Origin of the sequence: Psychrobacter sp. UBA2769, from assembly GCF_002352555.1 — a bacterium.
GTDB classification, from domain to species: Bacteria; Pseudomonadota; Gammaproteobacteria; order Pseudomonadales; family Moraxellaceae; genus Psychrobacter; species Psychrobacter maritimus.
On record NZ_DEIR01000021.1, the window covers coordinates 1 to 98,003 of the forward strand.

The following is a 98,003-nucleotide window of genomic DNA, read 5'->3' on the forward strand; positions in this document are numbered from 1 at the left end:
TGGCTTATCCCGAACTGGGGTTATAATAGTTAGCAGTAATTTTAGTATTAAAAAAGACGCCTGTTTATGGGCGTCTTTTTTATTTGTCTATCCTTATCACTATGTTCATGCCTACCGCCATCATTAAGACCAAGCGAGCCAGCTCTTTAATAAATTACTCAGCGCTTTATCTTCATAGGTCGCCACCTGACAGTAATCAACTCCGGCCGCTTTTAAGCCATGCTCAAAGCTGTCTAAATGTCGTGCACGCTGCTGTGGATACCAAAATACCAATAAAGCCCGATAGTCGGTCTCAGAGGCGCGAATACGCTTGGCCACTAATTCCGCTTTGCTTGCTAATACGTCTTCCGCAAACATCACCATATCGACTTTTCTATGCTGCATCTCATCGATAACGAGCTGTTCATGTTGATAGCAGATGACATGCGCGCCCAAACGCTGCAATTCATCCGCTAAAGCGCCACTATCTTGATAGTAGTAATAGACGATAACTAGCCCCGTCAGCAGATACTGCTGGCGCGATTGGCGTTGAGTGGACAGCGGAATAGTAACAATAAACTCAGTCCCTACGCCAAGCGTACTATCAACATCAATGCTAGCCCCCATTAACTGCGCCATTTGCTTAACGACAGGCAAACCAATACCCGTGCCTTCGTACTGGCGAGTTTGTGATGAATCTACTTGAAAAAATGGATTAAAGATATCGTCTATAAAACTGCTATCAATACCGATACCCGTATCTTTTATCCGAATCTGCCAGCGATTGCTATGATCGAAATGGGTCAATTGCGAAGTAAGGCTCACCTGCCCGACTGGGGTAAACTTAATCGCATTGCTCAGCATTATCGATAATATTTGCTGAATTTTTTCGGCATCACCTTCAAGGCTATAATCAATATGATGGATATGGCTAACCAGTGCCAAACCTTTTTGACTGGCAATAGGCTCAAATTCTGCCAACAGGTCAGCAATTAATTGTAGTGGATTAAACTCAATTTTTTTTAGGCTAACCTGCCCTTTTTGAATCTGGTTAAGCTGAATGATTTGATTCAAAGCTAAAACTAATTTATCACTACCATTGCGAACAATATCGATCGCATCTTTTTGTTCATCATTAAGGTGTTCATCATCTAGCAGTTGTAGGCCGCCAACGATAGCATTAAGTGAGGTTTTTAACTCATGGGTAATCATGCTTTGAAAGTTATGCAGCTGCACATCGAGCGATACATCTTTTTGATGCAATTGCTGCTCGAAAACCGCGAGCGCTTCATAATCTTGTTTCGATTGTTGCAGGCGATTGAATAAAGTCGTAAACGCATGCTTAATTTGCACCAACTCTTGAAACTTAAAGCGTTGCGGAATCACTGGTAATTGCTCAAGCTCAGGGTTTTTAATAACAATGTCACAGACTTCATTCAGCGTCGCAATATCTCTGGAAGGCCAATTCAATTTGCGCAAAATAAACAACGCCCAAATAATCGCTAATACTGTCGTCATCACCCATAACCATAGATTGCGTTGCAGCCAGTTTGCACGCAGCGCCGTCACATCCAAGGTAATATTGATATAGCCTACCAAAGTATCATCCGTACTTAACTCACTTGGCGGGGTTTCTTGAAGCGTAACATCTGGCAGAGCGCTAGCTGTCTGCTGCTCAGTGTTGGTGTTAAATTTGGCATTATCACTAGCCATAGATAGCGTGCTACTACCATCAGTATAATATCCAATGACTAGATAATTAAAACTAACAGTATTAGCAAAGAGCGCATTCATCCAATCATCTCTAGATAAATTTCTATCGACAATAGGCTGCGAGGTTGAATAAAACAAAATACTTTCAATATTCTGCTCATTTTCTAACAAAAATCGTACTTGCTCAGCGACTACTTCGTCGCCATCTACGCTCGCCGCACTAATGGTTAGCAAGTTCGCCAATTGCTGGGTATGCTGACGCACTTCTTTATAATGTTGCACCAAACCATAAACAAAAGACAATAGAAAACCTGCCAATACAGCCAAAATCATGGTCTGCATGATAGATTGCCAAATAAGCATGGGAAGGGTTTTTGTTGGGCGGTTGTTCATATCACTCAACTGAGTTAAGACAACATGTGATTATAGTATAAGCATATTATAGGGGTAATAAGCGCAATGCGACATTTTAATGTAACTTAAGAATGTCTTAAATTAAAAAATGCCATGACAACTGGTATAGTCATCATGGCAATTCATACTACAGAAAAGCCAAGGATAAAAAAACAGTAAAGATAAAATAAAACGGTCTTTATTTGCTAAAAAATATAAAGACAATCTTATCTCGCTAAATTAACGTTTTTTATCTTTGTTAGTGAATCTCGGCTTATCTTTGGTAGTAAATTTCTGCGCACGATTGCGCTCACGTTGGCGTAGCTGCTGCGCTTTTGCTTTGGTTGGCGTGTCGCTTTTATTGGCGTATGGATTATCATTTTGTTTAAAGATAACATTTAGCGGCGTACCCTCAAGCTTAAATACTTGACGGAATTGATTTTCAAGATAGCGCTGATAGCTCTTCGGTAGCGAAGAGGTTTGGTTACCATGAATAACAATCACTGGTGGGTTATGACCACCAATATGCGCAAAACGCAGCTTGATACGGCGGCCAGCAACCGTTGGTGGCGGGTTGGCAGCAACGGCATCTTGTAAAATCTGCGTCAAACGGTTGGTTGATACCTCAAACATCGACGACTGATAAGCACGCAAGATAGAAGGATATAAGTTACCCACGCCTGTACCGTGCAATGCTGATATTTGATGGATTTTTACGTAAGAGATAAAGTTGAAACGGCGATCCATCTCAATCTTAATATAGTTCTTTTGATCTGCAGTGAGACCATCCCATTTATTGATGGCGACTACCAAGGCACGACCCGCATCAAGCGCATAACCAATCATATGCAAATCTTGGTCGACGATACCTTCTTGGGCATCAATCACAATAACCGTGACGTTAGAATCGTCAATTGCTTGCAAGGTTTTAATGACTGAGAATTTCTCTACCTTTTCATCGATTCTGCCACGGCGACGGACACCGGCGGTATCAATCAATACGTAGTCTTTACCCTCGCGCGTATAAGGAATATAAATACTGTCACGCGTGGTACCCGGCATATCAAATACCACCACACGGTCTTCACCCAATAGGCGGTTAACCAGCGTTGATTTACCAACGTTTGGACGACCAATAATAGCCAGCTTTAAGCCTTTTGGCTCGACAACGTTTTCTTGCGTTGGCATATCAGCAGTCAGAACTTCTAGCAAGTTACCAACACCGCGCCCATGACTGGCTGCCATCGGATACGGCTCGCCCAATCCTAAGGCATAAAACTCTGCAGGCGCGGCATCGTGCGCGCCATCAACTTTATTGGCTACAACATAAACAGGTTTACCAAGGGTATGCAAAAACTTGCCAATCTCAGCATCGGCACCAATCATACCGGCACGGGCGTCGACCACAAAAACGATAATATCAGCTTCATGAATGGCAGTATGCGACTGCTCCGACATATAATCATCAATGTTACCGCTACCATCATCCGCTTCACCAATACCACCGGTGTCTACAACGATGAAAGATTTGTCTTCATAGGTTGCATCACCGTATTGACGATCACGAGTCAGCCCTGACAAATCAGCAACCAATGCCTGCCGACTTTTAGTGAACTGGTTAAATAAGGTTGATTTACCGACGTTTGGACGACCAATTAAGGCGACCACAGGCTTGATACTCATGGGTTACTCTCAGTGAAGGGCACAATGGCGGACAGCACGCTTACTCTTATCATAAAAATAAATAGCTGCACTTGACCGCGAATTTAAATAAATTATAAAAATAAAACGATAAAATTAGATAACAACGAATATAGTCAATTGGAAATAATATCAATATATGAATAGCCACGTGCTACAGATATAAATTCTAAAATGAATCGACTATATAGATAGCGCTATTATATATGAATAACGCAGCAATAACGCCTAATACATAGCGGTCGCATAGAGTACGCGAAAGCGACCGCTTAAACAAGCAATTTATACAAGGCACGAAACGCTGACTAAGCAGCGTTTTGTATTGATATAACTAGTACTCATGTCACTATAAGCAGGCTTATTTAATCAGTACAATCAAATAAGCAATGAGTTATAAAAATCTAGCGCGCCAACTGCCAGATAGCAACTTGCCCTGAGGTGCTTTGGGTCAGTAAGCGGCTACCTTGTACTTGTAGGCTACTTAATGCGCCTTTAGTCTGTACACGGCTAACGATTTTGCCGCTAGCAGGGTCAAATAAATGTACTACACCATCAAAATCACCGACAGCAATATAATTGCCAATCATTACAGGGTTGGTTAAATGACGATAAGCCAACTCTTCGCTTTCCCACAAAACTTCACCATTGCTGCGATTATAAGCAACTACTTTGCCGTCTAAGCTGGTTGCAATGACTTGCTGATTGTTCACCGCCAGTGATTTTAAGCTCGCAAGCTCATTGACAAAAAGCACTTGACGAGAAGCTAAGTCGATACCTAGCAACTGACCACTATAGCTGATGGCAAACAATTGGTTCTTATCGACGATAGGCATGCCATCGACATCGCTCATACGCTCAACTTCACTACTACCCGCACCGACACCAACGCGGCGTGACCACTGCGGTAGGCCATTATCGATAGTGACGGCATGCAAGCGACCATCAGCCGTAGCCAATAGTGCGGTTTTCGCATCTAGCAATGTTGGCGCTGCACTACCGCGTACGCTGATAGCTGGTACTTGGGTGGCAAACTGCCAAACCGACTGACCGTTCTGTAACGATAACCCATGTAAGAAACCATCGTTCGCCGATAAAACCACGCGGTTATTGCTGATTAAAGCAGGCGTTAGTACCGAACCGCTAAGCTGGGTCTGCCAACGCTTAGCACCAGTGGCACTATCAAACGCCATCACCAAGCCGCCACGGGTACTGATAATAGCGGTTTGGCTCAAGGCATCTAAGGCAACGCCGCCGGTAATTTGATCACCAACATTAACTGACCATAGGCGTTGACCGGCATTATCAAAGCCTATTAAATCACCACCGCGTGAGGCAGTAACGATTTGCGAATTGGCATAGCCCACTTGCAGGTCAAGCGGATCTTTACTACTGGCTTTTTTGCTACCAACATCGGTACTAAAAACCGGCTGCAATACACTAATTGGCTGCGCAATTTGCACCAATTTGACGGGGTCATTGACGACTGGTTTGATACCTCGATTACACCCAACGACTGCAGTTGCCATCACTGCGATTACGGCGACATGCATGGCCGTCGTTTTGATGGTCTTAGCGTTTATAGTTCTGTTTGAGCGAATAGCTTGAGTCATTATAGGGTCTCACTAGCAATAAATTAATCATTAATAAATTAGCTATCAGCAAGTAAACGGTGAGCAATAATAACCAGTACATAAATAAGCACTCATTATTAATACTACCCTCCTGACTTACTGCGCTACTTAGTTTTTAAAACAGTTTTTTAAAACGGTTTGTAGAACGATTTGAGGTATTACAATTTTTATTAAAATACTTATTAAAGCGTTAGCGCTCATATCTAGCACCAGCGATTATTATTGAAAATCTTTTTACTATCTATTTTCAACCTCTACTATTCAGCAGTTTCTACCGTATTTTCATCTTCAACCACTGATGGCTGTTGTGCAGGTGCTGCAGCTACCGCAGGTTCTTGGATAAGACTGGCTGGCGCCGCAATAGGTTCAGGTACGATACCCAAACTTTCCATCTTTAATGCCAATACTGCACGTGTTTCTTGACGGTTACGTAACAATTCCCAAGCATTATTGTAAGACTTAACCGCTGAGTCTTTATTATCTTGTGCCAGATAAATATCACCCAATAGCTCTTGCTGACTCGCTTCAAACGAGCTTGGCATATCATTATTGGCTTCAGCCAAGGCGTCGTCGGCATCACCAGCCGCTAGTAACGTCTTCGCATAGCGCAGACGGGTAATCGCTTCTAGGCCTGCATCGCCCAAATCGATTGCTAGTGCCTTTTTAAAGGTCTCACCAGCACCTTTAAAGTCATCGTTATCCACTTGTTGACGGGCTTTAATCATCAGCGCTTGCCATGCATAGACAGAGTTACCATGAGTGCTCACTAAAGCATCAATATCTTTGTCTAACTGTTTACGGCTCTCCGCCAGTGACGCTTGCGCCTCTGCTTCTAAATCTGGATTTTGCGACGCTAGGCTGACTTCCTCATTTAAACGCTGAATATCAGCATAATGGTCGGCTGCAACCGTATCGACACGCGCATGGTTATTTTGCCAATACGTCCAGCCGAAATAGGCGGCCAACGCCAATAAAATCGCGGTGACAATATAGCTGCCATACTGCTTTAACGCTTGCATTGAATTGTCTGTATTTGGCGAATTGGGTGTCAGAGCCATATATTTTTACCTGATAAAAGTGTTATTAAATGCGAATGCTAAAGCCACCATCGATTACTGGCGAACCAAGTTTTCTTTTACTAACGATCAAAGTTTTCTTTAGTCGATAGCCAATCTGTCGCAACCGTTTGTTGCTCACCCGTCTGCATATCTTTAATACTAATGGTATTATCATCGAGCTCTTGCTGGGCGATAATCACCGTCAATGCAGCGCCCGACTTATCCGCTTTTTTCATTTGTGCTTTTAAGCTGGTTGCGCTCGCCATTTTTACCCGTAGGTCAGGACGGCTGTAGCGCAGCTCTTGCGCATAGCCAATACCCGCACTATAAACTTCTGGATGAGCAACCACAAAAACGTCACAAGCTGGCAGCTCTGCAATCGGCGCCACGGCCTCGATAAGCAACAATAAACGCTCAAGCCCCATTGCAAAACCAACGGCTGGCTCAGACTTCACTGGTTTATTATGCCCTTTGTCATCAGGGCTACCGATAGATTTTAATTGCCCAATCAAACCATCATAACGACCGCCCGCACAAACGGTCGCTTGGCTACCAAGCTTATCAGTTACCCATTCAAAAACGGTTTTATTATAGTAATCAAGACCGCGTACTAAGTGCGGGTTAATAACGAACTCAATACCAAGTGCGGTTAAATACGCTTGCACCTGCTCAAAATGCGCCTTGCTCTCGGCACCCAAAAACTCAGCAAGCTTTGGTGCATCTACCAATAACGCTTGGGTACTCGCCTCTTTACTGTCTAAAATACGCAGCGGATTGGTCGTTAAACGGCGTTTGCTGTCCTCGTCTAGCTGCTCTTGCTTATCAGTCAGATAAGCAACCAGTGCTTCGCGATAAGCATGGCGCTCATCAAGCTCACCCAAACTATTAAGCTCTAAGCGCATCTCGTCTTTTAGACCCAATTCCTGCCACATCAGATGCGTCATAGCAATCAGCTCGGCATCAGCATCCGGTAGCGCACTACCAAAGCTTTCGACACCCAATTGATGAAACTGACGGTAGCGACCTTTTTGCGGACGCTCATAGCGAAACATCGGACCGATATACCAAAGTTTCGGCGTATCACCGCGCAATAAATTGTGCTCAATCACTGCACGTACTGCCCCTGCCGTACCTTCTGGACGTAAGGCCAATGGCGTTGGCGGCTCAGATTTATCGGTAAAGCTATACATCTCTTTTTCGACGATATCGGTTGCGCCGCCGATAGCACGGGCAAACAAGTCAGTTTGCTCAACGATAGGCAGACGAATATGCTCATAACCGTATCTGCCCAGCACATCAGCCAATATCGACTCTAAGTGCAGCCATTTTGCAGACTGTTCAGGCAAAATATCATTAAACCCTTTGATAGCTTTAATCATGGTACGGTCGCATCCTTAAATTTTTTAACAAAGTACTCTATTACTAATTATTTTTGTCGTGACGCTTACACATTAAGCTTTTAATAGCTCAGCGTCTTACGCTTACTTTATTACTTTACACGAATGATTTCATTCTCACGTTTTTTCGCCAAATCCTCGGCATGCGCACGTACCATGCCTTCGATCTCATCGACCAAATTATTGGTATCAATCAAATGGCTTTTTTCGCCCATACGGTAGACCAGTGATTTTGGTGCCGCGCCGACAATACCAATGTCCGCTTCTTTCGCTTCACCCGGACCGTTTACTTTACAGCCAATCACTGACAAATTCATCGGTTCACGGATATCTTCTAAACGTGATTCTAACGCCGTCATCACTCTAATGACATCAAACTCTTGGCGCGAGCAGCTTGGGCAAGCGATAAAGTTAACGCCATTTGAGCGAATATTTAGCGATTTTAAAATATCAAAGCCGATTTTAATCTCTTCTTCCGGCTCTGCGGCTAAGGAGATACGAATGGTATCACCGATGCCATCTAATAATAGCCCGCCTAAGGCAATCGCAGATTTAACCGCGCCTGTACGATAAACACCGGCTTCGGTGACGCCTAAATGTAGTGGATTATCAATCTGAGCCGAAATAAGACGATAAGCATCTAATGTCAAAAACACATTGCTGGCTTTAACCGACACTTTATATTGATCAAAGTTCAAGCGCTCTAATATATCGATGTGGCGCATGGCTGATTCGAGCATCGCCGCGCCGGTTGGCTCAGTATATTTACGCTGAATGTCTTTTTCCAATGAGCCGGCATTAACACCAATACGAATAGGAATATTATAATGCTTGGCACAAGCAACCACTTCACGTACTTTGGCGTCGCTACCGATATTACCCGGGTTAATACGCAGGCAGTCGGCACCAGCTTCAGCAACGGCCAAGGCAATTTTATGGTCAAAATGCACATCAGCTATCAAGGGTACGCTGACACGCTTACGAATTTCCGCAAAGGCTTTTACCGTATCCATCGTCGGCGTCGATACGCGCATCAAATCCGCCCCTGCTTCAACGCAGCGCTCGATTTGGGCAACGGTCGCTGCCACATCACAAGTATCGGTATTGGTCATACTTTGCACGCTAATCGGTGCATCACCACCAATCGCGACATCACCGACATATATTTTTTTAGTAAGACGACGGTTAATAGGCGCTGACGTTGACATAGACAAACCCTTTCATTGGAACAAATTGGAACGAAAAAAAACTGGAAACAAACATCGCTTTTATAACGCTAATAACTTTTTAACGCCAATAGCTTTCTTGAGACTAACAACTATTTAATATTAACAATAACTTAATATTAACAATATCGGTTTTAGAAATAGCAATCACTGGAAAAATTAGCGCTCACTTTAAAACCAGTTATTTAATAAACTGACCAACTAATAAACCAATTACTTAAAAACTAAGGCGCGAGCTCAAAACTGGCTTGCGTACCTGTAGCATAACTGTCTAGGGCTACCGCTTCTTGATTAAGCATCAAACTGACATTTTTAACATTATCAATCTGTACATTAAAGGGCGGCATACCAGATAATTGATAATTACCAGCAGTCTGCGAGCCAGCTATCAAGCTATTACCGGTAGCGTCAGTGATAGTGACGACAGCGGCATCTGTCAGCTTAACATCCAGCGTAGCTGGTGCCATACTTGCATCGCCGCCCAAGTTAAGTGCTGAACCAGAAGCACCAACGCCATTAGCATCGGTATCAATCGCCGCACCTTGCGCTTGTTCTAGCGCTGAGATGTCTTCACTGCTGGTTACTGGCTGCTGATTATTGTCTTTACTGGCATTACTGACCATACGAAATAGGAAAATCGCTAAGATAATGACGCCAATGACCGCGATGATTAGTAATGGATTAAAACGGATACGGTTATGAGTATCACGCTGCAGGGTACCCATCGGGCGTAATGGCGACTCAATATTGTTGGTTGAGCGCGACTTTAGCTCAGTTGGGTAAGCAGCATCGAAGCTATTGGCTATTTTTACTGGATCTAAACCCAAAAACTTTGCGTAGTTAATCGCAAAACCACGCGCAAACGCCGCCTGCGGTAAATCCGCAAAATTTTCATTTTCTAAGGCTTGCAAATGTCGTTTTAAAATAAATAACTCGGCGGCCGCGTCCTCCAAGCTCACTTGCTTAGTTTTGCGGGCTTGCTGCAACATGGCACCAAATGATCCCTGAGCGTTAGATTGAGTGTTTGATGATGGGGTGGTCATTTCCATGGTGCCTCTGGATTGTTAAGCCAAGTCTTAAGTTGTTTTGCTTCATCGCTTAGTGGATAAGCGGATAAAAGCTGCTGTGCCAATTGCTGGCGGGTTGCTATGTTATTTTGTGCTGCTGCAAGTTTGATACCTTGCAATAGCAAGCGCGGGCTAATACCCTGCCCTTGTACCAGCATCAAAGTTTCGTCATAAAGCCTTTGTGCTTGCTGCACACGCTGCTGCTCGAGTAATAAATCGACCAATTCAATGTGTGCAATCACACTATTGCGGTTGCCATCTAGGGCACGCAAGAACGCTTTGGCAGCGGCTGGATGATCATTCAGCTGAAGGTAAGTGCGTCCTAAGTTTTCTAACGCCCCAATACGACCTTCGTAACCAAGTGCTGCCCCTGCAATTTCAAACTGCGCCGCCGCCTCTTTATAGCGCTTCATCTGCGACAGATAAACGCCATAATTGTTGTGGGCTTGATCAAAATCTTTATCAAGCGTAATGGCTTTTTTAAAGTATTGATCGGCTTTTTCAAGATTAAGGCGACTGCCCTCTTGCTGCAACAAAACGCCCATCATATCATAGGCTGGCGCATAACGGCTATCGGCAGCAAAGGCTTTTTCAAGTTGACGCTGAGCGGTATCAAGCTCATTTTTGCGGATATATTGTGCCGCAAGTGAGGTGCGAACGCGAGCAATTTCTTGCTGATCCAAATTACGATTGTCACTCGGCCGCGTCGAGGTTTGATAAGGCGTACCACCGGTTAAATCCGTGGTCGTTGTACTCTGGCAACCGCTAAGTAGCAAGGCACTTAAAGCGCTGGCTAACAAAATAACGTTTGCGCCGCGCTTTTTGGCAATACGAACAACATTGACACTCAATTGCTGCGCCGTCTGAGAAATAAATGTTTGATATTTGAACTGACAAGGATTTTTAAAAGTCATCATAGCCGCCATCATAAAGCTGAGGTTCAATGCGTTCGATCTTCGAGGCATCAGTTTATTGACATACTCCCACCACTTTCGCTAAGCTCAAGCGGGGGATTCTAGAAGCAAACGCTCTTAGGCGACTTTCTCACGAATGTCACAAGTTTTCTGTTTCATCGGGCGACCTTTACTGCGTCCTCCCTCCACAGACAACACGGCATGTCCTGCCGCAAGAATATTTTTAGCTGCATTCACATCAGCATTTGCTTTATGCCCGCATTTGACGCACTCAAATTTAGCCTGAGTTTGTCTATTCTCTTTGGTAATATGCTGACATTGGGAGCAGGTCTGACTGGTGTATTGTGGGTTTATTTTGACAAGTAGCCCACCGCGCCAGTGCTGCTTGTACTCAAGCATATCAACCATCATGCCCCAGCCTTGATCTAAGATCGACTTATTCAATCCTGACTTGGCTTTAACGTTACGCCCTCTGTTTTCTAGTGTACCGCTTGCAGATTTCGACATATTGGCTACTTTTAAGTCCTCACAAGCAATCATGGCGTGGTTTTTGCTGATTGTGGTGGTGATTTTATGCAAGTAGTCATGGCGAATATTGGCGATGTGATGGTGTAATTTTTGAATCTTACGGTTCTGCTTTTTCCAGTTTTGACTGAATAAGACTTTTCTACTTAATTGACGCTGTAATGCGGCCAGTTTAATTTGATTGGCTTTAAAGCTGTTTTTGGATTGGATGTGCTGACCTTCTGAGGTAGTAATCAGTTTAGTGATGCCCAAATCAATCCCTATGGCGCTTGTAGAGGGGTGAATTGGGTTTTGATCCAGTTCTCGCTCCGTACCAAAAGACACGTACCAGTGACCTGATTTCTTGCTGATGGTGATGTTTTTAATGGTGCCGATGATGTCTTGCGATTTTCTAAACTTCACAAAGCCAATGCCGCTAGGTAGTTTGATGCGGTTGCCTTCAATACGGCAATACTTATCAAACTGAACAAGCCTAATTGAGTCGCAGCCATCAGATTTACGTTTAAATCTTGGCATCAGTTGTCGTAGTTGAATCTCTGTGCCATCGCTTAGCTTAAAGAACTTGGGTTTTCGGAGCTTCTTTTTATTTTCTTTGAGCCTAGCATGAACTTTAGGGTCGAAAAATCGTGACCAAGCAGAGGCGAGATCACGTACTTTTTGTTGTAAAGATACGGCGTTGGCATGGATTCTTAAGAAAGAAAAATCAGAATTGTTCTTTAAATCCATGATTTTATTAACCAAATTGGTGGCATTAATAAATTCATTTTTGGCAAACATCTCAAATGAGATCGCTAGCATTTGATTCCAAACAAAGCGTGCAGAGCCGACAAGATTATTTAGAATAATCTCCTGCTCTGCGTTAGGCTCAAGCCTAAATTTGTACGCTTTGTTGATTTTCATGGAATACTCTTTACAAAAAAACGAATATTATAATGCTTAACACTGTACCTATACATCGTTGATTTTAGTGTAATTTTAATGGTTGATCTATGTAAAGTTCCTAAGAACTATGCGAAACCTCATCCACACTCGTACGAGTGGAGGCGTCTTTATCGTTCAGATATGCTGATAGTAACACGACAATACAATAAATTGTTGCTTAATGGAGTCTGAGTGAAAGAGGCTAAAAAAACTCATTGCAGTACAGCTATTTTTTCTCCAGTAAATCGATTATATCTAAATTAAACAAGATAGCTACCACAATCATTTTTAATATTCTTTCAACTATTATTTTCCCGATCTTTAATACTTTGCTGCCAAGCGGCTGAGCGGCGCGTTCTGTCAGCGACTTGTCCAACCAATTGACCACAAGCGGCATCAATATCATCACCGCGCGTTTGGCGAATGGTGCAAACAAAACCCGCTTGGCTTAAGATATCACTAAAGGCATGGATACGATTATTGCTTGATTTGTCATACGGCGCATGTGGGAACGGATTAAACGGAATCAGGTTGATCTTACTTGGTAAACCTTCTAATAACGCCACTAGTTGATGGGCATGCTCATTACGATCATTGACGCCATCAAGCATGACATATTCAATTGTCACATGCTTTTTATGACGCGGATTGACATCATAAACGTAGTTTTTTGCGGCGGCAATCAGCTCTTCTAGCGGATACTTTTTATTAATAGGCACCAGCTCATTACGCAGCTCATCATTTGGCGCGTGTAAGGAGATCGCCAAGGCTACATCGATATCTTGCGCCAATTGGTACATTTTTGGTACGACGCCCGACGTTGATAAGGTGACGCGGCGCTTTGATAGCCCATAAGCATGGTCGCTCAGCATCAACTCCATCGAACCAACCACGGGTTTATAATTTAATAACGGCTCACCCATTCCCATCATAACGACGTTGGTGACGTTATTTTCCCATAAACTATGGTCAACGTTTTCTAAACTGTCATTGTCATCGGTCATATAAGAGGCATTTGCCACCCATAATTGTCCGATGATTTCAGCGGCGCTTAAATCACGCTCAAAACCCTGCTTACCAGTACTACAAAAGCTGCAATCTAATGCACAGCCCACTTGCGACGATATACATAGAGTTTTACGACCGTTTAATTTACTGTCATCAGCTGGAATCAATACTGTCTCAACCAATGAGCCACCCGTCACTTCAAAAACCCATTTACGCGTACCATCATCACTATATTGACGATGAATTACTTTTGGCGGAACAACACAGGCATTGGCTGACAATTTATCACGCAATGATTTGCTCAAATTGGTCATTTGCTCAAAGTCGGTTACACCCTGCTGATAAATCCATTTAATGACTTGCGTCGAGCGGAACGGCTTTTCGCCGAGGCTCTTAAAATAATCCGCCAGTTGCGCTTGGGTCATGCCCAATAGATTGGTTTTTGCCTGCGCCTCATCAACGAGCTTAATGCTATTCGCAGGCTTTGTTGGGATATGTTGGATGGGTGTTTGAGAAGTCGACATAATAGGGAACCTTTTTGCAGCCATTGCGATAAGCGCTGCAATTATTGAGATGGGCGTTGCCAGTCATACATTATGTATATACGTTATGTATGAGTGCAGGAGCAATCCATTATGAGCGCATTTTTTATCGAGGCATTGGTAAATACTTAAAAAGCATAAAAACCTGATGAAAACATGCTGATAAGGGATTGATAATGCTCAGTAAAACTAATAATGAGGCAAGTGACTAGAAATTTCAATGAGTCATTTTAATGATTCATAATAAAATACCGGAATATTATAATAGCTAAAACGGCTTATACCCTAAGATATAAGCCGTCTCGCCACACTAATTATTAATAACCAACATCATAAGCTGATATCAATAATTGTTGCTATTAACGCGTACGTGCACAAACTTCATCTTCATTGAAGAAGTAGCTGATTTCACGAGCTGCTGATTCAGCTGAATCTGAACCATGAACGGCATTTTCATCGATGCTGCTAGCGAAGTCAGCACGGATAGTGCCTTCAGCGGCGTCTTTTGGGTTAGTAGCGCCCATGATATCACGATGCTTAGCGATAGCGTTTTCGCCTTCTAATACTGATACCAATACTGGACCTGAAGTCATAAATGAAACTAGGTCATTGTAAAATGGACGTTCAGCGTGCTCAGCGTAGAAACCACCTGCTTTTTTATCATCAAGTTGCATCATTTTAGCGGCAACAATTTTTAGACCTGATTTTTCAAAACGGTCGTAGATAGCGCCGATGTTATTGCCAGCAACTGCGTCAGGTTTGATGATAGATAAAGTACGTTCGTTAGCCATGAAAAGCTCCTAATGGATGAGGGGGTTAAAAAATTGAACTAAAATAAGAAATGAAATAGCAAAGGGGTTATTTTATTTCTAACCACTAATTTTATCTCTGACCGCTATGTTGACTTAGGCTGACCAAGATGACTCATGCTTTACCAATACGAAAACATAAAATCAAGTAGTATGAGCGCCAACATAGGATTGCTGCCTATTATAATGATTGAGGCTATAAATGATAGGGTTAATTTAGGAAAGTCGCTTGTATAGAGCCAAAAACTGCTACTTATTTATCTATCATTACTCGTTCATTATTATAATAAAAAACCCCAATGCTCAGCATTAGGGTTTTATGAATTACTTATAACATAAGGTTATCACTGACTAAGCATCATACGGATCACGAAGTACAATCGTCTCTTCACGGTCAGGACCAGTTGAGATGATATCAACAGGGCAACCAATCAATTCTTCGATACGTTTGATATATATTTTGGCGTTTTCTGGTAGGTCGTCATAGTTGGTAATACCAACGGTTGACTCGCTCCAACCTTGTAGGGTTTCGTACTTAGGCGTTACTGACTCATAGAATTCAGCATCATGCGCGCCAGCACATTCAGTTTCAGGTAGGTTATAACCGACACCGATTAGCAATTCTTCTAGACCGTCTAATACGTCAAGCTTGGTCAAGCAGATACCTGACATAGAGTTAAGTACCACAGCACGGCGTAATGATTCGGCATCGAACCAACCACAGCGACGCGCGCGACCAGTCGTTGCACCAAACTCATGACCGACTTTGGCTAAATGCGCGCCAACATCATCAAACAATTCAGTTGGGAACGGACCGCTACCAACACGCGTGGTATACGCTTTAGTGATACCCAATACATAGTCTAAATACAATGGACCGATACCCGTACCAGTAGATACACCGCCCGCGGTTACGCTAGAGCTGGTGACAAACGGATAAGTACCATGGTCGATATCAAGCAACGTACCTTGCGCACCTTCAAACATCAGGTTCTTGCCAGCAAGACGTAATTGATTTAGGTCTTCGGTTACATCGGTAACCATACCTTTGATTTCTTCTTTCCACTCTTGGCAAAGCTTAAACGTCTCATCAAAATCAATGGCGTCAACTTTATAATACTGAGTCAGTTGGAAGTTATGATATTCGATTAAGTTACGTAGTTTTTCTTCTAAGTCATCACGGAACAAGTCAGCAAGCTTAATCGCACGGCGCGCAACTTTATCTTCATAAGCTGGTCCAATACCGCGACCTGTCGTACCGATTTTGCCAGTGCCACGTTTTGCTTCACGTGCTTGGTCAAGCGCTACGTGATAAGGCATGATCAATGGGCAGTTTGGTGAAATACGTAGGCGCTCACGTACTGGCACGTTGTTGTCTTCTAGCTCTTTCATCTCTTTTAATAATGCGTCCGGTGCTAACACCACACCATTACCGATGAAGCAAGTCACGCCTTCACGTAAGATACCTGATGGAATTAGATGTAAAACGGTGGTTTTACCATCAACGACTAGGGTGTGACCAGCGTTATGTCCGCCTTGAAAGCGTGCAACTGCTGCGGCTTTTTCGGTCAGTAAATCAACGATTTTACCTTTACCTTCATCGCCCCATTGGCTACCCAAAACTACGACATTCTTACCCATGATTAATCCTTACCTTGATGTATTGAGGTGTGTGCAATAACGGTTTAAAACTGAAATTATGCTAAAAAATATAATTAAAAGTCATTCTTTAGCGATTTAATAACCCAGTCATTTAATGATATTTCTTTAAATAGATTTTAGATTCAAGATATAGCTTTTAAAATTAAATAGCGTTTAAATTTAGATAGCTTCTAACTGCCACTGATTACTCGCAAAGTTTAAACGATGCGTCATAGCCGCTGGACGGTCATCGCACGTTAATGGCATAGTGACGCGGTAACCTTGCTGACGTAAGCTTGTGACCTGCTGCAATAATATTTGCATTTGTGCTTTATCAGCATTAGCCTGCTTTAATGCCTCATAATCAACCAATACAATAATCGGTGATTCAAGCTGCGTATGCGCCAGCAAACGGCTAACATCCATACTAAAGCCTGTCGCTTCACGTGACCGCTTAGCACTTAATTGCCCCACGCTCTGCATACCATCAAAGCGCCCGCCACGTACTAGCGGCTGAGTTTCGCTATTGATATAGCCGTTAAAGATAATACCGGTATGATAATGATAGCCCGACAGTTCGGTCACATCGATACTTACTGGCGTCTGCCATTGCATCTCTAAGTGTGCTTTTAGACGTTGTAGCTCATCGACAGCCGTCACAATGTGTGTATCTTGTTTGGCAGTATCTGACAGTGTGTCTAATAACTTTGCCATATCATGGCCAAAGCGGGCCAATGCGTAAAAATCATCACCCATTGTCAGTAACTGACAAACACGTTTTAGCTCTGGTAAATTTTTATTGGCATAAAGATGCATCAATTGCTCGGTGTCATTATCAGACAACTCAGCCAGTGCCGCTAAACGCTTGAATATCGCCACATGACCCAAGTCAATATGTAGGGCGGCGCTCATATCCAAGCTATTGACCATACTAAACAGCACATCTATCAGCTCAATATCGGCTGCAAGTTCGCCGCAACCAAATATCTCCGCACCCAACTGTAGCGGTGTCCGCGAGCCAAACAATCCTGAAGGCAAGGTATGAATGACATCGCCGGCGTAGCAATAACGCGCAATACCATTACCGCCGTGATGGGCATCAATACGCAAAATCTGCGGGGTAATATCAGCGCGCACGCCCATCAAACGACCGGTCAGCTGATCGATAATCTTAAAGGTTTGGCGCTTTAAATCTTCTGAGGCTTCACTTAATAAAGATTCAGTAAACTCAATCATCGGCGGATTGACCAACTGATAGCCATGACTAATAAGCTGCTGGATCAATTGATGTCTCAGTACTTCTTGCTTATGGGCATCTTCAAACAACACATCGACGACCCCATCAGGCAGCAGCCAGCTGTTATTGGCAACATCGCTGGCAAAGTTGCTTAGATATGGCAAGCCATTAGCGGTAGCACGATTATCAGCAGGCTGAGTCGCCGCTGGTTTTGTCGTATTTGACTGGGCAGGTTTTGCAGAATCAGAACTGGCAGACACAATGAATCCTTGTTTGGCGTATCGCTTACCAAAAACGCGGTACTGATGCGGTACTAAAAGGTTGTATTTACAATTGCAGGGATGTAAGGCGTTTTGTATTTTTGACGCGCAACATCACTGACCCAATTATCTATAAGCAAACTAGGTGACCGCAAAAGGGTGAGTAATAAGTATAAGTTAGGATGATAAGACGAGTATCTTTATGCGCTAAAATTTATGCGATAGAAAACTATGATAAATAATCAAGGCACTTTATGCTTTAGTTTAGCATAGCAGCCAAGCTTCGCCTAGTGACAATTAACCCCAATTACCATCTAATTCATGGTCAAAAGGTTTATAGCCTTCCTTATTAATAAGGTATGCATTCAGAACGAATAAATGAAAATAAAAAGTAATACCTATCATCGATAAGAGTAACACAGAGTTATTTATGCTAACTATCTTCCATGATTTTTACTTATTTTCTAGAACCCCGTTTCTTAACATCACTGCTTATTAGTATTACTGTTTCTGTCAGCCTGAAGCGTTTGCAGTCTGTTGCTTGCATAACGCCTTATCGGTAGACTCATGTTACACTAACACATATTTTATCTCGGAAAGCCTTATGTCAACTGATTACCACCCAAATCCTGCCATTAATCAAACCAACGTCCTCGGCACTGCCCTTGCCAGCTGTTGTTTTGACCCGCTTACTGGCTATTATCGCAATGGCTTTTGTCATACTGGCAACCACGATGTTGGTCAGCATACCGTGTGCGCTAAGATGACCAGCGAATTTTTAAACTTTTCTGCCAGTCGTGGCAATGACTTGATTACGCCGCTGCCTGAATATGGTTTTGCCGGTCTACAGCCTGGTGATTACTGGTGTATTTGTGCGCTACGCTGGGTTGAAGCCTTAGATTTCGATATTGCCCCGCAAATAAAGCTTGAAGCCTGTCACGAAAGCTTATTAAGTCTGGTGGATATCGAGACGCTAAAACGCTTTGCATTGTAGTTTGCAGAGAAGCAGTGTGCATAAAAAAATTCATTTTAGTCGCATGTCATAATCTATTTTAATTAATATTTATTTTATTTGATATTAACCACAGACTAAAGGAGAAGGTATGAAACAAGATGATGACCTGATTGTCAAACCGACAACTCGTATCACACCTGACTCTAATGTCAGCCTTATCGACCCTAACATGGGCGATGAGCGCTCTTATTTAGACAATTATGATAGCTATGACAGCTATATTTATGGCGATGCGGACGCGACGGTCGAGGATACGATTGAGACGATGACCGTCTATGACCCCGACTCTGAACGCTATGAAGATATCGATTTATCCAGCGATGACGAAGTGGTCAATTGCTATGCTTATTCGCGTAAAACGGGCGAAAAAGTGAATAAAGTGGCACTGAATGATGTCAGTCGCGCTTTAAGCAATAGTGGTCAGTTTATCTGGCTTGGTCTTTATGACCCAAGTTTAGAGACCATGGTCAAAGTCAGAGATGCTTTTGAATTACATGAGCTGGCGATTGAAGATGCCTTTGCCGAACATCAGCGCGCCAAGGTTGAGAACTACGAAAATGACATGATATTTGTGGTGCTACGTACCGCCAAGCTCGAAGACAATATCATTCGCTATGGCACTACCGCGATATTTATGGGCAAAAACTACCTGATTACCATTCGCAATGGTCCATCTAACTCTTATATGCCCGTACGCGAGCATTGTCATCGTCGCCCAGAAAAGCTACGCATGGGACCTATCTTTGTCCTGCATGCCATTCTCGATTTTATCGTCGATAACTATATGCCGATTACCGATCGTTTGGGCAGTTATCTACGCGAGCAAGAACGTAACATTTTTACTTATGAGTTTAATAAAGAAACGCTTAGAAATTTATATGAATTAAAATCCCAGCTGGTACATATGCGTGCGGTGATTTTACCGGTGCAAGACATCTGTAGTTTCTTTATCAATCACGATAAAAGCGACTTAATCTCCCCGTTTTCTCACGCTGCTAAACCCTACTTCCGAGATGTGAATGACCATTTGCTACATTCTTTGGATGCCATTAACGGCTTAAATGAGATGCTCAGCGTGGTCATGAATACCTATCTTGCTATGGTCAATATGGGACAGAATGAGGTAGTACGTAAGCTTGCCGCTTGGGCTGGTATTTTAGCGGTACCAACGGCGATTGCTGGTATCTATGGAATGAACTTTGATTTTATGCCAGAGCTACATTGGCAGTACTCTTATCTGGTTATCATGGCAGTTATTATCTCGTTATGTAGCTTTTTATACTTTAACTTTAAAAGGTTGGGTTGGTTATAAGTCAGATCATGTCTTCATTTAAAACAGGAAAAGGGCTGCCATTGGCAACCCTTTTTATTAGCAGCTATTAATTATCAAAAATTCATCAATAACAATTAATCACTTTGTCAAAAATATTTATCGAAAGACCTTATTTACGATAATGGGTGCTATCGACGCTCGGTAGATGATGCTCGGTACTGGTCACTTGATGATCATCCAAATAATCTTCTGGTCGCCCAAACATCTTCGCCGTCCACGTTAATATCACAATTGACGCACTGAGCACCATGATGGCAAAGGAAATCGTTGCCAATAACCATAAATGAAAATTATCTGATACCGCTTGTACATCGACCACCAAATGTCGTGACAAAGCTGTAATCGCGATAAATATCAAAAACTGCACGGGCAAACGATGGGTTTTAAAGTAAATCCCAATCATCGCCAGTAGTTCAAGATAAATAAATAGCAGTAAAATATCTTTTAAATCTGCTGAGCCTTTTTGAAAAATAACAAAGAACTCTTTACCCGCTGTCCAAACCACCACCACACTAATCAAAAATAAAATAATATAGTGGCAAATATCGACAAACTCACGGCCGATATGTTGCATGCGCTCATGTATCCCCATATTTGGCTTTGATACATGAGCGGTATTGGTTTGTTGGGCTTGATGGACTTTACTATTTTTCTGTTCCGATTGCTGTTCTGGTTCTTGCTCTGACAGCGGCTTCATTAGCTAACTGCACTGTTGTCTAAACCAGCAGATTTTTCGGCCGCATCAACGGTTTGGCGAATAAGCGTATTAATCGTCATAGGGCCAACGCCACCTGGAACTGGTGTATAAGCACTAGCGATATTTTCTACGCCATTTAGTTCGATATCACCAACGCCGCCATTATCAGTCGGATGGAAACCTGCATCGATGACTACCGCGCCGGTTTTAATCCAATCGGCTTTGATCAGCTCTGGTACACCTACTGCCCCAACCACGATATCAGCACGCTTAATATGCGACTCTAAATCTTGCGTTCTTGAATGGCAAATCGTTACCGTACAGTTGGCATTTAATAGCATCATTGCCATTGGTTTACCTAAAATGGCACTGCGGCCTACGACCACGGCCTCTTTACCTGACAGCTCAATATTATGATGCTCTAGTAAATGCATGATACCTTGCGGGGTGCATGAGCCATAAGCGGACTGCTGCATCGCCATACGACCAAAGCCAAGACAGGTCACACCATCGACGTCTTTTGCCAAGTCAATCTGCTCAAAGCAAGCACGTTCATCGATATGAGCCGGTACTGGATGCTGCAGTAAAATACCATGAACGTCTGGATTGCTATTAAGCTCGTCTATTTTTGCCATCAGCTCTGCAGTCGTTGTCGCACTTGGCATTTCAACGCGAATAGAATCCATACCGACACGCTTACAAGCATTGCCCTTCATACGCACATAAGTCGCAGACGCAGGATCGTCACCGACCAATATCGTCGCTAGGCTTGGGGTACGTCCTGTCTTAGCTTTAATAGCGTCTACACGCGTACTCAGTTGCTGTTCTATTTGTTTAGCAAGTGCTTTACCGTCCAAAACGGTAGCAGATCCTTGGGCAGTTGACGTAATAGACGCAATTGACATAGTAACTCCAATAGAGGGTGCGATAAAAAAAGTAAAGACAGCGCCTGCAGTATCTTTGCATGCCTGTCTTATGCTCGGTCAATTCTTTTTGACCGTTAATTGAGACTGATATTGTACCTGTCTGGGCTAAAAAATCCTAGCATCCTATTCAAAGGTAATAATTAAAAATTAATAACATGGCCATAAAAAAGTCGAGCTATTAAATCCTAATAGACCGACTTTAGGTATTCAATAACTTTTATAAACTGACTAAGCAACCACCGCTTCTATAAGCGGTAGGTAATTTATATAACTGAATACTCTTCTAATAAAGCATCGTACTGATACATCTTACTTTTTAATACCAAACTAAATATCGATATCACGCTCTGAAAAATGCCTATTAAGACGTCGATACCTTAGCAGGCTTCTTCTAACATTAGCGTTTATAACTTTATACCTTCGTTGCTTATTACCAGTAAATCGACTCATTGTAGCTTCTCCCTCTGCACAAATACCTTGCTTTTTAATAACCAGCCCCACTGTTTTGAATAATATTTGAATATCTAACCACATCGATTGATTATTAACGTACCAAATATCAAGCTCAAAGCGTTTTTCCCAACTGATGTTATTACGACCATTGATTTGAGCATAACCAGTGATTCCTGGTTTCACTAAGTGCCTCTTAAACTGCTCTTCACTATATAATGGTAAATACTCTATAAGCTGAGGACGCGGGCCTACTATACTCATCTCACCTTTGAGCACATTCCATAGTTGGGGTAATTCATCGAAGCTACTCGCTCGAAGTTGCTTACCAAAATCTGTAAGACGATACTCATCCGGCAAGAGATTGCCTTCTGAATCTTTATCATCGCTCATTGTCCGAAATTTAATAATCTCAAATGTTTTACCATCAAGGCCAGACCGAGCTTGACGAAATAATACAGGTGCTCCAAAATTCTTCCTAACTTTGTATGCCACCAATATAAAAATAGGCAACATTAAGATTAAGGCCATTAGAGCAATACTCACGTCGAATACTCTCTTAAGCATTTTAAACCTCCTATGTAGAGCAGTTCACGATATACCCAAACCCATAATGCTTTTCTTATATATAGTAAATATTAAATATATAAATCCTTACAAACGAATATATAAGGTAAAGTAACTTCCAAGATAAAAATAATTAGACTATGTATTTCCTAAAACGATGACTAAGAGATATATTTCGATATAAAAATCTAACCTAAACCCATCTCCACTATCATATGAGCGTTTACCTTTTTAACGTCATACTTATCGACCGCAATACCTCTAGAGGCCGACCCCATTTGCTCATAAAGATTGGGATGCTCTATAAACTGACGCATGGCATCTATTAACTCATCAATGGCTTGGACGGGAACTAAATAACCATTTATACCATTGGTCACCGGCTCCCTACACCCTGGAGCATCCGTCGTAATAATAGCTCGTCCCATTGACATAGCCTCTAACACAGAGCGTGATGTGCCCTCGCGATAAGACGGCAATACATAGACTGAGCTGGCCGCTATGGCAGGTCGAACGTCTCTAAGCTGACCCCAATAGATGATGTCGCCATCTGCTATCCATTGATCTAACTGTGCTTGCTCAATGGCTGCTGGGTTTTCATCTATCGAGCCTACTAGATGAAATTCAGCATCAGAATATTCTCTCTTTATCTGTTTAGATGCTTCAACATATTCCACTATTCCTTTATCTTTGAGCAGTCTAGCAATTAACAAAAAGGATGGCTTGACGCCCCCTGACTCATTCCTAGGTAATGGAGATACATTGAAATCATTTAAATCCACCCCTGAGCCGTTCACCACTACTGTGGGAATGATTGGTTGAACTATATTTAGTTTTCTTAATAAATTTAAGTCATCGTTATTTTGAAAAAACACCTTAGAAGACTTTGCTAATGCTTGTTGGTAAAGCGCATGTACAAATTTTTGAAAAATGCTACGTTTGTTGGTCTCTTCTACTTGCTGAAAGGTATAACCTAATCCTGATATCAACACAAAACGATAGGGTACTTTGGCCAACCATGCTGCTAATGTTCCATACACCACAGGCTTTACAGTGTAAGAGAGTACATATTCTGGTTTGATTTTATTTAATATCTGATAACTATGAAAAAAGGTCTTTATATCTTTAACTGGGTTAGTTCCAGTTCTTTGCATAGCAATCTGATGAACATGATATCCACGACCTATAAGCTCATTATGGTCTGCAGCATATTTCTCTAAATCAGGAGAAACGACATGTATCTCATATCCTAATTGAGCAATGCACTCCAAAAGCTTGCCTCTAAAATTCAATACATGAGGCAAATAGTTAGAAAATATTAGAAACCTTTTTCTCTTAGGCATAATTTCTCAGCTTAATTATTTAAATCGTATAAAGAGAATAGCCATGAATAGCATTATTAATACTGCAAACTAAAATTCGACTCAAAGTATATTTATATATTCACATATATAAATATACTATAGGTAGTTTTTATACTAATTACAATAGAAAGACATAAATAATTTATATTTATACCTTTGAGAGAGGTGGTTAAGAATTTTTACTGATTGATTTTAGGAAGTGGGTTCTTATTTGGAAGTTCTTTATTAGGAAGTTTCTCATTGGGAAATAACGTGCGAATTTCGCAGTCAGCACATACGAACAGTACATATATCATAACGAATGGATATCTATAACGAACAGCTGTCCCATAGTTGAATACAACTAAGCCATATACAGACATGGATAAAGCTATAAATAACAACCAAAAAGCGAGCTTATCAGGACTTTTCATCCAAGCTTTACGTGTTATCAGAAACAAAATAGCAAGTATAAATAAATTTTCAAATGACTGAATTAAAGGTAAAACGCCGCTCGCTTCCCATATAAATGGTTTAGACAAAAAGTAAATACCCGACGTCAAACCTTCAACGACAAACTCGCCTACTCCAGAAATAAGCATGATTTCTTCAGCTTTACCTCCATCTTCTACAAACATAGCCGCCCTAAAATGATTAATTTGAGGGATCGCTATCGGAGCAGAAAGAAGCAATCCAGCTAGGCTTATCAGGCTAATTGTCACGGCTTTTGCTAACCCCATACCCTTTTTGGCCACATTAAAAATAAAATACATTAGAACAATAGGACCTAAAATAAAAAAGTTCTGGAATTTAATTAGGTATAAAGGAATAATAAATAAAATACTTTTAAGTATCTTAGACTCACGGGCATAGACAACAGTTAACACCATAAAAAATAGAATGAGAGTTTCTCGCAAGCTTAGCGCTGTGTATAGAGCCATGCTGGGAAACAACAGATAAAACCATATTGATACTTTTGTAAAAATATTTTTGACATACAAAACGAAGAATAAAACGATATAGAGAAAAGTATTATAAAATCCTAAACTAATAGGAGAGACTGGGGCTGGAAATGGTAACAGTGCAAGCATAGCACTGGCTTGAAAGACATTATCACCACCTGTAAATGCTTCAATCAAACCCAGTTCTCCAGATCTTATCGCATTCACGCCCTCCCAGTATCTAAACTGGTCTGGCATATAAGACGTACTGAACAAAAAATCATTTAAGAAAAATGGAATTAGACAATGCAACCCCAATACTATTTGATAATTAGATGGAACTCTGAACTTGTATCCGACAGTAACAATTAGCAACAGACATATCAGCAGACTAGGTAACTCAAAAAGTCTGATACCTAAAAATCCATACGTATAAATCCAACTTAGGTCTGACATTAGTTTGTCTCTATATTTTTAATAAAAGATTAAAATTACATGTCTGTTTCGGCTACTATCGAGGGACTGTTGTGATTAGCATATTGGGGCATTATTCTAATTTAACCTACTGGCTTGGTAGGACTACGTTTTAAAAGGTGTCTTGCTGATTGTAGTCTAATAATTGTATATATTCAAAAAAATAAATATAATCATAATTTTGCTGCTCATATAAATCATTCCATATAAATCACTGGGTCTCAAGCCAAGCTTGGAACATTAATATATTCCAGAGTTGATCTTGATGATTATATTTACCACTCAGGTGTTCTGTCCACATCATACGTATGGGTGCGGGATAGAAATAACCTTGCTGCAGTAATAGCTTTTCATCTAATAATGCTTCAGCCCAATCCCGTAATGAGCCTCGTAACCAATCGTGTAAAGGTAGGCTAAACCCCATTTTAGGTCGTTCAATCAATTGGCGAGGGACATGACGAAATAGTACCTGCTTCAGCAACCACTTACCTTCCCCATGACGTATTTTGTACTCTAATGGCATTTTCCAGGCTAATTCAACAATACGATGATCGAGCATCGGCACTCGCGTCTCTAAGCTATTAGCCATAGCAGCGCGATCAACCTTTACCAAAATATCATCAGTCATATAAGTCTGTGCGTCCATAGCCATCATCGCATGTTGAAAGCTATCTGTCTGCGGCCAACAATTTATGTCACTTATCAACGTACTAGGTTCTTTTGCACCTATGACTAACGTCTCAGGCTGCTGCCAATGACTGGTCAATGACTGGTAAAAATCCTGTTCACTATCAATATTTAGCACACCTGCTAGCTTGTGAGCCTTATCACCAGGGGCACTCAACCGTAATTTTTTAGGGAGAATAGGATTAAGCGTTGTGAACATAGCATCCCAGCTCTTGGGTGCGAAAGCAGTCAGTGTCGTCGACGCCAATCTTCTTATCGGTCTAGGCAGTTTACGATTTTTATTCCAAACTTGCTGAGCCATGAGGTAGCGATTGTAGCCTCCAAATAGCTCATCACCCCCGTCACCACTTAAGGCGACCGTCACATGCTCACTTGCTAACTGACTGACTAAAAAGGTCGGGATTTGTGAGCTATCTGAAAATGGCTCACAGTATATAGATGATAACTTCGGTATCACTGATAAAGCATCTTTAGGGGTTATATAAAGCTCAGTATGTTCGGTACCAATGTGCTTAGCCACAGCTTTTGCATGTGTTGCTTCGTTATATGCCTCATCCTCAAAACCAATAGTAAACGTCTTAATTGGCCGCTCGCTTTGCGCCTGCATTAGTGCAACTACTGTACTGCTATCTATACCACCGCTTAAAAAAGCACCAAGTGGAACGTCTGATTGCATTTGACTGCCAATACTCTCTACAAGTGCTGATTCTAAAATATCAACTGCTTGCTCTGGACTGCCCGTAAAAGGGTTTTTTAGCCCTGATTCAACTACCGTATTAAAACGCCAGTAGGCCTTGGGTACCGCTATTTTAGCTGTTTCCAATTCTGCTAAAGGTAATTGTAACCAATAACCAGGTCGCAACTTTTTAATGCCTTGATAAATACTATAAGGAGCAGGGATGCAGTTGTGACGCAACAGTAAAGTGATTGCATCACGATCAATGTCTGCTTTAAATGTCGGGTGCGCTTTCAAAGCTTTTAATTCAGAACTAAAGAACAAACTATCGCCCTGCCAACCCCAATATAAAGGTTTTTCACCCATCCTATCCTTAGCTAGAGTCAGGAGTTTTGTTTGCTTATCCCATAGAGCAATGGCAAACATACCTACCATAGCTTGTAGTGTTTTCTCTATACCCCAAGCTACGAAACAAGCGAGCATAGTCTCGGTATCTGAATGACCTCTCCATTCGAGTAAGAAGCCTTCTTGATTAAGCTGTTGACGTAGTTGCAGATGGTTATATATCTCACCATTAAATACAACCACATATCGTCCACACACAGAATGCATCGGCTGTGCGCCTGCAGGCGACAGCTCTAGAATGGCTAAACGCCGATGACCAAGCGCTAAGCCAATAGTTTCATCCAACCAACTATCGCCAGCATCCGGACCTCTATGATAAAGAGCATCATTCATCTTTAGTATTGCAGTAGTAGCAGAGTAACTACTAGTATGTACATTAAAAAAACCATTCAAACCACACATAATTAAAATGCACCTTTCTTTACGATGGAGTTGAATATACGTGCTAAAACAGGGGCCTGAACTTGTAGTGAATAAATACTATCAATAGCAGCTCTACCAGAAACACCAAATGTCTCACACCGAATAGAAGAGCGTAATAATTTATCTAAACATATGTACCATTGTTCATTATTTTCAGCTAGGTAGCCACTTTTACTGTTATTTACTATACTAGGATTTACGCCTACAGGACTAGCAACGACAGGTATGCCACAAGCCATATACTGAATAAGCTTATAACCACATTTCCCTTTTTCCCAAGGTCCATCAACTAAGGGCATAATACCTATATCCATTTTTCTAATAAAACTGGCTTCAGTTAACTCATCCCATGGAACAACATCCACTTTCATCCCTGGAAGTTTATCAACAATACCTTTAGTAGCTCCCACTAAAAGTAAACGAGTATGATATTTCCTGCTAATCATAGTCAATGATTCTTTGATATCAAGAATGTATTTTTCAGTAGACGGAGACCCTATCCAACCAATTACCTTTTCATTAACTTCTTCATTCGCCTCTACTTTGTATCGAGATCCGTCTACTACTGTGGGAACCCATTCTATATATTTAGCACCAGAATTTTTTGCATATTCAATTAGATACGCGTTTCCAACAACTACACAGCTAGATTTCTGCATAACAGTGTCAATCTTTTTTGATAAGAACATACGTATAAATGGGTTGCTTGAGAGATTATATCGATGAAAAACTGCATCATCATAATCGACTATATAATCTTTCTTTAAAAAAGATAGGAACCGTTCAGCAGATGCTGGTAAATAAGGAAATATTTCATATTCAATCCAAATTAGATCATAGCGGTATGCTGTTATCAATGTTATCAAACGTTTCAAATAATACTTAGTAATTGCTGCTTTAGAACGACTTCCATTGTTGTAAAGATTTTTAAGATAGGCTTCATCGAATAAACTTTGTACAGTAAACTCAAAACCACTTTCCTTAAGCAAAGGTAGAAACTGTAGTGTTCTTAAGCGAGAGCTTGCACCAATGCGTGGATATTTTGTCAATAGCAATACCTTCATTTATACAACCTCATTCGCGAGTATGATAGAAAACAAGAATTTTGCTTAAGTCTTTACTTTCATTAAATTAACTCTCTATATATTTTACGATATTTCTCAGCCCCTTTATCAGCAGAGAAATACTCTTCGGCAGCATCCCTACAGCGCCTACTCAGGTCTTTATCTTGATAAAGGGTATCCAATTTTTCTAATGTTTCATTAATAGATTCCTGACTACCATCCTCTATGACTATGCCTACTTGATACTTTTCGATAAGGCTAGCCATATCGCCAACACCTCGATTGCCAATAACGGGAATACCACAAGCCAAAAATTCTCCCATCCGAGTCGGGGCCGATCCTAACTTACTTATACCTGCAGTAAAATACAGTAGTCCTGCTTTCATATCAGCAATAGTTTTTGCAATATCACTGGGGCTTGAATTCATAATCTCTAATTTAGAATGCTCTATCCCATACTTTTTAGCCATTTCACGTAGCGACTGCTCTGAGTCACGTGTAACAATCTTGAAAGTCGCATTTTTATTTTTTTGCAACTGAGACTTTAATGATAAAAACAACCAATCTAGGTGATACCAGCCACTGATTACTGTACCCATGGTACCAAGTTTTTTATCCTCAATTTCTGTGCTGTTCAAATTAAAGTTCTCTAAATCAACACAAGTGGTAATGACAGAAAATTTCTGGCTATTTAACTGCGGCTGTTGGGCTTGTAAATACTCAACCGCCGCTTCGGTAAGGCTAACTATATGAGCGGCATCCTTGAGTAGCCTAGCCTCCAGCCAAGCCAAGACTCGATGAACAACGCCATGTCGAACTAGCCTACCCGCATCAATCATCTCCTCTGGCCATAAAGCACGCATATCGAAAATAAAAGGTACTTTAGTTTGCTTGCCTACAAGCCACGCTGCTATCGCAGGTATATAACTACGACAATGTACATGTTGCGCCCTACCAGAATGTGAAAGTACCCAAGTGTGATAAAGTAACGATGATAGATCCCATAGCGTGGCTATTAATCGAGGCTTATGATGGTAGGATTTAGGATGCCAGTCAATGCCATAGCGTTCACACTCTTCTTTTAAAGCCTTCACATCATCCGTCTTAGATAAATCCACAACCTTCTCAAAACTTACAATAGTAAATTGGTATTCATCAGACAGACGCGACAGATAAGCCAGTATTTGAGAACGACCTAGAGGTTCTAATAATCCAGTATAAGATAGATATAGTACTTTTTTTCTATTCATTCTTTTTTAGTCTCTCAGGATATATTATATTTAAATTGGTTTATGATTTTTTATACCGAAAAATCAGTTGCTCAACTCTCATGTCAGATTTACAATCTGTAGATACTATTGACAATTCACATTGCTTGACTCTAATAATTACATTACCAAAGCCCTCATAATCAGAGGATAAAACAAAAAATTTAATTTATTATAATATTTTCTGACTCACTATCTTTTACTTAAATATCGATCGAATTATAAGTAACATCAAACTCAACACTAGAAAGTCCTGAAAGCTACCTAATCTTAACTTCAATTTAATTCATGCTGTTATCAATGCTAGATAATGCTTGTTTGTAAAAGTCTATTGAGTAAGGCATGTTTTATTCAGTTAATGGCTTTGGTCTATATATTGTATCTATTTTATAGGAATTAAACTATAGAGACGAAGCATTATGGTTTTTGGCTAGAGTTCTTTAAAGAATGCCATGCATGATTTAAAGAACTCTTAATTAGCAGACGTACTTATCCAAAACCTTCAAATAAATTTTTCCACTTAGGCATTATCTTTTCAAGCTGATACCTATTGGCTCTCTCTTTACTTTTTAGGCTAATTTTTTTTCGTTGCTCACCATCTCTCATTAATTCAGTCAATGATAAAGCGAGGTTGTTAACATCGTTTTTAGGAACTAAAATAGAACCTGAGTCTTTCAGAATTTCTGATGGACCAGTATCACAGTCAAAGCTAACAATAGGAAGACCAAAAGCCAATGCTTCAATTAAAACAACCCCAAAACCCTCAAAACGAGAACTCAAACAAAATATCTCAGCCTGCTGATAATACTTACTCACATTATTAGTAGCGCCAACCAATTTAACACTATCAGTTAAGTAGTTTTTTTCGATAAACTCAGTTAGTGTGTCCCTATCCTCACCCTCACCAACTATTTTTAATGTCCAATCAGGCATGATTTTATTTACCTGAACCCAAGCCTCAAGCAACATATCAAATCCCTTTTGAGGTGTTAGACGACCAACAGCTAATACAATTTTTGTATCTTCTTTTTTAATGTATTCTTGAACAGAAAACGGGCAAGGATTGTCTATCGACGTTATTTGCGATTGATGAATAGTACTTTTTAACCAGTTATCTTTATCTCTTTCAGTCAAAGTAACGACTGCATCACAATATTGTGCAGCCCGCCTCCTAAGTTTGGATCTCTTTTTTCCTTGATTAACATTAAAATTGAAATGCTCCCAACATATATGCTTAACGGGTAAGCCCAAAACTGCAGGTAAAGTAAATTCGACACAGCCTATATCTACTGCTATTACTACATTAGTTCGTTCATTTCTTAAAACTTTTCTTAGCTTATAAATTATTTTAGGCTTGTCACTTAATTTATTTCTTATTCTAAAAATAGTGTTATAAAAGTTTTTTATATCATAAGCACTAACAGGCTGACGACCTAGATTAGAGCCCGAGAAATCTATTAGTGGGATTATTTTGATATCTTTATTTATAGGAAAGAAAGGTTTATCACATGGTCCAATGCTGGCTAATACTATTTCATAGCCCGTTTCAGATAGACTGTTAGCAACCATAGAACATACTCGCTCAGTTCCAGCGCCATTGTTAAGACCACCAATAACTAATAAAATTTTCACAAGACCTCTTTACATATAGTTGACTCGTTTTTAAGAAAGTAAAGCGCTGCTGCCATTAGCTAACAAAACCCTTCTACCAAATGACTTATATTTCACCTCATTCATACTACTTACATCGAATGTAAATCTATTAAAAATGCCACTAGTAGCATCACTATACTTATTACCTACCAATAAAACATTTTGAAAACCGTAGTGTTTAGCAAGAATTATCTGCTCAGCCAAAGCACTGCCATTTGGAAAACAATAAATATTACAATCAAAAAGTAGGTTTTCTAAAAAATAATTCTTACATTTTTTTAAGTCGGTTAAAAAATACTCTTCACTCTGATTTTCCATTGATAAATGCTCAAAGGAGTGCGCACCAATTTCATGTATCGAAGATAATTGCATGACATCTTTTTTAGTCATTACTGAAGCACAAAGAAACTCTGGATATTTTAATAGAAATTCTAATAATTTAGCTCTACAAGATATAAATTCAATTTCAGGAAGATACTTAATAAGAAAAGATGCTTTTGCACCTAATTTATATCGGTCAATAGTAGTAGTATCTATTTCTAAAGGTATTTTTTTTAGAAGTTCAATAGGCGCCTTTCCAATAAAGTCCTGTAGCAGAACATTTACAGGGGGTAAACCTGTTTCTATACAGTAAGGAATTATATTTTGATTTACTCTAACATTATGTTTTTCTAATATAGGCACTGCGTAATCTATAAAATCCTTATAACCATCGTCAAACGATAGTATTAATTTAGGCTTCTTTGCTTTTATTTTTTCAAAATCACTAAATAAACAAATATGGAATTCTTTCTTTAGATAAATAATTATTTTATCAAAAAATGATGGGCATATCGCTTTATAAGCACTACCCGTATCAGGTGACACTCTATGCAAGTTAAGAACTGTTACTATGTTATTTCTAACCAACATTTTTTTTCTAGATTCCAATCTAGTCTGTTTTGCCAATATAGAAAACACAATCTTTTTGAATAATTCATTTCTCATCAACCCATCACCTTTTATTATTTATAAAGAAATCTATGATTATTGTATATAGCTTTAAAAATGGTTCTTAAAAAAATAGATTGAGGTCATCTAATAATTATATAAAAAAAATATCCATATCGATATCTTAACAACTATTAGTTAACACGAAATCTATCTATTGCATTTATTAGAATTTATGTTTTCTGAAAACCACATTTGAAACATTAATAAGACCCAAATCTTATTATCATCATTTTTTTCTGCATAAAACAACTCTAACAACCTTGATACATAGTCATAATTAAAAACGTTATACTCGTTGATCAACTCTTCACTTAAGTATTGATCTAAAAGATATTTAAGATCCTGACGGAGCCAAGAATTTATTGGTATACCAAAACCTTGTTTTTCTCTAATAAATAGACATTCTGGCATATATCGTGCTAAAACCTCTTTTAGTATCTTTTTATTCTTCTTGTGCAAAATGGGTATGCTAGCAGCGAACTCGATTATTTTATGATCAAGAAAAGGCTCTCGGCCCTCCAAAGAGGTACTCATTGTTGACCTATCTACCTTAACCATTAAATCATCGGGTAGATAACCTTTAAAATCTAAAATCATCATTTTTTCTAAGTTCGATGTGACAGCAGCAGTCTCTTCAGAAAAATAATACTCTTCTTTTATTAATCTTTTAATCTCATCTTTTGTGAAAATAGAATTTGAAACCTTGAAGCTATTAACTATATCTTCGTGATCTAGCATATTTTTAAGCTTGATAATTTTTCTATATAATTTTTCATTGGCTCTATTCAGCATAAATATAGGAATAGGAATTAAGTTTAAAAGTTTGTTTGTCATTTTTTTGAATGGAATTTTAGATAAAGTCCGAAATCTTTCTTCCATAAGCGCATAGCTTGTATATCCGCAGAACAACTCATCACCGCCATCACCAGACAGCACTACAGATACTTTTTGCTTTGCAAGCTCAGATACTAAGGTAGTGGGTATAGCCGAGCTGTCTGCAAACGGCTCATCAAATATACTTGGCAATTTTTTTATAATAGCTAAGGCATCTTCTTTTTTACAAATAAGTTCGGTATGATTCGTACCTAAATATTCTGCAATATCTTTAGCATAGTTAGATTCATCGAAGCTTTTATCTTCAAACCCAATAGTAAAAGTATTTATAGGTATCTTGCTATCTTTTTGAACAATAGCTGCTACTAAAGAGCTGTCTATTCCACCACTAAGAAAAACACCTACCGGAACATCTGCTATCATTCGTAAGTTAAAGGCCTCTTTTACAATAGATTCTAGCTCATCTACAACATTATCTGTCGCAACCTGATTCTCATAAAAATCATTAATATTCCAGTAGCACTTTTTTATCAGACTTTTTGATTCAATATCGTATTTCAAATAATGTCCAGGAAGAAGCTTTTGAGTATTTTTAAGTATGGTTTTTGGAGCGTGAATATAACCAAACTGAAGATAAGAAGATACAGCTTCTAAATCTATATCTTTATTGAAATCAGGATAATTCATAAGAGGTTTTAATTCACTTGAAAACATAAATGCATTATCTGTTAAAGAATAATATAAAGGTTTTACACCTACACGGTCGCGGAAAATTATAATCTCTTGTTGTTCAGAGTTGTAAATTGCAAATGCAAACATACCTCTAAACTTATCAACGCAATGTATTCCCCATAAATGATAGGATTTTAAAATCACTTCTGTGTCAGTGTTGGAGTCGAATGAGTAACCATTTAGTATTAGTTCCTGTCGTATCTCCTTGAAATTGTAAACCTCTCCGTTATATACAAGAGCCAGGTGTTCGTAGAACATAGGCTGATGGCCATTAGAACTGATGTCTATTATTGAAAGCCTTCTGTGACCTAGAAATATAGAACACGAATCTAAAGAAAAAACCTCTAAACCCTCATCATCTGGGCCACGGTGTTTCAAGCTATTTAACATCTCCCTAAATAAGCTCGTATTTATACTCTTTTTATAGTCAACAACTCCTAATAATCCACACATTATTTAAAAGCCTCGATATATTGTTTCGCAATTTTATCCACTGAAAAATCAGCCGCACGACTCTTTAAAATATTTTTATCATGTTTACCATTAATAGATTTACACATAGCTTTAGCTAAAGCGCTAACATCACCAACTGGCACTAATATTCCATATTTTCCATTTTCGAGAATCTCTTTTGGTCCTGACTTACAGTCGGTAGAAACAACTGGGGTACCAACACTCATTGCTTCAATCAATACGTTACCAAAGCCTTCGCAGTTAGATGAAAGAACTAATAAGTCAGAGGCGGCCAACCATGCAGAAGGTTTTCTACTAAAGCCTGCAAAGTTAACTCGTTCAGCTATCTCTAACTTTACGGCTAAAGCTTTTAATTCAGTTAATAAATCGCCCTTTCCTAGTATAGTTAGATAAGCATCTTCTTTTGTAAGAAGAAGGGAAAATGCTTCTAGCAGCGATGGGTAATCTTTTTCCTTTTTCAAAGCACCAACAGCGATTATTTTTTTACCACTATGACTTTTCCAATTCCTATAGCCTTCCTCTTCTGTACAAAGATCTGTATTAATTTCTACAGGATTAGATATAACGGTAATACTTTTGCGTTTTAGCCCACCTAGGCCACACAAATCGTCAGCGACACCATCAGATACTGCAACTATCGCATTAGCAAAAGGATAGACTAAGCTTAAACTATATTTAAAAAACCTGCGCATTGATCTTTTTTGCATCAAAGGAGCTTGAGAAAAGGTTGTATGATCTGAGACTACAACCGAGCCAGATAGTTTCGCCGATTTAAATGCGACAACTGCTAATAATGTCAAAGGCCACATGGATGCTAATACCACATCCGGCTTTTCACTTTTAAAATATTTTAATAAAGGCTTAAACACATAACGTATGCGATCTGCTTTTAAGTCTACGATTCGAATTTGGCTGTTTAGCTCTGATAAGAATTCTCCCTGAGCTTTACTCAAGACCATATCAACTTTAAAACCTTGTTTAATAAACTCGTTAGCTAGTAAAAGGGCTACCTTTTCTGCACCGCCACACCGAAGGTCTGGTAAAAAAAACGCAATTTTTTTCATTATTATCTAGCCTCTTTTAAGCAGATTCTTTCTAAAATTCTTGTTACGTATTTTTCTTCATACTCATGGAAATACTTTCTATAACTCGTATAATTTCACATATTGAAACAGCCTATAAAAAACCCCCTATTTAATACCATTAATCAAAATTCAGAAAGCAAGTCAATAAACCTAATATGCTTATTACTTTTTAAGGAATAAGAGACTGTTGTGTCAATATGGTATACTGTTAATTCGTTATTATTAGCGCTTTGTATATACTTTAGTACTGCTTCTGCAGGGCTATGTAATTTAACTGCTTTCGAATGTTCTAACCAATGCTCTTCACGCGGATGCATTATATACAACCCTACATCCTCAATGATTTTCATTATATTTTCTTTAAGCTTTACTTGCTGTTTAATACTAAAATCCTGAAAGGCGGTTCCTAATAAAATAGTATCAGTATTTGTCGCCAAATTTTCTAAGTCTCTACTGTCTAAAAGCTCACTCCAATCCCAATCAAGATTGACTACTCTATTTTTTTCTACAATGTTTTCTAAATCAGGGAAAACGGTATAATGACGCTTGGTTCTATCTCTTAGATATTTAGCTCCTCCATTAGGGAAAACCATTTTAGAAATAAATCCTTTAATTCCTTTTCTAGCGAGAGCTGTCTCATCAAAATACTTTGAAGACTTAATTACATTATATGAGCCATCATCGAATGTATTAACCTCTAAACTAGGAAAAAATCTATTTGAAAGCGCGAAAGGATAGCTATCAACTACCGCTAAAAATACTTTACCTTTAGTTATAAATGCCATTAACTGTGCTAAAGCAAACTTTGTAAAGTTGACCGAAATTTTACTACTGCAAAATACATTTATAGTAAAAAAGGCATTCTTCCTGATTCTTTTATAAGTAGTATAATATTCAGAGTCATCTTCATACTTATTATCAAGATAACAAAATACTAAGATATATTTACTTATATTCTCTACATTTATTATTTTTTCAACAATTAAAGACTGTAGTCTCGTTCTTACGATAAACACATCCATCTTATACACTCCAACACATTCAATCGTTCGACCGTCTTAAATATAAATACCGTATTGCAATCTATTAAAATATTAGTTATTAGTTACTTTTCCAAGGCCATGAAAATTATTTAAAATTAAAGAAAATATGAATACATATGCTCATAAGCTATATAAAGAAACACTCATTATTTTTATGGTCTTCAAAAAACCCTTCTACATTATCGCCAGTAATAGCCGTGTTGGCATTAACGTTTCGCATTACCTTTTTACCTATAATGTTAGCTAGATACTTTGGCGCCAATCCAAATCCAGGACGCACACTGCGTACAGAATCTTCAGTGATGGTATCGCCTTCTGCCATATCTTTTACAAAATACAATGAGCGCCGAAACTTAGTGTTGGTTTTTTCGCTGGCTTTTCGGCTGTAATCTACCTGCCCTAGCGCCTGCCAAGCTGTTTTGGTATCACGGCATAAGGCGGCCAAATCTGCAGGCTCTAATGAAAAACTGTCATCTGGTCCACCACCATTACGATCAAGGGTGAAGTGCTTCTCGATGATAGAGGCTCCAAGGGCGACACTTGTGATTGCTGTGGTATTATCAAGAGTGTGATCAGATAAGCCTGTGACCAAACCAAACCGCTCTATCATATCTACAATAGTACGCAGGTTATAATCTGCAGCTGGCGCAGGATAACCACTGACACAGTGCAAAATAGCAAGCTCATTACAACCGCCTACACGTGCAGCATCTATCGCTTCTTCTATCTCCTCAGCACTGGCCATACCTGTAGATATAATCATCGGCTTGCCAGTGCTAGCAACGTATTCAATCAATGCTAAGTCAACTGCTTCAAAAGAAGCTATTTTGTATGCAGGTGCTCCTAGATCCTCGAGTAGATCTACAGCGGTGCTGTCAAAAGGGGAGCTAAATATAGTAATACCTAGTTGACGAGCATAATCGAACAGTGGCTTATGCCAGTCCCAAGGGGTATGAGCCCACTCGTACAAATCATATAAAGTACGTCCAGCCCATAAACCCTCTGAAATTTGAAAATCCGGCAAGTCTGACTTTAAAGTAATCGTATCAGGCCTGTACGTTTGCATTTTAATGGCGTCAGCACCGGCGCGTTTGGCCTCTTCTATAATACGCAGAGCCACATCAAGTTGACCATTATGGTTTGCCGACATCTCAGCAATGATATAAGGAGCTTGATTACGACCTATGATGCGACCATCAATATGAATATTATTTGTCATCTACCTTCTCCAAAATAATCTTATATCTCTCTCCATACATCTCTATATGCGCAGGAAATCGATCAGGATCACAGACTCGAATTTTATCAAACTGACTCTCAATACTTTTAGAGGGATCAATTGCACTATCATCTGGTGTCCGCCTTGGATAATACGTCGGTTTTATATTTGGATCTTGTGGCTTAGGTGAGACACTCTTAAAGTTACTAACCGCAAAATCTATCAACTCAATCTCTTTTTCAAATAACTGAGCATTAATTTCATTCCATAGGGCATGTTTGGGCACTTGAAAATTTAATTGTTTCCATATTCTTCCGCTATCTAACTCATCATTAGCTTCTAGCAGTGTCAGAGTTATCTCCTCTTTACCTTCTATAATGCTCCATATATGTGGGCTCCAGCCCCTACCTTTAGGTAAGTCACTGGCATGCAGTACCAAGCAGCTAATATAAGCCTTGCGCTCTTGGCTACTTATAATCTCTGTACAGGAAATGAGAAATAATATGTCACCTCCAGACAGATCCTTTTTCTGACGTACTAGCTCTATCTCATGTTTGCTATTGTTCTTTTTTATCCATGCATATAGATAGTCGTTGACAGGGTGTCTAGGATTACTACATAAGAAGCTGATTTTCATAGCATTTCCTTTAGAGCTATCGGAGTAAAACTTTAGATAGCCGTGTTACTCCTAGCCCATCAGTAACCGCACTAGCTACCCTACTCATTGCTCTCATTTTAGGTACGATTGAAGCGATACATTGTCCAAGTGCTAATGGCTCAGCTTCCAGCTTATTTATATTAAAGGTCAGTGCGGCTCCTACATCTTCTAATACGTTAGCAATATCCCGTTGGTTATCTGCCAAAACCAACATAATAGTTGGCAGTCCCAAGCAGCATCTCTCCCATGAGGTTGACCCTGCAGCGCCGATAGCCAAATCACTATTGGCCATGAGCTCAGCCATATTATCTACCCCTGCCTTTACTACCGTACGCCACGACATTATTGCGGCTTGTTGTTTTACTGCTTCAATCCATGGTGATGTCGAACCCATAACGATGTTCATTGAACAGTGATCAGGTAAAGATTTCGTTTGCAGTCCTTTCAGGATTTTGGTTGTAATATTATCCTTATCAACCCCACCTAAATTAATCAAAATACTTGCCAATTTATTATGCTGACGCCGCTCTAAGCTATAGCTTCGCCATTCTGCAAATTCAGGTCTGAGTAATGCATAGTTAGATCCACAGAGTAATTCACAATCTTCATTAACATAGGCGGCATAGTCTTGCGGATCACGCCCAAAGTTTTGGTCAAGTAAGACGTCGCAATCATGCTTTCGATCTGCCAAATCATCGATAACCATTAGCTTTTTGCAATAAGGCTTCAGTCTTTTTTCCCAACTCTCATCTAGTGCATAGTGATCAACAATCAACCAATCAGGTTGTATCGCCTTTACTATCGAGATACTTAACTCCGCATCTCTGTGTTGTGTACTAGCCAGCCAATCAGCGTGAGCAAGTGTAGCCTTACTTTCTGACTCAATAACTAAGCCATGCTCTAAAGGAAGCGTATACACTTGATAACCACGCTGCCGTAAAACCTCGATTAAATTCCCATCATGCTGACGGCATATAAAAAAACTCTCAGCTCCTTGCCTAGATAGCTCATCAGCTAAAGTCAAGCAGCGCATGACGTGACCAGATCCTATCTGAATAGAAGCATCACAACGAAAGACAATCTTGTACTCTTTTGCTTTCATGGCGAGTAATCACTGACTAGTAATAATGCATTTGCAATCTTTAAATCCTCATAGCTGTCTATATCCATGGCGCTTTTTAATGATATAGGCTCAAATGTGTGATCTGGTGAGTAGAACGTTTTATGGGTTACCAGTGCTTTCACTGTAGATATCCAAATAGCACCCGTTGGACAATAGAGCTTGGGTAAATCTTGAGAACGTTGAGTCAGAGTGTCAGAAAAAATCTGCTTGGGTCTGCCTACCTCATCAATAGTCGCCGCCCACCACGGATTCATCCACCCATATTCAAAACAACTGATCTGAGCGGTACGCTGCTCCGTTTCAAATACCGACACCAATGTTTTTATGTCTTCACTGGTACGCAATGGACAGTTAGCCATCAACTGAACCACCACGTTGTACTCTTCTTGCCAATAGTCCATAGCCTGTTGCAAAGCACATATGGTTGCTGCGCTTGCTGTGGAATAATCATCAGCGCAATCAGTACGTAGAAAAGGTACTTCCGCACCAAATTGTTTCGATATTTCTGCCATCTCTGGATCGTCGGTAGACACCAAGATTCGATCAAACAATTTAGATTCTTCCGCCGCTTTAATCGTCCATGCAATCATCGGCAGACCATTAAAATCGGTTATGTTTTTTTTCGGGATTCGCTTCGAACCGCCGCGAGCAGGAATAATGGCAATTCTACGCTTTACCATAATGTCCACCCGCCATCAGCCTGAATGGTTTGACCATTGATTGCTTTACAGTTTTCTGAAACTAAAAAATCTAGAGGCCCTATGAGATCTGACTCGGATAGCATACGACCACTTGGCGTAAGCTTTGCATATCTGGCTTCAAAGCTATCATCGACGCGACCGCTGACACCGCCATAGGCAATACAATTAACCCTTATATCGAAATCAGAAAAACGTACAGCCAATTCCTTTGTTAGATGTATCAATGCTGCTTTGGCAACACTGTATTGAATCGGCGACTGTTTTGGATAATCCTCATATAAAGCAGGGTTGGCAGCGACGACACCGTACTGAGAGCCTATATTAGTGATTGTCCTTAGCTCGTTTGGCTGAGTATTGAACAGCCCCATTGATAGCTCATAAGGCACGATGACGTCCATCAAATACTCTGCTAAAAAATCTTCACGGCTTGTCTGACCTAATGAGTCTGTCTGCAAAAAATCCAAACTACGCGCATTGTTTACCAAGTGATTAATGGTATAGCCAGAACCTTGAATGCGGTTAATGATGTCCTGTACTGCTTGCGGCTTAGTAAAATCAACTATTAGTGGCATCAAACAACAGTCGCCAACTATCTCTTTTATTAAACTATCGGCATTATCTTGAGAGGTCGTCGTAAATAACACCTGCCAGCCCTTAGTTGCAAAGTGCTTGACAAATTGCCTGCCGAATTTACCTGTACCACCAGTAATCAAGATTGTCTCTATCATTGGCAACCTCTTTCAAGCAACTGAACGACCCTTGTATTAAACGCTTTGTCTGACATTACCTTTTTTTCTTGTATGCCGAATATAAAAGCTTGCAAAGCAGTTTTAAAAGCTGAGAACGAATCTGTAAATGTAAAGTCCATCCAACTATCCGTACCAAATACTCTAATCGAGATTGGAGACTGTCCATTACCAAGCGCAAAAAAATTGGTCTGTATACCACTTTCCCAGCGAACCATTAGGCTACCCGAGCCATCACTGCTATCAGAAGCAGGAGCAGTCATTTCGACTATCTCGTCACCCTCAGAGAGCATGTTTAGCACAGGCTCAATAATATGAACGGCATATTTAGACCATGATTTAGGGGTAAACGCGGTGATCTGTTTAATGCTGCCCATTTTTTGCTTATCTACTTCACTCAATGTCAATTGCTTGCTATACCTGAGCGCTGAACAGGTAAAAATCTGACCTGAATATTGTTCTAATGCATATAACCTATCTAAATCATTAATGGATAGTGCAATGGGTTTGTCTATATAAATAGGGATGCCTTGACGTAAGAATGGTTCGGCATACTGCAAATGATGATAGGCATCATCACGCGCCAACAGAACGGCATCTACTTGCCCAATCATATCTGTATAACAAGTCACAACGTGCTCGATTTTTGCAGCTTTGGCAATGTGCCGAGAAAGTGCGATATCTTGCGTCCAAATAGCAGTAACTCTTGCCTCTTTGATTTGACTCGCAGGCCATTGTTGCTGCTCTAAATAACGTGGTATGACAGGATAGCCACATTTTTTCATTTCCACCGAATCATAACCATTAAAGATGGCGCTCCAAGAATAAGGATGCCCATTACCTTCAGATGAGCCGACGACTCCCAATTTTAATGTCATCGCTGCCACCTCGACGGATTAAGTAAACCTTCATCTGTAGATTGTAAGAAGTCAGGAATGTCAGTGATGGGAGTATCAATTGCAGCAATTATTTGTTTCAGCTGCCAAATATCATCTACTCCGACTATAATTTTATCGATCTCACTATGTTGGTTAAGATAGCTTAAGCAGGCCTGCAAAGGAGAGAGGCTTTGTTGATTTAACCACTGATGGTACTGTTTAATTAATGGTGCCCATGGCGCAAAATATACTGGAATCTTTTCACTTGGCATCAATAAAAGACCTTGCAAAAATGCTGATCTAATATGGATAGTTACACCTTTTTTCTTCAAATGTTTAAGCATCCCTGTATGCTGCATGCGCCGATCAAATATATTCATAGGTGCTTGAATAACATCAAAATCAAACCTCTTAATAAGCTCGGATAATTCATCAGGACCATAAACAGAAACGCCAATCTGGTCCACCATGCCCTGCTCTTTGAGTTTTAATATCGACTTATATATTTTCTCTCCGTTTGTCCCTAGCAACTGGGCTGGTCTATGTAATAACAAGTCGTTCAATTTGTCCGTTTTTAAACGCTTTAATGAAGACATTGTTTGTTCTAACACCCACTCTTCTACGTTTAGACAATTGGATGGCACTGCCGGTAACTTACTTACTATCTCAAACTTTGCAAGGTTATACAAACCTAAGACTTGTTCACTGTCACCATAAGCAATGGCGGTATCGAGCATCGTTATGTTAAATGCGCTGGCTACTTTAAGTAACTCCTCAACCATGTCACGTGGTACTTTGTTTGCAGCATTAGCTAGACCATATTTCAGTCCGAATTGCGCCGTTCCTAGCGCAAGCTTGTGACTGTGCGCTAGGATATTCATGATTCTTTACTCAATATGGTTTTCAGCGTCGAGCATACAGTGTCCTGTTGCCCTTCAGTCATCGCTGAAAACAGGGGGATACTGATTGCTTCTTTATAATACTTTTCCGCTTCAGGGAATTGACCAGACGCAAACCCCATCTTTTTATAATAGGGCTGCATATGTACAGGGATATAATGCAGATTAGCTTGAATTCCTGCCGCGCGCAGCGCGTTAAATACATCAAGATGGGTGATGTTAATTTGTTCTAATTGCAGACGAATGACGTATAAATGCCTAGCTGAATAACTGTCGGGGTGTTGCCACGGTAAGGTAATTGGTAGATCATGAAGTAGATTGTCATAGCGAGACGCTAGCTCGTGACGCTTGATAACAAACGTTTCTAACCGTTGCATTTGTGATAGCCCAAGAGCGGCTTGCAACTCTGTCATTCGATAATTATAGCCAAGTTCAATCTGCTGATAATACCAAGGGCCATCCATATCTTGCGTCATCAACTTTTCATCACGGGTAATACCATGACTACGCAGTAGCAATATTTTTTCTGCTAGATCTGCCCTATTGGTCACGGCAGCGCCACCTTCAGCACTGGTGACTATCTTGACCGGATGAAAACTAAATATAGTGATATCGCTATAGCGGCTATTACCGATGGCTGCATCTTGATATTTACCGCCAATCGCATGTGAGGCATCTTCAATGATGCTAAAACCGTATTTTTTAGCCAACTTATGGATCGCTTGCATATCACATGATTGACCACTGAAATGCACAGGAATCACTATTTTGGGTAGCTTTCCTACCTTTTGCGCTGCAATAAGCTTTTTCTCTAATTGTTTCGCGCAAAGATTATGAGTGCGAGGATCAATATCAACAAAATCAACTTTGGCACCGCAATACAGAGCACAATTTGCTGAGGCGACAAAAGTATTTGGTGTTGTCCAAAGCCAATCGTCATTACCTAACCCTAAAGCCAAACAAGCGATATGTAATGCCGATGTCGCACTATTAACAGCAATAGCATACTTGGCATCACACGCATCTATAATGGCCTGTTCAAATGCAGGGACTTGAGGGCCCTGAGTCAAAAAATCTGATTTAAGGACCTCAACAACCGCATTAATATCTTGCTGATCGATGTCTTGGCGAGCATAGGGAATCATTTATATACTCCCTATTTTTTCGCAGTTTATCTCTAGCCAATCTTGTAGATCGTCGTCAGACATCCACTCTGAATTGCTGTCACTGGCATACACGAAACCTTGAGGTACTTTTTTGCCATCTTTGATTCGTTTTGGACATGCTGCCCAGTTATGTATCAGCGGTAAAATTTTGAAATGCTCAGGATACTCATAGGTATAGGAAGCGTCTTCGCTACTGATCATTTGTTCATGCAGTTTCTCACCGGGACGAATGCCTATAATCTCTTGCTTGGCTTCTGGTGCAACTACTCGAGCTAAATCTACCATCTTCATGGAAGGTATTTTTTTCACGTAAATCTCGCCACCAATCATATCTTCGAATGCATGCCAAACTAACTTAACGCCATCTTCTAATGAAATCATAAAGCGGGTCATACGGTCATCTGTAATCGGTAGCACACCTTTATCTTTAATAGACATGAAAAAAGGAATCACTGACCCACGCGAACCCATGACATTACCATAACGTACCACTGAAAACTTAGTGCCATGCTCTCCAGAATAAGCGTTACCCGCTACGAACAATTTATCGGATGCAAGTTTAGTAGCACCATAAAGATTGATCGGGCTACTGGCTTTATCAGTAGATAGCGCAACCACACCTTTAACCCCTTTATCAATACAGGCATCAATTAAGTTCATTGCACCATTGATATTGGTTTTTACACATTCAAAGGGATTGTATTCAGCGGTAGGCACAATTTTGGTAGCGGCAGCATGGACAACATAATCAACGCCGTCTAATGCACGATATAAGCGCTCTTTATCACGGACATTGCCGATGAAGAAGCGCACTCTATCATCACCGACGAATTTTTTCGCCATATCCCACTGCTTCATCTCATCACGTGAAAAGATGATAATTTTTTTAGGGTTATATTTCTCTAAGGTCATTGGCAAGAAGGTATTGCCAAATGAACCTGTACCGCCGGTGATTAGAATAGTGCTATTAGTCAACATGTAAAATCCCTCTACCAGTTGCAAGACTACCAAATATTATTCTATTATTTATTCTGTAATAAACTTAACAAAACTATAACACACATCAATATGCAAAATAAAGCATATATATATTTATTAATATCAATATTTAAATATATAACCAGTAAAAATAGATTAAACCTAATATAAATGACAAAAATTAATCATCAAAAAAAAGAGCTCTGGCCTAAACATATGATTATTCATACATTTAAACCAAAGCTCTTTATTGATTAGAAGAAATTACAGTTACCTACAGTCAAAACAATTTAAAAAACAATTTAAAAAATATAGGTCACAGTGTGCGATGTGGAAAAGTAAGCAGATTAGTCATTAATATAAAAGTTAAACTAGCAATTTTGAATATTCATAACTATCGTTATGATCTGATACCAAGTTAACACTTATCAATAAATCCTCCGCTTTCAGCTTATTTATAGTATCTTGCAACGCCCATAATGGGGCGTTTATTTTTTCTGCTATTTCTAGATTTGTGCTTACTCCATCACAGTAAGCCAGAAAATCCATCATATTTTTGACAACTAAGCTACTGTCTTTGGTACCGATTGTGGGATGTAAACCTCTCTTGCCAAGTTGTGGTTCGCATAAAAAGTTTGTTGCAAGTACTTCATTAGCTTCAAGACATTCAATCGATTTTTTTAGCACTTCATAACTACCAAGCAGCCCAGTAGCAGTGACCAGCTCCAAGTCATCTAAAGAGGTGTGATACTCTGGATAGCATCCATACTTTGTCCTCATAATTGAACATACAGGCAGATCTATACCCTTGCTACAGTACTGTCTTTCATCACTTCCTCTGTCTAAGAAAGAGTAACTGACAAACTCTGGATGTGTATGGGTTAAAACATGTTTTGCCACTTGGTCTGCTAACGTGTCACCGGTTTTGGAAGGCAAATATGAGTAAGCCCTATCATCGCCTACACAGGTAATATTAAAGCCAGCAATAATGTTTTGTTTCATCGCTTCATGATGATAACTGAGATAGGTTATTGAGCCAATAGTTTCAGGGATGATAATAATACGATAAGTATATTTTCTAAATGGCAAGCTTAAAAGCCACTTTGCCAAAAATACCGTTACCACTGGTCCTGATAGCTCATTGTTTGCCATTGAGGGATGACACAAATAAGTTGATAAAAAGACCTCCTCTTCTGTTTCCCCTGGAATGATCAACTCACCATAGGTTAAGCTTCCTTCCCGTAAATCACTGTCTATATATACTTTATAAGTACCTGGTTTAAGCGTGTCCCTCTCTTGTTGAGTGATACAAAAACCCCATCTTTCTTGATAGTATGAGGTTATATAAGGTATTGCATTCGGTTGCTCTGGTAATGAATACAGGTGCTCCTGCAATTCTTCAAGCGATACCTCTTGATCTATAGGTATAGAGTAGCCAACCACATGAAGGTTAGAAACTTGAAAATTACATATCTTTTTGCCATCAGGAGTAATGATATAGGCGTCTCTAATACTCCACTCTTTTGGGACTTCCCAATCAAAGCATTTGGTACCAGTTGCAACCTCAAACACATTCAAATCACTCAATTGCATATCATTTTTTAGTATCTTTAAGGATTCTCGAAAGCCTGCACCAGTTATGCTACGACATATTGGAAAAAGCTTTTCACAAAGCTTGTGCATTGTTATACCAATATCTTCCATTACTTCGTTCTCCTTTAGGCTAAACGAGAATCTCCCTTACTTTATCTAAGCTTGTAACCGCTTGGGTGAAGTACTGGAGCTTCAACTCATAAAAACTCACTTACTATGATTATGCTGTGCCGTAGTTTTTTTGTAAATGAATGCATCCTATATTACGAATATATATCTTGTGATATAGTTAAACCTTTATAAAAGTAGTGCAGTAGTTTTAAAATAAGCGGAAAGTAAAAAGATTATAACTTATTCAGCAGACTTTCGTGCTCAAGTGATTAAAAGCTTTCTGAATAAGTCATGTATTCTTCTGCTATTTCCATTTTTTTAAAATGATTGTATCTTATTTACAAAGAACTGACTATACTAATTTTATTGTAGAATGACCATAGCAAATGTAAGGCAAGACGAATATTTCTATTTATTAGGCGGTTTTTATTAGAAAAATATGAGGTGCTTAAGAAATAGAACTAAAAGAATTAGCACAGGTTATGTTAAGCGCGCTTGTACAGTAAGTTAATTTAATATTTCAAACCATAGGACTTTTATTACTTCTTCAGAATATAATTTTGAAGAAGTAATAGCATTCTTGCTCATATTATTATAGAAATCATTTTTTTCTAACAAAAAACTTAACTTTTCAATGAAAGTTTTTATATCGTTTTCCTTAACTAAAAAACCATTATACCCATCTTTAATAATAGATCTTGGCCCGACCCTTACATCATAAGCAACGATGGGTATACCTTGCGATATAGATTCTAGAAGTACCATTGGAAAGGCTTCCTGTAAGGAGGTCATAACATATATTTTAGATTTACGTATTTCTTTAACCGTCTCATCATTAGAAAGAAATCCTGTAAAAATTATAGAATCACTAATATTTAAAGATTTTGCTAGTTGTATCAGGTTTTCTTTTTCTTCTCCATCTCCCACTATTTTAAGTATGTAATTTTTATTATTAGCTAAAAACTCCTCCCATATAAGTAACAATCTATCGAACCCTTTTTCTACTGACAATCTTCCTACAGATATAATCTGCCTCTTCCTTTTAATATCTTTTTTATCTTTTTTATCTTTTTTATCTTTTATAAAATTAGGCACAGTTAAGCATTTTGTTTTTTTATTTAATTTATTTAATTCAGGCTCTACTTCGTTTTTCAATTCTTCCGTAAGTAATAATAAATAATCTATATTATTATATCTATACTTTATATCCTTCAAATACCCTTTATACTGACTATAATCACAATGTAACTGCGCAATGAGCTTATTGCTACCGTTTGAATATTTATTAATCAACTTAGTATGTTCGTTCCTAGTAGAAATAATAATACTTTTTTCAATATTATTAATGGACTCTGCAACTACTTTGTTATGCAAATAATATTGAGAAAACCTAACGAAAGAATCATTTATAACTCTTATAAATTTAAGTTCTTTTAAATTTTTTTTTAAAGAAGTGGTTTTTTTGGGTAGTTTATAGGTTAAGTACGTAATTTTCACTTTATCATTCAAGTGATAAACAGGCTCTCCATCATAATAAGTACATAATATTTCTACATCATAATTCATTTCAATAAACAAATTAGATAAATTACAAACCATTCTCTCTATTCCACCATGCTTTAAGTAATGGGTAGTTATATATATTTTTTTCATATAACTTCTCCTTAATTTTTTCTAGGTTTGGCTATATTCAAAATTAAGTACATATCAGAGCTCCCGTCAGTAATGCTAAGCGTATTTAGCCATTTCTTTGAACTTGACATTGCGTACCACAAGTTCCTGATAGGTCCCATAATCAATTATTTTGCCGTGTTCCATAAAGTAGATAAGATCACACTTCTCTACTGTCTTTAGTCGATGTGCAATCATAATAATGGTTTTTTTACCACTGAACTCATGGATGGCATCCATGACTATCTTTTCAGTAATACCATCTAATGCACTGGTCGCTTCATCGAATACTAATACTTCGGCTTGGTGATAGAGCGCACGCGCAATGCCAATACGTTGCCGCTGACCACCTGAGAGCTGTACGCCGCGCTCACCTACTCTGGTATTGACACCGTCTGGTAGTTGCTCAACCAATTCTGTCAGATTGGCTAACTTTAACGCTTTATTAACTTTTTTTAGGCTGATGTCTTTTGCCGGAATACCAAAGGCAATATTTTCAGCAATGCTTCCTTCACTCAGAAAAATACTTTGTGGTACAAATCCCAATAGATCTTGCCATGCTCGTTTATTATCTGCAGTGATACAGACATCATCGACATATATACCGCCCTGTTGCGGGGTCAGCAAACCAAGCAATAAATCTATCAAAGTTGATTTGCCAGAGCCTGATGAACCAACCAGACCAATCACACTATTGACAGGGATACTCATATTGACGCCGTCCACAGCAGGTCTCTCTTTACCAGGATAGGTAAACTCTATATTGCTAAGCTTAATACTTCTTTTCAAATCAATTGGTGTGGATACGACGGTATCACTGCTAGTTTTTTGACTATCAAATGATCTTTCTAAATCATTTTTGACTGCTTCAAACGCAGCAGTATTACCTTTAATCTGAGATAGACTAGAATATATTTGTTGTAGAGCTGGCAACAACTTAAATGCCGCTAGAGAATAAACAGCTAAGATTGGTAAGACTTCCCCTAAATTACCAGAATGTACCTTAATCAGTACCAATACCAATGAAATCATCGCACCAAAGGCTATAAGCTCTATAAAGTATCGTGGTACTTGGCTAATAGCTATATTGGTTCCTTGAGCACGAGCGAAGACGTTACCACTATCATGAAACCGAGTGATAAAATCATGGCTACGGTTTAGCAGTAAGACGTCTTTAATACCGCCAAACCCTTCGTTCATGAGTCTAAAACGTTGGGTCGAAACTTCAGACAGCTGTTGACCGTTACTTTCTAATTTTTGTCGCACCAATCTATATAGTACGAAGTATGCTAACGAAAATATGAATAGTCCCAGTATCGCGATCACTGGATCATAAATCACGATACTGATAGATATAAATAGTGCTAAGACTAGCTTTGAATTCATTTGCATTAACGGTTGTATGATGTCATTACTGATGCGTGCCGCTTCTGTAGATACCTGCTTAGTCAGCTGTGCACTACTACCGCTGGCATGAAACTGCCAGCTTTGCTGCATATAGTAGCTATAGAGACGATCCGCAATCTCAGTACCGATACGCGCGCCAAAAATTGATAATCTCCAAGTTGTAAACATAGAAATGACAGTAGAAAATGCCAACATGACTAGAACGATCACACCACTATAGAATAAAAAGTCCATAGGATTATTCAGACCAGACATCTTATATAACTGCGCAAAAATGCCATTAGTCTCTAGTATACTAATATCACCAACTAAAGCCATAAAAGGGGCTATAGAAGCAATCCCTAATAGCTCTGTAAACGCCATAATAACAACCAGCACTTGCAATAGATAAAACTGTTTTAACTGTTTATCGGTCAGCAGAACAAAGAGCTGTTTGATTACTTTCAACATAACTTATTCAACTATATTAAGTTCAATATAAAAAGATACAGCGGGACTGGGATCAATTTTTTGCAGCCTCTGTCAGCTTAGGCACAGCACGCCAGAAATGTTTATATTAGTCCTGCATCACAACGTAACGTCTCTATTTTATTTAGTATCAACCATGCAAGCTATTTTGTAAAAAAGTAACATACCAAGGCATCGCTTTTTTTATGCCTTGAACAACATCAAACTGCGGATCATAACCCAATGCACTTTGGATCTTACTAATATCAGCCTGGCTGTGGCGCACATCGCCTTCTCTAAAGTCACGATAAATAGGCGCTTCGCTATAATCTATGCCATTAATGCTTAAGTTATCTTTTAGTGCTGTAAATAAAGTGTTGAGCGTGGTACGACCACCGACAGCGACATTATAGACTTGGTTTTTGGCATCATCCTCGGCAGTTGCTGCCAAGATATTGGCCTGTACCGCGTTTTCAATAAAATTAAAATCTCGGCTGGTGTCACCATCGCCATTGATATAAACATCATCGCCTTGGATCATGGCTGCGGTCCATTTAGGTATCACCGCCGCATAAGCACCGTCCGGGGTCTGGCGCTTACCAAAGATATTAAAGTAACGCAGGCCAATAGTATGAAAGCCATAAGTACGAGCAAAAACTTCGGCATATAGCTCATTGACGTACTTGGTCACAGCATAAGGTGATAAAGGCTTACCGATAGCATCTTCAACCTTTGGTAATGCAGGATGATCACCATAAGTCGAGCTACTAGCGGCATAGGTAAAGCTTGCCACCTTCGCATCGCGAGCGGCGACCAGCATGTTTAAAAAACCTGAGATGTTGGTTTCGTTAGTATTAATAGGATCTGCGATAGAGCGTGGTACTGAACCTAATCCCGCTTGATGGAGAATATAATCAACATCTGCGCAAGCGCTTTGGCAGTCTGCTAAATCGCGTATATTACCTTCCATGAAGTTGAAACGTTGCCATTGCTCAGCAGTTACCACCGATTGAACTTCATCTAAATTGTGTTGAAATCCCGTGGCAAAATTATCTAAACCCACGACTTTTTGATTCAGTAATAACAGATTCTCAAGTAGATTCGAACCTATAAATCCTGCAACCCCTGTGATGAGCCAAGCCTTTGGTTTATTAACTAATGCTTCTGTAACTTGTTGATAAGCGGTTACTTTCATAGTAAATGTCTCCCAAATTACTTTGATTGCTCTAGATATTTAAAGACGTATGTCAGTATCTTCTTTAGTAAACAAATACTTTAGATCATAGAGAACATGATTGTCTTTACCTAGCGCTCTTATTTTCTCTATGCCCATCTTGATAAATTGCTCATGAGCGACCGCTAAAATAATACCGTCATATTGATTTGATACAGGTTGAGAGATAGGAGTAATACTGTATTCCCGATTAGCTTCGTTAGCATTTATCCAAGGGTCATGAACGTCAATCTCGACGTTGTACTTTTGTAGCTCATGTATAATATCGATCACTTTAGTATTGCGCACATCTGGGCAGTTTTCTTTAAAACTGAGTCCTAAAACCAAGACTTTAGCACCTTCAATTTGTATGCGCTTTTTGATCATGGTTTTGACCAACTGTGTGACAACATACTCACCCATACTGTCATTCAAACGCCGACCTGCCAATATAATCTCAGGATTATGGCCGATAGCTTGCGCCTTATGAGTCAGATAATAAGGATCAACACCAATACAGTGACCACCGACAAGTCCGGGACGAAACGGTAAAAAGTTCCATTTGGTTCCCGCTGCCTTCAGCACCGCTTCAGTATCTATTCCCATTTTATTAAAGATTACCGCTAGCTCATTGATCAAGGCAATATTGACATCTCTTTGGGTATTCTCGATGACCTTGGCTGCTTCTGCGACCCTAATACTGGGCGCTTTATGCGTACCCGCGGTAATGATTAAGTTATAAACTTCATCAATAAAATCAGCAACTTCAGGTGTCGATCCAGCCGTTACTTTTAAAATATTAGTTACGCGGTGCTCTTTGTCACCCGGATTGATACGCTCAGGACTATAGCCTGCATAAAAGCCTTGGTTAAGGATTAACCCAGATACTTCTTCTAGTACTGGCACACAAACCTCTTCGGTCGCGCCAGGATAGACTGTAGACTCATAGACCACAATGTCATCTTTCTTTAGTAATGAACCTATTGCCTTTGAGGCCGTGATTAGTGGCGTCAAGTCAGGTTGCTTTGAGCTATCTATAGGTGTCGGTACGGTTACAATAAAGAAATTACAGTCTTTGAGCGTTTGGATATCTGAGCTATAGCGTAAATGTATCGCTACAGCTAGCTCTTCATCACTAACCTCCAAGGTATGGTCTGTACCTGCCATCAGCGCAGCAATGCGGCTAGCATTAATGTCAAAACCTACCACTGAATGCTGCTTGCCGAACTCAACTGCTAGAGGAAGTCCGACATACCCCAAACCAATCACTGCTATTTTTAGCTTATTTATATTTATCATAGAGTTCTACCACCTGACCGTTTTTGAAGAACCTGATGAACCAGCTTGATTGAAAATGTAACAGTAGCAACACCATATTAGCGACTGTCGGCATAGGCATAGCGATGATTATAGCTATATTTGCTCATAATACCTTGCCTTACATCGTTGAGAATGATGCCATCTACTTGGATATCAGATTCATGCATCTGCTTAACGGCATAGATTAACTGTTTTTCCATTGAATCATCGTATCTGGTTACCATGAGTACTTTGTCTGCATACTGAGCTAACACCATTGCATCTGAAGCGGCCAATAATGGTGGTGAGTCGATGATAATATAGTCGTACTGAGACTTTAATTCTGTTAACAAAGCATCAAACTTTTCGCTGATTAGTAGCGATTCAGGATCACTTGGATGCTTTCCACGTGGCATAAAGTCAATATGCTCTATACCACTAGGATGAATAAAGTTCTCTATACTAGAATCAGAAACGTCATTAACTATTTGAGCATCGGCGCTCTTGCTAAGTTGATTAAGTTGCAAACTGCTATCGTCTAGCAACAGATAATCTGCCAAGCCATCATATTGACTCATACCAAAAACCTTGTGCAGCTCACCCATACGCATATCGGCATCTATGATCAAAACTTTTTTGTTCAGCTGAGCAAAGACTTCTGCTAAGTTAGCAGAGATAAACGACTTGCCAACGTCCGGGCTTTCCCCAGTTAACAAAAGTACTTTTGCCTTTTGGCTATCTGAAATCACCGTTGGCATACTCAATATAAGTCTGGTTCGAAGGCTTTTGATCGCCTCATAACTCAAGCTACTATTATCAACATGGGCCAGCATACGAGGGGCTGCTTTTTTGTTAGTACTTAATCGTGATAATACCGCAGAGCGTGGAATTGTGGCGATGACTTGCAATCCTGTTTTAGACTCTATACGTTCAGGGTCTTTAACGACATTTCTAAGCATCTGCATAATGAATACTAATAAAGCACCTAGCAGAGCACCTGCTAGAGTGGCTAACGTCATTATTAATTGTTTCTTAGGGGTGATGACTCTATTGGTATTGATAGGCAAGTCAATGATACGGGCGGCGCTGACCTCACCTGCTTTGACAATTTTTAGCTGCTCGTAGTTTTTAAGGATCGTGAGATAAATCTCTCTATCGATGTTTACATCCTCAGAGAGTGTCAAAAACTCTCTCTGTACTTCTGGTAGCGCACTAATGGTATCGTCGATTTGCTGCTTTCTAGCATTCAATACGCTAAGTTGTTCATTTATCTGAATGACCAGAGGATGATCATTGGTATAGTAAGTTGTTAGATCTGCTCTTTTTAGCTTAAGCTCACTAATTTGTGTATCAAGTCCAGCATTTTCACTGAGCAATATTGACGCTTCTTGTGCTACATCAATGGTGCCAGAATTCTCACGAAATTTATTAAATATCGCTTCTGATTCTTTGAGTTTTTGTTTTAAGGCCGGAATTTGTTTTTTCATAAACTCAATAGTCTTGATAGTTTGTTCCGAGCTACGTGCTTGGTTCTGTGCACTATAAGACAGTACAATATGTTCTAATATCAGGCTGACTTGCTTTTGATTTAGACCTGACAAAGACAGTTCGATAATACCGGTCTTAGTGCCTTCTTCCACTACTGATAAGGCACTATTGATAGAGTCTGTGGTGATTTGCAGTGATTGCTTGGTAATGTCGATAGGATGTTTACCAGTAGGTAGCTCATTGACCATAATTTCAATGAGGCCGCTCTTACCTGTGAAACGATGGGCTTTGTTCAACTGTCCCTTAAATTGCTCACTGCCACTACTCAAAACAAATCCTGTGTTAGTTTTTAATAAAGTAAAGGGGTTATCTAAATAGTCTTCTGACACATTAAACTGACTCACTTGTACTCGACCATCACTTGTCTCGAGTATCACGCCATCAGCAGTATTCATTTGCACGTTCGTTTGGTTGTTTTTTATTCTATCTATCTTACTAACTGCCGGATCATTCAACCTAATACTCAAATGAAGCAAATCCACCACTGGCTCTAAGACCATGCGCGATCTTATTAGCTTAATCTGCGCTTGCATTGAACTATCATCAGGTGGCAATAGCTCAGCTATATTCGACCCTAGACCTGATAAGTTTTGGGAAGTTTCATCAATTTGAATCAATGCATCTGATTCAAAGGTAGGATTTTCGTAGCGAACATATAACACCCCTATTATTAAACCCAAAATTGCAAACAGAGCAATGATTTTCCAGCCGCGTAGTAATACTAAGAGCAGACCCAGTAGATCATTATCTTTGTCCGTATTGTGTCTAGATAAATCTTTTGAATGGTTATCCATAACATTGTTATCCATAACTATGTCTTCATCAATTAGTGTTAGTCAGTCAGCTTATTTTTTTAGTCCATTATTCAATGCTGGTGATGATATTATCAAACGCCATAACTGTTATCGCTTAAAAGTCTGAGATTGACCTGATTGCAGAAGTTGATGGTAAAAGAGCACTGATCACACGGTTCCAACGAGTTAGGCCCGTAGGATCCACGTAAAGAATGTCATTGGCTTGCATCTCAAAGCGATTTGCCAATGCTAAGCCGGTAATAGTCTGCATATCGGCATAATAGATATTGGTATAGTTATACTTTAAGTTATCACGGACAATATATACTTTGGCAGCATTGGCTGTACTCGCATTTAAGCCACTTGATTCACCCAGTACGTGCGCTAAGCTAAGCCCCTGCTCAGGGATAGCGACTGGTTCGATACGACCAAACTCTCCTAGGACATAGACCTTATTACGGCTTTGACTATTGACATGAATGGAATCGCCATCTTGTACATAAATTTGGTTGGCAGATAGCCCCATTTGCCTTAATGACTGCAACCCTAAGTTATAATTTTTACCTCGGCGATTTAATACAATATTATTTGAATCGCCTGTCGTAGTAGTACCGCCTGCCATGGACAAAGCGCCATATAAGGTGACCGGTGCATCAGTAATAGGAAATTCGCCAGACTTAGTAACTTCTCCGTCGATAAAGAATTTGCTACCAAGATAGTTGATGACTCTGACTTGCGGGTCTGAGTATTTGAGATAGCGTTGCAACCTACCTTGTAATACTGCAGTGAACTGCGGCACACTCATGCCACTCGCCTTCAGGCGGCCTATCAATGGAAACTGAATAAAGCCTTGCTGATCGACAGTAATACTTGATGTTGATGCACTGATATTTGGATAGTCAGTGAGCACGATACTCATTACGTCTCCAGCTTCAATACGATAACCTATTGGTCTTGAAGCTTTGACCAAGTTATATAGCTCATTGTCGAGAACTGGGACTTGCTTAGCGGGTAAGGTTGTTACGTCTAATGGTTGAACATTGAAGGTAATGCCATTTTCTGCGACAAAGGCACCACTGGGCGGTAAGTTGCCCGCTTGTAGTCCAGAATTAATACTGCTACAACCAGATGTGACAGTGAAGAGCACTAAGCACGCTATCGTCGATAATTGAGATGAATATCCGCCCATAGTAAATTCCTTGTAAACTGTGGCTATCAGTAACAGCTATTAGCGATACCGTAATTTTCATAATGTAGGGCTATGACAAACTGATTAAATAACTACATTACAAACAAAAAACGTCTTAGTGATAATACGAGTCATAACCTAGTGAACATTTATCAAAAAATTAACGATTATAAATTTACTTAATCGAATTTAAATATTCACGTACACTTATATATTTATATACTATCCAACAACATTTAGCAACAAAACTTATTTATTACTTACATTGGCTAAGAGGGTTATATAAAAAATAGCGTAGAGCCATTATCTGATAGTAGTTATACGATCAGCTATTAGATAAATAGCTGATCGTTAGATAGCGCGTTATATAGAACTGGCGTAGTGGTTAGCTTTGTGGCGGTGTTAGAGCTGATGAAAGGGCAATTGGTAGGATTGGTTAGCGGCGATACTCAATCATTTTTCTAGACAATATAGTCAGTGAAAAGTAATATCGATACATCACGCGCTGCTGATATCAATTTTTCTTGCTTGCTGTGCCTGCGCAGACAGAGGCTACAAAAAATTGATATCAGCAATACCGTAGCGTTTTTAGGGTATTTTGACTATATGTTCTTATCCTCCGGAAAATTTCTTTTGAATGATAAAAATAAGATAGATTTTTGACAAAAAAATAGGAGTGGTTACATCAGTAACGACTCCTATTTAAATACATTCAACTTGAACTTAATAAGTCTGTAGCTCAATACCTACACCTACGCCGACATCAGTCGACTGGATGTCTGAATCTACTGCCCAAATTCGGCTGGAGATAAGTGCTTTGGGGTTGTATTGATGCTCCCAAGCCACATCAATACCAGTTAACTTATCAGTCGTTGGGAATGCTTGATTAATGGCTTCATCGGCTTGATTCACCTTAGCATGCTGTAATTTTGCGTTAATAAAATTACGGTTATCGAGCCATAAACGACCACCAAGTGCGATACTCTCCGCATCACCGCCTAGCGCATAACCTAATGGGAAGCCTTGCTGATAATAGCCATCTTTATAAGTACCATGATCATAAGAAACCCCTCTAACTTCACCGCTAGTACGGGTATCTGTATACTCAGCATAAAGCTGATAAGGTTTGCCGTAAGCAGCAGACGCATAATCAACACCGGCTAAATACATGTTTTTCGCTGGCAAGCCGCCTGCTTCATCTTCACCGATATATTGAGCATAAACGCCAGCAGGCACATTCACCAATGGCGCTAAATTTAAACGCGCATCAAAACCACCCAACTGATTGGCAGGATCCCCTCTTTCGTTACCACCATTATCTTTGGTTCCTAAAAGAGCGTCAGTAAAGGAGCCAAAACTCTGTGGACGACCTTCACCGCCCCACATAAAGGTACGTGAAGCACCGACTTCTAACCATTCCCATGGGCTAGCCGTCAGCCTTGCACCAAACAGCTTAGCATCAGGAATCGCCTCATAATCCTCAAACTGACCAGCAAATAGCTGATACTGCCAAGGTCCGACCCACGATAAATATGGGGATGTCGGCGCAGTTTGTTGATCACGCTGCATGGTAAAACCTGCGACCGGCAAGCTTGCATCGCCTCGAATAAGGCTACCATCATGCCCAGGTCCCCACCACGTTGGAATTTTACCCGCTATCAACCACTGATTAGCAGCAGTACCAGCAAGGTACGAGCCCTCAAAGCTAACGTCTGAACTGTCATCGATAAGTTTGTCATTTTTTAAATTGGCTTGTAAATTAAATTCCCACTCCGCTTCGCTAAGCGACACGCCAACGCTTGCTTGTTGACCCGCCAGCTTATCATCAGCAAATTTTTGTGGTAGCTGATCTCTATCGGTTTGTATATGCAGTGCGGCCGACCCTTTTACCACTGAGTCGCGGTTTTGATTCAATCGTGTTTGTACCGACTGCAGGATCTGCTGCTGCGCTGGCGTCTGGGCATTAGCCGTATTTAAAGCACGTTTAATCTCATTAGCAGTCAGCGGCCAAGTACTGGTGCTAATCTGCGCGACCCCTTGAGTATTCAGCCAGTCAAGATCTGCCTTGAGCTTTAGATCGTTCATATACAGGTTTTGTGCAGATGCCAACATCGACACTGATGATAAGACACCAAAACTCAATAAAATGCTTAGCTTCTTGTACATGATCAAATACTCTACGGTTATAAAGCGTTTATTATAAATGCCAATGGTTTATAAATACTATGGGTCAAACATCAATTTGCATTAACGTAACTAAATTTTACTTAATTCAATAACTGACATCTTATTGGTTATGTATGTTAACAAACACACTATCAATTGCTTGTACTGTTTGCTTAATTTCGTCTTCCGTCAACGTTGGATGCACCAAAAACATCAAGCTGGTTTCGCCGAGCTGCTTAGCGACTGGCAGTCTACTTTCAGGACGTAAACCTGTATTATCAAACGCTTTTTCCAGATAAACTTCCGAAGCGGATCCTGAAAAACAAGGAACCCCTAATTCATTAATCTCTTGAATAATACGATCTCGCGACCACTCTCCAGGTAGGTTATCTGACTGCACATAGACGTAGAGCTTATAATAGGCATGGGTCGAATCTGCAAACTGCGCTGATTCTTCTAACCTAGGTACAGAAAGATAGCCTTTTGCTTCCCATTTAGCACAGGTATCTAAAATAGCTTGAGCATTAGCCGTACGTTTGTCTGTCCAATCAGGCATTCTCGTTAATTGAATACGACCAAGCACTGCTTGCATTTCAGTCATGCGCCAATTGGTACCAAAACTTTCGTGTAACCAGCGATAGCCTGGTGGATGCTCGGTCTCATAGACGGCTGCATAGCTTTTACCATGGTCTTTATAAGCCCACATTTTGCGCCATAATTGCTCGTCATTGGTGGTGATCATACCGCCCTCACCGCCTGTGGTCATCACTTTATCTTGGCAAAAGCTCCACGCACCGATATGCCCAATACTACCAACGCTACGACCTTTATAGCGCGCACCATGTGCCTGAGCGCAATCCTCAATTACGTATAGATTATGCTTATCTGCCAACGCCATGATACCATCCATATCACAAGGCCACCCTGCCAAATGCACGCAGACGATAGCTTTGGTCTTAGCCGTCAATACCGCCGCGATCGACTCAGGCGTGATATTACCGGTTGCCTCATCGACATCAGCAAAAACAGGGGTTGCTCCAGCATTAACCACTGATGAGATACTCGCAATAAAGGTACGCGGCGTGACGATTACTTCATCGCCTGCGCCGATATCTAACGCTTGTAAGGCAACGTCTAATGCTAAAGTACCATTACCCATTGCAATGGCATATCTGCTATCAGCCCATTTAGCAAACTCAGTCTCAAACTGACGACACTCTTGCCCTGTCCAGTAATTTACCTTGTTGGATAATAATACTTGACTGACAGCATCAGCCTCTTCTTGAGTAAAGCTTGGCCAAGGTGAAAATGGGGTGTTTAACATGGTTGCCTCGATGGTGCTTATTTATAATTGACGATTAATCACTGACGATTAATCACTTATAACGCAATATTTGATTCTGATTTTTTATTTATACTCTTTATTTATTGAGGGGTCTTGCCGGATTACCAATCACGACTGCGCCAGCTGGGACGTCTTTGGTAACAACCGCTCCCATTCCTACAATGGCACCTTTACCAATAATTAATGGCTTATCAGGTGTGCCTTGTTTGATGACTGCCCCTGTGCCGATATAAGCATGGTTATGGATATGAATATTGCCATTGCAACTGACACGTGGGGCAAAGGTGACATAGTCGCCAATCACGCAATCATGTTCGACATAGCTATATAGATTGGCATGGAAGCATTTACCGATAGTCACATTCGCAGCGATAGTGACAAATGGACTGATCGCAGCACCGGCAGCTATACTGACTGCATCCATAATTAAGGTGGTCGTTCCTTTTACTGTCCACAACGAGATACCATCTTGAACCAATTTATCTGCAATTTTTTGACGAATGCTGCTATTAGCAATGGCAATCAGGACAAATTTATCATCACTTTTTATACTCTTAAATTTTGCATAATTCATCGCTGTATAGCCGTTAACATTAGCATCTTCATCTAATGCATCGTCAATAAATACGATTTGGCTATTTTCTTGAGCATCTAATCTTTGTAATTGATCAACGGCTACCGGCATTAAGCTACGACCACAGCCGGAAGCACCATAGACGGCAAATACTTTACTCATAGCTACTTTCTAAAGCTGGCTGGTCTTGAGAACCAGTAAACTTACTCATCGTCGCTTCGCCGTCGGCGTTAATACCATCTTTGATAACTACTTTTTTTACTGTCTTAAGTAGTATCTTGATATCTAACCATAATGATTGGTTATCTACATACCAAGTATCAAGCTCAAACTTCTTATCCCAACCGATGGCATTACGACCATTCACTTGCGCATAACCCGTAATACCAGGGCGAACATTATGGCGACACGCTTGTTCTTTACTATATAGCGGTAGGTATTCCATTAATAACGGGCGTGGTCCGACTAAACTCATATCGCCTTTGACGACATTCCACAGCTCAGGCAGCTCATCCAAACTACTATTACGTAGTGCTTTACCAAAATCAGTCAAGCGCTCACTATCGGGCAAAGCATTGCCAGCACTATCTATGCCATCTTTCATCGTGCGAAACTTAATCATCTCAAACGGCTTACCGTCTAGACCCGGACGTGTTTGACGAAATAGCACTGGCGAGCCTAAGTTCTTTTTGACTTTGTAAGCAGTGATGGCGTACACCGGAGATAAAGCGACTAAAGCGGTGGTCGCAGCAGTGATATCGAAAAGGCGTTTGATCATTTTTAATGCAGTCCTATTTTTGTTTTATAACACTTAATCTAATTACGATTAAATATTATTCTCCTTGCATAATGATACTTTTTAAAGAGTCAGCATGATATCGAGGAGTCAGCTCTTTAAGCAGCTCATTAGTAATATTAAGTTCAGATGATGAGTTTTTTTCGAGTTTATGAAACAAATCAACTAAAGACTCAATATTCGGTTCAGCGATATAACCAAGATTATTTGTTAATACCCATTCAGCAACACTAGTATTTTTTCCACAAACAGCTATCACCTGACAACCTGAGAATATATATGACGAAGATTTACTTGGAAAAGCATACTTTGTGACTTCATCCTCAATAGGCATCAGGCCAAAACTGTATTGATGCAATAAATTAGAAGCCTCATGAGCAGGCAGTACGCCTAGATAACTTACATTTTGATACTGAGCCGCTAACTCTTGAATAGCATCGCTGTAAACACCGCCGCCAGCGAATACGAAAGGTAGTTTACCCCCCTCTTGAATATAACGTTTAATAGATCCAAGCAATAAGGGTATACGTTGTAATCTACCTGCATTGCCACAGTAGACAAATCCATTTATACGTTCAAGATTGGTGTTATGTGCTTGATTCGAATCTTGCACTGCAGGGTTAGATAGCAACTTAATATTTAACTGTTTACCTGTTCTTTTAGTAATATAGGACTGCATCTGTTCAGTTAAAGTAATAATAGTAGACGCTTTGATGATTGTTTTAGTATCAATACGCTCTAGCAATCGAGTGAAAAAATTGTTTTTACCCGTAACAATAGACGTTATTTCAGGATGAATATCTTGTAAGTGATATACATACTTCTTATCAAATAGCTGACAGTACCATCGTACGGCTAAAGGAGTAAATACCGGAGGATTTGTAGCCACATAGACTTTATCAGGTCGAGAATAAACCAAACTTGTAAAAGTAAAACCTGTGAACAGTAGCAATTCAGATATTCTTAATACCATAGGGCTAGAGGAATCCGTTAAAGCAGGTAAAGTCAAAAACTTCACATCTTGACCACGTCCAGCGTTCTTTAGCTTTTTAGTAAACCCTTTATTAACTTGAGTCATCACAACAGGCTTAGCGTCTTTACTAAGTGATTCCGCTAACAACAACAGAGCTTCGCCAATAGCAGGATTCTCTGGCCAAAAGCTTCTACTAATAATGGCTATCTTTTCATTCTTGGCACTCATTAGTACTTCTTCCAAACTATACGATTAACATAATCAGTATAACTTAAGATAATTCTAACCACTTTCTCACTGACATTGGGCATACTATAATCATCTACCAAGCGTAATGAACGCTCCTCACCCCGTGCCTGCGACTCTAAAATATCTAGACCCTGTAAAATGCGTTTAGCAGTCAACCCTACCATCATTACTGCTGCTTCTTCCATGCCTTCAGGACGTTCATGAGCTTGTCTTAAATTAAGAGCGGGAAAGTTTAAAATAGAAGACTCTTCGTTAATCGTACCGCTGTCTGACAATGCCGCTTTAGCAGATAGCTGCAATTTATTATAATCACTAAATCCAAGTGGCTTTAATAACTGCACAAGTGGATGAAACTTGATATCCAATTCTTCAATACGGTTACGAGTACGGGGATGCGTGGAAACAATGACTGGAAACTGATATTTCTCTGCCACCGCATTGAGCATATCAACCAAATCTAAAAAATTCTGATCAGAATTGATATTTTCCTCGCGATGGGCACTGACGATAAAATATTGCTGCTCTTTAAGCCCTAAGGTTTCTAAAATATCAGACGCTTTAACTTTAGCTTTATAGTGGTTTAACACCTCAAACATGGGGCTACCCGTTTTAATGACCAGATCAGCAGGTAAACCTTCGGCAAGCAAATAGTCACGCGCAATAGTACTATAGGTTAAATTAATATCTGCAGTATGATCTACAATACGGCGGTTAATCTCCTCTGGTACACGCATGTCAAAACAGCGGTTGCCCGCTTCCATATGGAAAGTAGGAATTTTACGGCGTTTAGCAGGAATGACTGCCATACAGCTATTGGTATCGCCGAGCACCAGTAAAGCTTCCGGCTGTACTTCCTCTAAAACTTTATCGACGCCTATAATGACGTTACCGATAGTTTCAGCACCCGTTGCCCCTGCCGCATTTAAAAAGTGATCAGGCTTACGAATCCCTAAATCAGTAAAAAATATCTCATTGAGTTCATAGTCATAGTTTTGACCCGTATGGACAATTATGTGATCAAAATATTTATCACATGCTTGCATGACTCGAGACAGTCTAATAATCTCCGGACGTGTCCCTACGACAGTCATTAGCTTTAACTTATTCATAATACAACTCTTATTCTGTTATTGGCATGGCATAAGTATCAGGTTTTTCACGGTCAAAAATCTCGTTTGCCCACAGCATAACGATCATTTCATCCTCACCTATATTAGTAATATCGTGAGTCCAACCCGGTACAGTCTCGACAATTCTTGCTTCATCACCGTTCGTTTCTAATTCATAGTATTCGCCAGTAATGATATGCTTAAATTTAAATAACGCATTACCTTTAATGACTAAAAACTTTTCAGTCTTACTATGATGATAATGTCCACCACGAGTTATGCCTGGATGCGCAGTGAAATAGGAGAACTGACCCGCATCCGGTGTTTTAAGCATCTCTACAAAGACACCGCGTTCATCACCATGCTTCACTACCGTATAGTCAAACTGATTAGGCTGTAAGAAACTTAAATAAGTAGAATATAGAGCACGGGTTAAACCAGTACCTACTGGCAGCGTTATCAAGGTGTCACGCGAATGCTTAAACTCTCGTAGAGTGTCCGCTAAACCCCCAACGGTAATCTGATATTCTGGCTCAATGACAAAGTATTGCTCTGGTGAATAATGACCTTCAATCATCTGCCAAAATATCTCTACAACATCGTCTATATAAACTAGGCGAATAACCGCATCAGGATTATTAATCTGAATGGGTAAATCGTTAGCAATATTATGGCAAAAGGTCGCCACTGCCGAATTATAGTTAGGGCGTGACCATTTACCAAATACATTAGCCAAACGACAAATATAGACGGGATTACCTTGATTCTTATTTAAATCAATTAATACCTGCTCTCCGCCGAGTTTACTTTGACCATAGGCATTGTCTTGCTCTGCTTGAATAGATGAAGATAAAATAATTGGAGTCTTTTTATTATACTCTATTAGCAAATCAGCAATTTTTTGCGTTAAGGTAATATTGCCTTCTATAAACTCTTGTTCATTTAATGGACGATTAACGCCCGCTAAATGTATGATCCAGTCTGCTTTGATAACCGCATCTTTTAAATCATCTTCACTAGAGTTACGGTTAAGACACAAGATATTAATATCGTTTTGTTCGGATAAAAACTGAATAATATTTTTAGCAATAAAACCATTAGAGCCTGTCACTAAAATATTCACGATTACGCCTCCGGATCAACATGTCTGCCTTCAGTTAAAGCACGGACAAATTCAAGCTTGAGGAGCAGCTGCTTCATACCTTCCACATCTAAGCGCTCTGTATTATGGGAGTTGTAATCCTCAATCTCGGTGATATGCAGATCACCTTCTTCGACATATTTGCCATAGTTAAGGTCACGCTGGTCTGCTGGTACTCGGTAATAATATCCCTGATCGATAGCCACTGCCATTTCTTCGCGGCTTAAGAGGGCTTCATAAGCTTTTTCACCATGACGTGTACCCATAATGACAATAGGATGCTCGTCAAGATTCATCAGCTCTTTTAAAGCTTTGGCGAGCACTTCTATAGTGGCAGCAGGTGCTTTTTGAACGAAAATATCGCCATTCTCACCGTGTTCAAAAGCATACAATACCAAGTCTACCGCATCCTCTAACGTCATCATAAAACGCGTCATATTAGGATCAGTAATAGTCAAAGGTTTACCTTTCAAAATCTGCTCGACAAATAGCGGAATCACTGAACCACGAGAAGCCATGACATTACCATAGCGTGTACCACAAATCACCGTATCTAAACCTTCTAAATTACGCGATTTGGCAACCATTACCTTTTCCATCATGGCTTTGGAAATACCCATCGCATTGATAGGATAAACGGCTTTATCCGTACTTAAACAAACCACACGTTTTACTTTATTTTGAATAGCCGCTTCTAAGACGTTTTCTGTACCTAATACATTGGTCTTAACTGCTTGCATTGGATGAAACTCACACGAAGGCACTTGCTTAAGAGCAGCTGCATGGTAAATATAATCCACACCACGGGTCGCACTAAGTAAGCTGTAATAATCTCTCACATCGCCAATGTAAAACTTGAGCTTAGAATTGGCGTAGGCGATACGCATGTCTTCTTGCTTTTTTTCATCACGACTAAAGATACGAATCTCAGCGATATCGGTATCCAAAAAGCGTTTTAATACGGCGTTACCGAATGAGCCTGTACCGCCGGTGATTAAAAGTGTTTTGTCTTTAAACATTTAAATACCTTTTTATTAACTTATTTATTAGCTGCATATTCAAACATAGCAATATTAGCTTCAATCGCATCTCTTTGAGAAAATTTATTTCTTGCCCATTTAAGTACGTTTTTTCGCATTTCATAATGATCATCGTTGCTCATCAATGCCAGCTTATTAATAGCATTACTAAATGTACTTGGATTGTCTAATGACAAATCCCAACCAAGACCTTGTTCAGACAGATTACGCCAAGGAGTAGCATCAGAAATTAACAGTGGTAAGCCTGCGCACAATGCTTCTGCAATAACATGACCATAATTCTCTCCTTTTGTAGGCATAAAGAAGAAATCATATGATGATAATGTCGGAACTACCTGTTCAGGCGTTAACTCGCCTTTATACTGTACATCAATATGTGAAGGTAAATCAGCTATAATACTTTGACAATGCCGCCAATAACTCTGGTCTTCAATTGGCCCATATATATCATAAACCAAAGGTTTTTGAACGCTTTTAAGTATTTCTAGAGCAAAACCTAAGTTCTTCATAGGGGAAATACGAGAGATAAAAACAGCTTTGATTATTTGTTCTCGTATAGCAATATTTTTAGCAAACTCCTGAGCGCTAATATCTTCTGCTATAACAATATCCATATCAGACCCTAAAACTCTTTTGATATCTTCAGCTTCATAGATACTTGAAGCCTGATATATAGTTCCACGATGTAAATTCAAAAGCTTATATAATTTTATAAAAGTATTTTTTTTTCTTGATTTTAAACTCAATGCACCTTCTGAAAACTCACCCCTAGGACCAACGATAACTTTTTGACGTAGAGTTTTTGCTATTATTAACGGTAATACTGAAAATGTAGGCGAAAAAAAGCTATTTAAGTATATTAGATCATAATTCTTCTCGAACAATATTTTAGTAACTTGCTTATAACCTATACTGCCTGACTGTACATAAAACACTTCTGCGTTGCCAACTTTATTCCAAACATTATGGTCTATCGAATTGTAAGGTAAAGTGTCACCAAGGTCTCGATTACTGGTAATTAACTTGTAAGATACAAAGCTTCCAGTTTGGTCGAATAAATTTTTGATGGTCTTTATAGGACCGCCACCTTTATATCCAGGAAGATAGTGTCCCGTAAAAGTTAAAATATTCAAAAGACCTTTTACTCCTTTAATAATTTTATTACTAATAAAATTAGATCATTAAACTCAACCTATAGTATTTTTACTATACTGCTTCAAGCGGTCCTTTAAAATTGGCTGATGGTTCGTTATTAATTAGCGACAAGGACAACTGAACAAATCTTTCTGCTGCTATAGCAGGAGTCCAGTTTTCTCTTATAATTAATCTTGATTTTACACTAAAGTCGTTTATTAACTTTTTATTATTAACCAACTGGCTCAAACAGTCATATAAAGAATCTTCTGATCCAGACTTGAATAACAGTCCATTTACACCATGTTCAATTAGTGAAGCGCCAGCCCCTGTCTTATCTGAAGCAATCACTGCACATCCAGCAGACATCGCCTCATTTACTACTGCACCCCATCCTTCATACGCACTACTTGGCAACACGTATATGTCATATTGTGCCATAAGGAAAGGCACTTCATCTGAAGGTATAAATTCTTTAAATTCATAAAAAGAGGCACCTAATAACTTTTTTGCAAGCTTCTCTAAATATTCTCGTTCAGAGCCATTACCAACTAATGTAAGTTCAAATTTTTTACCCTCATTCTTTATTTTTGCTAAAGCTTTAATAAGTAAGTCAACACGCTTACATTTAATCATACGCCCAACCCATAGAATACGAGTGACATCAGAACCTCTGCTCTCACTCATACTAGGTATTATTATAGGAAACGCTGTAAAGTACCCCCATGCCCATACACGTGAGGGCATAGATGTCATTAAAGCCATGTCTCTTGCAGCAAATGGACCAATGGGTAAATAATGAAAATACTTACTTTTACTTAACTGCTTAAACTCTAGAAACATTTTTAAATATAATGGATGAAACAACCTAAACATACCTACTGGTGGCTTCCACCATCGTTCAGACATATAAAAACATATTTTATTATCATCAACACGTTCTTGCATTTTACTAATTAGCCTTTCGCCACATATAACCACATCAGCTTCATGCCAAAACTTATCAAATCTTATGTGACTTTCTATTGAGTCATTGGGGTGAATAATCCATTCTTCATTATAATCTTTTTTCCAGCCATTATTTAGTCTTTCAGAATCTGGTCTTCCTAATGCAGCAAATAGAAAGTTCTCCTCGCCGACTAGTGACACCAATTCTTTAGAGAAAGGCAATTGATGATGGCTCACGATATTATTCACTTGCAGTATCTTCATATAATTCCTTAGTTCTCAAACAATGATTTTTTATGTATCGCTCGAAGATTAAGTAAATATGACTCTAAAAGCCAGAACTTCTATAGTCAGTTCAAAATAAAAGCGAGACATTATAGCTGTGTGCGACTGGTATAAATTTTCCTTGCTTGCTGTTATCACAGAGGCTACGAAAAATTCATCCCAGTAGCACTGTATCGATTTTAAAGTAATTCTACTATATTAGTATTTATTGCATAACGATAATAGTTCTTGCTAATAAGTTAATAAACTTAAATCTAACATACTATTATATAAAACAATGATTAAGTTCAATTTCAATGGATTGATAACTTATCTATAATTCCAAAAATTGAAAGCTGCTGATTCCCAGTTATTAGAGGGGAATCCCTTGATAAACTGAATTATAATATTCATATCAAGCTGATAGAAATTGCCGAAAACTCCAGTAGTGAATAAATATAAAAAAATAGAACAGTAACTTAATATATACCCTATAGTTATAGTTTTAACGCCTTTAGGCAATTTATAAATACCATTGGCAAGAGCGATACACACGAACGGTAAAAAGTAAATCCTAACTCTTTGAGAAATGAGAGGAATACTTATTGTTAGGATTTCAATAAGCAGCATTAATAGTGTTGCACGATACACCCAATCATCTACTTTCGAGTGAATAATTTTAATCTTAAATTGAAAATATAATGCTAAAGCGAAAATACTAATACGCACTAAAGAAGAATATAGGTTAGCCACTTTTGAATCTTCAGCGTACATTTGTAACTTACTAATAGCTAGGTAATTAAATGAGCTAAACACTCCTGATGTCAAAAACCCTATGAATAAAGAGCCAATGGCTAAGCTTCCCAATACTAGTATTAGAGTAAACTTTTTTGTACTACGCTTAAAAAAATTTAATTTACCTAATAGTAGTACTAAGCTTGAAATATGAAAGCCACTAGCAATTACAATAGAAAATATACTAGGATATCTCTTGATTATCAGAAAGCTTGATAACAAAACTATTGAAGCTAAAACTTGTCTTAATACATCATTGATATAGGGATATGTCAATGCAAAAAATATAGTTACTGCAAGTAAAGGAAGTTTCGTATATCTTTTAAATATTACCAATAATAGAAGAGTATTAATAGATTTAATGGCAATTGCAAAAAACCAAAAATTCATGCCCAAGGAAGCAGAAAAGACTGATAATGCACTATACAAAGCCTCAAAACTTTCAAAATTATTATGGTAATAATTTTCTTGATAAGCAACCCAGTCGACTCCTACTTTATAACCTAATCCTAAAGTAAAAAGCACTAACACAGAAGCTATAAACCATAAAAAACTCTTAATATTATTGCTTAAGTTGGTTGATTCTAACAACGAAAACAAAACTAATATGAGGAATATTACAAAGATACCATTCATTGAGCTTACCAGTTAGAGAATTTTGTGATTAATCTTGTCAACTAAGGTTGATCCATCAACACTTCTTACTTTTCTAACAAAGAGCTTCTCAGACTGTTTGAGTTCATCCCAATCATTAATCGTAAACCACTTAGTTAAAGAGTTATCGATGAGATGAAGATTCGCTAAATAGTCTAATCCAAAATATTTAAAATCTTGTAGCCCCGTGCATTGAGAGACCAATTGGGAATTGCCCAAAATAGTATGGATGTAATGCTCATCTGCCGCGTAGGTATATCTGAACATATTTTGAAACCATCGGTTATTTTCATGGAAGTCTACTGCATATCTAGCACATGGCGCATTTAATGCAGTCCAATTACTACCTCCGTAGGCTATTATATTATCTTTCCAAGTATTTGGAATATGTGCATGGAAACTAACTCTTCTTATAATACGGTGTAAATTGTGAATAATTTTATTTCTAATAGGGAAGGGATTATCCATTAAGAATTTATATTGTATTTGACGATAAAGCAGACGGTGATCTGTCATTTTAACGTACTTAATAAAGCTCTTATCTTTATTGTTTACAAAAAAGCTATCTATATAGTCGATAGATTTGATAGGGTAGCAACTACCTGATAAAAAGATATAGTGAGAAAATTCGTCTTTGTGCTCAACCGCTAGTTTTAGCAATTCCATCATTACTGTAACCATAGAGAATCCAGCCCAAGAAACTTTAATTCTCGGTGTAAGGAAATGTACATTTCCTTTCCTGGATAAGTTTAAAAAGCTCGTGTCATCTACAAACCCATCAATATGAATAAATATTTCACAGTTATTCCCCAAAGCAGTTATAAGCTTTGATAGATGTTCTTTGTCATTGTGAGCCATAATACAGTATGCAACTTTGTTCATAGAAATTTCCTATATATACTTATCCGCACTTTTTAATACATTTGTGATTATTTGAATATTTTATTAATGTAATTAAACTTAACGCAGCAGCCAGTTAAAATAGTAAAAGTTATAACCTCACTGAAAGCAAGTCCATAGGCTGCTCCTACGGCACCGAGAGATTTAATCAAAATAGGAGTATAAATAATATGTAATATAGAAACAGCTATAGGGACTAAATAATACAGCTTTGTGTGTCCCATAGGAACGAGTATATAATTACATAGAATAACTGAAATTACTGAGAAAAACATAGCTATAGATAAAGGAATCCTGAGAGGTACAGCATCTAGATAAGCATCACCAAGCAAAACATTAATAATTGTTATATTAAAGAATATGTATAGAAAGGTAATTATTAATAGTAAGAAAGTCTGCGATAAAATTATTGCTTTCAATAGTGAAAAAGCTTTTGTCTCGTCTGTAACTAATAAGGCGTTCACTCTAGGAAAAATAGCGCCACCTGCAACTATAAATAATCCAGCTAGGGCTCCAGTAAATTTATTAGCAGCACTATAGATACCCATTTCATGTTCTGAAGATAAGAAGCCTAGCAGTAAAGGAGTGCTAATAGTATAGACACTAATAGCAAGACTCCCAATGAAATAAGAAGTAGAGTCTGATATCTCCCTAAACGTATTTTTGAATAGCCTAAAGTCTGGCTTTCCAATACTTTTATGTTTTATTATACTTATCCATGATAATAAGGCAGCAACTAATAAAGTACAAGACTGTATGAGAGCAGCTATAACAATATCTCCTTCATCTTTTACTAAATAAAAGGTAGAAGGCAGTATACTTAGCTTGGCTATCACTTGAGAGATTAGTATTACTTTGATATTCTCGATACCCTGAAAGTACCAAAGTGGAAATATAGCGGTTGCGACTAACTGTGGCGTAAATGCTAATAGTATATATAGAACATTATTAAGCTTAGAATTAAATATTGCTAGGCCTAGCATAAGCATTATACTGAAACTTAAAAGCATGAGCTTAGCGAATATAATATTCCAAAATACTTGATCAATACTTAATCCTTGCTTCTTTAAAATAGAGATCTTTTTAGTTCCACTAAGTGTGAAACCAAAGTCTATTACTATGCAGAAATAAAGGATTATAGAGTTAGCAAAAGATAATGAACCATAGTTTTCGGTTCCTAATACTCTTGCTAAATAAGGAAAAATAATTAAAGGTATTAGGTAGTTTAAACCCTGTACGAATATTAAGTAAATTATATTTGTTCTTAACAAGGACATATAATCCCTAACTCTCATAATTGATTTTAAAAAGGCATTTTTATAAAAATAATTTATATATATATAGCTAAAGTTCATCAATGATATACAAGATATTATTTATTAAACCTTATTTAAAAATCTTTACGTTTGTTGCTCTATATTATCTTTATAGCCATCTACAAACTGCTTAAATTGCTGCTTCAGCCAAATGACATCGAATTGTTTTTGTTTTTCGTTCAATTCAAACAATACCGATTCTAGCTCATCTAATGGAAAGCTATGCTCTATTGCTTGCATGATAAGAGAATGATCAGTTGGTTCAACATTATCTTCACCGATGATGAGCTCTTCATAAAGCTTTTCTCCATCTCTAAGTCCCGTAAAGATGACTTCGATATCACCTTCAGGATGCGCGGCATCTTTAATATCAAAACCACTTAAATGAATCATTCGGTGGGCCAAGTCAACGATCTTGACCGGCTCTCCCATATCAAGCACAAACACCTCACCACCTGATGCCATTGCACCTGCTTGGATGACTAAGTTTGCCGCTTCTGGAATCGTCATAAAATAACGAGTCACATCAGGATGGGTTACCGTAATCGGCTTACCTTGCTCGATCTGCTTGGTAAATAACGGCACAACAGAGCCTGACGAGCCTAGGACATTACCAAAACGCACCATACTGATACAGGTCTGGCTATCTGTCTGGCTGAGCGCTTGACAAACCAATTCTGCCAAGCGCTTAGAAGCGCCCATCACATTGGTCGGTCTTACTGCTTTATCGGTCGATATTAAAACAAAAGTCTCGACATTTGCTGCAATCGCCGCCCGCGCACAGTGATAAGTACCTTTGGTATTATTAATGACGCCTTCAAAGGGATTGTGCTCAACCATAGGTACATGTTTATAGGCAGCAGCATGATAAACCGTCTGTATATTATAGAGATTCAGTATTCTAAGCAGGTTCGATTCATTGGTGACGTTACCGATGACCGCAATAATTTCAATATTTTTATAGGCAGGCGTATTGGCTTGCTTGATGGTCAGCTCTTGATGGATACTATAAAGCGCAAACTCGGACAGCTCATAAAGTACGAGACATTTGGGCTGGTTCTTGATTACTTGACGGCACAATTCACTACCGATAGAGCCACCAGCACCAGTGACCAACACGCACTTACCCTTGATATTCATTTGCAGCAATTTAGCGTCAGGTTCAACAGTCTGTCTGTCTAACACATCCAATATGTCTACTTTGCGCATGCTACTGACGGTCACTTTTTCGTCAGCGATTTCCTCTAAACTTGGCAATTCTTTTATTTTTATGGCAATACCTGAGAGTCTATCTATAATCTGGCGTTTTTGCGCGCGGCTGATAGAAGGAATAGCCAAAAATATCTGTGCAATGTCTAGCTCCTCTACTAAGCTTACTAACTCATCAGCAGTATAAATCTTTTTGCCGAGTAAATAAGCACCCGTAAGCTGTGGATCATCATCAACGTAAGCCACAACATTATATTTATGCGAGTTTCTTAAACCTTCTAATAAATCCCGACCTGCTTCTCCCGCACCATAAATAACAATATTATCATAATCGTTTTCATCCCTAATACGGCGCTGGTTTTTACCTTGTAATCGCGTTAGAAGCTCACGGATGGTTAGCCTACTATTCCATAACCAAATAAAGAATAGAAACAAATATAGAATGGGTACGGCACGTGGCACATTAGGAAGGAGTTTAAAATAAAGAATGGTCTGGGCAATGATGATAAGTACAAAGAATAGCTGTAATACGCTACCCATCATCGCATCAAAAAAACCTCTAGCTACGCCATTGTAAAACCCAATAGCGTATAAGCATAAGACTGGAACCAATGCGCTCAGACTTAATACTAATAAGCTGACATGATGGTCTATATATCCATATCTTGCTGCAATGGCGAAGAATAAACAAACGGCTGACATGATAAAGTCAGCCAACATTAAAATACTACGCTTAATGCTTCTAGGTAGGCTAAGTAAAAACTTAGTGCTACGCTCAGCAAGACCAGTAGATATCATAGAGTTAACATTATGTGATTTGGATGAGGCTGATGGATCTATTGACATGACAAACAACTGTTTTATTCAAGCATTAATATTTAAAAAATTCTATATCTATCCGCTAACGATTAGTTATTATTGCCGTAAGCATAACTATAATGATAGCTATACTTACTTAGTAATCCCTGTTGTACATCGTTTAAGATAATACCGTCTACTTTGATATTGGCTTTATTCATCTGATTAACCGCATAAACCACTTGCCCTTCTATAGACTTATCATAGCGAGCCACCATTAACACTTTATCTGCATACTGGGATAAAATCATAGCATCAGAAGCAGCCAGTACAGGTGGCGAATCAATGACAATATAATCATAATGCAAATTCAGTTCTTTGATTAAATGATCGAAACTGCCATTAGCTAATAATGATGCCGGATTACGTGGGTGCTGACCGCGTGGCATAAAATCGATATTATCTATACCAGTCGGATGAATAAAGCTTGCCAAATAACCCTCTTGATTAGCAACAATTTTTGATACCTGAGCGTTATCTTTTGATAAATGAGTCGTATCTTGTGATAGATAATCTGCCAAACCATTATCTTGACTCATACTAAACATCTTATGCAGCTCACCCAAGCGCATATCAGCATCCATAATCAGGACTTTTTTATCTAACTGAGCAAATACCTCAGTTAGATTAGAAGAGATAAATGATTTACCAACACCAGGGCTTTCACCAGTAATTAGTATCACTTTCGCTCTTTGCCCCGCTCGACCTTGGGCTGGCATGCCAAACATTAGATTTGTTCTTAAGCTCTTAATGGCCTCATAGCTCAAACTATTATTATCTACGTAAGCCAGTAGTCTGTTAGGCGCTTTCTTATTACTCTTACGTAATCTTGTTAATAGTGGAGAGCGTGGAACCGTCGCTACCACAGGCACACCTGTCTTAGCCTCTAAACGCTCAGGGTCTTTTACCACATTTCTAAGCATGTTTTTAAGCAGTACAAGCATAGTTCCAAGCATCGACCCCAATAAAACTGCCAAAACAATAATCAAAAGCTTTTTGGGAGCAATGGCTTTATAGGTGCTGATTGGTAAGTCAACAATTCGGGCAAAACCTAACTGACCTGCTTTAGCGATCTGTAGTTGCTGATAGTTTTTGAGTAGAGTTAAGTAAATCTCTCTATTAATTTCAGTATCTTGTGATAACTTAAGAAACTCTCGTTGTAGTTCAGGTAAACCTGCAATAGTATTATCAATAGTCTGCTTTCTATCTCTCAAAACTTTTAATTGTTCATCGATTTGAATAACTAAAGGATGCTCTTCGGTATAATAAGTCGTTAAATCAGCCTTTTTAAGTTTCAACTCATTCAGCTGTACATCAATATTAGAATTTTCAGTGAGAAGTAGCTCAGCCTCTTTTGCAACATCAATTGTGCCATATTTTTTACGAAACTCATTAAACACTCCTTCGGCATCCTCAAGTTTTTTCTTAAGAATAGGAATCTGTGTTTCCATAAACTTGATTGTTTTGGTCGTCTCCTCAGAGCCACGAGATTGGTTCTGACCTATGTATGATAGGATAATATCCTTAAGTATCATACTCGTTTGCTGCTGATTGGCACCAGTCATCGAAAGCTCGATAATACCCGTTTGCTTACCTTTTTCAACAACTGACAAGGATGTGTTAAGGGCATCCGTAGTCGACTGCAATGACTGCTTAGTGATACGGATAGCATGACCATCAGCTGGTAAGTCATTGACTGTAATATGAATCTGACCATCTACGCCGCTAAATTTCTGCGGCTGATTAAGCTGCCCTTTAAAGTCGTCAAAACCGTTAGTTAAGACGAAACCATTACCTTCTCGGCTTAAAGTAAAAGGTTGGTTTAGATAAGCTTGTGAGACATTAAACTCACTGATCTGCACTTGGCCTTCTGCTGTTTTTAGAGAAACACCCTCAGGTGCATTTATTTGTGTATGAGTACGATCGTTGATTACTTTATCAATAGCACTAACTTCAAGATCAGCAAGCTGGATGCGTAAATGTAGTTGGTTGACTACTGGCTCCAAAATCATTCTTGAGCGAATCAGCTCAGCCTCAGTCTGTGCCTTACTAGCTTCAGAGCCCAATAGATCAGAAATATTCTCACCCAATGCAGGCAGGCCTGATGACTTTTCATCAATTTGGATCAGAGCATCGGAACGATAGGTAGGATTTACGTACCTGCTATATAAGACCCCTATTATCAAGCCCAATACTGCAAAAAGAACAATAGTCTTCCAGCCGCGCAAGATAGAAAACAGCAGCGCCATAAGATCAATTTCGTCATTATCTTCTTTAGAGGCAGAGTTTGATAAATTTTTTGAATCTGTATTCATAACGGTATGTTCATCACTTAAGGTTAGTCGTTTAATAATATCTAGTTAACTAATTTTGTCTGCCCACTGCTCGAGGCTATCAACAATATCTTGATATGCCGTTTTAAAAGCACTCATTTCATGCTTATAAGGGTCGGCAATGTCTTTACTCATCCAATGACCTAACTTAAAGGTTTTGCCGCGACAAAATGGCCAGCGTTCTTCAATCCATTTCGTTTGACCATCTGACATGGTAAAAATAATGTCAGCCTTTTTTGCCAAATTTTCGTCAAGCTGTTTCGCGACATGCTTAGTGATATCAAGCTGCTGCGCTGTCATGATCTCTAATGCAGCAGGATCTGCAGGGTGACCGACTAAAGCGCCAACACCTGCAGAGTCAATATTCTTATGTGGATAACGTTGTTTCAGTAATGCCTCTGCCATCGGGCTACGACAAATATTACCAACACATACGACTAAAATATTATCAAACGCCATAACTGTTATCACCTATTATCTATAAGCCTGAAAGAATACTAACTGCTGAAGTCGATGGTAGTATGGCACTGATAACACGATTCCAACGCGTCAAGCCAGTGGGGTCAACGTAGACAATATCATTCGCATGCATCTCAAACCGATTAGCAAGCGCGAAACTGGTAATCGTCTGCATATCAACGTAGTAGATATCCGTAGTTCTAGTATTTAGATTGTCACGTACCACATATATTTTGGCTGCATTGGCCGTATTAGAATCAAGACCTTTAGACTCACCTAAAACCTGAGCCAAACTAATACCTTGCTCTAAAATAGGCACAGGTTCTACTTGTCCAAACTCTCCTAGGACATATACCTTATTACGGTCTTGGCTGTTCACATGAATAGAATCACCATCTTGCAGATAGATTTGATTGGCTGATGTCCCTAGCTGACGCAACGATTGTAACCCTATATTGTAGCTTACCCCTTTGCGGTTAAACACAATATTATTCGAGTCGCCAGTAGATGTTGCGCCGCCGGCCATAGAGATCGCACTATACAACGAGACTGGTGCATCAGCAATCGCAAATTCGCCCGGCTGCTTCACGGCCCCATCAATGAAAAATTTATTGCCACGGTAGTTAACAATTTTAACCTGTGGGTCTGAATACTTAAGATAGCGTTGAAGCTGTTTTTGTAAATTGGCGGTAAATTGCGGCACACTCATGCCACTAGCCTTAATACGTCCAACCAATGGGAACTGAACAAAACCTTGTTGATCAACAGGATAACCTGCTGCATAAGGATTAGTAACGTCGCCAGCTGGAAGTGGTGTAATATTAGGATAACCCGTAAGTACAATACTAAGAATATCGCCTTCAGAGATACGATAATCCGCTCGACCAGAATTTCTTATTAACTGGGTCAAATCTCTATTTGGGATAACGACCTTTTTCGGTGGCAGCGTCGCTAGGTTCAATGGTTGAATATTAAAATGCAAACCATTTTCAGCGATAAATGTCCCGCTTGGTGGCAGCTCACCTGCTTGAAGTCCTGCGTTGATGCTAGAGCAGCCTGAAACCAGGCTAATCATGAGTAGACACGCTACACTTAATAACTTTGATGAATTGAAAAACATAGAAAAACCTTTATAAATCATAGGTATAAGTAGCGTCCACTGATAAACCAATTAAGACAACTATACTAAAGGGCTATATTAGCTACAAAAAAACAAAGCCATAATAACATAGGTGGTTAAATATTGAATAATAATGGGCTGTTTTTGGCAAAAATTACGTAAGAGTAACAATTAATTTATACTTGCTTTCGTCAAATACAGAAACCTTGTTTAAACCCATAACTATCTAATAAAACATAACTTATTGCCAATAACGATAGCCTTAAAAAATTTCTCTTAAACAAAGCTTTGATAAATAGCGTATAATAGTCAGTCCGAATTTACACATTGAGAAATGTGAACCCACCGATTCAAGGAAATCGTTATGAAAGATGAAAAACTCCAAAAGGCCCTCGCCCGTATGGGACTTGGCTCACGTCGTCAGATGGAAGAAGTGATCAAGGCAGGTCGCGTGACCGTTAATAATGGTCCTGCGACTATCGGCGACCGTGTCGAACAAGGCGATGAGATTCGTGTTGATGGTCGTCAAATCAAGTACACTGCCGAAAATGAAAAGCGTCGTCGTGTTTTAGCGTATTACAAGCCTGAAGGCGAAGTGTGTTCTGCCAATGATCCAGAAGGCCGTCCAACAGTCTTTGAGCGGTTGCCAAAGTTGACTCATGACCGCTGGGTAATGGTTGGTCGCTTGGATATTAACTCTACTGGTCTGCTATTATTTACCAATGATGGCGAAATGGCGCATCGCTTAATGCATCCGTCTAGCGAAGTGACACGTGAATATGCCGTGCGTGTGCTTGGTGAAGTGACACCAGATATCGCTCGTACGTTAACGTCTGGCGTCATGTTAGAAGATGGTATGGCACAGTTTGAAGATATTAAAGAAGGCGGCGGTGAAGGCGTCAATAAGTGGTATCACGTCAAGCTAAAAGAAGGTCGTAACCGCGAAGTACGTCGTTTATTTGAGTCGCAAGGTCTTAAAGTTAGCCGTCTGCTGCGTACACGTTATGGTACGATTATCTTACCAAAAGAGCTACGTACCGGTCGTTTCTTAGAGCTTGATAAAAAAGACATCAATACCTTGACGGATTTAGTGAGCTTACGCCCCCGTCACGGTACAGGTCTGCATGGTGCAGCTAAAGAAAAGCAAGAACGTATTAAAAACAAGCCGCTTAAAGCACGTCGTACGGACACTCGTAGCGATAGCCGTCCTAGCAGCGCAAAACCTAAGAGCAGTGCTAGTCCTGCCAGTCGCGGCACCCGTAATACCCGTGACCGTAACAACAAGCGTTAATCGGATTAATTTAACCTTACTTTGAATCTTTTATAAATTTGAAGTAGTTAATAAAAAAAGCGGTCAATGATTCATTCATTGACCGCTTTTTTATGCGTTTTCTTAATAACGTTACTACCCCAAAGCTTAGCTATCATGACTATTAATATAGTTCTTCATGACTCGTAATTTCTGCAACTGCTGCGTATCCATTTGTTCTAACAGTTTATCTAAACGTTGTTCTATATTATTTAAGACTTGTTGCAATAACTCACTGGCTTCAGCTTTTTTTTGCTGATTCATCTCATTATTACTTCTATTTATATTTACTAGCTGATAATGACTGGCCAGCATTTCAGGCAAACGAGTATGCAACATTTTATTTAACACAAACTGCTGTTCTGTGACCGCAGGCGTTTTATTCTGAGCTTGTCGTGTTTTTTGATAAGATTGATAGCTGCCGACCTTTTCATCGATACGTTGTAGTTGACGTAGTTGCTTATCTGGCAATACCTTTAAGTGCTTTTTATTTAAAGTTAGCTGCTGCCAATTTACCGCAGATAGTGCCAATGGCGTATTATTATCTTGATACGTAAGCACACCTGGGGTAATGCCGACCATTTTATGCAATGCGTGCCAGCCCTTTCTACCTAGATAAATGGTAGTGACTGTCGTCACAATGCCAACGCCGATTAAAACACTCATATACGCCTAACCTTTATTTAGCTCATACGATTGGGTAATTACAGTTTAATATTTTTAGCATTCGTATTCGCGCTTTTGCCACTTGCATCAGTTGGAATTTCAAGCGCTTCGATTTCTCTATTACTATGATTAATAATGGTACTATCGGCATTATTATTAAGTCCCTGAATATCCGCATTAACGGTAGGATTGTTAAAACGTTTTTGCAAATATCGATTGGTTGCAAGTAACTTTTGCCCATCTTGATGATAGGAAGCATTCAATAAGTCATCAAACTGAGTATTAATCGTGCTTAACACATCTAACAATGCTTCTTTACCAGTGACATTGGAGTGCTTAATTTTAGTGCTATCAGCAAGCGCGCCGTCCCCCACATCTAAGTCATGTAAGCGGCGATAATCAGCCACCGCTAGTGGCACATGCCTATCCATTAGATTTTGAATCATGACATAGGTTTCGTTGACGGTATCTTTATCATCAATTTTGCCATCATTATTGGTATCACCATAAATGACACGCAGCTTCTCACCTTTTTCATTGATTTGATCAAGCGCTGTTTTGACCTCAGCAGGCAAGCTTTTTTCAGGAATATAACCCAATTGCGGCATCGCTTTGTACTCAAGCATTTTGGGCGCAGTGACTTTTTTAATACCACGATATCCTAGGTACAACCCAGCTGCTGGTAGCACTCCATATAGAATAAACATGACAAACATCGCAGTCAATTGGGTCATTAAGTTGTCCTTATTGCTTAGCAAAATTGTTATGGCACTTTTCTTATTATTCTTAATAAACTTATTATTTTGAATAAAAATCGATAGCTATCATTAAACAAAAAAATAAGGCTCTATTAAAGCCCTATATTGTTATACATTGAATCGATTGTGTCTAATCATGCTGATTTATATTACTTTCATAACGCCAATTCAAAGTCCATGAGTAAAAGCCCATAATTAAAAAGCAAGCAACCACTAGCTTTGGGTTCGGCTTTTAACATAACGGTGCGTTGAGGCCAGTTTATTCATCACCGTTTGGTGGAGCTCATCTAGTAATTCATCAAGCTCATAGTCAATCTCTAAAAACAAATCGGTCAACATATCGCCTGCGGTCATTTTACCTTGCACCATATTATTTTTGGTACGATGCGGACTAAAGCGTTGCAGCTGTTCATAGTGATGTAGCGCCTCAGGGATACTCTCAGACACCAGCTTGTCGATAACAAACTGGCGCTCATTATGTTGTTGCTGTTGCTCAGCATTGAGCTCGCTACTCCACTCACGGTAGCGCTTTAACTTACCATTAATCCTATCTAGTATCGCAACGGCCTCAATAGGCATAGCATTTAGGGTGGCCTCATCGACCACATCAACAAGCTCAGTCATAATCGGACAGCGTCCATGTTTGAGATACCATAACGTATCAGGGTCAAAAGGAGGGCGATTGGTCGGGCGCATCTGAGCACGATTGGCTAAATAGCGATCGGTCAATGGCGTTGCCGAGCGGATATCATTTACTTGTGCTAACGCAGCGCAAATACGATCCGCACGCTCAGGCGGCGTAAGCGTAAAACGTTGGCTGCTCGCTTGAGTCTGCTCATTATCGGCTGCTTTATCATTAGACGTACTATCACCACTACTTGCCATTTTCTGAGCATTTTTAGCCGCGAGTGTTGGCAGGTCTTGAGCTTGCCCAAATGACTGTAGCATTCTTGCCAAACTTACGACCATAACTGACTCTGCTCCTCTTCCAGTGCATTCATATTTTGCTCGTACTGCGTTTATTCATATTGCATCGATTTATTCAATAGCGTATCTTAACAGCTTTTTACGGCGCTGCCAGTAAGCAAAATGTCAATATTCTCACATCGCAATCTCTCAAATCATGTGAAAGACAAAACTCTAAAAACACCAAATCTTAAAAAATTATAAGCGCACTATTATGAATGCTCCCGATTATATTTCTGGCTTCTTACTTGGGCTATCGCTCATCATTGCCATCGGCTCACAAAATGCCTTTGTCCTCAAACAAGGACTGAAACGCGAACATATCTTTTTCGTCTGCTTATTTTGCGCGGTCAGTGATGCGCTGCTAATCTCTGCTGGTGTTGGCGGCTTTGGCGCAGTAACGGCTCGCTACCCGCAAGCCGTCAACATTGCCAAAATTGCTGGCGTCATATTTTTGCTGGCTTATGGCATCCAAAGCTTGTATGCGAGTGTGCGCTTATCACACGCGCTTACCATCGACGGTCAAGTTATCACCAGTTTAAAAAAAGCGCTGTTATTATGCTTTGGCTTTACTTGGCTTAATCCGCACGTCTATCTAGATACATTGGTGCTCGTCGGCATGGTTTCAACAGGGGCAACTAGCAAAGTCGTATTTGCCGCTGGTGCGGTCAGTGCCTCTTTCTTTTTCTTCTTTGCACTTGGTTATGGTGCACGATTACTTAGACCGCTATTTGCCAAACCAAAAGCCTGGAATATACTCGATGCTTTAGTCGGTTTTCTGATGCTGTATTTGGCTTGGCATCTATATCAAAGTTAATGAAGCGTAATAAATAAACGCAGCTTATAAAACAAAAAAACCAAACACATTACATGTTTGGTTTTTTATTTTGAAACTAATGACTTCTTATTAGGACGCTTTTTTGCGCTTTTTAGGCTTAACAAAGGTTAAGTTTAAAAAATGCTCTAGCGAATCATCAAGAATATCTAACCATGGCTCTGGTAGCTCAGGAGATAGCGTTCCAGTTAAAGTAGAACGATAGGCCTTTTCTCTAAAGGTCATGATATTCTCAGCTTTATCTTTTTGCCATTCCTTTAAAATCTCGCCCTGCTCTTCTACCGCAAACTCTGGATAATCGGTGCCATTGGTCAAGTCACGGATATAAGCAGCCTGAAAATCAATGGAATCACTGACCGTCACGCACTTAGCATAAGTCGCCAACCACTTTTGCTCATCTGCTTCACGAGTCGCCAAATCAGGCAAGTCGATATCGCCCAGCATCACATCACGTGCGTACCACGCTTGCGCATCAAACATATTAAAGGTGAAGTACTGATCTTGCATACCTAAATAAATCAGCTTTGGGTTCGGCTGCCAAAAAATACCTTTATATAAGTTGGCTGGGTATAAGCAGTTGTGCGTCTGCAAACGCAGCTCATCTGGCATGAATGGAAAATGGAACAAGTAACCCGTACACATAATGATAGCGTCAAAGCTTTGGCTCGTACCATCAGCAAAATGTGCCACATCATCTTCAAAATGTGTCACTAATGGCACTTCTTTAATACCATCAGGCCAGTCGTAACCTAGCGCTTGTGTGCGATAGCTAATCGTGACTGATTTGGTGCCATACTTGTAGCACTGCGTGCCAATGTCTTCGGCAGAATAGCTGCTACCGATAAGTAAGATATCTTCGTCTTTAAACTCTAATGCGTCACGGAAATCATGAGCGTGTAAAATACGACCGGGGAACGCTTCTAAACCTTCAAAGTATGGCATATTTGGCGTTGAGAAATGACCGGTCGCAACCACGACATAATCAAACTCTTCCACTTCTTGCTCATCGGTTTTGTGGTTCATTACCGTCACGGTGAATTTTTGCGTTTCATCATCAAATGACACCCAACGTACTGGGCACTCAAAGCGGATGTATTTTTGAATATCTTGCTTATCGATACGACCCATGATGTAGTCTTTTAGGACTTCACGTGGTGGATATGATGGGATAGGTTCACCAAAATGCTCATCGAACGAATAATCGGCAAACTCTAAACACTCTTTAGGGCCATTCGACCATAAATAGCGATACATACTACCGTGGACAGGCTCACCGTTTCTGTCTAAACCTGTGCGCCAGCTGTAATTCCACATACCGCCGATAGCGTTTTGCTTTTCATAACAAACTATCTCAGGCAAGTTCTTTGCACCAGCCAAACGAGCTGCTTCAAAAGCACGCAACTGCGCCAAACCACTTGGACCTGCACCTAAAATAGCAATCCTTTTCTTACTCAAAACTAACTCCTATGAAATTATCGTACTCCTATTATAACATAATTTCATAATTGACGTTTTTTGCTGATACTTTTGGTAATTGATCATAGGTCTTAAAATCAGCAATTAATTTTAAAATTTGCTTAGGAGATAATCTTTTAGGAGGCAGTCTTTTAGCAAGTAGACAGGAGGTTTTTGATGAATGCTATCTTTTGGCGAGTGATAGGCTGCAATTTTGATAGAATATAGCTTGTGAGAGCCGTTATTAAAAAGCCAGATAAAAGCAATGAGCACTTAGGAATTAATCACACTAAATCAGGAAATAAGGTGCGTAAACCATTAACGATGATTTCGATAGCAACTGCCGCGAGCAACATACCCATGATTCGGCTCATGATGTTTAAGCCTGTATCGCCTAATAAACGACTGATACGACCTGCCGCCATCAAGGCTAAATAACAGAATAAACTGATAAACAAACCCGCAATCAAAATAGCAGAGACTTGCAAAATACCAGAGACTTGCGAGGAGTAAATAATTACTGTTGAGATGCCACCAGGTCCAATCATCATTGGAATGGCTATAGGCACGACTGCTGCAGCCATCGTTGGTGGTGCACCGTGTAGATGATCAACATCGAAATTTTCTTGATCAGGTTTAACAGGGTTGCCTTCACCATTCATCATATTTAGGGCAATTAAAAATACTAAAATACCGCCTGCCAACTGGAACGAACCAATCGAGATACCCAGAGCTTTTAGTAGCGTTTCACCTACTATGGTAAAGAAACTGATGGTGATAAAAATGGTTAAACAAGCTACGCGCGCCACTTTACGGCGATTATTCATCGAATAACCGCGAGTTGAATCCAAAAATAACGTCAATGCGCCAAAGGGATTAATCAATACCAAAAAAGCTAAGATTATCTTGATGATTTCAGTATTCACTAAGCGCTCGCTTATCTATTGGGCAAATCGGGCAAAAGATAAGGTCGTCGTGCGCGTGTACGATGACCTTATAGTCGGTAGCAGCGGCATTGTAGCATAGGCAGATAAGCCAATTAAATCATTAACTTCGCTTAATCCTTACGCCTTACCAAATCCATAGGATATCCATACAAATCTGCCCTTTTAATAGACTATTAGTCCGAGATTTAACCTATAAAAGCGGATATAGACTCAGACTAAGCGCTAATGTTAGGCGCTAAAATCAAGCCCGATATCTAGCGCCGTTGTACTGTGCGTCAAATAACCCATGGCAATAAAATCAACACCGGTTTCTGCTACCGCTTGCACGGTTTCAGGGGTGATACCACCTGATGCTTCGGTCTTAGCACGACCTTTGCACATGGTAACCGCTTTCGATAATGTCTCGGGTGACATATTATCTAAAAGTACCAAGCTCACGCCAGAATCTAAGGCTTGCGCTAACTGCGCTAACGTATCGACTTCAACCTCAATAGGAATCAGGTGACCTGCAAAGTCTTGCGCTTGCTGAATAGCGGTCTTTATATCACCTGCAATGGCAATATGATTGTCTTTGATTAAAATCGCATCGTCCAACCCTAAACGATGGTTGCGCCCGCCGCCGCAGCGTACTGCATATTTCTGTACCGTACGTAGACCTGGGATAGTCTTACGCGTGCAGGTAATTTGCGCGGGATACTCTGCCACACTATCGACAATTTGCCGTGTTGCCGTCGCAATACCACTAAGATGAGTCATAAAGTTTAGAGCGGTACGCTCCGCTGTCAATAGATGACGCGCATTGCCACTGACAATCGCTAATACCGTACCTGCTGCAACCGTTTCGCCATCAACAACCTGAGCAGCAAACTCTATCTGAGCATCAACCAAAGCAAAAGACAGTCTTGCCAGATCCATACCGCAAATCACACCTGCTTGGCGCGCTTTGATTTGTAGTTGTGCTTGCATATCCGCTGGGATGGTTGCTTGCGACGTCACATCACCACGTCTACCCAAATCCTCAGTTAAAGCGGCTTCCACTAAGGGCTTAAGTAATACTTCATCCAATGCTGGCTCTCGTTTAACTGTCATATTTCACCCTTATTTTTGTGTGATGGCTTTTACATGGTAAATGCGCATTATTAATCCGAGCTTTATTTTATTAAGCTCAAAATGAGCATAAATATAACGTAAAGCGCCTAGCCTCGCAAGAAAAGGGCGTTATTTTATTTATTTAACAATTTATATTTAAACCTAATGGGGGAAGCGTTATGCAGGCATTAATACTATCGGCACTATTTGCGTTTGGGCAATTTACTATCCATGAGTAGGCTTTGTAGCTCAATGTCGTGACGGAAGCGATAAAGCTTGGCAGGGCGACCACGTTGAGCGCTACTACTCTGCCCCGTCTCCATTACAAGGTTTTGTGAGTCTAGCAAACGACGGAAGTTTTGCTTATGCAAGCGCACGCCTGACAACGCCTCGACGCTTTGCTGTAATTGCGATAAGGTGAAAACATCTGGCATCAAGCCAAAGATAAGCGGTCGATATTCAATCTTGGCGCGCAGACGTGAAATGGCGGTAGCAATCACGCGGCGATGATCATAATACATGGGCGCACCTATCAGCTGCGACCAATTTTCAGGTAAAGATCTGGTCTGAGCATTGGCTGAATAACTGGGTGGATAGGTCGGCGCTTCAGGGATCAGCCCCGCTTCATATAGCATCTCATAGCGTAGTAGTACGTGTTCGGCAACCCACTCTCGACTGTCGTGATTGTTATCACTCGCTGTATCAATACCAGCATTTTTATTTTCGCAATTCCCAAAATAATTGCCCGCTAAGAACGCTTCATTCAATCCCCAGCACAAACCAATGCGCTGACGACGACGCTGCTGAACGATGGCATCTGTTATGTCATTCGCCCACTCTAATAGTGCTGGCACAATGAAATCCATAATGATACTTGGCCTACCCTCTAAGTGATTTTCCCAAGGAAAATAATCATACCAATCTCGCCATAGAGCTTGGCTTTGTAGTTGCTGCGTTTGCGTCTCTTGCACCAATCCTAAGTAGCTGACATACACCAGCGCATGGCCATCGACATTGCGTCTATTGGTATCGACAAAGGTATATAGCTGCTCTAAATAACCGAGCGGCTGCTGGGTTTGTTCTTCAACCCACTGGCGCACGCCAGCTTGCAACGAGCGGTGCAATGGCATCAAGGGTCCATTGGGCAATAGCTTACCTTGATCAACGGTTAAGACCCGAGCGGTATGCTCAGTAATCGCCACCAACACGGCGACCACTTCTGTGGTGCCACTACCCTGTTGATGTGCATGTGAGTAAGACAACGTCATGATTTTAATAATTATCCTTTATCTTAAAGAATGCAGTGAAAAAGCTATAAATTATGACTTTTATAACACGGCTTAGTATAGCGTGAATCTAAAACTATCATAGCCTGCCGTTGTAAATATACCAATGGCACTGTAATAAATACTGGAAGATAAATGCAAGAACAACAGTATAAGAAACGGCGCTATTTAGAAAACACCCACACACATTTAATTCAATTTTTAAGTTAATTATAAAAAATACTTGTATTTATGCTCAAAATGAGCATAATTAAAACACTTTATTCATTTACCGTATTTAACTGTCTCATTTCTAACGACACCTCATTTGTCGTTAATGTACTAAAGGTTGCACTTATGAAAACTTATCCCTATGACGCACCCATCATGAGCAATGACAATCGCATTGCGACTCAAATGAACATCGAATATGCCAAAGCTAAAATACCGGCAGACCTGCCACGTGCGGAACGTCTCGCAGTTGAAGATAATATTAAGCAGCTGTTGAAAGAACATAATGCCGTATTAGTTGCCCATTACTACGTCGACCCTTTTATTCAAGACTTAGCATTAGCAACAGGCGGCTGTGTTGGTGACTCATTGGAGATGGCACGCTTTGGACAAGCGCATAGCGCGCAAACCTTGGTCGTCGCTGGCGTACGCTTTATGGGCGAATCGGCAAAAATACTAAGCATGGAAAAAACGGTACTGATGCCAGACTTGGAGGCTGAGTGTTCGCTTGATTTGGGCTGCCCTGCTGATGAGTTCTCCGCATTTTGTGATGCCCATCCTGAGCGTACCGTAGTGGTTTATGCCAACACTAGCGCGGCGGTCAAAGCGCGTGCTGATTGGGTTGTGACCTCATCCGTTGGTATCGATATCGTTCGTCATCTGCATGTGCAAGGCGAGCCTATCATTTGGGGCCCTGACCGTCATTTGGGTAAATACATCGCGCAAGAGACTGGCGCAGATATGCTGCTCTGGCAAGGGGCTTGCTTGGTTCATAACGAGTTTAAAGCCACTGAGCTCATGCAATTAAAAGAAGAGCATCCAGACGCTAAGGTGTTGGTACATCCTGAATCACCTGATAGTGTAGTCGCGCTGGCCGACGTGGTTGGCTCGACCAGTAAGCTGTTGCAATCGACTTATGAGATGGATGCCGATACCTTTATTGTCGCTACCGACTTGGGTATCTTGCACGAGATGCAAAAGCGCTCGCCACATAAACGTTTCTTAGCTGCGCCGACGGCTGGTGAGAGCGCCAGTTGTAAGAGTTGTGCTTTTTGCCCATGGATGGCAATGAATGGCCTAAAAGGGATTGAACAATGTCTAACTCAGCGCAGCGGTGAAGTGCTCATGACGCAAGAGCTGGCGACAGCTGCCAAAAAACCTTTACAACGCATGCTTGATTTTGCTGAAGCGCAAAAGCAGCGTGTGGCTGCAAGTGGTGACATTGTCAAAGACCGCGAATTATTTGCCAATGTTGGAGCGGCGTAATATGAACGAGGCATGGTCAGCGGATAAGGTAAATACTAATAATGCTGAGGATACTGTCCAGACAGACGTCCTTATCATTGGTGCTGGTCTTGCAGGACTAAGCACTGCTCTCGCTTTGCCAAAATCGCTAAGTGTGACAGTATTAAGTAAATCCGCGATAGAAGTGTGCTCAAGCCATTATGCCCAAGGCGGAATTGCAGCCAGCTTAGATAAGAATGACCGTGTCGCTGATCATATCGCTGATACGCTAGTCGCTGGCGCAGGATTATGTGAGACTGATAATACCACTAATATCCTCAGCGCTGGACAGCAAGCCGTACAATGGTTATGTGAACAGGGTGTGCCCTTTACCCTGATTCCGCAACAGGAAAGACAGCCATATAATAATGCAAATCCTTTAGCGGCATTACAGACTAGCGATTTGCATCTGACCAAAGAAGGTGGGCATGGCTGTCGGCGGGTCGCACATGCCGATGATGCCACTGGTCGGCATATTATGGAAGCCTTGACTCTAAAAGCGCAAGCTGCAGGTAATATTACCATTCTGCCCTACCACGAAGCACTAAGCCTTTTAAAGAATAGCGCTAATCCAAATCAGCAATGCCAAGGTGCGCGTGTTTTTGATCATGTACATCAACGTAAACTTACCTTTCATAGTCGCGCTGTCGTATTAGCGAGTGGCGGTTTAGGACAACTGTTTAAGCGTGCTAGTGCGCCGAACGTCTGTGTCGGCGATGGTGTGATGATGGCATGGCAAGCGGGCTGCCGCTTGGCTAATTTGGAATTTATTCAATTTCACCCGACTGGCTTAGCCTTAGATGACAGTAGCTTTCTGATATCTGAAGCACTGCGCGGTGAAGGTGGGCGGCTATATTGTCCGCAAACGGGCAAACGTTTTATGCTCGATGTTGATAAGCGTGCAGAACTGGCACCGCGCGATATCGTCGCCCGTGCAATCGCTGAGCAAATTAATAAGAATGGACTTGGCTATGTACATCTTGATGTCAGTCACTTGCCAGCGGAGTTTTTACAAGAACATTTTCCGCAAATTTATCAAACGCTACTAGAGCTTGGCATTGATATCACTACTGACCCCATTCCAGTTGCCCCTACCGCTCACTATAGCTGCGGCGGTGTAGTGACGTCTGCCAATGGTTTGACCGATGTGGTAGGGCTTTATGCTGCTGGTGAGGTTGCTTATACAGGTCTGCATGGAGCAAACCGCTTAGCAAGTAATTCACTGTTGGAATGCGTAGTAGTTGGGCGCAATATCGCCGCTGACTTGCCGCGCTATTTAGCAGCAATAGAAACGTTAGAGACAACTTTACCTCATGATAATTTAGACAAATTAATCCATGACATGTGGATAGCGCCAACACTTAAAAATAGTCAGCGCATTACCTTGCCATCGCCTATTGAATATGAAAGCAACTCTAATGGCAATCACAACGACAACGTTAATACGGATGCTGATATCACTGCAATAACCGCAGAACTAAAAGCTTTGATGACCTCTCATATGGGTATTACCCGTGATGCTCAGCTGTTAGAACAAGCACTTTTACAAATACAGCAATGGCAACAACAGCTTAACTGTTATGACTCTAATCAGCTAGATATCGACAATAAAGATAACGCTACTATTTTGAATGAGCTGCCCTACTTTCAATTAGCAAGACAATTACAATTAGCGACCTTGATTATTCAATCTGCTTATCAGCGTCGTGAGAGCCGCGGTGGCCATTACAGAAAAGACTACCCTGACTTAACAAGCACACCTCGGACGAGCGTGATTGAGCCATTATCAAAGTTGAAAGAAGGTGGTATTGATTGGTTGATTCAGCCTATAATCGATGATACAGAGGCTGAATCGGTATATACAGTTGCTAACGCCTAACAGCAGTTATGCGTTGCCACTTCAGCCATAAAAAAACGGTGGGTTACCGTTCTCTATCGACCTCAAAGTGCTAAAAACATGGCTTCTGACTTACGGTTTGTGATGGTTCTAATGATAGTCGTGAGTTCGGTTTGGGCTATGCTTGCCCTACCTCCCTTGCGTCAGCGCTTACCGAAAATCTACTTGATAGCACGCTCATGGTGGCTCATGTTAGCAGCGCTTTGCGCTTGTTATGTTATCGCTAAGATAACTGATAATAGTCAACACCTACACTCTCGCACATACCCCTATCAGTGGTTGCTGATCGCTTTTTTCTTGTTGATTGGTGTGCGTGGCGGCTACGAGATTAAACGATTATGGCACCTACCTAGTAAAGCTAGGCTTATTAGTAAGCTTCAAGCGCGTGGCTTGCAACCAAATACTCAGCCTTTTATAAGAACTTCTTCTGATTCTAAGCAAGCCTATACACATTTAAAATTCTTAGACTTGCTGTTTAGTTCTGTCTTTATCGCATTGATTATCAGCTTGATTGCCTTACAGCAATTAACGTGGCAGCGCGAACAATATGGCATTTTATTTTTTGTATTATTTGCCAGCCAATTTAATGATATTGCACAGTATCTATGCGGACGATTGCTTGGTCACAAAATCTTTAAGCGCGGTCTTGCTCCAACCATCAGCCCGAATAAAAGTATCGAAGGTGCTCTCTTTGGTAGTGTGTTAGCAGCGATATTGGCCACATTATTAGGCATCTGGCTCACTTCTTTTAGCTGGTGGATTTGCTTGTTGGCCGCCTATGGTTTAGCAGTAAGTGGTATCGCTGGAGACTTATTAGAATCCGCCTTTAAACGTCAGCACGGAGTAAAAGACACGGGTACTATGCTCGCTGGACATGGCGGCGTATTGGATAGAATAGATAGTCTGCTGATTGGTGTGCCATTATTTACCTTGTTTTATTGGCTGCTTGGCTAAGCTGTTATCAAGTGGTTTTATCCAATTTACTTCGCAATATCCTATTAAGCAAAGGCTTAGGTAAATGATTGAGCGCCCGAGTGATATAGCGCATAGAGCGTGGAAATATTGCCAGCTCAATATCTTTATCAATTGTCTGCATAATCTTCTCAACCGCCGTTTGCGTCTTTATTATAAATGGCTTATTGCTAGCATCACCATTATTTAAATCACGTAATGCTTGGGTGTCGATATAGCCTGAGGCGATGCAGTTTACTTGGATATGATAAGGCGCAAGTGCTGCACGATAGGCGCTAGCATTGGCAATCATCGCACGTTTGCTTTTGGCATAAAGACTGGCGTAAGGATAATCCATAGTACCGGCGATAGAAGCGATACAAATTAGGCTTAGGCTGCTGTTTTCGTTGAAATCCAACGCACAGCTTTGGTGCTTTAATTGCTCACTTGCCCATCTAAAAACCTGCTCAAACGCTTGCAGGTTAATCGCTAGCATTTGATTACTGTCCGCTTGACTCAGATGGTGAACACGCTCATTGGTATAACTACCCGCACTATAAATCACTCTTTGAAAACTGATATTTGACAAGCTCTCTAACAAACTTTGTGTTTGCGCGTTATCAGTCAAATCACAGCAATAAGTAATAATGTTAGGATGCTGACTATTGATATTATCTATCTTCTCCATACTATGACCAACCACGCTCACTTGCCAGCCAAGCGCCTGATGATGCAGCGCCAATGCCAAACCAAGTCCACTGGTACCACCAACGACGACAATGTGTGGTTTATCTATTGAGGCGGGCTTTGTGGCATTCTTCATAGACTATGCTGCTGTATGTAGTCAGCTGTACGCTGATAGCCATACTGCCATTGCGCCTGCATTTGCCGCACAAAGCCATCATAGTCACTGTGGATGAGCTCAACGGTCATTTGTCTGATGTTAAAACGCTTTTGTACATGCTGTCTTGCCAACTGCTGAGCATTATCTGCAAAAGGTAACCAATGTAGTTGATTCACTCGAGGACTGGTTTCAGCAGAATCAGCGCGTGTTAACGTTTCTATTGAATCAAAACCCTGCACCTGTGCCAAACGCTCGTTGGGGTCAAAACCAAAAACACGTTGAATGGCTGGTGCGGCAAGCCATGAATCATAACCTGCCTTGGTCTCTGCAAATACGCTATGACCCAATTGACAAGCCAGCTCAATGGGTGTGAGATTAATTACCCCGCCTAAACACCAACCAAGCGCTGCGATATGCGTCGGTGGTAGGTAATACATATCTGCCATAGAAGCACGAATCGCAGGGGCAAAATCCCATTTGGTCAGTGTTTTGACAGACTGATTGATACGTCCAGTAGCAAATGTATGAGCCGGTGAATTCAGTTTTTCTACAATGAGATCTAATGCTGCCAATCGCGGCGGAGCAAATAATAATTCTTGTAGCCTAAAATCATTGTGAAAAGCATTATCAACAGTAGTCCCTTGATTAGCTGTTGGATACAGGCGACTGGCGATAATGGCTATCTCTGGCGCGGTAGGATTACACAAATTATTATTGTGCTTGAGAGAAAAACCAGATAACCCGTCAAGCCATTGTTCTTCATTATCAACTCGAAACATCGCTAGTTGCTGCAATTCATCCAAAATCCGCTCATAGTTATCTACTTGCCGCTGTCTTTGCCCGTTAGCTTTTTGCTTTGTGAGTCGCCAGCGCTCGAAAGCTTGAGCCATATAACGTATTTTTAATCGCTTACTTGCTTCGTCTGGCGCGACATGTCTGATAGCAGTAATGACACGATACAACTCGCTGCTGCACATGAGCTCCTGCAAATCCTTGGGATCGGGCGCTAAATTAACCAAATAAGCCGATAGACTACCACCGCAAGTGCCAACAATCATATCCGGCGTCAAATCATGAGCCACCAATGCTGCATAGCTACCTAAATAATAGCCAAAACGGGAACCGCCCCCTGAAAAAAGCTGTACACGCTCATAGGGTTTGGCATGCGTATTATTCATGATTGGTTGAGGCGACTTTAATTGCCAATGACACGGTAAAAATACCAAAGCGATCGATACGCATCGCTATTTTTTGAAAGCCAGCTTTCTCAACCAACTGATCCATCTCTGCTTGTGAACGACAACGCATCACCCAATCGCTGCCACGATGATTGTTTAAGGTTTTACTGATAAATTCTTGTTCAGGATGCCAAGGCTGATTGGTATAAAGTAAATAACCACCAGATTTTAAACTATCGTAAATGCCCGCCAAAGCCGTCGTTGGTAGCATATTGTCAGAAAACAATTCAAAAACACCAGAGGCAATGGCGATATCGAATTTTGTTTCATCGATACTGCCAGTCTCTTCCTGGTCATTAATATAACTGGCAGGGTCAAAAGCATCTTTTTGACAGGCAATCACGCGATCAGCAATTTCTAGCTGCTGTGCTTTTGACTGTAACGCTTGAATATTATGCTGCTCATAATCACGTAGCTCAGCATGCAAGTCTGTAAACTCTGTCAATAAATCAAACGCATAAAAGCCATGCCCACTAGCAATATCTAGCAATCTTGGTTGGTATAACTTAGCGCTACTTTGGTTCTTATCTTCAATATCTGCTAAAGCTTGACGTGCTAGCTCTAATATATGCTCACGGCGGATACGAATACCTTGCCAACCAATATTGTTTAAGTAAAATTTATCGATTGCCTGACCAAATTTATTCTGACCACTCGGCTGATTGTAATAGACATGATCGAGCGAATGACCCGAATCAAAGCCATGCACAAGTCCAGTGGCAATGGCATCGCTGACATGACCAAATTTTTGCATCGCAAATCGGGTAATGGCAAAGCTTGGGTTAAAAGGTTTAATCGCTAAGCGATCAACCTTATCCTTACTGGCACTGTTTAGATGAGCGGCGCTCAAATCAGGCGCTTTAACCTCCGTACTGAATACCTGCTCAGCGAACTCAAGACAATCAGCGAAGACGTCAGCTTTATTGGTTTCATGAAAGATCGCATGATAGCTGTCTGGATATAATTGCCAGCGTTTATCAGTCGTATTGATGGCGTCATAAAAATCACGTTCAGCCTGCTTATCGACCACATAATCCTTGCCTGCACACAATACAAACGTCGGTACGGTAATGGCACCAGCATCATCGAGCAAGCGTTGACCCGTCGCATGAGTATCAATGAGCAAGTCAGTCGAAATGCTATTGGAGATAAGCGGGTCGGCATTGTAGGCTTGCTGTGCATCTTTATCATGAGTCAATACTTGTGCTTTGACGTAGCTGCTCACGCGTGACATCAAACCAAGTGCGCGTGCCACCTTTAACGATGGTATGGCAAAGGGTAGATACAAACGAATCTTCAATGCAGGTGTACCCAAAATCATCCCGCGGATATTGGGCGCGTAATCATGTACCCATGCTGCCGCGAGTACCGCACCGATACTACTGGCGACGATTAATGTATCCTCGATAGCAATACCAGTTTGGGCAACGACCAATTGCACAAAGTCGTTTAAATCGCGCTCTAGCTCAGTGACGCTCTCGGCGTGATCTTTGATACCGCCTGAGCGCCCATTACCGCGTGCATCCCAAGCAAATACCTGATAGCCAGCCACAGCAAACTGCTGTCCTAACTCTTCCAATCGTCCTGAATGCTCATGACCACGATGTAACAGAATGACTTGGCGCTGTTGTGTGTGTTGCTGACTGGATTGTTTTATAGCCTCTAAAGGCATCGTCAGCCAGTAACGATAATATATTGCCGTGCCATCATAAGCGTTATAACTGCTTTCACCATGAATAGTTTTTGGTGAGAACTGCCTTGATGAAGGCTGCTTTGATGACGTTTTTTGGGATGGGTCTTTATGGTTACTATCGTTAAGCAGATTTATTTTATTTTCTGCATTATTAGAGGTCGCTGACATAATATTGGATTCCAAAAGAGAAGCATTAGTAGAAGAGTGAGGTAAAGCATTATGAGCGATGAAACCATCAATGATGCCAGAAGAAGATTTTACATGGTTGGAAAAGTTTGAATGATGACAAGTGTTTTTTAAGGCGCTCAGTGTTGATTTCGGCACTGGCGGTTTACGCATTACGTATAAATTCGCCATATAACACAAGCGATTGAGGCAAGTTTTTAAGAGCAAGGCTTCTGTCAGTAGGCACAGTTGCCCTATTCTTATAGGTGATAGCAATAACGGTACTTTGACACCAACCAAGGTGCCAAGCACACCCAGCAAAAAAGCACGGTCACTTTTGCCCAAAGGCCCATGGTTGGCTCGAGTACCTAGAGCTGTATGACTGGCTATACCCAGTAGCTCGGTACCAATACTAAGACCAATCAAACCAACAATATGGCGCTGACTGTGAGATAGATTTTCTGCGGTATTTATCAGCCCAACTGGCGTTTCTTGATTATCAATATGCGGCAACAGACTGGCCAATAATGCTGTATCGGCAATAATATCGCCCAATTCATTAAGCACTGCACCAAGTTTGGATACCTGCCCGTGCTCGCGTGCCATCATGCCATCAATAGCATTGAGCGCCATACGCACAAACAATGATGACGGCATTAACAGCCATAGCGCTTGATTTTTGGCTGCGGGCTTAGCTATCACATAGGCCGTTCCCACACTCAACAATACTGCTGAAACCGTCACTTGGTTGGCGGTAACACCTTGCCCAGCTAGAGTATCGCTTATAGGACGCAATTGATCTTGGAATTGAGATTTGAGTTGATATAGCGACATAATACGTGCCAAAACGTTTGATGCCTTCAATGTAACAACAAAAGTTTGTCAGGTAAAGAATAACCAGCCACTTAGAGGTCATTTACTACTCAAACAACCGTCATATTTTGCGATGAATATGATGTGCTGATAGCCGTATTTACGAGCTAATATGATACAATCCCCAGCTTCTGAGAAATGCCCTTCCAAAAACGCCTTGTTTAAAAATGACGAGTCTGCCGACATGCAAAGCCTGATTACCCTTGTTTTGGTCTTAATGCCAATGTTTATTGGCTTTGCCATCCCCTCCAATCCCAAAATGACTAAGCTTGCTGATAAAGGCTTGTCGTACTTGGTTTATGTCATCTTAACCCTCATCGGTATTGAGCTGTCACAAGTCGAAGGGCTGGGCAGTCAAATAGGTGAAATCGCACTTTATGTCACCATCCTATCGATTTTGACAATTGGCAGTGGTTTGTTTGCTCTCATGCTGTTTGACCGCCTGCGCCCGTGGCATGCCAAAAAGCCCAGCGTCAAATCCAAAGAGCATCGCGTTAGTATTCGTGGCAGCTTGGCACAAGTAATTTGTGTGGTAATTGGCATGGTGATTGGCTATCTCTTGCCAGTAGATTATATGCCACCTGAAAACACCATGACCGCAATGCTGATGGTATTAATCTTACTGGTTGGTATTGGTCTAAAAGGCTCGGGCATTACCCTTAAAGAAGTACTGCTCAATAAACGCGGCGTTGAAATGAGCGTTATTTTTACGCTATCGGTATTGGTTGGCGGACTTGTTTTCGCGCTGATGTTTACCGATGTATCATGGACAAAAGGCTTGGCACTGGCATCAGGGTTTGGTTGGTATTCGCTATCAGCGATTATCATGACCGATGCTTATGGCGCGGTTTGGGGCAGTGTGGCGCTATTTAATGACTTGGTACGTGAGTTCTTTGCGCTATTATTTATCCCCGTCTTTATGCGCAAATATCCATCAGCAGCGGTCGGTCTTGGCGGCGCGACTAGTTTAGACTTTACCCTGCCTATTATTCAACAATCTGGCGGGCTAAAAGTCGTGCCACTGGCGATTAGTTTTGGTTTTATTATTAATATTGTCTCGCCAGTGCTGATGGTGTTGTTTTCGGCTTTTTAAAAATCAACCGTTTTTTTGACGTTATTATTCAGATTTAAATATCTCGCAGCGCTTTAGATATGGTTCATAGTTTTTCCAATCACTTGGGTTTTCTATATTCGCTAGGTCGTTGACTTGCGTACTTGCTTTGACAGTTACCCTTCTATCTTTTGACTCTATACCTGCAAGATCACTTTCGCTAAAGTCTGTAGCTATAAACGGATATCTATCTGAGCAATCATAAGTGGAGATACGATCAGAGGTAATGTGATGCTTTTCTACTAACCTATTCCTGATATTAATGGCACGGTTACGCGATAAATTATTTTTATTAGGC

General features: G+C 40.1%; 78 protein-coding genes. 8 read left to right on the forward strand and 70 right to left on the reverse strand.

Going from position 1 to position 98,003, the window contains the following annotated elements:
• Positions 1-123: 123 nt before the first annotated feature.
• The 13 genes from B3Q63_RS10200 to B3Q63_RS10260 form a co-directional block, all read right to left on the reverse strand.
• The gene (locus tag B3Q63_RS10200; protein ID WP_296176285.1) at positions 124-2,085 is read right to left on the reverse strand and encodes a sensor histidine kinase; all 1,962 of its coding nucleotides are present in this window, start codon (positions 2,083-2,085) and stop codon (positions 124-126) included.
• 240 nt (positions 2,086-2,325) lie between these two features.
• Positions 2,326-3,768, reverse strand: coding sequence for a ribosome biogenesis GTPase Der (der, locus tag B3Q63_RS10205; protein WP_296176287.1), 1,443 nt, complete (start codon positions 3,766-3,768; stop codon positions 2,326-2,328).
• A 419-nt stretch (positions 3,769-4,187) separates the two neighbouring features.
• Positions 4,188-5,396, reverse strand: coding sequence for an outer membrane protein assembly factor BamB (gene bamB / locus B3Q63_RS10210; protein WP_281490186.1), 1,209 nt, complete (start codon positions 5,394-5,396; stop codon positions 4,188-4,190).
• A gap of 278 nt (positions 5,397-5,674) precedes the next feature.
• Positions 5,675-6,475: a YfgM family protein gene (locus B3Q63_RS10215; RefSeq protein ID WP_296176290.1), complete on the reverse strand. Its 801-nt coding sequence runs from the start codon at positions 6,473-6,475 to the stop codon at positions 5,675-5,677.
• Between the two features lie 80 nt (positions 6,476-6,555).
• The gene (gene hisS, locus B3Q63_RS10220) at positions 6,556-7,854 is read right to left on the reverse strand and encodes a histidine--tRNA ligase (protein WP_271134199.1); all 1,299 of its coding nucleotides are present in this window, start codon (positions 7,852-7,854) and stop codon (positions 6,556-6,558) included.
• Between the two features lie 110 nt (positions 7,855-7,964).
• Positions 7,965-9,080 (reverse strand): flavodoxin-dependent (E)-4-hydroxy-3-methylbut-2-enyl-diphosphate synthase, encoded by a 1,116-nt coding sequence (ispG, locus tag B3Q63_RS10225; protein WP_201618878.1) that lies wholly within the window; start codon positions 9,078-9,080, stop codon positions 7,965-7,967.
• Between the two features lie 242 nt (positions 9,081-9,322).
• Complete coding sequence (locus B3Q63_RS10230; protein ID WP_201618879.1) at positions 9,323-10,141, reverse strand: helix-turn-helix domain-containing protein; 819 nt, start codon at positions 10,139-10,141, stop codon at positions 9,323-9,325.
• On the reverse strand, positions 10,138-11,082 hold the full coding sequence (pilW, locus tag B3Q63_RS10235; protein ID WP_296176295.1) for a type IV pilus biogenesis/stability protein PilW: 945 nt from the start codon (positions 11,080-11,082) through the stop codon (positions 10,138-10,140). Before pilW ends, B3Q63_RS10230 begins: the two co-directional genes overlap by 4 nt.
• A gap of 114 nt (positions 11,083-11,196) precedes the next feature.
• A complete protein-coding gene (locus B3Q63_RS10240; RefSeq protein WP_296176297.1) occupies positions 11,197-12,504 on the reverse strand; it encodes an RNA-guided endonuclease InsQ/TnpB family protein in 1,308 nt (435 codons plus the stop codon).
• 320 nt (positions 12,505-12,824) lie between these two features.
• A complete protein-coding gene (gene rlmN / locus B3Q63_RS10245; RefSeq protein WP_296176299.1) occupies positions 12,825-14,057 on the reverse strand; it encodes a 23S rRNA (adenine(2503)-C(2))-methyltransferase RlmN in 1,233 nt (410 codons plus the stop codon).
• A 377-nt stretch (positions 14,058-14,434) separates the two neighbouring features.
• Positions 14,435-14,866: a nucleoside-diphosphate kinase gene (gene ndk, locus B3Q63_RS10250; protein ID WP_193011877.1), complete on the reverse strand. Its 432-nt coding sequence runs from the start codon at positions 14,864-14,866 to the stop codon at positions 14,435-14,437.
• A 369-nt stretch (positions 14,867-15,235) separates the two neighbouring features.
• Positions 15,236-16,525 (reverse strand): adenylosuccinate synthase, encoded by a 1,290-nt coding sequence (locus tag B3Q63_RS10255; RefSeq protein WP_183619033.1) that lies wholly within the window; start codon positions 16,523-16,525, stop codon positions 15,236-15,238.
• A gap of 180 nt (positions 16,526-16,705) precedes the next feature.
• A complete protein-coding gene (locus tag B3Q63_RS10260) occupies positions 16,706-18,022 on the reverse strand; it encodes an ATP phosphoribosyltransferase regulatory subunit (RefSeq protein WP_296176305.1) in 1,317 nt (438 codons plus the stop codon).
• 604 nt (positions 18,023-18,626) lie between these two features.
• Between B3Q63_RS10260 and B3Q63_RS10265 the strand changes: the two genes are divergently transcribed.
• Both B3Q63_RS10265 and corA read left to right on the forward strand, forming a co-directional pair.
• Positions 18,627-19,016 carry a DUF2237 family protein gene (locus tag B3Q63_RS10265; protein ID WP_201562997.1) on the forward strand — a complete coding sequence of 130 codons (390 nt, stop codon included), beginning with the start codon at positions 18,627-18,629 and terminating at the stop codon, positions 19,014-19,016.
• A gap of 109 nt (positions 19,017-19,125) precedes the next feature.
• Positions 19,126-20,349 carry a magnesium/cobalt transporter CorA gene (gene corA, locus B3Q63_RS10270; RefSeq protein ID WP_201625275.1) on the forward strand — a complete coding sequence of 408 codons (1,224 nt, stop codon included), beginning with the start codon at positions 19,126-19,128 and terminating at the stop codon, positions 20,347-20,349.
• Positions 20,350-20,479: 130 nt separating this feature from the next.
• Here corA and B3Q63_RS10275 read toward each other — a convergent pair whose 3' ends face one another.
• The 46 genes from B3Q63_RS10275 to B3Q63_RS10500 form a co-directional block, all read right to left on the reverse strand.
• A complete protein-coding gene (locus B3Q63_RS10275) occupies positions 20,480-20,962 on the reverse strand; it encodes a phosphate-starvation-inducible protein PsiE (protein WP_201626087.1) in 483 nt (160 codons plus the stop codon).
• Positions 20,963-21,066: 104 nt separating this feature from the next.
• A complete protein-coding gene (folD, locus tag B3Q63_RS10280; protein ID WP_296176309.1) occupies positions 21,067-21,972 on the reverse strand; it encodes a bifunctional methylenetetrahydrofolate dehydrogenase/methenyltetrahydrofolate cyclohydrolase FolD in 906 nt (301 codons plus the stop codon).
• 348 nt (positions 21,973-22,320) lie between these two features.
• Positions 22,321-23,010, reverse strand: a complete 690-nt coding sequence (locus B3Q63_RS10285; protein WP_296176311.1) for a sugar transferase — start codon at positions 23,008-23,010, stop codon at positions 22,321-22,323.
• 188 nt (positions 23,011-23,198) lie between these two features.
• Positions 23,199-24,353: a glycosyltransferase family 4 protein gene (locus tag B3Q63_RS10290; RefSeq protein ID WP_296176313.1), complete on the reverse strand. Its 1,155-nt coding sequence runs from the start codon at positions 24,351-24,353 to the stop codon at positions 23,199-23,201.
• A 200-nt stretch (positions 24,354-24,553) separates the two neighbouring features.
• Positions 24,554-25,750 (reverse strand): hypothetical protein, encoded by a 1,197-nt coding sequence (locus B3Q63_RS10295; protein ID WP_296176316.1) that lies wholly within the window; start codon positions 25,748-25,750, stop codon positions 24,554-24,556.
• 229 nt (positions 25,751-25,979) lie between these two features.
• Positions 25,980-27,938, reverse strand: coding sequence for an asparagine synthase (glutamine-hydrolyzing) (asnB, locus tag B3Q63_RS10300; RefSeq protein WP_296176318.1), 1,959 nt, complete (start codon positions 27,936-27,938; stop codon positions 25,980-25,982).
• A 2-nt stretch (positions 27,939-27,940) separates the two neighbouring features.
• Entirely contained in the window at positions 27,941-29,023 is a 1,083-nt protein-coding gene (locus B3Q63_RS10305; protein WP_296176319.1) for a glycosyltransferase family 4 protein, read from the reverse strand.
• A 62-nt stretch (positions 29,024-29,085) separates the two neighbouring features.
• Positions 29,086-30,273 (reverse strand): glycosyltransferase, encoded by a 1,188-nt coding sequence (locus B3Q63_RS10310; RefSeq protein WP_296176321.1) that lies wholly within the window; start codon positions 30,271-30,273, stop codon positions 29,086-29,088.
• Positions 30,274-30,780: 507 nt separating this feature from the next.
• Entirely contained in the window at positions 30,781-31,923 is a 1,143-nt protein-coding gene (locus B3Q63_RS10315) for a glycosyltransferase family 4 protein (RefSeq protein ID WP_296176323.1), read from the reverse strand.
• A gap of 30 nt (positions 31,924-31,953) precedes the next feature.
• Positions 31,954-32,931 carry a polysaccharide deacetylase family protein gene (locus B3Q63_RS10320; protein WP_296176325.1) on the reverse strand — a complete coding sequence of 326 codons (978 nt, stop codon included), beginning with the start codon at positions 32,929-32,931 and terminating at the stop codon, positions 31,954-31,956.
• A 153-nt stretch (positions 32,932-33,084) separates the two neighbouring features.
• On the reverse strand, positions 33,085-34,956 hold the full coding sequence (gene asnB, locus B3Q63_RS10325) for an asparagine synthase (glutamine-hydrolyzing) (RefSeq protein ID WP_296176327.1): 1,872 nt from the start codon (positions 34,954-34,956) through the stop codon (positions 33,085-33,087).
• Positions 34,956-36,041, reverse strand: coding sequence for a glycosyltransferase (locus B3Q63_RS10330; protein ID WP_296176329.1), 1,086 nt, complete (start codon positions 36,039-36,041; stop codon positions 34,956-34,958). The genes asnB (B3Q63_RS10325) and B3Q63_RS10330 overlap by 1 nt, the downstream gene beginning before the upstream one ends.
• A gap of 143 nt (positions 36,042-36,184) precedes the next feature.
• Positions 36,185-37,084 carry a glycosyltransferase family 52 gene (locus B3Q63_RS10335; RefSeq protein ID WP_296176331.1) on the reverse strand — a complete coding sequence of 300 codons (900 nt, stop codon included), beginning with the start codon at positions 37,082-37,084 and terminating at the stop codon, positions 36,185-36,187.
• A 148-nt stretch (positions 37,085-37,232) separates the two neighbouring features.
• Complete coding sequence (pseI, locus tag B3Q63_RS10340; RefSeq protein ID WP_296176333.1) at positions 37,233-38,324, reverse strand: pseudaminic acid synthase; 1,092 nt, start codon at positions 38,322-38,324, stop codon at positions 37,233-37,235.
• On the reverse strand, positions 38,314-38,961 hold the full coding sequence (locus B3Q63_RS10345; RefSeq protein ID WP_296176334.1) for a formyltransferase family protein: 648 nt from the start codon (positions 38,959-38,961) through the stop codon (positions 38,314-38,316). The genes pseI and B3Q63_RS10345 overlap by 11 nt, the downstream gene beginning before the upstream one ends.
• Positions 38,962-38,977: 16 nt before the next feature.
• A complete protein-coding gene (gene pseG, locus B3Q63_RS10350; protein ID WP_296176336.1) occupies positions 38,978-40,084 on the reverse strand; it encodes a UDP-2,4-diacetamido-2,4,6-trideoxy-beta-L-altropyranose hydrolase in 1,107 nt (368 codons plus the stop codon).
• Complete coding sequence (locus B3Q63_RS10355; RefSeq protein WP_296176337.1) at positions 40,081-40,785, reverse strand: cytidylyltransferase domain-containing protein; 705 nt, start codon at positions 40,783-40,785, stop codon at positions 40,081-40,083. The genes pseG and B3Q63_RS10355 overlap by 4 nt, the downstream gene beginning before the upstream one ends.
• The gene (locus B3Q63_RS10360; protein WP_296176340.1) at positions 40,779-41,534 is read right to left on the reverse strand and encodes an SDR family oxidoreductase; all 756 of its coding nucleotides are present in this window, start codon (positions 41,532-41,534) and stop codon (positions 40,779-40,781) included. Before B3Q63_RS10360 ends, B3Q63_RS10355 begins: the two co-directional genes overlap by 7 nt.
• On the reverse strand, positions 41,531-42,430 hold the full coding sequence (locus B3Q63_RS10365; RefSeq protein WP_296176342.1) for a Gfo/Idh/MocA family oxidoreductase: 900 nt from the start codon (positions 42,428-42,430) through the stop codon (positions 41,531-41,533). Before B3Q63_RS10365 ends, B3Q63_RS10360 begins: the two co-directional genes overlap by 4 nt.
• On the reverse strand, positions 42,427-43,311 hold the full coding sequence (locus B3Q63_RS10370; protein ID WP_296176344.1) for an aldo/keto reductase: 885 nt from the start codon (positions 43,309-43,311) through the stop codon (positions 42,427-42,429). The genes B3Q63_RS10365 and B3Q63_RS10370 overlap by 4 nt, the downstream gene beginning before the upstream one ends.
• Positions 43,308-44,474 carry a UDP-4-amino-4,6-dideoxy-N-acetyl-beta-L-altrosamine transaminase gene (gene pseC, locus B3Q63_RS10375; RefSeq protein ID WP_296176346.1) on the reverse strand — a complete coding sequence of 389 codons (1,167 nt, stop codon included), beginning with the start codon at positions 44,472-44,474 and terminating at the stop codon, positions 43,308-43,310. Before pseC ends, B3Q63_RS10370 begins: the two co-directional genes overlap by 4 nt.
• Positions 44,475-45,473 carry a UDP-N-acetylglucosamine 4,6-dehydratase (inverting) gene (gene pseB / locus B3Q63_RS10380; RefSeq protein WP_296176347.1) on the reverse strand — a complete coding sequence of 333 codons (999 nt, stop codon included), beginning with the start codon at positions 45,471-45,473 and terminating at the stop codon, positions 44,475-44,477.
• A gap of 366 nt (positions 45,474-45,839) precedes the next feature.
• A complete protein-coding gene (locus B3Q63_RS10385) occupies positions 45,840-47,177 on the reverse strand; it encodes a DUF4910 domain-containing protein (protein WP_296176350.1) in 1,338 nt (445 codons plus the stop codon).
• Between the two features lie 507 nt (positions 47,178-47,684).
• Entirely contained in the window at positions 47,685-48,830 is a 1,146-nt protein-coding gene (locus tag B3Q63_RS10390; RefSeq protein ID WP_296176352.1) for a glycosyltransferase, read from the reverse strand.
• 75 nt (positions 48,831-48,905) lie between these two features.
• Positions 48,906-50,705: an ABC transporter ATP-binding protein gene (locus B3Q63_RS10395; protein WP_296176355.1), complete on the reverse strand. Its 1,800-nt coding sequence runs from the start codon at positions 50,703-50,705 to the stop codon at positions 48,906-48,908.
• A gap of 148 nt (positions 50,706-50,853) precedes the next feature.
• A complete protein-coding gene (locus B3Q63_RS10400; RefSeq protein WP_296176358.1) occupies positions 50,854-51,897 on the reverse strand; it encodes an NAD-dependent epimerase/dehydratase family protein in 1,044 nt (347 codons plus the stop codon).
• Positions 51,898-51,936: 39 nt separating this feature from the next.
• Positions 51,937-53,214 carry a Vi polysaccharide biosynthesis UDP-N-acetylglucosamine C-6 dehydrogenase TviB gene (gene tviB, locus B3Q63_RS10405; protein WP_296176360.1) on the reverse strand — a complete coding sequence of 426 codons (1,278 nt, stop codon included), beginning with the start codon at positions 53,212-53,214 and terminating at the stop codon, positions 51,937-51,939.
• A 77-nt stretch (positions 53,215-53,291) separates the two neighbouring features.
• Positions 53,292-55,571, reverse strand: coding sequence for a polysaccharide biosynthesis tyrosine autokinase (locus tag B3Q63_RS10410; RefSeq protein WP_296176362.1), 2,280 nt, complete (start codon positions 55,569-55,571; stop codon positions 53,292-53,294).
• 100 nt (positions 55,572-55,671) lie between these two features.
• The gene (locus B3Q63_RS10415; RefSeq protein ID WP_296176365.1) at positions 55,672-56,745 is read right to left on the reverse strand and encodes a polysaccharide biosynthesis/export family protein; all 1,074 of its coding nucleotides are present in this window, start codon (positions 56,743-56,745) and stop codon (positions 55,672-55,674) included.
• Between the two features lie 723 nt (positions 56,746-57,468).
• On the reverse strand, positions 57,469-58,911 hold the full coding sequence (locus tag B3Q63_RS10420) for a capsule assembly Wzi family protein (protein ID WP_296176368.1): 1,443 nt from the start codon (positions 58,909-58,911) through the stop codon (positions 57,469-57,471).
• A 121-nt stretch (positions 58,912-59,032) separates the two neighbouring features.
• Positions 59,033-60,235, reverse strand: coding sequence for a DegT/DnrJ/EryC1/StrS family aminotransferase (locus B3Q63_RS10425; protein ID WP_296176370.1), 1,203 nt, complete (start codon positions 60,233-60,235; stop codon positions 59,033-59,035).
• A 97-nt stretch (positions 60,236-60,332) separates the two neighbouring features.
• Complete coding sequence (locus B3Q63_RS10430; protein WP_296176373.1) at positions 60,333-60,992, reverse strand: NeuD/PglB/VioB family sugar acetyltransferase; 660 nt, start codon at positions 60,990-60,992, stop codon at positions 60,333-60,335.
• Complete coding sequence (locus tag B3Q63_RS10435; protein WP_296176376.1) at positions 60,985-61,608, reverse strand: sugar transferase; 624 nt, start codon at positions 61,606-61,608, stop codon at positions 60,985-60,987. Before B3Q63_RS10435 ends, B3Q63_RS10430 begins: the two co-directional genes overlap by 8 nt.
• A 55-nt stretch (positions 61,609-61,663) precedes the next feature.
• A complete protein-coding gene (locus B3Q63_RS10440; RefSeq protein WP_296176378.1) occupies positions 61,664-62,827 on the reverse strand; it encodes a hypothetical protein in 1,164 nt (387 codons plus the stop codon).
• Positions 62,827-63,957 (reverse strand): non-hydrolyzing UDP-N-acetylglucosamine 2-epimerase, encoded by a 1,131-nt coding sequence (wecB, locus tag B3Q63_RS10445; RefSeq protein WP_296176380.1) that lies wholly within the window; start codon positions 63,955-63,957, stop codon positions 62,827-62,829. Before wecB ends, B3Q63_RS10440 begins: the two co-directional genes overlap by 1 nt.
• 10 nt (positions 63,958-63,967) lie before the next feature.
• A complete protein-coding gene (gene wbjC, locus B3Q63_RS10450; RefSeq protein WP_296176384.1) occupies positions 63,968-65,080 on the reverse strand; it encodes a UDP-2-acetamido-2,6-beta-L-arabino-hexul-4-ose reductase in 1,113 nt (370 codons plus the stop codon).
• A gap of 2 nt (positions 65,081-65,082) precedes the next feature.
• Complete coding sequence (locus tag B3Q63_RS10455) at positions 65,083-66,117, reverse strand: polysaccharide biosynthesis protein (protein WP_296176386.1); 1,035 nt, start codon at positions 66,115-66,117, stop codon at positions 65,083-65,085.
• A 20-nt stretch (positions 66,118-66,137) separates the two neighbouring features.
• Positions 66,138-67,271, reverse strand: coding sequence for a glycosyltransferase family 4 protein (locus B3Q63_RS10460; RefSeq protein ID WP_296176388.1), 1,134 nt, complete (start codon positions 67,269-67,271; stop codon positions 66,138-66,140).
• 73 nt (positions 67,272-67,344) lie between these two features.
• Complete coding sequence (locus B3Q63_RS10465; RefSeq protein ID WP_296176390.1) at positions 67,345-68,484, reverse strand: glycosyltransferase family 4 protein; 1,140 nt, start codon at positions 68,482-68,484, stop codon at positions 67,345-67,347.
• A 330-nt stretch (positions 68,485-68,814) separates the two neighbouring features.
• Positions 68,815-69,915, reverse strand: a complete 1,101-nt coding sequence (locus B3Q63_RS10470; protein WP_296176393.1) for an EpsG family protein — start codon at positions 69,913-69,915, stop codon at positions 68,815-68,817.
• Positions 69,916-69,927: 12 nt separating this feature from the next.
• The gene (locus tag B3Q63_RS10475) at positions 69,928-70,815 is read right to left on the reverse strand and encodes a beta-1,6-N-acetylglucosaminyltransferase (protein ID WP_296176395.1); all 888 of its coding nucleotides are present in this window, start codon (positions 70,813-70,815) and stop codon (positions 69,928-69,930) included.
• A 47-nt stretch (positions 70,816-70,862) separates the two neighbouring features.
• The gene (locus B3Q63_RS10480; RefSeq protein WP_296176398.1) at positions 70,863-72,110 is read right to left on the reverse strand and encodes an oligosaccharide flippase family protein; all 1,248 of its coding nucleotides are present in this window, start codon (positions 72,108-72,110) and stop codon (positions 70,863-70,865) included.
• A 123-nt stretch (positions 72,111-72,233) separates the two neighbouring features.
• Entirely contained in the window at positions 72,234-74,156 is a 1,923-nt protein-coding gene (locus tag B3Q63_RS10485) for a polysaccharide biosynthesis protein (RefSeq protein WP_296176401.1), read from the reverse strand.
• A gap of 110 nt (positions 74,157-74,266) precedes the next feature.
• Entirely contained in the window at positions 74,267-76,531 is a 2,265-nt protein-coding gene (locus B3Q63_RS10490; protein WP_296176403.1) for a polysaccharide biosynthesis tyrosine autokinase, read from the reverse strand.
• A 45-nt stretch (positions 76,532-76,576) separates the two neighbouring features.
• Positions 76,577-77,008, reverse strand: a complete 432-nt coding sequence (locus tag B3Q63_RS10495; RefSeq protein WP_296176405.1) for a low molecular weight protein-tyrosine-phosphatase — start codon at positions 77,006-77,008, stop codon at positions 76,577-76,579.
• Between the two features lie 19 nt (positions 77,009-77,027).
• A complete protein-coding gene (locus tag B3Q63_RS10500; protein ID WP_296176407.1) occupies positions 77,028-78,083 on the reverse strand; it encodes a polysaccharide biosynthesis/export family protein in 1,056 nt (351 codons plus the stop codon).
• A gap of 409 nt (positions 78,084-78,492) precedes the next feature.
• Between B3Q63_RS10500 and rluB the strand changes: the two genes are divergently transcribed.
• Positions 78,493-79,419, forward strand: coding sequence for a 23S rRNA pseudouridine(2605) synthase RluB (gene rluB, locus B3Q63_RS10505; protein WP_201562495.1), 927 nt, complete (start codon positions 78,493-78,495; stop codon positions 79,417-79,419).
• Positions 79,420-79,545: 126 nt separating this feature from the next.
• On the opposite strand, the gene B3Q63_RS10510 is transcribed toward rluB, so the two are convergent.
• From B3Q63_RS10510 to B3Q63_RS10520, 3 genes are all read right to left on the reverse strand, one after another.
• Entirely contained in the window at positions 79,546-80,103 is a 558-nt protein-coding gene (locus B3Q63_RS10510; protein WP_296176410.1) for a hypothetical protein, read from the reverse strand.
• Between the two features lie 38 nt (positions 80,104-80,141).
• A complete protein-coding gene (locus B3Q63_RS10515; protein WP_296176413.1) occupies positions 80,142-80,837 on the reverse strand; it encodes a hypothetical protein in 696 nt (231 codons plus the stop codon).
• A 237-nt stretch (positions 80,838-81,074) separates the two neighbouring features.
• Positions 81,075-81,830 (reverse strand): hypothetical protein, encoded by a 756-nt coding sequence (locus B3Q63_RS10520; RefSeq protein WP_296176415.1) that lies wholly within the window; start codon positions 81,828-81,830, stop codon positions 81,075-81,077.
• Positions 81,831-82,041: 211 nt separating this feature from the next.
• Here B3Q63_RS10520 and B3Q63_RS10525 point away from each other — a divergent pair, with 211 nt between their 5' ends.
• Positions 82,042-82,644, forward strand: a complete 603-nt coding sequence (locus tag B3Q63_RS10525) for a LysE/ArgO family amino acid transporter (protein ID WP_271134256.1) — start codon at positions 82,042-82,044, stop codon at positions 82,642-82,644.
• Between the two features lie 90 nt (positions 82,645-82,734).
• On the opposite strand, the gene B3Q63_RS10530 is transcribed toward B3Q63_RS10525, so the two are convergent.
• From B3Q63_RS10530 to B3Q63_RS10545, 4 genes are all read right to left on the reverse strand, one after another.
• Positions 82,735-84,117 carry an NAD(P)-binding domain-containing protein gene (locus tag B3Q63_RS10530; protein WP_296176419.1) on the reverse strand — a complete coding sequence of 461 codons (1,383 nt, stop codon included), beginning with the start codon at positions 84,115-84,117 and terminating at the stop codon, positions 82,735-82,737.
• A 284-nt stretch (positions 84,118-84,401) separates the two neighbouring features.
• Complete coding sequence (locus B3Q63_RS10535; RefSeq protein WP_183621221.1) at positions 84,402-85,043, reverse strand: MarC family protein; 642 nt, start codon at positions 85,041-85,043, stop codon at positions 84,402-84,404.
• Between the two features lie 249 nt (positions 85,044-85,292).
• A complete protein-coding gene (gene nadC / locus B3Q63_RS10540; protein WP_296176422.1) occupies positions 85,293-86,153 on the reverse strand; it encodes a carboxylating nicotinate-nucleotide diphosphorylase in 861 nt (286 codons plus the stop codon).
• A gap of 203 nt (positions 86,154-86,356) precedes the next feature.
• Positions 86,357-87,421 (reverse strand): NUDIX hydrolase, encoded by a 1,065-nt coding sequence (locus B3Q63_RS10545; protein ID WP_296176425.1) that lies wholly within the window; start codon positions 87,419-87,421, stop codon positions 86,357-86,359.
• Positions 87,422-87,775: 354 nt separating this feature from the next.
• On the opposite strand from B3Q63_RS10545, the gene nadA reads away from it, so the two are divergent.
• The 3 genes from nadA to B3Q63_RS10560 all read left to right on the forward strand — a co-directional run bounded on the left by nadA (position 87,776) and on the right by B3Q63_RS10560 (position 91,784).
• Entirely contained in the window at positions 87,776-88,915 is a 1,140-nt protein-coding gene (gene nadA, locus B3Q63_RS10550; protein WP_296176427.1) for a quinolinate synthase NadA, read from the forward strand.
• Between the two features lies 1 nt (position 88,916).
• On the forward strand, positions 88,917-90,812 hold the full coding sequence (gene nadB, locus B3Q63_RS10555; protein WP_296176430.1) for an L-aspartate oxidase: 1,896 nt from the start codon (positions 88,917-88,919) through the stop codon (positions 90,810-90,812).
• A gap of 78 nt (positions 90,813-90,890) precedes the next feature.
• Positions 90,891-91,784 (forward strand): phosphatidate cytidylyltransferase, encoded by an 894-nt coding sequence (locus B3Q63_RS10560; protein ID WP_296176432.1) that lies wholly within the window; start codon positions 90,891-90,893, stop codon positions 91,782-91,784.
• 7 nt (positions 91,785-91,791) lie between these two features.
• On the opposite strand, the gene B3Q63_RS10565 is transcribed toward B3Q63_RS10560, so the two are convergent.
• From B3Q63_RS10565 to B3Q63_RS10575, 3 genes are read right to left on the reverse strand one after another with little or no spacing between them, the layout of a single operon-like run.
• Complete coding sequence (locus B3Q63_RS10565; protein ID WP_296176434.1) at positions 91,792-92,604, reverse strand: SDR family NAD(P)-dependent oxidoreductase; 813 nt, start codon at positions 92,602-92,604, stop codon at positions 91,792-91,794.
• The gene (locus B3Q63_RS10570) at positions 92,601-93,803 is read right to left on the reverse strand and encodes a patatin-like phospholipase family protein (RefSeq protein WP_296176437.1); all 1,203 of its coding nucleotides are present in this window, start codon (positions 93,801-93,803) and stop codon (positions 92,601-92,603) included. The genes B3Q63_RS10565 and B3Q63_RS10570 overlap by 4 nt, the downstream gene beginning before the upstream one ends.
• Entirely contained in the window at positions 93,796-96,555 is a 2,760-nt protein-coding gene (locus B3Q63_RS10575) for an alpha/beta fold hydrolase (protein WP_296176440.1), read from the reverse strand. Before B3Q63_RS10575 ends, B3Q63_RS10570 begins: the two co-directional genes overlap by 8 nt.
• A 223-nt stretch (positions 96,556-96,778) precedes the next feature.
• Here B3Q63_RS10575 and B3Q63_RS10580 point away from each other — a divergent pair, with 223 nt between their 5' ends.
• Complete coding sequence (locus tag B3Q63_RS10580) at positions 96,779-97,687, forward strand: lysine exporter LysO family protein (RefSeq protein WP_296176444.1); 909 nt, start codon at positions 96,779-96,781, stop codon at positions 97,685-97,687.
• 24 nt (positions 97,688-97,711) lie between these two features.
• Here B3Q63_RS10580 and B3Q63_RS10585 read toward each other — a convergent pair.
• Positions 97,712-98,003 (reverse strand): hypothetical protein (locus tag B3Q63_RS10585; RefSeq protein WP_296176442.1); only part of this gene is annotated, 292 nt, incomplete at its 5' end.

Excerpts from the sequence above, each read along its gene's own strand:
- B3Q63_RS10200 (WP_296176285.1), bottom strand. The coding sequence starts at position 2,085 with ATGAACAACCGCCCAACAAAAACCCTTCCCATGCTTATTTGGCAATCT.
- der (WP_296176287.1), bottom strand. The coding sequence starts at position 3,768 with ATGAGTATCAAGCCTGTGGTCGCCTTAATTGGTCGTCCAAACGTCGGT.
- bamB (WP_281490186.1), bottom strand. The coding sequence starts at position 5,396 with ATGACTCAAGCTATTCGCTCAAACAGAACTATAAACGCTAAGACCATC.
- B3Q63_RS10215 (WP_296176290.1), bottom strand. The coding sequence starts at position 6,475 with ATGGCTCTGACACCCAATTCGCCAAATACAGACAATTCAATGCAAGCG.
- hisS (WP_271134199.1), bottom strand. The coding sequence starts at position 7,854 with ATGATTAAAGCTATCAAAGGGTTTAATGATATTTTGCCTGAACAGTCT.
- ispG (WP_201618878.1), bottom strand. The coding sequence starts at position 9,080 with ATGTCAACGTCAGCGCCTATTAACCGTCGTCTTACTAAAAAAATATAT.
- B3Q63_RS10230 (WP_201618879.1), bottom strand. The coding sequence starts at position 10,141 with ATGACCACCCCATCATCAAACACTCAATCTAACGCTCAGGGATCATTT.
- pilW (WP_296176295.1), bottom strand. The coding sequence starts at position 11,082 with ATGATGACTTTTAAAAATCCTTGTCAGTTCAAATATCAAACATTTATT.
- B3Q63_RS10240 (WP_296176297.1), bottom strand. The coding sequence starts at position 12,504 with ATGAAAATCAACAAAGCGTACAAATTTAGGCTTGAGCCTAACGCAGAG.
- rlmN (WP_296176299.1), bottom strand. The coding sequence starts at position 14,057 with ATGTCGACTTCTCAAACACCCATCCAACATATCCCAACAAAGCCTGCG.
- ndk (WP_193011877.1), bottom strand. The coding sequence starts at position 14,866 with ATGGCTAACGAACGTACTTTATCTATCATCAAACCTGACGCAGTTGCT.
- B3Q63_RS10255 (WP_183619033.1), bottom strand. The coding sequence starts at position 16,525 with ATGGGTAAGAATGTCGTAGTTTTGGGTAGCCAATGGGGCGATGAAGGT.
- B3Q63_RS10265 (WP_201562997.1), top strand. The coding sequence starts at position 18,627 with ATGTCAACTGATTACCACCCAAATCCTGCCATTAATCAAACCAACGTC.
- corA (WP_201625275.1), top strand. The coding sequence starts at position 19,126 with ATGAAACAAGATGATGACCTGATTGTCAAACCGACAACTCGTATCACA.
- B3Q63_RS10275 (WP_201626087.1), bottom strand. The coding sequence starts at position 20,962 with ATGGGGATACATGAGCGCATGCAACATATCGGCCGTGAGTTTGTCGAT.
- folD (WP_296176309.1), bottom strand. The coding sequence starts at position 21,972 with ATGTCAATTGCGTCTATTACGTCAACTGCCCAAGGATCTGCTACCGTT.
- B3Q63_RS10285 (WP_296176311.1), bottom strand. The coding sequence starts at position 23,010 with ATGCTTAAGAGAGTATTCGACGTGAGTATTGCTCTAATGGCCTTAATC.
- B3Q63_RS10290 (WP_296176313.1), bottom strand. The coding sequence starts at position 24,353 with ATGCCTAAGAGAAAAAGGTTTCTAATATTTTCTAACTATTTGCCTCAT.
- B3Q63_RS10295 (WP_296176316.1), bottom strand. The coding sequence starts at position 25,750 with ATGTCAGACCTAAGTTGGATTTATACGTATGGATTTTTAGGTATCAGA.
- asnB (WP_296176318.1), bottom strand. The coding sequence starts at position 27,938 with ATGTGTGGTTTGAATGGTTTTTTTAATGTACATACTAGTAGTTACTCT.
- B3Q63_RS10305 (WP_296176319.1), bottom strand. The coding sequence starts at position 29,023 with ATGAAGGTATTGCTATTGACAAAATATCCACGCATTGGTGCAAGCTCT.
- B3Q63_RS10310 (WP_296176321.1), bottom strand. The coding sequence starts at position 30,273 with ATGAATAGAAAAAAAGTACTATATCTATCTTATACTGGATTATTAGAA.
- B3Q63_RS10320 (WP_296176325.1), bottom strand. The coding sequence starts at position 32,931 with ATGAGAAATGAATTATTCAAAAAGATTGTGTTTTCTATATTGGCAAAA.
- asnB (WP_296176327.1), bottom strand. The coding sequence starts at position 34,956 with ATGTGTGGATTATTAGGAGTTGTTGACTATAAAAAGAGTATAAATACG.
- B3Q63_RS10330 (WP_296176329.1), bottom strand. The coding sequence starts at position 36,041 with ATGAAAAAAATTGCGTTTTTTTTACCAGACCTTCGGTGTGGCGGTGCA.
- B3Q63_RS10335 (WP_296176331.1), bottom strand. The coding sequence starts at position 37,084 with ATGGATGTGTTTATCGTAAGAACGAGACTACAGTCTTTAATTGTTGAA.
- pseI (WP_296176333.1), bottom strand. The coding sequence starts at position 38,324 with ATGACAAATAATATTCATATTGATGGTCGCATCATAGGTCGTAATCAA.
- B3Q63_RS10345 (WP_296176334.1), bottom strand. The coding sequence starts at position 38,961 with ATGAAAATCAGCTTCTTATGTAGTAATCCTAGACACCCTGTCAACGAC.
- pseG (WP_296176336.1), bottom strand. The coding sequence starts at position 40,084 with ATGAAAGCAAAAGAGTACAAGATTGTCTTTCGTTGTGATGCTTCTATT.
- B3Q63_RS10355 (WP_296176337.1), bottom strand. The coding sequence starts at position 40,785 with ATGGTAAAGCGTAGAATTGCCATTATTCCTGCTCGCGGCGGTTCGAAG.
- B3Q63_RS10360 (WP_296176340.1), bottom strand. The coding sequence starts at position 41,534 with ATGATAGAGACAATCTTGATTACTGGTGGTACAGGTAAATTCGGCAGG.
- B3Q63_RS10365 (WP_296176342.1), bottom strand. The coding sequence starts at position 42,430 with ATGACATTAAAATTGGGAGTCGTCGGCTCATCTGAAGGTAATGGGCAT.
- B3Q63_RS10370 (WP_296176344.1), bottom strand. The coding sequence starts at position 43,311 with ATGAATATCCTAGCGCACAGTCACAAGCTTGCGCTAGGAACGGCGCAA.
- pseC (WP_296176346.1), bottom strand. The coding sequence starts at position 44,474 with ATGATTCCCTATGCTCGCCAAGACATCGATCAGCAAGATATTAATGCG.
- pseB (WP_296176347.1), bottom strand. The coding sequence starts at position 45,473 with ATGTTGACTAATAGCACTATTCTAATCACCGGCGGTACAGGTTCATTT.
- B3Q63_RS10385 (WP_296176350.1), bottom strand. The coding sequence starts at position 47,177 with ATGGAAGATATTGGTATAACAATGCACAAGCTTTGTGAAAAGCTTTTT.
- B3Q63_RS10390 (WP_296176352.1), bottom strand. The coding sequence starts at position 48,830 with ATGAAAAAAATATATATAACTACCCATTACTTAAAGCATGGTGGAATA.
- B3Q63_RS10395 (WP_296176355.1), bottom strand. The coding sequence starts at position 50,705 with ATGTTGAAAGTAATCAAACAGCTCTTTGTTCTGCTGACCGATAAACAG.
- B3Q63_RS10400 (WP_296176358.1), bottom strand. The coding sequence starts at position 51,897 with ATGAAAGTAACCGCTTATCAACAAGTTACAGAAGCATTAGTTAATAAA.
- tviB (WP_296176360.1), bottom strand. The coding sequence starts at position 53,214 with ATGATAAATATAAATAAGCTAAAAATAGCAGTGATTGGTTTGGGGTAT.
- B3Q63_RS10410 (WP_296176362.1), bottom strand. The coding sequence starts at position 55,571 with ATGGATAACAATGTTATGGATAACCATTCAAAAGATTTATCTAGACAC.
- B3Q63_RS10415 (WP_296176365.1), bottom strand. The coding sequence starts at position 56,745 with ATGGGCGGATATTCATCTCAATTATCGACGATAGCGTGCTTAGTGCTC.
- B3Q63_RS10420 (WP_296176368.1), bottom strand. The coding sequence starts at position 58,911 with ATGTACAAGAAGCTAAGCATTTTATTGAGTTTTGGTGTCTTATCATCA.
- B3Q63_RS10425 (WP_296176370.1), bottom strand. The coding sequence starts at position 60,235 with ATGTTAAACACCCCATTTTCACCTTGGCCAAGCTTTACTCAAGAAGAG.
- B3Q63_RS10430 (WP_296176373.1), bottom strand. The coding sequence starts at position 60,992 with ATGAGTAAAGTATTTGCCGTCTATGGTGCTTCCGGCTGTGGTCGTAGC.
- B3Q63_RS10435 (WP_296176376.1), bottom strand. The coding sequence starts at position 61,608 with ATGATCAAACGCCTTTTCGATATCACTGCTGCGACCACCGCTTTAGTC.
- B3Q63_RS10440 (WP_296176378.1), bottom strand. The coding sequence starts at position 62,827 with ATGAGTGCCAAGAATGAAAAGATAGCCATTATTAGTAGAAGCTTTTGG.
- wecB (WP_296176380.1), bottom strand. The coding sequence starts at position 63,957 with ATGAATAAGTTAAAGCTAATGACTGTCGTAGGGACACGTCCGGAGATT.
- B3Q63_RS10455 (WP_296176386.1), bottom strand. The coding sequence starts at position 66,117 with ATGTTTAAAGACAAAACACTTTTAATCACCGGCGGTACAGGCTCATTC.
- B3Q63_RS10465 (WP_296176390.1), bottom strand. The coding sequence starts at position 68,484 with ATGAAGATACTGCAAGTGAATAATATCGTGAGCCATCATCAATTGCCT.
- B3Q63_RS10470 (WP_296176393.1), bottom strand. The coding sequence starts at position 69,915 with ATGAATGGTATCTTTGTAATATTCCTCATATTAGTTTTGTTTTCGTTG.
- B3Q63_RS10475 (WP_296176395.1), bottom strand. The coding sequence starts at position 70,815 with ATGAACAAAGTTGCATACTGTATTATGGCTCACAATGACAAAGAACAT.
- B3Q63_RS10480 (WP_296176398.1), bottom strand. The coding sequence starts at position 72,110 with ATGTCCTTGTTAAGAACAAATATAATTTACTTAATATTCGTACAGGGT.
- B3Q63_RS10485 (WP_296176401.1), bottom strand. The coding sequence starts at position 74,156 with ATGATATCTACTGGTCTTGCTGAGCGTAGCACTAAGTTTTTACTTAGC.
- B3Q63_RS10490 (WP_296176403.1), bottom strand. The coding sequence starts at position 76,531 with ATGAATACAGATTCAAAAAATTTATCAAACTCTGCCTCTAAAGAAGAT.
- B3Q63_RS10495 (WP_296176405.1), bottom strand. The coding sequence starts at position 77,008 with ATGGCGTTTGATAATATTTTAGTCGTATGTGTTGGTAATATTTGTCGT.
- B3Q63_RS10500 (WP_296176407.1), bottom strand. The coding sequence starts at position 78,083 with ATGATTAGCCTGGTTTCAGGCTGCTCTAGCATCAACGCAGGACTTCAA.
- rluB (WP_201562495.1), top strand. The coding sequence starts at position 78,493 with ATGAAAGATGAAAAACTCCAAAAGGCCCTCGCCCGTATGGGACTTGGC.
- B3Q63_RS10510 (WP_296176410.1), bottom strand. The coding sequence starts at position 80,103 with ATGAGTGTTTTAATCGGCGTTGGCATTGTGACGACAGTCACTACCATT.
- B3Q63_RS10515 (WP_296176413.1), bottom strand. The coding sequence starts at position 80,837 with ATGACCCAATTGACTGCGATGTTTGTCATGTTTATTCTATATGGAGTG.
- B3Q63_RS10520 (WP_296176415.1), bottom strand. The coding sequence starts at position 81,830 with ATGGTCGTAAGTTTGGCAAGAATGCTACAGTCATTTGGGCAAGCTCAA.
- B3Q63_RS10525 (WP_271134256.1), top strand. The coding sequence starts at position 82,042 with ATGAATGCTCCCGATTATATTTCTGGCTTCTTACTTGGGCTATCGCTC.
- nadC (WP_296176422.1), bottom strand. The coding sequence starts at position 86,153 with ATGACAGTTAAACGAGAGCCAGCATTGGATGAAGTATTACTTAAGCCC.
- B3Q63_RS10545 (WP_296176425.1), bottom strand. The coding sequence starts at position 87,421 with ATGACGTTGTCTTACTCACATGCACATCAACAGGGTAGTGGCACCACA.
- nadA (WP_296176427.1), top strand. The coding sequence starts at position 87,776 with ATGAAAACTTATCCCTATGACGCACCCATCATGAGCAATGACAATCGC.
- nadB (WP_296176430.1), top strand. The coding sequence starts at position 88,917 with ATGAACGAGGCATGGTCAGCGGATAAGGTAAATACTAATAATGCTGAG.
- B3Q63_RS10560 (WP_296176432.1), top strand. The coding sequence starts at position 90,891 with ATGGCTTCTGACTTACGGTTTGTGATGGTTCTAATGATAGTCGTGAGT.
- B3Q63_RS10565 (WP_296176434.1), bottom strand. The coding sequence starts at position 92,604 with ATGAAGAATGCCACAAAGCCCGCCTCAATAGATAAACCACACATTGTC.
- B3Q63_RS10570 (WP_296176437.1), bottom strand. The coding sequence starts at position 93,803 with ATGAATAATACGCATGCCAAACCCTATGAGCGTGTACAGCTTTTTTCA.
- B3Q63_RS10575 (WP_296176440.1), bottom strand. The coding sequence starts at position 96,555 with ATGTCGCTATATCAACTCAAATCTCAATTCCAAGATCAATTGCGTCCT.
- B3Q63_RS10580 (WP_296176444.1), top strand. The coding sequence starts at position 96,779 with ATGCAAAGCCTGATTACCCTTGTTTTGGTCTTAATGCCAATGTTTATT.